Source organism: Streptomyces sp. NPDC016851, from assembly GCF_055562795.1.
In genome coordinates this window covers 172,016-287,358 of record NZ_JBVHEP010000009.1, presented here as the reverse complement: position 1 = coordinate 287,358, position 115,343 = coordinate 172,016, and the positions used below count along the sequence as shown (strand labels likewise).

The 115,343-nt window shown below is 71.5% G+C and carries 100 protein-coding genes, 5 tRNA genes and 2 riboswitches (2 of these 107 running past the window's edge); of the genes, 71 read left to right on the top strand and 34 right to left on the bottom strand.

The features are described 5' to 3' along the window. The 3 genes from glyA to gcvT all read right to left on the bottom strand — a co-directional run. Positions 1-952, bottom strand: partial view of a serine hydroxymethyltransferase gene (glyA, locus tag ACZ3I3_RS17315; protein ID WP_467365882.1) — the 5' portion only. 311 nt of this gene lie to the left of the window's left edge; the window shows 952 of its 1,263 coding nt (coding positions 1-952); the start codon lies at positions 950-952; its stop codon lies beyond the left edge, outside the window. A gap of 14 nt (positions 953-966) precedes the next feature. Further along, a complete protein-coding gene (gene gcvH / locus ACZ3I3_RS17310) occupies positions 967-1,344 on the bottom strand; it encodes a glycine cleavage system protein GcvH (RefSeq protein WP_020276709.1) in 378 nt (125 codons plus the stop codon). A gap of 99 nt (positions 1,345-1,443) precedes the next feature. Then, a complete protein-coding gene (gcvT, locus tag ACZ3I3_RS17305; protein ID WP_467365880.1) occupies positions 1,444-2,562 on the bottom strand; it encodes a glycine cleavage system aminomethyltransferase GcvT in 1,119 nt (372 codons plus the stop codon). A gap of 38 nt (positions 2,563-2,600) precedes the next feature. Next, positions 2,601-2,723, bottom strand: a riboswitch (glycine riboswitch). Further along, a riboswitch (glycine riboswitch) is annotated at positions 2,724-2,823 on the bottom strand. 181 nt (positions 2,824-3,004) lie between these two features. Between gcvT and ACZ3I3_RS17300 the strand changes: the two genes are divergently transcribed. From ACZ3I3_RS17300 to ACZ3I3_RS17260, 9 genes are all read left to right on the top strand, one after another. Further along, a complete protein-coding gene (locus ACZ3I3_RS17300; RefSeq protein WP_467365878.1) occupies positions 3,005-3,673 on the top strand; it encodes an AAA family ATPase in 669 nt (222 codons plus the stop codon). Between the two features lie 67 nt (positions 3,674-3,740). Further along, positions 3,741-4,529, top strand: a complete 789-nt coding sequence (locus ACZ3I3_RS17295) for an enhanced serine sensitivity protein SseB (RefSeq protein WP_467365876.1) — start codon at positions 3,741-3,743, stop codon at positions 4,527-4,529. A gap of 138 nt (positions 4,530-4,667) precedes the next feature. After that, on the top strand, positions 4,668-5,468 hold the full coding sequence (locus ACZ3I3_RS17290; protein WP_436726800.1) for an enhanced serine sensitivity protein SseB C-terminal domain-containing protein: 801 nt from the start codon (positions 4,668-4,670) through the stop codon (positions 5,466-5,468). A gap of 341 nt (positions 5,469-5,809) precedes the next feature. After that, a complete protein-coding gene (locus ACZ3I3_RS17285) occupies positions 5,810-6,808 on the top strand; it encodes an ABC transporter permease (protein ID WP_283970136.1) in 999 nt (332 codons plus the stop codon). 8 nt (positions 6,809-6,816) lie between these two features. Beyond that, positions 6,817-8,586: an ABC transporter substrate-binding protein gene (locus tag ACZ3I3_RS17280; RefSeq protein ID WP_467365874.1), complete on the top strand. Its 1,770-nt coding sequence runs from the start codon at positions 6,817-6,819 to the stop codon at positions 8,584-8,586. 92 nt (positions 8,587-8,678) lie between these two features. Then, on the top strand, positions 8,679-9,689 hold the full coding sequence (locus ACZ3I3_RS17275) for an ABC transporter permease (RefSeq protein WP_467365872.1): 1,011 nt from the start codon (positions 8,679-8,681) through the stop codon (positions 9,687-9,689). Beyond that, a complete protein-coding gene (locus ACZ3I3_RS17270; protein ID WP_467365870.1) occupies positions 9,686-10,768 on the top strand; it encodes an ABC transporter ATP-binding protein in 1,083 nt (360 codons plus the stop codon). Before ACZ3I3_RS17275 ends, ACZ3I3_RS17270 begins: the two co-directional genes overlap by 4 nt. A gap of 14 nt (positions 10,769-10,782) precedes the next feature. Beyond that, complete coding sequence (locus tag ACZ3I3_RS17265; protein WP_467365868.1) at positions 10,783-11,904, top strand: ABC transporter ATP-binding protein; 1,122 nt, start codon at positions 10,783-10,785, stop codon at positions 11,902-11,904. A gap of 64 nt (positions 11,905-11,968) precedes the next feature. Then, positions 11,969-12,643 carry a trimeric intracellular cation channel family protein gene (locus ACZ3I3_RS17260; protein ID WP_307177611.1) on the top strand — a complete coding sequence of 225 codons (675 nt, stop codon included), beginning with the start codon at positions 11,969-11,971 and terminating at the stop codon, positions 12,641-12,643. On the opposite strand, the gene ACZ3I3_RS17255 is transcribed toward ACZ3I3_RS17260, so the two are convergent. After that, entirely contained in the window at positions 12,534-13,769 is a 1,236-nt protein-coding gene (locus tag ACZ3I3_RS17255) for an alpha/beta hydrolase (RefSeq protein ID WP_467365865.1), read from the bottom strand. The two genes, ACZ3I3_RS17260 and ACZ3I3_RS17255, sit on opposite strands and share 110 nt — an antisense overlap. Positions 13,770-13,904: 135 nt before the next feature. Here ACZ3I3_RS17255 and ACZ3I3_RS17250 point away from each other — a divergent pair, with 135 nt between their 5' ends. Then, positions 13,905-14,765 carry a thioesterase family protein gene (locus ACZ3I3_RS17250; RefSeq protein WP_467365863.1) on the top strand — a complete coding sequence of 287 codons (861 nt, stop codon included), beginning with the start codon at positions 13,905-13,907 and terminating at the stop codon, positions 14,763-14,765. Here the strand turns inward: ACZ3I3_RS17250 and ACZ3I3_RS17245 are convergent. Further along, positions 14,752-15,339, bottom strand: a complete 588-nt coding sequence (locus tag ACZ3I3_RS17245) for a TIGR03086 family metal-binding protein (protein ID WP_467365861.1) — start codon at positions 15,337-15,339, stop codon at positions 14,752-14,754. The two genes, ACZ3I3_RS17250 and ACZ3I3_RS17245, sit on opposite strands and share 14 nt — an antisense overlap. Positions 15,340-15,440: 101 nt before the next feature. Between ACZ3I3_RS17245 and ACZ3I3_RS17240 the strand changes: the two genes are divergently transcribed. Beyond that, positions 15,441-16,418: a helix-turn-helix transcriptional regulator gene (locus ACZ3I3_RS17240; protein WP_467365859.1), complete on the top strand. Its 978-nt coding sequence runs from the start codon at positions 15,441-15,443 to the stop codon at positions 16,416-16,418. 33 nt (positions 16,419-16,451) lie between these two features. On the opposite strand, the gene ACZ3I3_RS17235 is transcribed toward ACZ3I3_RS17240, so the two are convergent. Further along, the gene (locus ACZ3I3_RS17235; RefSeq protein ID WP_467365857.1) at positions 16,452-17,090 is read right to left on the bottom strand and encodes a TetR family transcriptional regulator; all 639 of its coding nucleotides are present in this window, start codon (positions 17,088-17,090) and stop codon (positions 16,452-16,454) included. A 116-nt stretch (positions 17,091-17,206) separates the two neighbouring features. On the opposite strand from ACZ3I3_RS17235, the gene ACZ3I3_RS17230 reads away from it, so the two are divergent. From ACZ3I3_RS17230 to ACZ3I3_RS17220, 3 genes are all read left to right on the top strand, one after another. Next, positions 17,207-17,374, top strand: a complete 168-nt coding sequence (locus tag ACZ3I3_RS17230) for a hypothetical protein (RefSeq protein WP_010041793.1) — start codon at positions 17,207-17,209, stop codon at positions 17,372-17,374. Between the two features lie 56 nt (positions 17,375-17,430). After that, positions 17,431-17,697 carry a DUF4190 domain-containing protein gene (locus ACZ3I3_RS17225; protein WP_467365855.1) on the top strand — a complete coding sequence of 89 codons (267 nt, stop codon included), beginning with the start codon at positions 17,431-17,433 and terminating at the stop codon, positions 17,695-17,697. A gap of 161 nt (positions 17,698-17,858) precedes the next feature. After that, positions 17,859-19,028, top strand: a complete 1,170-nt coding sequence (locus ACZ3I3_RS17220) for a cysteine desulfurase family protein (RefSeq protein ID WP_467365853.1) — start codon at positions 17,859-17,861, stop codon at positions 19,026-19,028. Positions 19,029-19,051: 23 nt separating this feature from the next. Here the strand turns inward: ACZ3I3_RS17220 and ACZ3I3_RS17215 are convergent, their stop codons facing one another. Then, positions 19,052-19,717 (bottom strand): N-acetylmuramoyl-L-alanine amidase, encoded by a 666-nt coding sequence (locus ACZ3I3_RS17215; protein ID WP_467365851.1) that lies wholly within the window; start codon positions 19,715-19,717, stop codon positions 19,052-19,054. Between the two features lie 60 nt (positions 19,718-19,777). Here ACZ3I3_RS17215 and mnmA point away from each other — a divergent pair, with 60 nt between their 5' ends. After that, positions 19,778-20,908, top strand: a complete 1,131-nt coding sequence (gene mnmA / locus ACZ3I3_RS17210; protein WP_467365849.1) for a tRNA 2-thiouridine(34) synthase MnmA — start codon at positions 19,778-19,780, stop codon at positions 20,906-20,908. Positions 20,909-21,018: 110 nt separating this feature from the next. On the opposite strand, the gene ACZ3I3_RS17205 is transcribed toward mnmA, so the two are convergent. Continuing rightward, on the bottom strand, positions 21,019-21,801 hold the full coding sequence (locus ACZ3I3_RS17205) for an alpha/beta fold hydrolase (RefSeq protein ID WP_467365847.1): 783 nt from the start codon (positions 21,799-21,801) through the stop codon (positions 21,019-21,021). A gap of 61 nt (positions 21,802-21,862) precedes the next feature. Continuing rightward, positions 21,863-22,186, bottom strand: a complete 324-nt coding sequence (locus ACZ3I3_RS17200; protein WP_467365845.1) for a DUF427 domain-containing protein — start codon at positions 22,184-22,186, stop codon at positions 21,863-21,865. A gap of 81 nt (positions 22,187-22,267) precedes the next feature. Here ACZ3I3_RS17200 and ACZ3I3_RS17195 point away from each other — a divergent pair, with 81 nt between their 5' ends. From ACZ3I3_RS17195 to gatB, 10 genes are all read left to right on the top strand, one after another. After that, positions 22,268-23,071, top strand: a complete 804-nt coding sequence (locus ACZ3I3_RS17195) for a class I SAM-dependent methyltransferase (protein WP_467365843.1) — start codon at positions 22,268-22,270, stop codon at positions 23,069-23,071. Beyond that, a complete protein-coding gene (locus tag ACZ3I3_RS17190) occupies positions 23,068-23,607 on the top strand; it encodes an LOG family protein (protein WP_020269531.1) in 540 nt (179 codons plus the stop codon). Before ACZ3I3_RS17195 ends, ACZ3I3_RS17190 begins: the two co-directional genes overlap by 4 nt. Before the next feature lie 41 nt (positions 23,608-23,648). Next, entirely contained in the window at positions 23,649-24,347 is a 699-nt protein-coding gene (locus tag ACZ3I3_RS17185; protein ID WP_467365840.1) for an SDR family oxidoreductase, read from the top strand. Between the two features lie 29 nt (positions 24,348-24,376). Beyond that, on the top strand, positions 24,377-25,384 hold the full coding sequence (locus ACZ3I3_RS17180) for a methionine synthase (protein ID WP_467365838.1): 1,008 nt from the start codon (positions 24,377-24,379) through the stop codon (positions 25,382-25,384). A 15-nt stretch (positions 25,385-25,399) separates the two neighbouring features. Then, complete coding sequence (gene ligA / locus ACZ3I3_RS17175; RefSeq protein WP_467365836.1) at positions 25,400-27,595, top strand: NAD-dependent DNA ligase LigA; 2,196 nt, start codon at positions 25,400-25,402, stop codon at positions 27,593-27,595. Between the two features lie 257 nt (positions 27,596-27,852). Then, the gene (locus ACZ3I3_RS17170) at positions 27,853-30,150 is read left to right on the top strand and encodes a putative bifunctional diguanylate cyclase/phosphodiesterase (protein ID WP_467365834.1); all 2,298 of its coding nucleotides are present in this window, start codon (positions 27,853-27,855) and stop codon (positions 30,148-30,150) included. Between the two features lie 510 nt (positions 30,151-30,660). Next, positions 30,661-30,957, top strand: coding sequence for an Asp-tRNA(Asn)/Glu-tRNA(Gln) amidotransferase subunit GatC (gene gatC / locus ACZ3I3_RS17165; protein WP_004925108.1), 297 nt, complete (start codon positions 30,661-30,663; stop codon positions 30,955-30,957). A 6-nt stretch (positions 30,958-30,963) separates the two neighbouring features. After that, positions 30,964-32,463, top strand: a complete 1,500-nt coding sequence (gatA, locus tag ACZ3I3_RS17160; RefSeq protein WP_467365832.1) for an Asp-tRNA(Asn)/Glu-tRNA(Gln) amidotransferase subunit GatA — start codon at positions 30,964-30,966, stop codon at positions 32,461-32,463. Continuing rightward, positions 32,460-32,699, top strand: coding sequence for a hypothetical protein (locus tag ACZ3I3_RS17155; RefSeq protein WP_354746470.1), 240 nt, complete (start codon positions 32,460-32,462; stop codon positions 32,697-32,699). The genes gatA and ACZ3I3_RS17155 overlap by 4 nt, the downstream gene beginning before the upstream one ends. Before the next feature lie 15 nt (positions 32,700-32,714). Further along, positions 32,715-34,229: an Asp-tRNA(Asn)/Glu-tRNA(Gln) amidotransferase subunit GatB gene (gatB, locus tag ACZ3I3_RS17150; protein WP_467365830.1), complete on the top strand. Its 1,515-nt coding sequence runs from the start codon at positions 32,715-32,717 to the stop codon at positions 34,227-34,229. A 60-nt stretch (positions 34,230-34,289) separates the two neighbouring features. On the opposite strand, the gene ACZ3I3_RS17145 is transcribed toward gatB, so the two are convergent. After that, positions 34,290-35,093 carry an SAM-dependent methyltransferase gene (locus tag ACZ3I3_RS17145; protein ID WP_467365828.1) on the bottom strand — a complete coding sequence of 268 codons (804 nt, stop codon included), beginning with the start codon at positions 35,091-35,093 and terminating at the stop codon, positions 34,290-34,292. Positions 35,094-35,284: 191 nt separating this feature from the next. Between ACZ3I3_RS17145 and ACZ3I3_RS17140 the strand changes: the two genes are divergently transcribed. The 7 genes from ACZ3I3_RS17140 to ACZ3I3_RS17110 all read left to right on the top strand — a co-directional run bounded on the left by ACZ3I3_RS17140 (position 35,285) and on the right by ACZ3I3_RS17110 (position 43,615). After that, entirely contained in the window at positions 35,285-35,647 is a 363-nt protein-coding gene (locus ACZ3I3_RS17140) for a hypothetical protein (RefSeq protein ID WP_467365826.1), read from the top strand. A 195-nt stretch (positions 35,648-35,842) separates the two neighbouring features. Next, positions 35,843-38,089: an MMPL family transporter gene (locus tag ACZ3I3_RS17135; RefSeq protein ID WP_467365824.1), complete on the top strand. Its 2,247-nt coding sequence runs from the start codon at positions 35,843-35,845 to the stop codon at positions 38,087-38,089. Continuing rightward, complete coding sequence (locus ACZ3I3_RS17130) at positions 38,067-38,639, top strand: GNAT family N-acetyltransferase (protein ID WP_467365822.1); 573 nt, start codon at positions 38,067-38,069, stop codon at positions 38,637-38,639. Before ACZ3I3_RS17135 ends, ACZ3I3_RS17130 begins: the two co-directional genes overlap by 23 nt. 35 nt (positions 38,640-38,674) lie before the next feature. After that, on the top strand, positions 38,675-39,205 hold the full coding sequence (locus tag ACZ3I3_RS17125) for a hypothetical protein (RefSeq protein WP_467365820.1): 531 nt from the start codon (positions 38,675-38,677) through the stop codon (positions 39,203-39,205). 213 nt (positions 39,206-39,418) lie between these two features. Beyond that, the gene (locus tag ACZ3I3_RS17120; RefSeq protein WP_467365818.1) at positions 39,419-39,604 is read left to right on the top strand and encodes a hypothetical protein; all 186 of its coding nucleotides are present in this window, start codon (positions 39,419-39,421) and stop codon (positions 39,602-39,604) included. Positions 39,605-40,266: 662 nt separating this feature from the next. Beyond that, on the top strand, positions 40,267-43,350 hold the full coding sequence (locus ACZ3I3_RS17115) for a helix-turn-helix transcriptional regulator (RefSeq protein ID WP_467365816.1): 3,084 nt from the start codon (positions 40,267-40,269) through the stop codon (positions 43,348-43,350). 49 nt (positions 43,351-43,399) lie between these two features. Beyond that, on the top strand, positions 43,400-43,615 hold the full coding sequence (locus ACZ3I3_RS17110) for a DUF6191 domain-containing protein (protein WP_467365814.1): 216 nt from the start codon (positions 43,400-43,402) through the stop codon (positions 43,613-43,615). Between the two features lie 38 nt (positions 43,616-43,653). On the opposite strand, the gene ACZ3I3_RS17105 is transcribed toward ACZ3I3_RS17110, so the two are convergent. Both ACZ3I3_RS17105 and ACZ3I3_RS17100 read right to left on the bottom strand, forming a co-directional pair. Then, the gene (locus ACZ3I3_RS17105) at positions 43,654-44,826 is read right to left on the bottom strand and encodes a PQQ-dependent sugar dehydrogenase (RefSeq protein ID WP_467365812.1); all 1,173 of its coding nucleotides are present in this window, start codon (positions 44,824-44,826) and stop codon (positions 43,654-43,656) included. 128 nt (positions 44,827-44,954) lie between these two features. After that, positions 44,955-45,953, bottom strand: coding sequence for an aldo/keto reductase (locus ACZ3I3_RS17100; protein WP_467365810.1), 999 nt, complete (start codon positions 45,951-45,953; stop codon positions 44,955-44,957). A gap of 77 nt (positions 45,954-46,030) precedes the next feature. Here ACZ3I3_RS17100 and ACZ3I3_RS17095 point away from each other — a divergent pair, with 77 nt between their 5' ends. The 6 genes from ACZ3I3_RS17095 (at position 46,031) to serA (ending at position 55,981) form a co-directional block, all read left to right on the top strand. Further along, on the top strand, positions 46,031-46,981 hold the full coding sequence (locus ACZ3I3_RS17095; protein WP_467365808.1) for a 2-hydroxyacid dehydrogenase: 951 nt from the start codon (positions 46,031-46,033) through the stop codon (positions 46,979-46,981). A 424-nt stretch (positions 46,982-47,405) separates the two neighbouring features. Next, positions 47,406-50,426, top strand: coding sequence for a putative bifunctional diguanylate cyclase/phosphodiesterase (locus tag ACZ3I3_RS17090; protein WP_467365806.1), 3,021 nt, complete (start codon positions 47,406-47,408; stop codon positions 50,424-50,426). A gap of 231 nt (positions 50,427-50,657) precedes the next feature. After that, the gene (locus ACZ3I3_RS17085; protein WP_467365804.1) at positions 50,658-52,505 is read left to right on the top strand and encodes an acetolactate synthase large subunit; all 1,848 of its coding nucleotides are present in this window, start codon (positions 50,658-50,660) and stop codon (positions 52,503-52,505) included. 21 nt (positions 52,506-52,526) lie between these two features. Further along, positions 52,527-53,051, top strand: a complete 525-nt coding sequence (ilvN, locus tag ACZ3I3_RS17080; RefSeq protein WP_010048631.1) for an acetolactate synthase small subunit — start codon at positions 52,527-52,529, stop codon at positions 53,049-53,051. 121 nt (positions 53,052-53,172) lie between these two features. Next, a complete protein-coding gene (gene ilvC, locus ACZ3I3_RS17075) occupies positions 53,173-54,171 on the top strand; it encodes a ketol-acid reductoisomerase (RefSeq protein ID WP_059422798.1) in 999 nt (332 codons plus the stop codon). Positions 54,172-54,391: 220 nt separating this feature from the next. Continuing rightward, the gene (serA, locus tag ACZ3I3_RS17070; protein ID WP_086565230.1) at positions 54,392-55,981 is read left to right on the top strand and encodes a phosphoglycerate dehydrogenase; all 1,590 of its coding nucleotides are present in this window, start codon (positions 54,392-54,394) and stop codon (positions 55,979-55,981) included. Positions 55,982-56,037: 56 nt separating this feature from the next. Here the strand turns inward: serA and ACZ3I3_RS17065 are convergent, their stop codons facing one another. Next, a complete protein-coding gene (locus ACZ3I3_RS17065; protein ID WP_467365801.1) occupies positions 56,038-57,579 on the bottom strand; it encodes an MFS transporter in 1,542 nt (513 codons plus the stop codon). 87 nt (positions 57,580-57,666) lie between these two features. Between ACZ3I3_RS17065 and ACZ3I3_RS17060 the strand changes: the two genes are divergently transcribed. Continuing rightward, entirely contained in the window at positions 57,667-58,245 is a 579-nt protein-coding gene (locus ACZ3I3_RS17060; RefSeq protein ID WP_467365799.1) for a TetR/AcrR family transcriptional regulator, read from the top strand. On the opposite strand, the gene ACZ3I3_RS17055 is transcribed toward ACZ3I3_RS17060, so the two are convergent. The 6 genes from ACZ3I3_RS17055 to ACZ3I3_RS17030 all read right to left on the bottom strand — a co-directional run bounded on the left by ACZ3I3_RS17055 (position 58,232) and on the right by ACZ3I3_RS17030 (position 65,981). Beyond that, positions 58,232-58,918, bottom strand: a complete 687-nt coding sequence (locus ACZ3I3_RS17055; protein ID WP_467365797.1) for an ATP-binding cassette domain-containing protein — start codon at positions 58,916-58,918, stop codon at positions 58,232-58,234. The two genes, ACZ3I3_RS17060 and ACZ3I3_RS17055, sit on opposite strands and share 14 nt — an antisense overlap. Further along, positions 58,915-59,883: an ABC transporter ATP-binding protein gene (locus ACZ3I3_RS17050; protein ID WP_467365795.1), complete on the bottom strand. Its 969-nt coding sequence runs from the start codon at positions 59,881-59,883 to the stop codon at positions 58,915-58,917. Before ACZ3I3_RS17050 ends, ACZ3I3_RS17055 begins: the two co-directional genes overlap by 4 nt. After that, positions 59,873-61,642: an ABC transporter permease subunit gene (locus ACZ3I3_RS17045; protein WP_467365793.1), complete on the bottom strand. Its 1,770-nt coding sequence runs from the start codon at positions 61,640-61,642 to the stop codon at positions 59,873-59,875. The genes ACZ3I3_RS17050 and ACZ3I3_RS17045 overlap by 11 nt, the downstream gene beginning before the upstream one ends. Next, positions 61,639-63,132 (bottom strand): ABC transporter substrate-binding protein, encoded by a 1,494-nt coding sequence (locus ACZ3I3_RS17040; protein ID WP_467365791.1) that lies wholly within the window; start codon positions 63,130-63,132, stop codon positions 61,639-61,641. The genes ACZ3I3_RS17045 and ACZ3I3_RS17040 overlap by 4 nt, the downstream gene beginning before the upstream one ends. Before the next feature lie 86 nt (positions 63,133-63,218). Further along, on the bottom strand, positions 63,219-64,508 hold the full coding sequence (locus tag ACZ3I3_RS17035) for a vanadium-dependent haloperoxidase (protein WP_467365789.1): 1,290 nt from the start codon (positions 64,506-64,508) through the stop codon (positions 63,219-63,221). Between the two features lie 102 nt (positions 64,509-64,610). Beyond that, positions 64,611-65,981, bottom strand: coding sequence for a PucR family transcriptional regulator (locus ACZ3I3_RS17030; RefSeq protein WP_467365787.1), 1,371 nt, complete (start codon positions 65,979-65,981; stop codon positions 64,611-64,613). Positions 65,982-66,171: 190 nt separating this feature from the next. Between ACZ3I3_RS17030 and ACZ3I3_RS17025 the strand changes: the two genes are divergently transcribed. The 4 genes from ACZ3I3_RS17025 to ACZ3I3_RS17010 all read left to right on the top strand — a co-directional run bounded on the left by ACZ3I3_RS17025 (position 66,172) and on the right by ACZ3I3_RS17010 (position 69,764). After that, complete coding sequence (locus ACZ3I3_RS17025) at positions 66,172-67,098, top strand: proline dehydrogenase family protein (RefSeq protein WP_467365785.1); 927 nt, start codon at positions 66,172-66,174, stop codon at positions 67,096-67,098. Positions 67,099-67,134: 36 nt separating this feature from the next. Then, the gene (gene pruA, locus ACZ3I3_RS17020) at positions 67,135-68,766 is read left to right on the top strand and encodes an L-glutamate gamma-semialdehyde dehydrogenase (protein WP_467365783.1); all 1,632 of its coding nucleotides are present in this window, start codon (positions 67,135-67,137) and stop codon (positions 68,764-68,766) included. A 74-nt stretch (positions 68,767-68,840) separates the two neighbouring features. Further along, a complete protein-coding gene (locus tag ACZ3I3_RS17015; protein ID WP_467365781.1) occupies positions 68,841-69,383 on the top strand; it encodes a GNAT family N-acetyltransferase in 543 nt (180 codons plus the stop codon). Between the two features lie 249 nt (positions 69,384-69,632). After that, the gene (locus ACZ3I3_RS17010; protein ID WP_010048656.1) at positions 69,633-69,764 is read left to right on the top strand and encodes a hypothetical protein; all 132 of its coding nucleotides are present in this window, start codon (positions 69,633-69,635) and stop codon (positions 69,762-69,764) included. 46 nt (positions 69,765-69,810) lie between these two features. Here the strand turns inward: ACZ3I3_RS17010 and ACZ3I3_RS17005 are convergent, their stop codons facing one another. After that, positions 69,811-71,379 carry a purple acid phosphatase family protein gene (locus tag ACZ3I3_RS17005; RefSeq protein ID WP_467365779.1) on the bottom strand — a complete coding sequence of 523 codons (1,569 nt, stop codon included), beginning with the start codon at positions 71,377-71,379 and terminating at the stop codon, positions 69,811-69,813. Between the two features lie 166 nt (positions 71,380-71,545). Between ACZ3I3_RS17005 and ACZ3I3_RS17000 the strand changes: the two genes are divergently transcribed. Further along, positions 71,546-72,589, top strand: coding sequence for a 3-isopropylmalate dehydrogenase (locus tag ACZ3I3_RS17000; protein WP_467365777.1), 1,044 nt, complete (start codon positions 71,546-71,548; stop codon positions 72,587-72,589). 241 nt (positions 72,590-72,830) lie between these two features. Then, on the top strand, positions 72,831-73,919 hold the full coding sequence (locus ACZ3I3_RS16995; protein WP_397704614.1) for a branched-chain amino acid aminotransferase: 1,089 nt from the start codon (positions 72,831-72,833) through the stop codon (positions 73,917-73,919). 38 nt (positions 73,920-73,957) lie between these two features. On the opposite strand, the gene ACZ3I3_RS16990 is transcribed toward ACZ3I3_RS16995, so the two are convergent. Further along, on the bottom strand, positions 73,958-75,415 hold the full coding sequence (locus ACZ3I3_RS16990) for a cytosine permease (protein ID WP_467365775.1): 1,458 nt from the start codon (positions 75,413-75,415) through the stop codon (positions 73,958-73,960). Between the two features lie 115 nt (positions 75,416-75,530). On the opposite strand from ACZ3I3_RS16990, the gene ureA reads away from it, so the two are divergent. The 7 genes from ureA (at position 75,531) to ACZ3I3_RS16955 (ending at position 84,355) form a co-directional block, all read left to right on the top strand. After that, positions 75,531-76,235 carry an urease subunit gamma gene (ureA, locus tag ACZ3I3_RS16985; RefSeq protein WP_467365773.1) on the top strand — a complete coding sequence of 235 codons (705 nt, stop codon included), beginning with the start codon at positions 75,531-75,533 and terminating at the stop codon, positions 76,233-76,235. Then, complete coding sequence (locus ACZ3I3_RS16980; protein ID WP_467365771.1) at positions 76,232-77,944, top strand: urease subunit alpha; 1,713 nt, start codon at positions 76,232-76,234, stop codon at positions 77,942-77,944. The genes ureA and ACZ3I3_RS16980 overlap by 4 nt, the downstream gene beginning before the upstream one ends. 8 nt (positions 77,945-77,952) lie before the next feature. Further along, positions 77,953-78,990, top strand: a complete 1,038-nt coding sequence (locus ACZ3I3_RS16975) for an agmatine deiminase family protein (protein WP_467365769.1) — start codon at positions 77,953-77,955, stop codon at positions 78,988-78,990. Positions 78,991-79,005: 15 nt separating this feature from the next. Beyond that, positions 79,006-79,611 (top strand): TetR/AcrR family transcriptional regulator, encoded by a 606-nt coding sequence (locus ACZ3I3_RS16970; protein WP_467365767.1) that lies wholly within the window; start codon positions 79,006-79,008, stop codon positions 79,609-79,611. Positions 79,612-79,748: 137 nt separating this feature from the next. After that, on the top strand, positions 79,749-80,996 hold the full coding sequence (locus tag ACZ3I3_RS16965; protein ID WP_467365765.1) for a TolB family protein: 1,248 nt from the start codon (positions 79,749-79,751) through the stop codon (positions 80,994-80,996). Positions 80,997-81,297: 301 nt separating this feature from the next. Beyond that, positions 81,298-82,902 (top strand): citramalate synthase, encoded by a 1,605-nt coding sequence (gene cimA / locus ACZ3I3_RS16960; RefSeq protein ID WP_467365763.1) that lies wholly within the window; start codon positions 81,298-81,300, stop codon positions 82,900-82,902. Between the two features lie 100 nt (positions 82,903-83,002). Continuing rightward, positions 83,003-84,355 carry a hypothetical protein gene (locus ACZ3I3_RS16955; RefSeq protein WP_467365761.1) on the top strand — a complete coding sequence of 451 codons (1,353 nt, stop codon included), beginning with the start codon at positions 83,003-83,005 and terminating at the stop codon, positions 84,353-84,355. Positions 84,356-84,868: 513 nt separating this feature from the next. Here ACZ3I3_RS16955 and ACZ3I3_RS16950 read toward each other — a convergent pair. Together ACZ3I3_RS16950 and ACZ3I3_RS16945 are read right to left on the bottom strand one after the other, a co-directional pair. Next, on the bottom strand, positions 84,869-86,044 hold the full coding sequence (locus ACZ3I3_RS16950) for a Cmx/CmrA family chloramphenicol efflux MFS transporter (protein WP_467365759.1): 1,176 nt from the start codon (positions 86,042-86,044) through the stop codon (positions 84,869-84,871). A 156-nt stretch (positions 86,045-86,200) separates the two neighbouring features. Continuing rightward, entirely contained in the window at positions 86,201-87,139 is a 939-nt protein-coding gene (locus ACZ3I3_RS16945; protein ID WP_467365955.1) for a DMT family transporter, read from the bottom strand. Between the two features lie 141 nt (positions 87,140-87,280). On the opposite strand from ACZ3I3_RS16945, the gene ACZ3I3_RS16940 reads away from it, so the two are divergent. Together ACZ3I3_RS16940 and ACZ3I3_RS16935 are read left to right on the top strand one after the other, a co-directional pair. Then, complete coding sequence (locus tag ACZ3I3_RS16940; protein ID WP_467365953.1) at positions 87,281-87,829, top strand: TetR/AcrR family transcriptional regulator; 549 nt, start codon at positions 87,281-87,283, stop codon at positions 87,827-87,829. A gap of 39 nt (positions 87,830-87,868) precedes the next feature. Then, positions 87,869-88,441, top strand: coding sequence for a YdeI/OmpD-associated family protein (locus ACZ3I3_RS16935; protein WP_467365757.1), 573 nt, complete (start codon positions 87,869-87,871; stop codon positions 88,439-88,441). 58 nt (positions 88,442-88,499) lie between these two features. Here ACZ3I3_RS16935 and ACZ3I3_RS16930 read toward each other — a convergent pair whose 3' ends face one another. Further along, positions 88,500-89,285: a S1 family peptidase gene (locus tag ACZ3I3_RS16930; protein ID WP_467365755.1), complete on the bottom strand. Its 786-nt coding sequence runs from the start codon at positions 89,283-89,285 to the stop codon at positions 88,500-88,502. 136 nt (positions 89,286-89,421) lie between these two features. After that, positions 89,422-90,021 (bottom strand): YceI family protein, encoded by a 600-nt coding sequence (locus ACZ3I3_RS16925; RefSeq protein ID WP_467365753.1) that lies wholly within the window; start codon positions 90,019-90,021, stop codon positions 89,422-89,424. Positions 90,022-90,297: 276 nt separating this feature from the next. On the opposite strand from ACZ3I3_RS16925, the gene ACZ3I3_RS16920 reads away from it, so the two are divergent. The 4 genes from ACZ3I3_RS16920 (at position 90,298) to ACZ3I3_RS16905 (ending at position 95,647) form a co-directional block, all read left to right on the top strand. After that, the gene (locus ACZ3I3_RS16920) at positions 90,298-91,149 is read left to right on the top strand and encodes an SDR family NAD(P)-dependent oxidoreductase (protein WP_467365751.1); all 852 of its coding nucleotides are present in this window, start codon (positions 90,298-90,300) and stop codon (positions 91,147-91,149) included. Positions 91,150-91,243: 94 nt separating this feature from the next. Then, positions 91,244-93,679 carry a polysaccharide lyase 8 family protein gene (locus ACZ3I3_RS16915; RefSeq protein WP_467365749.1) on the top strand — a complete coding sequence of 812 codons (2,436 nt, stop codon included), beginning with the start codon at positions 91,244-91,246 and terminating at the stop codon, positions 93,677-93,679. 154 nt (positions 93,680-93,833) lie between these two features. Next, positions 93,834-95,417: an acyl-CoA carboxylase subunit beta gene (locus tag ACZ3I3_RS16910; protein ID WP_356928829.1), complete on the top strand. Its 1,584-nt coding sequence runs from the start codon at positions 93,834-93,836 to the stop codon at positions 95,415-95,417. A gap of 35 nt (positions 95,418-95,452) precedes the next feature. Further along, entirely contained in the window at positions 95,453-95,647 is a 195-nt protein-coding gene (locus ACZ3I3_RS16905) for an acyl-CoA carboxylase subunit epsilon (protein WP_086560316.1), read from the top strand. 152 nt (positions 95,648-95,799) lie between these two features. On the opposite strand, the gene ACZ3I3_RS16900 is transcribed toward ACZ3I3_RS16905, so the two are convergent. The 8 genes from ACZ3I3_RS16900 to ACZ3I3_RS16865 all read right to left on the bottom strand — a co-directional run bounded on the left by ACZ3I3_RS16900 (position 95,800) and on the right by ACZ3I3_RS16865 (position 106,497). After that, positions 95,800-96,381 carry a GTP-binding protein gene (locus tag ACZ3I3_RS16900; RefSeq protein ID WP_014675207.1) on the bottom strand — a complete coding sequence of 194 codons (582 nt, stop codon included), beginning with the start codon at positions 96,379-96,381 and terminating at the stop codon, positions 95,800-95,802. Beyond that, positions 96,362-96,946: a DUF742 domain-containing protein gene (locus tag ACZ3I3_RS16895; RefSeq protein ID WP_086840352.1), complete on the bottom strand. Its 585-nt coding sequence runs from the start codon at positions 96,944-96,946 to the stop codon at positions 96,362-96,364. Before ACZ3I3_RS16895 ends, ACZ3I3_RS16900 begins: the two co-directional genes overlap by 20 nt. 94 nt (positions 96,947-97,040) lie before the next feature. Beyond that, a complete protein-coding gene (locus ACZ3I3_RS16890; protein WP_004983065.1) occupies positions 97,041-97,454 on the bottom strand; it encodes a roadblock/LC7 domain-containing protein in 414 nt (137 codons plus the stop codon). 10 nt (positions 97,455-97,464) lie between these two features. Further along, on the bottom strand, positions 97,465-100,782 hold the full coding sequence (locus ACZ3I3_RS16885; RefSeq protein ID WP_467365746.1) for a sensor histidine kinase: 3,318 nt from the start codon (positions 100,780-100,782) through the stop codon (positions 97,465-97,467). 377 nt (positions 100,783-101,159) lie between these two features. After that, positions 101,160-101,735 (bottom strand): GTP-binding protein, encoded by a 576-nt coding sequence (locus ACZ3I3_RS16880; RefSeq protein WP_020271455.1) that lies wholly within the window; start codon positions 101,733-101,735, stop codon positions 101,160-101,162. Then, positions 101,716-102,111 (bottom strand): DUF742 domain-containing protein, encoded by a 396-nt coding sequence (locus ACZ3I3_RS16875; protein WP_053668780.1) that lies wholly within the window; start codon positions 102,109-102,111, stop codon positions 101,716-101,718. Before ACZ3I3_RS16875 ends, ACZ3I3_RS16880 begins: the two co-directional genes overlap by 20 nt. A gap of 111 nt (positions 102,112-102,222) precedes the next feature. Then, entirely contained in the window at positions 102,223-102,636 is a 414-nt protein-coding gene (locus ACZ3I3_RS16870; RefSeq protein WP_020271453.1) for a roadblock/LC7 domain-containing protein, read from the bottom strand. Between the two features lie 9 nt (positions 102,637-102,645). Beyond that, positions 102,646-106,497 carry a sensor histidine kinase gene (locus ACZ3I3_RS16865; protein ID WP_467365743.1) on the bottom strand — a complete coding sequence of 1,284 codons (3,852 nt, stop codon included), beginning with the start codon at positions 106,495-106,497 and terminating at the stop codon, positions 102,646-102,648. Positions 106,498-107,099: 602 nt separating this feature from the next. Here ACZ3I3_RS16865 and ACZ3I3_RS16860 point away from each other — a divergent pair. From ACZ3I3_RS16860 to ACZ3I3_RS16820, 9 genes are all read left to right on the top strand, one after another. Next, positions 107,100-107,291 carry a hypothetical protein gene (locus ACZ3I3_RS16860; protein WP_356925928.1) on the top strand — a complete coding sequence of 64 codons (192 nt, stop codon included), beginning with the start codon at positions 107,100-107,102 and terminating at the stop codon, positions 107,289-107,291. A 172-nt stretch (positions 107,292-107,463) separates the two neighbouring features. Continuing rightward, on the top strand, positions 107,464-108,240 hold the full coding sequence (locus tag ACZ3I3_RS16855) for a fumarylacetoacetate hydrolase family protein (protein ID WP_467365741.1): 777 nt from the start codon (positions 107,464-107,466) through the stop codon (positions 108,238-108,240). Then, positions 108,233-109,717: a glutamate--tRNA ligase gene (gene gltX, locus ACZ3I3_RS16850; RefSeq protein ID WP_467365739.1), complete on the top strand. Its 1,485-nt coding sequence runs from the start codon at positions 108,233-108,235 to the stop codon at positions 109,715-109,717. Before ACZ3I3_RS16855 ends, gltX begins: the two co-directional genes overlap by 8 nt. Before the next feature lie 137 nt (positions 109,718-109,854). Next, positions 109,855-110,586, top strand: coding sequence for an HAD family hydrolase (locus ACZ3I3_RS16845; protein ID WP_467365737.1), 732 nt, complete (start codon positions 109,855-109,857; stop codon positions 110,584-110,586). 91 nt (positions 110,587-110,677) lie between these two features. Beyond that, positions 110,678-110,749 (top strand) — tRNA-Gln (locus ACZ3I3_RS16840). A gap of 40 nt (positions 110,750-110,789) precedes the next feature. Further along, positions 110,790-110,862, top strand: a tRNA-Glu gene (locus tag ACZ3I3_RS16835). A 39-nt stretch (positions 110,863-110,901) separates the two neighbouring features. Then, positions 110,902-110,974, top strand: a tRNA-Glu gene (locus ACZ3I3_RS16830). A gap of 20 nt (positions 110,975-110,994) precedes the next feature. After that, a tRNA-Gln gene (locus ACZ3I3_RS16825) sits at positions 110,995-111,066 on the top strand. Between the two features lie 28 nt (positions 111,067-111,094). Continuing rightward, a tRNA-Glu gene (locus ACZ3I3_RS16820) sits at positions 111,095-111,167 on the top strand. Between the two features lie 179 nt (positions 111,168-111,346). Here ACZ3I3_RS16820 and ndgR read toward each other — a convergent pair. After that, the gene (ndgR, locus tag ACZ3I3_RS16815; protein WP_010044585.1) at positions 111,347-112,063 is read right to left on the bottom strand and encodes an IclR family transcriptional regulator NdgR; all 717 of its coding nucleotides are present in this window, start codon (positions 112,061-112,063) and stop codon (positions 111,347-111,349) included. A gap of 197 nt (positions 112,064-112,260) precedes the next feature. Between ndgR and leuC the strand changes: the two genes are divergently transcribed. The 4 genes from leuC to ACZ3I3_RS16795 form a co-directional block, all read left to right on the top strand. Beyond that, entirely contained in the window at positions 112,261-113,691 is a 1,431-nt protein-coding gene (gene leuC / locus ACZ3I3_RS16810) for a 3-isopropylmalate dehydratase large subunit (protein WP_467365734.1), read from the top strand. A gap of 5 nt (positions 113,692-113,696) precedes the next feature. After that, positions 113,697-114,290: a 3-isopropylmalate dehydratase small subunit gene (gene leuD, locus ACZ3I3_RS16805; RefSeq protein ID WP_059421950.1), complete on the top strand. Its 594-nt coding sequence runs from the start codon at positions 113,697-113,699 to the stop codon at positions 114,288-114,290. Positions 114,291-114,566: 276 nt separating this feature from the next. Then, the gene (locus ACZ3I3_RS16800) at positions 114,567-114,797 is read left to right on the top strand and encodes an SCO5555 family protein (protein WP_467365732.1); all 231 of its coding nucleotides are present in this window, start codon (positions 114,567-114,569) and stop codon (positions 114,795-114,797) included. A gap of 136 nt (positions 114,798-114,933) precedes the next feature. Continuing rightward, positions 114,934-115,343 carry the 5' portion of an HU family DNA-binding protein gene (locus tag ACZ3I3_RS16795; protein ID WP_467365731.1) on the top strand. It continues 229 nt past the right edge of the window, so only the first 410 of its 639 coding nucleotides appear in the window; its start codon is at positions 114,934-114,936; its stop codon lies off the right edge, out of view.

The window sequence follows — 115,343 nt, the reverse complement described above, 5'->3', positions numbered from 1 at the left end:
CGTCCGTGCCGCCGGACAGGACGTCCACGCCCACGCCCCGGACGTCGTCCTTCACCAGACGCTCGGCCAGGATGCGGGCACCCTCCAGCGTACGGCGCTGGCGCTCCTTGAAGTCCTCCGAGGCCGCGACCTTGAAGGCGACGGCCTTGGCCGCGATCACATGCTCCAGCGGACCACCCTGCTGACCGGGGAAGACGGCGGAGTTGATCTTCTTGGCCAGTTCGGCCGTGGAGAGGATCACACCGCCGCGCGGGCCGCCCAGCGTCTTGTGGGTGGTCGTGGTCACCACGTGCGCGTGCGGCACGGGGTTCGGGTGCAGCCCCGCCGCGACGAGCCCGGCGAAGTGCGCCATGTCGACCATCAGGTACGCGCCGACCTCGTCCGCGATCCGGCGGAACGCGGCGAAGTCCAGCTGCCGCGGGTAGGCCGACCAGCCCGCGACGATCAGCTTCGGCTTCGACTCCTTGGCCAGCCGCTCCACCTCGGCCATGTCGACCCGGCCGTCGTCGCCCACGTGGTAGGCGACGACGTCGTAGAGCTTGCCGGAGAAGTTGATCTTCATGCCGTGGGTCAGGTGCCCGCCGTGCGCGAGGTTCAGACCCATGATGGTGTCGCCCGGCTTGAGCAGCGCGAACATCGCGGCGGCGTTGGCCTGGGCGCCCGAGTGCGGCTGCACGTTGGCGTGCTCGGCGCCGAACAGCTCCTTGACCCGGTCGATCGCGATCTGCTCGACCACGTCGACGTGCTCGCAGCCGCCGTAGTAGCGGCGGCCCGGGTAGCCCTCGGCGTACTTGTTGGTGAGGACCGAGCCCTGCGCCTCCATGACCGCGACCGGGGCGAAGTTCTCCGAGGCGATCATCTCGAGCGTGGACTGCTGCCGGTGCAGCTCGGCGTCGACCGCGGCGGCCACGGCCGGGTCGAGCTCGTGCAGGGGTGTGTTCAGGACGGACATACGGCTATGACTCCTCAGCCGGCGGAGAACGCGGTGTACTCGTCGGCGGAGAGCAGGTCGCCCGGCTCCTCGGCGACCCGCACCTTGAACAGCCAGCCGCCCTCGAAGGGGGCCGAGTTCACCAGCGACGGGTCGTTCACCACGTCCTCGTTGACCTCGGTGACCTCACCGGAGACGGGGGAGTAGAGGTCGGACACCGACTTGGTCGACTCCAGTTCGCCGCAGGTCTCGCCCGCGGACACCGTGTCACCGACCTCGGGGAGCTGGACGAAGACCACGTCGCCGAGCGCGTTGGCCGCGTGCTCCGTGATGCCGACCGTCGAGACGCCGTCCTCGGCGGCCGACAGCCACTCGTGCTCCTTGCTGTAACGCAGCTGCTGGGGGTTGCTCATGGCCTGGATTCTCCTGTACGCGCGGGAGTGCTGATGAAGGGGACTGCTGGTGAGCGCCGTGATGTGCCGGGGCCGCTGGTGCGGCCCGACGGCCAGTGTCTACTTCTGGCGCTTGTAGAACGGCAGCGCCACGACCTCGTACGGCTCGTGACTGCCCCGGATGTCCACGCCCACGCCGGTCGCGCCGGGCGCGGCGTGCGCGGGATCCACGTAGGCCATCGCGATCGGCTTGCCGAGCGTGGGGGAGGGGGCGCCGGAGGTGACCTCGCCGATCACCTCGCCGCCGGCGACGACCGCGTACCCGGCGCGCGGGACCCGGCGGCCCTCGGCGACGAGCCCGACCAGCACGCGCGGCGGGTTCTGCTCGGCCCTGGCGGCGGCTTCGCGCAGGGCCTCGCGCCCCACGAAGTCGCCCTCCTTCTCGAACTTCACCACCCGGCCGAGCCCGGCGTCGAAGGGCGTCAGCGAGGTGCTCAGCTCGTGCCCGTACAGCGGCATGCCCGCCTCCAGGCGCAGCGTGTCGCGGCAGGACAGTCCGCAGGGGACCAGTCCGGCGCCCTCGCCGGCCTTGGTCAGGGCCTGCCACAGCTCGACGGCGTGCTCCGGCTTCACGAACAGCTCGAAGCCGTCCTCGCCGGTGTAGCCGGTGCGGGCGATCAGGGCCGGGACCCCGGCGACCGTGCCGGGCAGACCGGCGTAGTACTTCAGCCCGTCGAGGTCGGCGTCGGTGAGGGACCTCAGGATCCCGGGGGACTCCGGGCCCTGCACGGCGATCAGCGCGTAGGCGTCCCGGTCGTCGCGCACCTCTGCGTCGAAGCCGGCGGCGCGCTCGGTCAGCGCGTCAAGGACCACCTGGGCGTTGGAGGCGTTGGCGACGACCATGTACTCGGTCTCGCCCAGCCGGTAGACGATCAGGTCGTCGAGGATGCCGCCGTCGGCCCGGCAGATCATGGTGTAGCGGGCGCGGCCGGGCTTGACGCCGCCGATGTTGCCCACCAGGGCGTGGTCGAGGAGGGCGGCGGCCTGCGGGCCGGTGACGGTGATCTCCCCCATGTGGGAGAGGTCGAAGAGCCCGGCCTTCGTGCGCACGGCGTTGTGCTCGTCGCGCTCGGAGCCGTAGCGCAGGGGCATGTCCCAGCCGGCGAAGTCGGTCATCGTCGCGCCGAGCGAACGATGCAGGGCATCGAGCGCGGTGTGGCGCAGTGGCGTACTGCTCATCGGTCGGTCGTCTCCAAGGGCATGACGGGCGAGGTCGTTCCTCCCCATCTGTCATCGGAACCTGAGAGGTTCGCCATGACCACGGGGGACACGGCTTGCACCTTGGGTGGAGCCACGCCCGCCGCCTCGGCGACAGGGGATGGCCCGCTTTTCAGATGTGCCTCGCCCGCGCGGTAACGGGGCCTGAGAGATTCAAGGGAGGGACTTGCTCCTTCGGCGCCCCAGCGTCAGCGGTGCTGGGAACTCTCCCGCGCGGATTCAAACGGCCGGTATGCAGTTGGCGCGCACATCATTGCACGCATTGTCGCGGGGCGGCAGGGGCAGCACCCTGTAGCAGGGCTGTTGCGGGAAGAGGACTAAAACCAGAGACATCGGGCATTACCTTCTCTTTACACTCAGCGGGGATGGGACTCGTACCTGGCCCCAGGGGAGGACGATCACGGTGAACAGGACCACCGCGTACGCCACGACATCGGGCGTCGCGCTGCCCGAGCAGCCGGCCGTTCCGGCACGGGCGGCCTGCGGCCCGCTGCCGGTGCCGGTCGTCCGCGATCTGCGCGAGCGCGAAGGCCGAGGCCCGCACGCGCTGCTCTTCGGCCCCCGCGACCTCGTCGTGGTCACGGGCCTGCCCGGCAGCGGCAAGTCCACGCTGATGCGGCGCACCGTGCCGGGCCGGCGCATCGACTCCCAGGACGCCCGCGACCGCTGGGACAGCCGCATGCCCCGCTTCCTGCCGTACGGGGTCTACCGCCCGCTCGTCCGCCTCGCCCACTACGCCGGGCTGCGGCGCGCCCTGCGCACCGGCGAGGGCGTCGTCGTGCACGACTGCGGCACCCAGGCCTGGGTCCGCCGCTGGCTGGCCCGCGAGGCCCGGCGCCGGGGCGGCACCCTGCATCTGCTCCTGCTCGACGTCACCCCCGAGGAGGCCCTGGCCGGCCAGCGCGACCGGGGCCGCGGCGTCTCGCGGTACGCGTTCCTGCGCCACCGCGCGGCGGCCAACCGCCTGCTGCGCTCCGTGGAGCGGGGCGAACTGCCCGCGGGCTGCGGCTCGGCGATCCTCGTCGACCGGGACGCGGCGGGCACCCTGCGCCGGATCGGCTTCACGGGCTGACCGCCGGCGGCCGGGGAGCCGCTAGCCTTTTGAGCCACAGCAGTGGTTCCAGGCAGGCGGTAGGCAGATGGACTTCCCGGCGGACTTCTCCGCGGACTTCCCGGCGCACACGCAGACCCACCCGCACGGCGGATGGCCCGGCAACGAACTGGAGGAGGTGCTCTCGGCCTCCCTCGGGGCCGGGCCGTCGGCCGGCGGGCGGATCGTCGAGGTGCTCGGCCGGAGTTTCGTCTGGGTCCCCCTGCCGAGCGGCGGCGGCCCGCAGAGCGGTCCCCTCGAGCTGCCCGGCATCGAGATCGAGGGCCAGGCGTACGTACCGGTGTTCAGCTCGGAGGAGCAGTTCCGCCAGGTCGTCGGCTCCCACATGTCGTACACGATCGCGCCCGCCGTGGAATTCGCCCGCGGCCTGCCCCCGCACGCGGGGATAGCCGTCAACCCGGGCGGCGTCGTCGGCATACCCCTCCCGCCGCCCGCGGTGGCCGAGCTCTGCCGGGCCGGCCGGACCCCCTTGGACGGCCCCGCGAGCGGCGGCCGGGTCCGCCTCTTCGAGCCCGACTGGCAGGACGACCCGGTGGACTTCCTCGCCGCCGCCTCCGCGGAGTTCGAGGCCATCGGCGTCGTCCTCACCGCCCGCCGCTGCCTCGCCGCGATCGAGACCGCCGACCCGGTGATGTTCGTGGGCGTCGAACTCTCCCAGTGGGAAGGCGACCTGCGGGCCCTCCCCCTGGAGGCCCTGTCCCGAGCCGTGACCCGGTGCCCGGCCCCGTGGCAGGTCAACCTGGTCCTCCTGGACGTGGCGGAGGACCCGGTGGGCACCTGGATGAGGGACCGGGTCCGGCCCTTTTATCAGCGGTAGGACAGCGAACTCAGGGGCGCGGGGAACGGCGCGACAAGCCACACACGACCCGCGCCCGCAAACCGGCACCAATCCCCGAGCTCCCGCACGGGCTTAAGCTAGGTCACGGTCGAGGCGTTGTACGAAGGGGCGGTAAAGGTGAGCGCGAGCGGCACGGCCGCGGCCGGACAGGTCGAGCACATGCTGCGCCAGGTCACGCCCGGGCGTTACGACGCCTACGAGGCACTCCTGCGCGCGCTCGCGACCCCGCACTCCGGCCAGATCTGGATGCTCCTCTGGCACGGCCAGGCGGGCTCCCCCGACGCCCAGTACGGGAACATGGAGGTCGACGGCTACGGCTACGCCCCCTGTGTGACCTCCGCCCAGGAGCTCTCGGCGAGCGGCTGGAACCGCAGCTACGAGGTGGTCGACGGAGTCGACGTCGCCCGCGCCCTCTACCCCGACCACTACGGCCTCTGGCTCAACCCGCACGCCCCGGGCGGCGGGGTCGGCATCCCCTGGCTCGACCTGCGGCGGATCGCCACGGGCCTGGACCGCCAGCCCGCCGGCCCGCTGCGGCTGTCCGAACCGGCCATCGAGCTCCCGCAGTTCTACGCCCTGCTCGCGCAGAACGCCCACCGCACCCCGGCCGTCCGCTCGCTGCGCCGGGCCTGGGTGCAGCCCGCGCTGGGCGCGCCGTACCTCGCCATCGGACTGGATGTGTACGACACCTCGCCGCCGGCCGTGGATTCCGTGCGCGCGATGATGCAGCAGTCCCTCGGTGCCGTACCGGACGGGCTGCCCGTCTCGACCGTCGCCATGTCCGACGAGCACGACCCGGTCGCCATGTGGCTGCGCGCGAGCGCCCGCCCCTTCTACGACCGCGAGGCCCACGCCACCGCCCCGGTCCAGGCCCCCGCCTCGGGCTACGGCTACCCCCCGGTCCAGGGCCGCTACTGACGCGTCCGGCGGGCCCCCGATGGCCTCTCTTTCCTCACCTTCAAACGCGACCGGCTCTCAGCTCTCCGCGCGTAGATAGGGGGGAAAGGCATGGGTCTGTCCTAAAATGCCCCTGTCTCAGCGCGTCCGACCCCCGCTACCCACTGTCCGGATAACGGAACCCCGCAGACAGCATCACGTTTACGCATCCTTTCACCGCCAAGTCTGGCAACAGATCGCCAAAGCGTTGAAGACTCCCCGCAAGACACGGGCCGGGTCGGTCTTGTGTACGAGACAAACAAACCGCTACAGCGGCAGCCAGGGGCTCGGCGATCGCCGGCCCGAGAGGGGTCAATCGCACCGTGACCGCACCGATCGAGACCACCGGGGCGGAAGCCGGAGCACAGCCCGAGGCCGTGCTCTCCGGGGTCAAGAAGAGCCAGATCGAGGGGCGTTCGCTCACCCAGATCGCCTGGATGCGCTTCAAGCGGGACAAGGTGGCGATGGCGGGAGGCGTCATCGTCATCCTGCTCGTGCTGATGGCGGTGTTCTCCAAGCCCATTCAGTGGATCTTCGACCTCGATCCCAACAAGTTCAACCAGGACCTCATCGACCCCGCGCTGCTCGCCCCCAAGGGCGGCTGGGGAGGCATGAGTTGGGACCACCCGCTCGGCGTGGACCCGCAGTACGGCCGGGACATGCTCGCCCGCATCATCGACGGCTCCTGGGTCTCCCTCCTGGTCGCGGGCGGCGCCACGCTGCTGTCCGTGTGCATCGGCACTGTGCTCGGTGTCGTCGCCGGTTACTACGGCGGCTGGATCGACAGCGTCATCAGCAGGCTGATGGACACCTTCCTGGCCTTCCCCCTGCTGCTGTTCGCCATCTCGATCTCCGCCTCCGTGCAGGACGGCTTCTTCGGTCTCGAAGGCCTGTCCCTGCGCATCAGCGTGCTGATCTTCGTGATCGGCTTCTTCAGCTGGCCGTACATCGGCCGCATCGTGCGCGCCCAGACGATGACCCTGCGCAAGCGTGAGTTCATCGAGGCCTCCACGAGCCTCGGGGCACGCGGCCCGTACATCCTGTTCCGCGAACTGCTTCCGAACCTCGTCGCGCCGATCCTCGTCTACTCGACGCTGATCATCCCGACGAACATTCTGTTCGAGGCCGCGCTGAGCTTCCTCGGTGTCGGTATCGCTCCGCCGCAGGCCTCCTGGGGCGGCATGCTCAGCAACGCTGTGGATCTCTACACGGCTGATCCGCAGTACATGTTCGTGCCCGGACTGGCGATCTTCATCACCGTCCTGGCCTTCAACCTGCTGGGTGACGGGCTGCGTGACGCCCTCGACCCTCGCAGCAAGTGATCCATCGAATGAGGGGGCTTCCTCAGGTGAAGACGAGAAGGGTGACCGCCGGCGTTGCGTCGGTCCTGGCACTGTCGCTGGGCGCTGCCGCATGTGGCGGCGGAGGTGACGACAACGACGGGAACGGAGGCAACGGCAAGAAGGACGCCGCGCTGACCTCGATCGTCAACCCGTCGAGCAAGAAGGGCGGGACGGTCACGTACGAGCACTCGGACGTGCCCGACTCCCTCGACCCGGGCAACACGTACTACGGCTGGGTGCAGAACTTCTCCCGCCTCTACGGCAGAACGCTCACCACGTTCAAGCCGGCGGCGGGCAAGGAAGGCCTGGAGGTCGTCCCGGACCTCGCCGAGGGACTCGGCAAGTCCAGCCCGGACGCCAAGACCTGGACGTACAAGCTGCGCGCCGGCGTGAAGTTCCAGGACGGCACCCCGGTGACGTCCAAGGACGTGAAGTACGCCATCGAGCGTTCCAACTTCGCGCCCGAGGCCCTGTCCAACGGCCCGACGTACTTCAAGGCGTACCTGGAGGGCGGTGACAAGTACAAGGGTCCCTACAAGGACAAGTCCGCCGAGGGCATCAAGTCCATCGAGACGCCGGACGACCGGACGATCGTCTTCAAGCTGAAGCAGCCGTTCGCCGACTTCGACTACCTGGCGACGTTCTCGCAGACGGCGCCGGTGCCGCAGTCGAAGGACACCGGTGCGAAGTACGTGCAGGCGATCCAGTCGACCGGCCCGTACCAGTTCCAGTCCTACGAGGAGGGCCGCGGCGCCACCCTCGTGCGCAACCCGCAGTGGGACGCGAAGACGGACCCGATCCGCAAGGCCCTGGCGGACAAGATCACGATCAAGTTCAAGGTCAACCCGGTCACGGTCGACAACGACCTGCTCTCCGACAAGATCACGGCTGACGCGGCCGGCACGGGTGTGCAGCCGCAGACCCAGCCGAAGGTGCTGCGAGGCAAGTACGCCAACCAGACGGACAGCTCGTACGCCGGTGCCACGCAGTACATCGCGCTCAACGTCAACGTGAAGCCGTTCGACAACGCCGACTGCCGCAAGGCCGTCCAGTGGGGCCTCGACAAGCAGTCGGTCCTCGACGCCATGGGCGGTTCGCCGAAGGGCGACGTGGCGACCACGCTGCTGCCGCCGTCGGTCAACGGCTACACCAAGTTCGACACCTACGCGACCGACGGTCACAAGGGTGACGTGGCCAAGGCCAAGGCGGCCCTCAAGGCGTGCGGCAAGCCGAACGGCTTCAACACGATCCTGACCGCCCGCTCCGACCGTCCCGCCGAGGTCGCCGCGGCGACCGCTGTCCAGGCGTCGCTGAAGAAGATCGGCATCAACATCGAGATCAAGCAGTTCCCCTCCGGCAAGTACTTCTCCAACTTCGCCGGTGTCCCGAGCTACGTCCACGACAACAAGCTCGGCATGCTCTCGATGGCGTGGGGTGCCGACTGGCCGACCGGCTACGGCTTCCTCGACCAGATCATCAACGGCGCCGCCATCAAGCCCTCGGGCGGCAACAACCTGATGGAGCTGGACGACCCGAAGATCAACAAGGCCCTGACGGACGCGATCGCCAACACCGACGACGCGGCCCGCACCAAGGCCTGGGGTGACATCGACAAGATGGTGCTCGACAACGCCTCGGTCGTCCCGCTGGTCTACCGCAAGAACCTGCTGCTCCGGCCGGCGTCGGCGAACAACGTCACGGTCACGCAGGCCTACCTCGGCATGTACGACTACCTGCTGATGAGTTCCTCCAAGTAACACCAGCAGGCCGGATCCTTTCGAAAGGCAGGTGAAGGCACCGGGTGGCCGCGGCGGATGATCCCGCCGCGGCCACCCGGGGCCGTACAGCTGTGGCTGCGTACATCCTCCGACGCGTCATGGGCGCGGTGCTGTTGCTGCTGGTGGTCAGCGCAGTCACCTTCGCCATCTTCTTCCTCGTCCCCCGCCTCGGGGGGCAGACGGCCGACCAGTTGGCCACCCAGTACGTCGGCAAGGACGCGAACCCCGAGTCCGTCGCCGCCATCAAGAAGAACCTGGGACTGGATCAGCCCGTCTACGAGCAGTTCTGGAACTTCATCAAGGGCCTCGTGGCGGGTGCCGACTACCGGTTCGGTCCCGAGGCGACGCACTGCAGCGCACCCTGCTTCGGGTACTCCTTCAAGAGCCACATCGAGGTGTGGCCGCAGTTGGAGCAGCGGATTCCGGTCTCGTTCTCGCTGGCCGTCGGCGCGGCGGTGATCTGGTTGATCACCGGTGTGACGACCGGTGTGATCTCGGCACTGCGCAAGGGCAAGCCGATCGACCGCTTCTCCATGTTCATCGCGCTCGCCGGCGTCTCGCTCCCGATCTTCTTCACCGGCCAGATCCTGCTCGCGCTCTTCGTCTACGAGATCCCCGTCTGGGACAGCATCGACTACGTCCCGTTCACCCAGAACCCGGCCGAATGGGCCTGGCATCTGATGCTGCCCTGGGTGAGCCTCGCCTTCCTCTTCTCGGCGCTGTACGCCCGACTCACCCGGGCGGGCATGCTGGAGACGATGAGTGAGGACTACATCAGAACGGCCAGGGCCAAGGGGCTGAAGGAGAGCACGGTCGTGACCAAGCACGGCCTGCGCTCCGCGCTCACCCCGATCGTCACGATCTTCGGCATGGACTTCGGCACCCTCGTCGGCACCGCGGTGCTCACCGAGACCGTGTTCTCCCTTCAGGGCATCGGCGCATACTCGGTACAGGCCATCAAGGACAACGACCTGCCCATCGTGATGGGCGTGACCCTGGTCGCCGCGTTCTTCATCGTCTTCTGCAATCTGATCGTCGACCTGGTGTACGCCGCCATCGACCCCCGGGTGAGGTACTCGTGAGCAAGCTCGACAAAGCCGCGCTCGGTGAACCGGACACCGTCGCCCCGTCCGTGGACGACGACGTGTTCCTGTCCGTCCGCGATCTGCGCGTCCACTTCGACACGGACGACGGCCTGGTCAAGTCGGTGGACGGCGTCAGCTTCGACGTGCGCAAGGGCAAGACCCTGGGCATCGTGGGCGAGTCCGGCTCCGGCAAGTCCGTCACCTCCCTCGGAGTGATGGGCCTGCACCGCTCCGCGCGCGCTCACGTCTCGGGCGAGGTCTGGCTGGACGGCCAGGAGCTGATCGCGGCCGATCCCGACGACGTACGGCGGCTGCGCGGCCGGAAGATGGCCATGATCTTCCAGGACCCGCTGTCGGCGATGCACCCCTACTACTCGGTCGGACAGCAGATCGTCGAGGCGTACCGGGTCCACAACGACGTCAGCAAGAAGGCCGCCAAGCAGCGGGCGATCGAGATGCTCGACCGGGTCGGCATCCCCGAGCCCGCCAAGCGCGTCGACGGCTACCCGCACGAGTTCTCCGGCGGTATGCGCCAGCGCGCCATGATCGCCATGGCGCTGGTGAACAACCCCGAGCTGCTCATCGCCGACGAGCCGACCACCGCCCTGGACGTCACCGTGCAGGCGCAGATCCTGGACCTGATCCACGATCTGCAGAAGGAGTTCGGCTCCGCGGTCATCATGATCACCCACGACCTGGGCGTGGTCGCCGAGATGGCCGACGACCTGCTGGTCATGTACGGCGGCCGGTGCGTGGAGCGCGGTCCCGCCGAGGACGTGTTCTCCGAGCCCCGGCACCCCTACACCTGGGGCCTGCTCGGCTCGATGCCGCGCCTGGACCGCGAGGAGACCGACCGGCTCATCCCGATCAAGGGCGCGCCGCCCTCCCTCATCAACCTCCCGTCCGGCTGCGCCTTCCACCCGCGCTGCCCGTACGCGGACATCCCGAAGGACAACGTCACCCGCACGGTCCGCCCCGAGCTGACCGAGGTCGGCGGCTCGCACTGGGCCGCCTGCCACATGACGCAGGAGCAGCGGGAGCGTATCTGGACCGAAGAGATTGCGCCGAAGCTGTGAGCGACGACAAAGCGGTGAGCACACCGGAAACGAGCGGGAGCACCCTCACCCAGGACACCGCCGCCGACGGCGAGGTCCTGCTGAAGGTGACCGGCCTTCAGAAGCACTTCCCGATCCGCAAGGGCCTGCTCCAGCGGCAGACCGGCGCGGTGCGCGCCGTCGACGGCATCGACTTCGAGGTCCGCAAGGGCGAGACGCTCGGCGTCGTCGGTGAGTCGGGCTGCGGCAAGTCCACCATGGGCCGGCTGATCACGCGGCTGCTCGAACCGACCGGCGGCACGGTCGAGTTCGAGGGCAGGGACATCACGCACCTGAAGACCGGCGAACTGCGCCCGATGCGCCGCGACGTGCAGATGATCTTCCAGGACCCGTACTCCTCGCTGAACCCCCGGCACACGATCGGCACGATCGTCGGCGCCCCCTTCCGGCTCCAGGGCGTCGAGCCCGAGGGCGGCGTGAAGAAGGAGGTCCAGCGGCTGCTGTCGGTGGTCGGCCTCAACCCCGAGCACTACAACCGCTATCCGCACGAGTTCTCCGGCGGCCAGCGCCAGCGCATCGGCATCGCCCGCGCGCTTGCCCTCAACCCCAAGCTGGTGGTGGCGGACGAGCCGGTCTCCGCGCTGGACGTGTCGATCCAGGCGCAGGTGGTGAACCTGCTGGACGACCTCCAGGAGGAGCTCGGCCTGACGTACGTGATCATCGCGCACGACCTGTCGGTCGTCCGGCACGTCTCGGACCGGATCGCGGTGATGTACCTCGGCAAGATCGTCGAGCTGGCCGAGCGCGACCAGCTGTACAAGTCGCCGATGCACCCGTACTCCAAGGCCCTGCTGTCGGCCGTGCCGATACCGGACCCCAAGCGCCGGGGCGTCAAGAGCGAGCGCATCCTGCTCAAGGGCGACGTGCCCTCGCCGATCGCCCCGCCGAGCGGCTGCCGCTTCCACACCCGGTGCTGGAAGGCGACGGAGATCTGCAAGACCACGGAGCCGCCGCTGGTGGAGCTGCGCGCCGGGCAGCGCGTGGCCTGCCACCACCCGGAGAACTTCGAGGACCAGCAGCCGCAGGACACCAAGCTGCTCTCCTCGGCCAAGGAGGTCGCGGCCGGCAACGGCGGCGCCGCCCCCGTGGAGAAGTGACCCCACCCGAGCCCCCGCCCTCGCAGATCAGGGCGGGGGCTCACCCGTGGGTAAAAATGTTCGGGTGCTCCAGCAACTCTTCAGCCCGTCCGTCCAGCACACGCTCGACCTGATCGGCATCTTCGTCTTCGCGATCTCCGGCGCCCTGCTGGCCGTGCGCAAGAACTTCGACGTGTTCGGCATCGCCGTGCTCGCCGAGGTCACCGCGCTGGGCGGCGGGCTCTTCCGTGACCTGGTCATCGGGGCCGTACCGCCCGCCGCCTTCACGGACCTGGGGTACTTCCTGACCCCGCTGCTCGCCACCCTCCTCGTCTTCTTCCTGCACCCGCAGGTGGAGCGCATCCAGGTCGCCGTGAACGTCTTCGACGCGGCCGGCCTCGGGCTGTTCTGCGTCGCCGGCACCATCAAGGCGTACGAGTACGGGCTCGGCCTGACCGCCTCCGCCGGCCTGGGGCTGACCACCGCGGTGGGCGGCGGAGTGCTGCGGGACGTCCTCGCCAACGAGGTGCCCTCGCTGCTGCGCTGGGACCGCGACCTGTACGCGGTCCCGGCGATCGTCGGCGCCGCCCTGGTCGCGCTCTGCATCCGCTACGACGCCCTGAACCCGCTCACCAGCGGCCTCGCGGTGATCACCGCCTTCGTACTGCGGCTGCTCGCGATGCGGTTCCACTGGCGAGCTCCGCGGGCCTGGCACCGGCGGTCGACGGTGAGCGAGGAGGAGCAGCCCGTCCTGCCGTGACGTGGCCGAGGCCCGTCACCTCCGTCAGCCAGCGGAACGCCGGGACCACCTGCGGCCGCCACAGCGCCATGGTGTGACCGCCCGCGCTGCGCGGGATGTACACCACGTGCACGGTCGTCGGCGCCTTCGCGGCCTGCTCCAAGGCGACGGCCGCCTCGTAGCCGTCGTGCGGCTGGCCGGAGAGGTAGAGCGAGACGCGCGGCGGGACGGGCGCCCTGCGCAGCAGCCGATAAGGGTTGTTCTCGTCCCGGAGAGTGGGGTTCTGCGCGGCGAGCGAGGCCCGTTCGCCGATCGGGTCGTTGTAGCCGGACAGGCTGACGGCGGCCCCGTAGCGGTCGGGGTGGGCGACGGCGAGCTTGGCCGCGCAGTGCGCCCCGGCCGAGTAGCCGGCCACGGCCCAGCCCCGCGGGGCGGACTCGGCGCGGAAGTTGTCCATGACCATCATCGGCACGTCGACGCTCAGCCAGGTGTCGGCGTTGACCGTGCCCGGGATGTTGGCGCAGCCCGTGTCCACCCCGGCCAGCAGATTGGTGCGCGGCGCGACCAGGATGAACGGGGCGACCTGCCCGTCCCGCATCAGCGGCTCCAGCTGCTCGTGCGCGTGCAGCGAGCCGAACCAGGCCTTCGCCGAGCCGGGGTAGCCGGGCAGCAGCTCCACGACCGGGAACCTGTGGTGCCGGTAGGCGGGTTCGTCGTACTGCGGCGGGAGCCAGACGTAGACCTCGGCGTTCACGCCCGACACCCGGCCCTTGAGCTGGGTGACGCGCACCCCGCCGGCCGCGCCCATGCCGGGCCCGGTGGCCGGCCGGAACGTCTGGCGCACCTTCGGCAGCCGCTTCAGCGCGATGCCTCCGGTGCCGTCGGCGCCGAGGTCGGCCGCCTGCTGCACGTGGTCGCCGGTGCCGAGTAGATCGGCCCAGTTGTCGTACAGGTTGTTGGCGTTGTTGACCAGTGTGAAGACCAGCGCCACGGCGGTTCCCTGGGTGAACAGCAGCATCAGCGCGCGCGTCGCGGTGCGCAGGGCGCGGGGGCCGCGGACGCGCGACCACAGGACCAGCGGCAGCGCGAGCGCGACGACCGACAGCGCGATCAGCGTGTAGAGGAACGGAGTCCCGGTGAGGCTCATGTCTCGTCAGAGGGACGGTCGGCCTTCCGGGTTTACGGACGAGTGCGGACACTTACCGAGAAATTGCCCGGTCCTCACCTGAGCCCGAACCGACCAAAGCTACCGCTTAGTAGTTAGTTCTTGTACTGTTCAGCCATGCCAGAGTCAGCCTCCGCCCAGGCCGTCCGGGCCACGATCGGCGACAGCGAGTTCGACCGCGACACCGCGCTCACCCGACGCGCGCCCGGCGTCTACGACATCGACCTCTCCGCCGGCTGGACGATCATCAGCGCCGTCAACGGCGGCTATCTGCTGGCCGTCCTCGGCCGCGCGCTCGCGGACACCCTGCCGCACGCCGACCCCTTCACCGTCTCGGCGCACTACCTGACCGCGTCCCAGCCCGGCCCGGCGGTCGTCCGCACGGACGTCGTCCGCACCGGCCGCACCCTGTCGACCGGCCAGGCCTCCCTCTTCCAGTACGACGACGCGGGCCGCGAGGTGGAACGCATCCGCGTCCTCGCCTCCTACGGCGACCTGGACGCCCTGCCCGACGACGTCCGCACGACGGCCACTCCGCCCGCGATCCCGCCGCTGGAGCACTGCTTCGGCCCCGAGGACGGACCCGCCCCCGTCGACGGCAGCTCGGCCATCACCGACCGGCTGATGCTCAAGCTGGACCCGTCGACCCTGGGCTGGGCCCTCGGCAAGCCCTCCGGCAAGGGCGAGATGCGGGCCTGGTTCGGGCTCGCGGACGGCCGGGACCACGACCCGCTCTCCCTGCTGCTGGCGGTGGACGCCCTGCCGCCCACCGCCTTCGAACTCGGGCTGAAGGGCTGGGTGCCCACCGTCGAGCTGACCGTGCACGTCCGCTGCCGCCCGGCGCCGGGCCCGCTGCGCGTGTCGATCACCACGCGCAACCTCGCCGGCGGCTTCCTCGAGGAGGACGCCGAGGTGTGGGACAGCGCCGACCGGCTGGTGGCGCAGTCCCGTCAGCTCGCGCGGGTCAGGCTCGGCTGAGCGGCTCGCGTCCCAGCCAGGCCGCCAGCCTGCCGTAGACATCGGCGCCCTCGGGGGCCGGCCGGGCCGTGGCGAACGGCGTGTTCTCGTCGCGCTGTTCGTCCGGCAGCATGCGCTGGGCGACCGTCAGCGCGAACTCGGCGAGCTCCGGGTCGAGTCCGCGCGGATGCCCCAGGGCCTCCGACAGGTCCCAGGTGTGGGTCACCGTCTCCAGGACGTAGGCCGACAGGGCGGCCCGGCCGGGCATCTCGCCGAACGGCAGGCGCAGCACCGCGTCCAGCAGGCCGTCGTCGCCCGCCCAGGCCTTCACGGCCCGGGTCCTGGCCTCGTCGTACGCGGCCGTCCAGCCGTCGTCCGGCACGTCCTCGGCGAAGGGCCGTACGGCGCTCGCGTCACCGCCCTCGGCGACGACGGCCACCCGGTGGGTCGCGCCGGTGAGATGGCTCAGCAGGGTGCGCACGTCGAACTCGGTACACGGCGTGGGGCCGTCCAGCTGCTCCGCACGGACGGACGCGACGAGCTCGGCGGCCTGCTCCGCGGCGCGGCCGAACAGCGGGCGGGGATCGTTGGTCATGAAACTCCTCCTGAGTGCGTGGACAGGAGGAGCATGGCCGGAAAACCTGACAGCCGCCGTCAACATTTGCCCGGGCCTTCGCCCGCCGCGATGCTGACGCCGTGAAGTCCGACCGCCTGCTGTCGATCCTGCTGCTCCTCCAGACCCGCGGCCGGGTCCCCGCACGCGAACTCGCCGAGCGGCTGGAGGTGTCGGTCCGCACCGTCTACCGCGACGTCGAGTCCCTGTCGGCCGCAGGCGTCCCGGTCTACGCCGAACGCGGCCGGCACGGCGGCATCCAACTGCTCGCCGGGTTCCGTACGGACGTCACGGGTCTGACCGCCGACGAGTCCCGCGCGCTGTTCGTCCTGGCCGCGCAGGGCGCGCACGCCGCGCTCGGCCTGGACGCGGCGTTCGGCTCGGCCCTGCGCAAGGTGATGGCCGCGCTGCCGGCCCCGCACCGCCCGGCCGCCGAGACGGCGTCCCGCCGCATCCTCGTCGACGCCACCCGCTGGCGCGGCGGTCCGCAGCGGGCCGTCGACCTGGACGTGCTGCGCGACGCCGTGTTCGCCGACCACAGGCTGCGGCTGCGCTACCGGCACAGCGGAGAGCGCCAGGCGCGGACGTACACCGTCGACCCGTACGGCCTCGTCGCCAAGGCCGGCGTCTGGTACCTGGTCGCCGACCGGCGGGGCGAACCCCGGCTCTTCCGGGCCGACCGGGTGCGCTCCGCCCGGCTCCTCGACGAGCCCGTACGGCGGCGCCCGGGCGTCGAACTCGCCGACGCCTGGGAGGGCCTGCGCCGCCAGGTCGAGGAGCGGCCCGGCGGGCTGGACGTCACCCTCCGGGTGCGGCGCGACCGGCTCGACATGTTCCTGCGGCTGACGGACTTCCTCCCGTCGGAAATCCTCGACGACGACGGCGGGAGCGAGTGGGCGACCGTGCGGCTGACGTACGGGATCCTGCCCGAGACCCGCCACCTGCTCGTCTTCGCCGACCAGGTGGAGGTCCTCTCGCCCCCTCAGGTGCGCGAGGAACTGGCCCGGGCGGCCGCCTCCGTCACGGAGCTGTACCGGCGCTCGGGCGAGGTCCCCGGGTGAAACGCCTGGTCGGCGAGATGTCTTGAGGTGCGGTCAGTCAAGCCAGTGAAGGCGGCCCAGGCCGATCAGGCGCATCTGCCGCGTCGCCACCTGCGTGACGTGCCGGGTCCGCTCCTCGCGTTCCTGCTCCGGGCCCTCCAGCGCTTCCAGGAAGAGCGATGCCGTGATCAGCATCTGGTCGACGTAGAGGTGCGCGAGCATCAGCAGGTCGTCCTCGGTCCAGCCCGCGGACACCGGGTCCTTGGCCAGCTCGTCCTTGACCTCCTGGGCGAACCGGGCCAGTTGGTCCCGTATGGCCGCCCGGACCGGCTGGACTCCGCCATGTCGTTCACGGGCGATGAACCGGACATGTGCGGGGTACCCGTCGACGTGACGGGCGATCAGCTCGATGGTGCGCGCGATGCGTTCCTCGCTGTCGCCCGTCGTGGACACCGTCGTCCGGATCATCGGGTGCAGGCTGCCCAGCGCCTCCTCGACCAGGGCCACGCCCAGATCCGCCGTGGAGCGGAAGTGGCGGTAGAAGGCGGTCGGGGCGACACCGACGGCGCGGGTGACCTCGCGCAGCCCCAGGCTGCTCAGACTCTGCTCCTCCAGCAGCCCGAGGGCCGCGTCCAGGAGCGCCTGCCGGGTCTTCTGCTTCTGGGCCTGCCGGATGCCGAGGGTGTGACTCATACCATGTAGTTAACAACTGTTCTCTGTAATTGGAAAGTCATGGGACGGGCTAGACTGGGAAGTCAGTGAACAACTGTAACCACAACCGTTCACCGAATCTCTGGGGGTTGTTTCCCGTGTTGTTCATCGTCGCCGCACTCCTGCTGCTGGGCTTCGTCCTGGGCACCGTGGCCCACGCGCCGCTCACCTTCTCCGTGGCCACGGGCGTCGTCATCGCCGTCTGGCTCGGCATCTTCGCGCTCCGCGAGCGCCACGGCCGCCGGCGCCACACCCAGGCCCACTGACGCCGTACGCGCTCACCGACCGCCCACCACCGACCCGACACCGGGAGTCGATCACCATGCAGCTCACCGCTCCGGCCACGCGCCGCACCGGTATCCGCGACACCGACGGCATGGCCGTCGCGTCCTTCATCCTGGGCCTGCTCGGCCTCCTCGTCCTGAACGTCTTCCTCGGCCCGATCGCCATCGTGCTGGCGAGCGTCGCCCTGTGGCGCGGCACCCAGCGCCGTGGCCGCGCGTTTCTCGGTCTCGGCCTCGGCGTCGCCGACCTGCTGGTCCTGGCCGCGTTCGTGCAGGCCGACAGCACGATCTCGTGGAGCTTCTGAGCCGCCGTCGGACAGGCCTGCGCCGACGACCGGCGGCCGGCCCGGGGACGACGGGCCGCAGCCACGCGGGAAAGCGGTTCACTTCCCTTCAGGTCCGCCTTCAGGTTCGGCCAACCTTGATCTGAGGACGGCCGCGGGGGAGCCGTAGAATCGGGCTCACCATGGCTTACCTCGACCACGCCGCGACCACCCCGATGCTCCCGGAGGCGGCAGAGGCGCTCACCGCCCACCTGGGTGCCACCGGCAACGCGTCCTCCCTCCACGCATCCGGCCGGCAGGCCCGCCGCACCGTCGAGGAGGCCCGCGAGACCCTCGCCGAAGCCCTCGGCGCCCGCCCCAGCGAGGTCGTCTTCACCTCGGGCGGCACGGAGGCCGACAACCTCGCCGTCAAGGGCCTTTACTGGTCCCGGCGTGACGCCGACCCGGCCCGCACCCGCGTCCTCGCCAGCCCCGTCGAGCACCACGCCGTCCTCGACGCCGTGCACTGGCTCGGCGAACACGAGGGCGCCACCATCGAGTACCTGCCGGTCGACACCCACGGCCGCGTCCACCCGGACGCCCTGCGCGAGGCGATCGCCCGCGACCCCGGCGACGTGGCCCTCGCCACCGTCATGTGGGCGAACAACGAGATCGGGACGATCCTGCCGATCCGCGAACTCGCCGACGTGGCCGCCGAGTACGGTGTCCCGCTGCACTCCGACGCCGTCCAGGCCTTCGGCCAGACCCCCGTCGACTTCGCCGCCTCAGGCCTCGCCGCGATGACGGTGTCCGGCCACAAGATCGGCGGCCCGTACGGCATCGGCGCGCTCATCCTCGGGCGCGAGCACACCCCCGTACCCGTCCTGCACGGCGGCGGCCAGGAACGCCACGTCCGCTCCGGCACCCTCGACGTGCCCGCCATCGCCTCCTTCGCGGTCGCCGGGCGGCTGGCCGCCGAGCAGCGCGAGTGGTTCGCCCATGAGATCGGCGCCCTGCGCGACGCCCTCGTCGCCGCCGTCCGCGAGGCCGTGCCGGACGCGATCCTCGGCGGCGACCCCGACCCGGAGGGACGCCTGCCGGCCAACGCGCACTTCACGTTCCCCGGCTGCGAGGGTGACTCCCTGCTGCTCCTGCTCGACGCCCAGGGCATCGAGTGCTCCACCGGCTCCGCCTGCACCGCCGGCGTCGCCCAGCCCAGCCACGTCCTCCTCGCCACCGGCACCGACCCGGACCTGGCCCGCGGCACCCTCCGCTTCTCCCTGGGCCACACCTCCACGGAGGCCGACATCGAGGCCCTGGCGAAGGCCATCGGCCCGGCGGTGGAACGGGCCAGGGCGGCGGGGCTGACGTAGTCGCCTCCGCCCCGGCCGACCGGTCAGGCTCGTGCCGTACGCGCCTCGCGCACCAGCCGCATGTACTTGTCCCAGTCCCAGTGCGGGCCCGGGTCCGTGTGGTCGGTGCCCGGGACCTCCACGTGGCCGATGATGTGCTCGCGGTCGACGGGTATGTCGTACCGCGCGCAGATCCGGGCCGTGAGCCGGGCCGAGGCCTCGTACATCTCGTCCGTGAAGTCCTGCGGGCGGTCCACGAAACCCGCGTGCTCGATGCCGACACTGCGCTCGTTGTAGGAGCGGTTGCCCGCGTGGTACGCCACGTCCAGCTCGCGGATCATCTGGGCGATGTGCCCGTCCTTGCGGACGATGTAGTGCGAGGCCGCCTTGTGCCCCGGGTCCTGGAAGGCCCTCACCGCGCTGTCGAAGCTGCCCTGCGTGACATGGACGACCACCATGTCTATGCCGTAGTCGTCCGGCCGGTCCGCGCGGCGCCAGTTCGCGTCCGACGCGGCCACCCAGCGCGCGCCCGCGTAGTCGACCTCGCCTTCCTTGCGCGGCTTCTCGACGCCGGGCACGCGCCACCACAGCCGGCCCAGCTCGTCACGGGCCAGCACCGCGGAACCCGCGGCGGCCGCCATCCCGCCGACGATCAGGGCCCGCCGCCCGATGCGCCGGTCCGTGTCCTCGGATGCTCTTCTCGCCCCCATGTGATCGCCAACGGATACCCGGCGGCCTTGGTTCCCGCGCCCCCTTACCCTGGAAGGGTTATGACTCACACCCCGCAGCGCTCCCGTCCCCTCCGCGTCCTGGCCGCCATGTCCGGCGGAGTCGACTCCGCCGTCGCCGCCGCCCGCGCGGCCGAGGCGGGCCACGACGTGACCGGCGTCCACCTCGCGCTCTCCGCCAACCCCCAATCCTTCCGGACGGGCGCGCGGGGCTGCTGCACCATCGAGGACTCGCGCGACGCCCGCCGCGCCGCGGACGTCATCGGCATCCCCTTCTACGTGTGGGACCTCGCCGACCGCTTCCGCGAGGACGTCGTCGAGGACTTCGTCGCCGAGTACGAGGCCGGCCGCACCCCCAACCCCTGCCTGCGCTGCAACGAGAAGATCAAGTTCGCGGCGCTGCTGGACAAGGCGCTGGCGCTGGGCTTCGACGCGGTCTGCACGGGCCACTACGCCAAGGTGATCGAGCACGAGGACGGCACCCGCGAGCTGCACCGCGCCTCCGACATGGCCAAGGACCAGTCGTACGTGCTCGGCGTCCTGGACGACAAGCAGCTCGCCCACGCGATGTTCCCGCTCGGCGACACGCTGACCACCAAGGACGAGATCCGCGCCGAGGCCGAGCGCAGGGGCCTGGCGGTGGCCAAGAAGCCCGACTCGCACGACATCTGCTTCATCGCCGACGGCGACACCCAGGGCTTCCTCGCGAACCGGCTCGGCCGCTCCGAGGGCGACATCGTCGACGAGTCCGGCAACCGGCTCGGCACGCACGAGGGCGCCTACGGCTTCACCATCGGCCAGCGCAAGGGCCTGCGCATCGGCACCCCGGCGCCCGACGGCAAGCCGCGCTACGTCCTCGACATCTCCCCGGTCACCAACACGGTCACGGTCGGCCCGGCCGACGCGCTGGACGTCAGCGCCCTGACCGCGATCAAGCCGCGCTGGTGCGGCGTCGCCCCCACCGGCCCGGGCACCTACACGGCCCAGCTCCGCGCCCACGGCGGCGAGACCGAGGTCACCGCCGAGCTGGTCGACGGCCGGCTGGAGGTGTCCTTCGCGGAGCCGGTCCGCGGGGTCGCCCCCGGCCAGGCGATCGTCCTGTACGACGGCACGCGCGTGGTGGGCTCGGCGACGATCGCCTCGACCAGGCGGGCCCCGGCGGGCGTGGCCTGACCCCGCGGGCGTCCGGGGGCAGGCCGTCTCCACGCGCGCGTGCCCCCGTCCCTCCCAGCCCGGCATGCTCAGCCCGGTGTGCTCAGCCCGGTGTGCTCAACCCGGTGTGCTCAGCCCCGGGTGAAGAACTCCGCCAACACGGGCGCCAGCACATTCGGCTCCACCATGTGCGTCTGCCCCTGGAGCGTCCGGTACGACCCGTCGGGGACGGAGTCCGCGATCGCCCGGGCCGCCTCGCGGAGCCAGCCGGGGCTCGCGTCGCCCGCGACCGCCAGGACGGGCACGCCGATCGAGGCCAGCCGGTCCCGGGGGACCCGCCCGTCGCGCATGACGGCGTCGTCGTAGGCGAGGCTCGGGGCGATCGACTCCATGGCGGCCCACATGGGGGACTGGCGGGCGCCCTGGATCACGCCCTCGCCGAGGCCGGTCAGCCGCAGGAACAGCTCCACCGCGTCCCCGCGCCGCCCCTCACCGAGTGCCTCCGTCAGCCGCCGGGTGTACTCAGCGCGCTCCTCGGCACCCTCCTCCGACATCGCGAACGGCGTCTCGTACACCGCCACCCGCCGCACCGGCAGACCGCTCGCCGCCGCCTCCAGGGCCAGCGCCCCGCCCGACGAGATGCCGTACAGGAACGCCTCGCCGCCCACCGCCTCGATCACCGCCGCCAGGTCCTCGACCTCGCGCTCCACGGCGTACGGCGCCGTGTCCCCGCTGGCACCGCGGCCCCGGCGGTCGTAGACGACGGCCTGGAAACGCTCGGACAGCGACACGGCGAGCGGCGCCAGGGTGCCGCCCGTCGACATCGCACCGCTCACCAGGACGACCGAGGGGCCCCGGCCGGTGCTCTCGTACGCGATGCGGGTGCCGTCACGCGAAAGGATCCTCTTGTCCATGTCAGTGCAGACTGCCGCACGGCGCGGTGTTCATGGGTGAGGCGGGCCGTGCGTCAGCCGATCACAACACTTCGACTTCGTAGAAGCACAGGTGGTCCTTGATCTCCGCGACGTCCGGCTTCGGGTCCGGATACGCCCAGACGAGGTCCGCGGCGTCCGGCAGCGACCAGTAGGACGCGGTGCCCTTGAACGGGCAGTACGTGCGCGTGCCGGACGGGGTCAGCAGATCGAGGCGGACGTCCTCGGCCGGGATGTAGTAGCGGTCGGGACAGCCCGTCTCGCGCAGGACCAGGGGCCGGTCGCTCTCGGCCAGGACCTGTCCGGCGTGCGCCACGCGCACGGGCCGGTCACTCTTCTCGACGGTGATGCGATGTCCGGTGGTCACGATCGCCCTCCTTGGGTAGCCGACTCCCCGGATACAGCGCACGCTGTAGCGGAGTTCTTCCCTCGCCGCAGGAGGCCACCCATGCGAGCCACGGAACGGGCCCGAAACCGCAGCGCCCTGGTCCACCAGATCCGGTACGCCCTGCGCCACCCGGAGCGCGTGCCCGCGCACGCCCGGCGCGCGGTGCGCGACGCCTGGCTGCGGCTGCGCTACCGCGACCACATCGCGTACTACCGCGCGGTGATGGCCTCCGACGCGGCGCGCAGCGCGGAGGCGGCGGTGGGGCACAACCCCTCGCGCGAGGCGTGGACGCGGATCGGGCGCATGCAGTTCGACTACCTCGTGGGACACGGCCTCCAGCCGCACCACCGCATGCTGGAGATCGGCTGCGGCAACCTGCGCGCCGGGCGGCTGTTCATCGACCACCTCGACGCCGGGCACTACTACGGCATCGACATCTCGCCGCACATCCTGCTCGCCGCCCAGGACACCCTCGTGGCCGAGGGCCTCCAGTCCAAACTGCCCTACCTGGCGCTCGCCGACGACCTCACCTTCGCCTTCCTGCCCGACGCGCACTTCGACGTCGTGCACGCGCACAGCGTCTTCTCGCACTCGCCCCTGCACGTCATCGAGGAGTGCTTCGCCCACGTCGGCCGGATCCTCGCGCCCGGCGGTTTCTTCGACTTCACCTTCGACCGCACCGAGGGCGAGGAGCACCAGGTGCTGCACGAGGACTTCTACTACCGGACGGCCACGCTGACCGCACTCGCCGCCAAGCACGGCCTGGACGCCCGGTTCATGGACGACTGGGAACAACTCCCGCACCGGCAGTCCAAAATGCGGATCACCGCGGCGGCGGACCGGGCCCGTACGGTGGGCTCATGAACATCTGTGTCTTCCTCTCCGCCGCCGACCTCGACGAGCGCTACACCACTCCCGCGCGGGAGTTCGCCAAGCTGCTGGGCAAGGGCGGCCACACCCTCGTGTGGGGCGGCTCCGACGTCGGCCTGATGAAGGTGGTCGCCGACGGCGTGCAGGAGGCGGGCGGCCGGCTCGTCGGGGTCTCCGTGCAGTTCCTCTCGGCCAAGGCCCGCCCCGGCGTCGACGAGATGGTCGTCGCCCGCGACCTCGCCGAGCGCAAGAAGCTGCTCCTGGAGAAGGCCGACGCCGTGGTGATCATGGTCGGCGGCACCGGCACGCTGGACGAGGCGACGGAGATCCTGGAACTGAAGAAGCACGGCCACACGGACAAGCCCGTGGTCCTGCTCAACACCGCGGGCTTCTACGACGGCCTGAAGGAGCAGTTCCGCCGCATGGAGGACGAGGGCTTCCTGCCCCGCCCGCTCACCGACCTGGTGTTCTTCGCGGAGGAGCCGGTGGGCGCGCTGGCGTACCTGGAGGAGAGCCGTGGCGTGGCGTGATCCCGGGCCGGCGCCCTGCGTGGGCCCCGTCTGATGCGAGCATGGCGGGCATGGCTACTCATGTGATCACCGGAGCCGGTTCCGGCATCGGCGCGGCCGTGGCCCGCCGTCTGCACGCGCGCGGGGACGACCTCGTGCTGCACGCGCGCGACGCGGGCCGCGCGAAGGAGCTGGCGGCCGAGTTCCCCGGGGCGAGGACCCTGGTCGGCGACCTCGCCGACCCCGACAGGCTCTCCTGGGCCTTCTCGCACCAGTCGCTGCCGGACCGCGTCGACTCGCTGCTGCACATCGCCGGGGTCGTCGACCTCGGCCCGGTCGGCGAGCTCACCCCGAAGACCTGGCGCCACCAGCTCAATGTCAACCTCGTCGCCCCGGCCGAGCTGACCCGCCACTTCCTGCCCCAGCTGCGCGCCGCGCGGGGCCATGTGGTCTTCGTCAACTCCGGCGCCGGCCTGAACGCCCACGCCGGCTGGTCCGCGTACGCCGCCTCCAAGCACGGCCTGAAGGCCCTCGCCGACTCCCTCCGCCACGAGGAGCACGGCCATGGCGTCCGCGTCACCTCCGTCTACCCCGGCCGCACGGCCGGCCCCATGCAGGCCAAGGTCCACCAGCAGGAGGGCAAGGAGTACGACGCGTCGAAGTGGATCGACCCCGAGTCGGTCGCCACGACGATCCTGATGGCCCTGGATCTGCCGGGGGACGCCGAGGTCAACGACCTGACGGTGCGACCCGGGGCGTGACCGGCCGGGCCCCTGCGTAGGCTGCTGCGGTGAGCGAAAACAGCCAGTTCAGGTTCGGTGGCGCCACGGGTGTCGGCTCCCTGCCGGGGGGCGACGCCCGGGAGGCCGTCAAAACGGCCACCGGAACCTTCGAGGACTTCCCCTTCCTGCCCGAACTGCCCGCCCGCGGACCCGGCGCCGACATGATCGGGCGGACCGCCGGCCTGCTCGTCGAGCTGTACGCGCGCGTGGAGCCCAGCGGCTGGCGGCTCGGCGACCGCCCGGGGCGGGACACCAAGCGGGCCCGCTCCTGGCTCGGCCAGGACCTCGACGCGCTGGAGGAGTTCACGCAGGGGTACGCGGGGCCGCTGAAGGTGCAGGCCGTGGGCCCCTGGACGCTCGCCGCCCACCTGGAGATGCGCAACGGCGAGGCCGCCCTCTCCGACCCCGGCGCCTGCCGCGACCTCGCCGCCTCCCTCGCCGAAGGACTCCGTCAGCACCTCGCCGAGGTGCGGCGGCGGGTCCCCGGCGCACAGCTCGTCCTCCAGCTCGACGAGCCGTCCCTCACCGCCGTCCTGCGCGGCCAGGTGAAGACGGCCAGCGGCTACCGCACGCACCGGGCCCCTGACCGCCAGGTCGTCGAGGCCACCCTCCGCGATCTCGTCGCGGTGCACGGGGGTGGCCCGGTCGTCGTCCACTCCTGCGCCCCCGACGTCCCGTTCGCGCTGCTGCGCCGGGCGGGCGCGGCGGCCGTCTCCTTCGACTTCTCCCTGCTCACCGAGCGTGACGACGACGTGATCGGGGAAGCGGTGGAGGGCGGTACCCGGCTCTTCGCCGGTGTCGTCCCGTCCGCGGAGGGCCCATTGTCAGACCCTGCCGGTAGCGTCATGGGTGTCAGGACGCTGTGGCGCAGGCTGGGGCTGTCACCGGGGCTTCTCGCGGAGGCGGTCACGCTCACGCCGGCGTGCGGACTCGCGGGGGTCTCCCCGGGGTACGCGCGCACGGCTCTCGCGCACTGCGCCCGGGCGGCGAGATCCCTCGCGGACAACCCAGAGTAACGGGAGGACGACACGGTGGCCGGCGACAAGCAAGCGGAGACGACGACGGTGCCCGCCGAGGCACGGGAGAAGCACGCGCGCCTCGCGGAGCAGATCGAAGAGCACCGCTTCCGCTACTACGTGAAGGACGCTCCCGTCGTCAGCGACGCGGAGTTCGACCAGCTGCTGCGTTCCCTGGAGACGCTGGAGGAGGAGTTCCCGGAGCTGCGCACCCCGGACTCGCCGACCCAGAAGGTCGCCGGTTCCTACGAGACGGAGTTCACGGCGGTCGAGCACCGCCAGCGCATGCTCTCCCTCGACAACACCTTCAACGACGAGGAGCTCGCCGCCTGGTCGGAGCGCATCGCCCGGGAACTGGGCGAGCAGGACTACCACTTCCTGTGCGAGCTGAAGGTCGACGGCCTCGCCGTGAACCTCACCTACGAGCACGGCCGTCTCACCCGCGCCGCGACCCGCGGCGACGGCCGCACCGGCGAGGACATCACGCCGAACGTCCGGACGATCGCGGAGATCCCCGAGCGCCTCAAGGGCGACTCCGTCCCCGACCTCGTGGAGATCCGCGGCGAGGTCTACTTCCCGATGGAGAAGTTCCAGGAGCTCAACGCCCGTCTGGTCGAGGCCGGTGACAAGCCCTTCGCCAACCCGCGCAACGCGGCGGCCGGTTCCCTGCGCCAGAAGGACCCGCGCGTCACGGCCACCCGCCCGCTGCACATGGTCGTCCACGGCATCGGCGCCCTGGAGGGCTTCACCGGCCTGACCCGCCTCTCCCAGGCCTACGACCTGCTCAAGACCTGGGGCCTGCCCACCTCCCGGCACAACAAGGTCGTCGACGGCCTCGACGGCGTACGGGAGTTCATCGCGTACTTCGGCGAGAACCGCCACTCCGTGGAGCACGAGATCGACGGCGTGGTCGTCAAGCTCGACGAGATCCCCCTCCAGGGCCGCCTCGGGTCCACCTCGCGCGCCCCGCGCTGGGCGATCGCCTACAAGTACGCGCCGGAGGAGGTCAACACCAAGCTCCTCAACATCCGTGTGGGCGTGGGCCGCACGGGCCGGGTCACGCCGTACGCCCAGGTCGAGCCGGTCACGGTCGCGGGCTCCGAGGTCGAGTTCGCCACACTGCACAACCAGGACGTGGTCAAGGCCAAGGGTGTCCTCATCGGGGACACGGTGGTGCTGCGCAAGGCCGGTGACGTCATCCCGGAGATCCTCGGCCCGGTCGCCGACCTGCGCGACGGCAGCGAGCGCGAGTTCGTGATGCCGGCCGAGTGCCCCGAGTGCGGGACGGCCCTCAGGCCGATGAAGGAGGGCGACGTCGACCTGCGCTGCCCGAACGCCCGCACCTGCCCGGCCCAGTTGCGCGAGCGCCTGTTCTACCTCGCGGGCCGCAAGGCGCTGGACATCGAGCACTTCGGCTACGTCGCCGCCGCCGCGCTCACCAAGCCGCTGGAGCCCGAGGACCCGCCGCTGGCGGACGAGGGCGACCTGTTCGACCTCACCGTCGAACAGCTGCTGCCCATCAAGGCGTACGTCCTCGACCCGGACAGCGGTCTGCCCAAGCGCGACCCGAAGACCGGCGAGGAGAAGGTCGCCACGATCTTCGCCAACCAGGAGGGCCAGCCCCGCAAGAACGCGCTCGCCATGCTGGAGAACATCGCGGGGGCCAAGCAGCGTCCTCTCGCCCGCATCCTCACCGGTCTGTCGATCCGTCACGTCGGACCGGTCGCGGCCGAGGCGCTGGCCCGCGAGTTCCGCTCGATCGAGCGCATCGACCAGGCCACGGAAGAGGAACTGAAGAACACCGACGGGGTCGGCCCGATCGTCGCCACCGCCGTCAAGGAGTGGTTCGCCGAGGACTGGCACCGCGAGATCATCCGAAAGTGGAAGGCCGCCGGCGTCCGCATGGAGGAGGAGAGCACCGGCGAGGACGAGGGGCCGCGCCCGCTCGAAGGGCTCACGGTCGTCGTCACGGGCACGCTCGAACACTTCACACGGGACGGCGCCAAGGAGGCGTTGCAGAGCCGCGGAGCGAAGGTGACCGGCTCGGTTTCGAAGAAGACCTCATTCGTCGTTGTGGGTGACAGCCCGGGATCGAAATACGACAAGGCGATGCAGCTGAAGGTCCCCGTCCTGAACGAGGACGGATTCCAGGTCCTGCTGGACCAAGGACCGGACGCGGCGGCCGAAGTCGCTCTTTCGGCCGAGGAGTAGCGGTTGAAGGCCACCCGTTCGGCGCATACCAGATGCATACGGGTGGCCGGGGCGCATTCGGGCAACCGTCGGCGACCGCTGCCCGTGGAAGCCTTCTGCGGCCTACTGTTGAGATGTGCGCCTGCCGTGCCCAGCTGCGGTCGGGGCATCTTCGTGTTCGCGGAGCACGGGGAAGGGTTTTCCAACGCGGGCCGCCCAAGGATTGTCGGGCACCGGGCCGCGGGGCGTGGGCACCGCCGGCTGTGAGAGGGACGGGAATGGAACCGACCGAGAGCGCCGTGCCGGGCTCACGGCTGCGCCTGCGCCGCATGGCGGTCGTATGGCGTGCAGTCCGTGGGACGGGCCGGGCGGCGGGGCGTCCGGGCACGGAAGTGCGCGCCGTCGGACAGTACACCCGGGACGGGCGCACCTCCGGGGGGCGCGCCACGGCGGACGGCCGCGGCGCCGCACAGCAGGGCACCGAGCACACATCCGGCCTGACCGGCGCGGACGCGGACCCCGAACGGCACCTGTCCTGGCCCGCGCTGCCCGCGGCGGTCGTCGCGGCGGCCGGGTTCGTCCTGGGCGCCGGCTTCTACCGCGCCTTCACCGGCGGTCACGCGCTCTTCCCATCCGGCACGGCCGGCTGGGCGCTGGCCGTGCTGACCGGCATCATCGTCGGCCACCTCGTCATGCTGGGCCGCTCCCGCTGGTGGGGCGGCACCGGCTCGGGCGCCGCCCTCACGCTGGCCGTGCTGCTGCTGTACGGCTGGCTGCCGGCCGGCATGGTCAGCCTCACGGTCGTCGTGCTGGTCGGCATAGCCCGCCGCAACCGCTGGCGCCAGGGCATCCTGCACGGGGCGGTCGACCTCCTCGGCATCGGCGCCGGCGCCCTGGTGCTGGGCGTCTTCGGATCCGTACCGTCCGTCGAGTCCCCCTCGGATCCGGACAGCTGGACGCTCTACACCGCACCCGAGGTGGTCCTCGTGGCCGTCGCCTACCTGGCGGTCACCCGCGTCCTGCTGTGGTACCTGCACGCCCCGCGCCCCGGCCTGCCCACCGTCGCCCGCACCGCCCTGGTCAGACAGGGCCTCGTCGCGGTCGCGCTGCTGGGCATCGCGCCGCTGGTCTGCGTGGTGGCCATGGCCAAGCCGATCCTGCTGCCGCTGTTCTCCATCCCCCTCATCGCCCTGGACTCCACGCTCTGGATAGCCCGGGCCCGGGCCGAGGAGCAGCTGCGCGACCCGCTGACCGGGCTGCCCAACCGCCAGTGGCTGCTGGAGCGCATCTGGACAGCGCTGGACGACGCCGAGCGGATCGACGCGCGCGCCGCCCTGATGCTGATCGACCTCGACCGTTTCCGGTCCGTCAACGACACGCTCGGTCATCTCGCCGGTGACCGGCTGCTCCTCCAGATCGCCGACCGGCTGCGGGCGGCGCTGCCGCGCGGGGCGGAGGCCGCGCGGCTCGGCGGGGACGAGTTCGCCGTCTTACTGCCGGTCGCCGACTCCACGACGTCCGCGACCCGGGTCGCCCGCAACCTGGTCGCCGCGCTCAGCTCCCCGCTCGACCTCGACGGCCTCACCCTCGTCCTGGAGGCCAGCGCCGGGGTCGCCGTCTTCCCCGACCACGCCCTGGACGCCGAGGGCCTGCTGCGGCGGGCGGACGTGGCGATGTACCAGGCGAAGCGGGACCGCACGGGCGTGGAGGTCTACGAGTCCAAGCGCGACTCGAACACCCCGGACCGGCTCGGTCTGCTGGGAGATCTCCGCAGGGCGCTGGACGCCCACGAGGTCGAGCTGCACTACCAGCCCAAGGTCCGCTTCGACGGACAGGTCGCGGGCCTGGAGGCCCTGGTCCGCTGGGTGCACCCCGAGCGGGGCAAGGTGCCGCCGGACGAGTTCATAGCGATCGCCGAGTCGTCGGGACTGATGCCCCACCTCACCGAGTACGTCCTGGAGACCGCGCTCGGCCAGGTCGCGCGGTGGCGCGCCCAGGGACTGTTCGTCCCGGTCGCGGTCAACGTCTCCCCGCGTGACGTGCACACCCCCGGTTTCGCCGGCTCGGTCGCCGCGCGGCTGGCCCGGCACGGCGTCCCCGCGGGAGCGCTCCAACTGGAGATAACGGAACACGTCCTCCTGGAGGACCCGCAGCGCGCCGCCGACACCCTCAACGGACTGACCGGGCACGGCGTGAAGATGTCCCTGGACGACTTCGGCACGGGCTACTCGTCGCTGGTCCACCTGCGCAAGCTCCCGGTCAGCGAACTGAAGATCGACCGCTCCTTCGTCGCCCGGCTCGCCGTCGACAACGAGGACGCGGAGATCGTGCGCTGCACGGTCGACCTCGCGCACTCCCTCGGCCTGCTCGTCGTCGCCGAGGGCGTCGAGGACGACGAGACCTGGGAGCGCCTGCGCGACCTCGGCTGCGACGCCGTCCAGGGCTGGCTGGTCGCCGCCGCGATGCCCCCCGAGGAGACCACGGCCTGGCTCCGCGCCAGAGGCTCCCGCGGCTGGCAGCGCCCCCGGGCCGCCCTCCCGGCGGCGACGGCGGACGACTCGGGCCGCATCGCCTAGGGCCTGTTGCGAAAGGGACGTCGTCGCCGGGAGGGCGGCCGTGCCGGGCGCCGCGCGGCAGGCGGCACTTTCGCAACAGGCCCAAGGGGGTGTCCGCAAAGCCCCGCCTGCCCCGCGGCGTCCGGCACGCCCCCGCCGCAGGGCCCGCCTCCGGGCGGACGACGGGACTTCGCGGACACCCCCTCGGCCCCGGCCCGGACCGGTTCGGGGCCGGACCTGACCCCGCTGTGGCGGGCCGGGCCGCAGGGGGCCGGGCAAACCGTTTCACGGTCACGCCTGCCCGCCCCATAGGATTAGGGCCTGGCGCCACATTCCCGCCTGCCGTGCGACGCCTGGCACGCACGCTCGCCGCGTTGCCGAATCGTCCACGTGGCCCCGCCACGAGGACGCTCCGGCGCCCTGCGATCGCTCGCGCCTCAGGCCGCACGGCCCGCCCCCGGGGCGGACGACGGGAAAGTGACGCCAGGCCCGAGGCCCGAACCACACACACTCACCCCAGAGGATCGCTGCATGCCTGGCATCACGCGCGAGGAGGTCGCCCACCTCGCCCGGCTGGCGCGTCTGGAGCTGAAGCCCGAAGAGCTCGACCACTTCGCGGGACAGCTGGACGACATCATCGGCGCGGTGGCCCGCGTCAGCGAGGTCGCCGACCAAGACGTACCGCCGACCTCGCACCCGCTCCCGCTGACCAACGTCATGCGCCCGGACGAGGTCCGTCCCTCGCTCACCCCCGAGCAGGCGCTCTCCGGAGCCCCGGCCCAGGAGCAGCAGCGTTTCAAGGTGCCGCAGATCCTGGGGGAGGAGTAACCCGCCATGACGGACAGCCCCATCATCAAGCTCACGGCCGCCGAGACCGCCGCGAAGATCGCCTCCGGCGAGCTCACGGCCGTCGAGGTCACCGAGGCCCACCTCGCCCGGATCGAGGCCGTCGACGAGAAGGTGCACGCCTTCCTGCACGTCGACCGCGAGGGCGCGCTCGCCCAGGCCCGTGCCGTCGACGAGAAGCGTGCCAAGGGGGAGAAGCTCGGTCCGCTGGCCGGCGTTCCCCTCGCGCTCAAGGACATCTTCACCACCGAGGGGATCCCGACCACCGTCGGTTCCAAGATCCTCGAAGGCTGGATCCCGCCGTACGACGCGACCGTCACCCAGCGGCTCAAGGCCGCCGACGTGGTCATCCTCGGCAAGACCAACATGGACGAGTTCGCCATGGGGTCCTCCACCGAGAACAGCGCCTACGGGCCGACCGGCAACCCCTGGGACCTGACCAAGATCCCCGGCGGCTCCGGCGGCGGTTCGTCCGCCGCGCTCGCCTCCTTCCAGGCCCCGCTCGCCATCGGCACCGACACCGGCGGCTCCATCCGCCAGCCCGCCGCGGTCACCGGCACGGTCGGTGTGAAGCCGACGTACGGCGGGGTGTCGCGGTACGGCATGGTCGCCTTCTCCTCCTCCCTCGACCAGGGCGGCCCCTGCGCCCGCACGGTCCTGGACGCGGCCCTGCTGCACGAGGTGATCGCCGGCCACGACCCGCTGGACTCCACCTCGATCGACGCCCCGGTCCCGCCGGTCGTCGAGGCCGCCCGCAACGGCAGCGTGGAGGGCATGCGCGTCGGCGTCGTCAAGCAGTTCCGCGGCGAGGGCTACCAGGCCGGTGTCATCCAGCGGTTCGACGAGTCCGTCGCGCTGCTGAAGGAACTGGGCGCCGAGATCGTCGAGCTGGACTGCCCGTCCTTCGACCTGGCGCTGTCGGCGTACTACCTGATCGCGCCGTCGGAGTGCTCCTCCAACCTCGCCCGCTTCGACGGCCTGCGCTACGGCCTGCGCACCGGCGACGACGGCACGCACTCCGCCGAGGAGGTCACCTCCCTGACCCGCGAGGCCGGCTTCGGTCCGGAGGTCAAGCGCCGCATCATGCTCGGCACGTACGCGCTGTCGAGCGGCTACTACGACGCGTACTACGGCAGCGCCCAGAAGGTCCGCACGCTCATCAAGCAGGACTTCGACAAGGCGTTCGAGCAGGTCGACGTGATCGTCTCCCCGACGACCCCGACCACCGCCTTCGCGATCGGCGAGCGCGCCGACGACCCGATGGCGATGTACCTCGCCGACCTGTGCACCATCCCGACCAACCTGGCGGGCAACGCGGCCATGTCGCTGCCGTGCGGTCTCGCCCCGGAGGACAACCTCCCGGTCGGTCTGCAGATCATCGCCCCGGTCATGAAGGACGACCGTCTTTACAAGGTCGGCGCCGCCGTCGAGGCCGCCTTCGTGGAAAAGTGGGGCCACCCGCTGATCGAGGAGGCTCCGTCGCTGTGAGTGCACTGACCAAGGCCAAGGGCTTCAAGAAGTCCAGGTCCGGCACGTACCTGTCCATGGCCGGGACCGCGTTCGGCGCGATCGGCGTCGCCAAGCGGCTGAAGAAGGCCCGCGCCGAGCAGGACACCCTGGTCCTGATCGACGCCACCGTGTCCGCCGTCGCCATCGTCACCGGCCTCGCGATCCTGTACCGCGAGCTGAAGCGGCTGGGCGACGACGACGTCCTGCTGGGCTGAGAGGGAAGTTTCACCGTGACCACCACGACCGACCTGGTGTCGTACGAGGAAGCACTCGCGTCGTACGACCCCGTCATGGGCCTCGAGGTCCATGTCGAACTCGGCACCAAGACCAAGATGTTCTGCGGTTGCTCGACCGCCCTCGGCCAGGACGCCAACGCGCAGACCTGCCCCGTGTGCCTCGGCCTGCCCGGCGCGCTCCCGGTCGTCAACGCGACCGGCGTCGAGTCCGCGATCAAGATCGGCCTCGCCCTGAACTGCGAGATCGCCGAATGGTGCCGCTTCGCCCGGAAGAACTACTTCTATCCGGACATGCCGAAGAACTTCCAGACCTCCCAGTACGACGAGCCGATCGCCTTCAACGGCTACCTCGACGTCCAGCTGGAGGACGGCGAGACCTTCCGCGTGGAGATCGAGCGCGCCCACATGGAGGAGGACACCGGCAAGTCCACGCACGTGGGCGGTGCGACGGGCCGTATCCACGGCGCCTCGCACTCGCTCCTGGACTACAACCGCGCCGGCATCCCGCTCATCGAGATCGTCACCAAGCCGATCGTCGGCGCGGGCGAGCGCGCCCCCGAGGTGGCGAAGGCCTACGTCCGTGAGCTGCGCGAGGTCATCAAGGCGCTCGGCGTCTCCGAGGCCCGCATGGAGATGGGCCAGATGCGCTGCGACGTGAACCTGTCGCTGCGCCCGAACGGCACCGAGAAGTTCGGCACGCGTTCCGAGACGAAGAACGTCAACTCGCTGCGGTCCGTGGAGCGCGCGGCCCGCTTCGAGATCCAGCGGCACGCGGCCGTGCTCAGCAGCGGCGGGACGATCATCCAGGAGACCCGGCACTTCCACGAGGACACGGGGTCGACGACCTCGGGCCGGGTGAAGGAGGAGGCCGAGGACTACCGGTACTTCCCGGAGCCCGACCTCGTCCCGGTGGCCCCGTCGCGCGAGTGGGTCGAGGAGCTGCGGGCCGGACTGCCCGAGCTGCCGCTGGTCCGCCGCAACCGGCTCCGCGAGGAGTGGGGCGTCTCGGCCACCGACATGCAGGCGATCCTGAATGCCGGTGCGCTGGAGCCCATCGTCGCCACGATCGAGGCCGGGGCCGACGCCGCCTCCGCCCGCAAGTGGTGGATGGGCGAGCTGGCCCGCAGCGCCAACGAGTCGGGCAAGGCGCTCGACGAGCTGGCGATCACGCCGCAGCAGGTGGCCCGGGTCGCCGAGCTGGTCGTGAAGGGCGACCTGAACGACAAGCTGGCCCGCCAGGTCATCGAAGGCGTCCTCGCGGGCGAAGGCACCCCGGACGAGGTCGTCGACAAGCGCGGTCTGAAGGTCGTCTCCGACGAGGGCGCGCTCACCGCCGCCGTCGACGAGGCCATCGCCGGCAACCCGGCCATCGCGGACAAGATCCGCGGCGGCAAGGTGGCCGCGGCCGGCGCGCTGGTCGGCGCGGTCATGAAGGCCACCCGGGGCCAGGCCGACGCGGCCCGCGTCAAGGAGCTGATCCTTCAGAAGCTGGGCGTCAGCGAGGGCTGACCCCCGCGAACCCCGCAGGGGGACGCACCGGAAACGGTGCGTCCCCCTGCGCGTGTGTGCCTACGAGCGACGGCCGACGACCCGGACGAAGCCCAGCGTGGCGCCCTGGTCCAGGCGCAGCATCTCGGCGCTCCGGCCGGCCATCCGGATGTGGAACTCGTCGGTGTGCTCCTCGGCCACGACCTCGCTCCACCGCAGCCAGTCGCGCCAGCCGTCCTCCAGCCAGTCGGCCGTCTCGACCTCCACGGCCCCGCTGCGGGTCCAGTGGCGCCGCCACCAGGCGGCCGTGTGGAAGCACCAGAACCCGGGGTCCCAGTACGGCCGCAGGTGCTCCGGCGGCTCGGTGCCGTCGATCTCCTCGCGCAGTGCCGGTACGACGACCCCGATCCGCCCGCCCGGCTTCAGCAGCCGCGTCAGCTCGGGCAGGTACAGGTCGTTCGTGCCGAAGTACTGGTAGGCGTCGACGGAGACGATCGCGTCGAAGCTGTTCTCGCCGAACGGCAGGTCGTGCGCCTCGGCGAACACGGGCAGGACGCGGTCCGCGACGCCGGCCTCGGCGATCCGCGCCGCGTTCTCGTCGGGCCTGATCCACAGGTCGGCGGCGGTGACCTGGAGGTCGTACTCCCTGGCGAGGAAGATCGACGTCATGGCGCGGCCGCAGCCCAGGTCGAGCACGCGCGAGCCGGGGCTCAGGGTGTCGAGCCCCAGGGCCGGGGCCAGCCACTCCAGCAGCCACAGCGCGTGCGGGCCCATCTGGTTGTCGATGGTCCAGCGGGCGTCGTAGCGGTTGCTGCGCGGGTAGCGGGGGTGGCCGGCGCGGTCAGTGAGGGGGTCGTTCGAGGTCCGGGAAGTGATGTCCGACATCGGTGAACGGGCTCCTTGAGTCCTTGAGGAAGAAAGGGGATGCGTCGGAGCTCGGTCGGACCGTCAAACAATGCACCTGCTTCGGCCGGGCGGCGGGGTGCCGCGGGCGTTCCTCGGACCCGCGGACGCTAACAGCCGTCCCGTCGGCCCCGCACCCGGTTTTCCCTGCCCGACGCGCTACCGTCTCGGCCATGAGTGGACGCGCTGATTCCGACACCGATCCCGAGATAACGGGCCCGGAGGCAGCCGCCGCGCAGGACACCGGGCCGGACGAAGAACTGGAACCGGACGACGCCGAGGATCCGGCGGAGGACGCGCGGCGGGCCCGCTGGACGGCGGCGGGTACGGGCGCCGCGCTGACCCTGGCGGGCCTGGCCGCGGCCCTGCTCCGCCTCACCGGCTCCGCACCGGCGTTCGTCCCGGCGGCGTACGCCGGCGGCGCGGCCGTCTGCGCGGGCGCCGCCGTGCTGGGCGCCCGGGGACGCACCCGGCGGGCGCTGTGGCTGCTGATCGCCGGCGTGATGGTGATGGCGCTGGGGGACCAGTCCGACTGATCAATCCGACTGATCGATCCGACTGGCCAGTCCGGCTGATCACTCCGCTGTGAATAAGCCCACGAAACCGACAAATGATCTCGTACGCCTGTAAGAGTGATTCCGCATTGCTCATGCGTTCTTTGCGGGCTGTTCAGTTCATGGACGACTGCTCCCGGTCAAAGATCCAAAAAAGTCACTCTGGGAGCACGTTTCGTGGCAGCCCTCGCACGCTGGTGTGTCCGACGCCGTCTGGTCACCGTTCTGCTGTGGCTCCTCGCCTTCGCGGGGATGGCCACGGGCGCCGCCGTCGCCGGCTCCGCGTACTCGAACGACTACCAGGTCCCCGGCACCGAGTCGGGCCGCGCCACCCAGCTGTTGCACGAGGGCTTCCCGCAGCTCGGCGGCGACAGTGACACCGTCGTCTGGCACACCACGTCCGGCAGCGTCCGCGCCGCCGACGTCGAGCAGACGATGACCCGCGCCCTGGAACGCGTCGAGAACCTGCCCGGCGTGGCCTCCGTGACCAGCCCCTACGACGGGCCGGGCACGGGACGCGTCAGCGCGGACGGCCGTACGGCGTACGCCACGGTCACCTTCGACGGCCAGGCGGAGGACATCAGCCGGTCCGAGGCGCAGGCCGTGGTCGACACCGCCAAGAGCGCCCGGACCGACGGGCTCCAGGTGGAGCTCGGCGGCAGCGCCGTCGCGCTCACCCAGTCCTCCGGCGGGCACCTCGCCGAGGTCGTCGGCGTGGTCGTCGCCGCTGTCGTGCTGTTCCTGGCCTTCGGCTCGCTCGCCGCCTCACTGCTGCCCATCGCCACCGCCTTGGTCGGCGTCGGCACCGCGTACGCCGGGATCGTGCTGCTCGGGCACATGATGACCGTCGCCGACTTCGCCCCCATGCTCGGCATGCTGATCGGGCTCGGCGTCGGCATCGACTACGCGCTGTTCATCGTGACGAGACACCGGCGCGGGCTGAAACGCGGGCTGTCCGTCGCCGAGGCGGCCACCAACGCCGTCGCGACCACGGGCCGGGCGGTCGTCTTCGCGGGTGCCACCGTTTGCATCGCCCTGCTGGGCATGCTGATCCTGCGGCTGAGCTTCCTCAACGGCGTGGCCTTCGCGGCCGGCCTGACCGTGATCCTCACCGTCGCGGCCTCCGTGACGCTGCTGCCCGCCCTGCTGTCCCTCATCGGCATGCGGGCGCTCAGCCGCCGCGAGCGCCGCCGCCTGGCGGAACACGGGCCCCAACCCGAACTGCCCACCGGCTTCGCCGCCCGCTGGTCGGCGTTCGTGGAGCGCCACCCCAAGGTGCTCGGAGCGGTCGCCCTGGTGGTCATGGCCGTCCTCGCGCTGCCCACGTTCTCGCTGCACCTGGGCACCTCCGACCAGGGCAACGACCCGAAGACCTCCACCACACGCCAGGCCTACGACCTCCTCGCCGACGGCTTCGGCCCCGGCGTCAACGGCCCGCTCACCCTCGTCACGAAGGTCGACGGGGCCGAGGACAAGCTCGCCCTGGACAACCTCGACGCCACGCTGCGGACCACCGAGGGCGTCGCCTCGGTGACGCCGGTGACGTTCGACTCCGGCGGTCACACCGCCTACCTGACCGTCGTACCGGAGTCCTCGCCGCAGTCGAAGCAGACCAGCGACCTCGTCGACCGGCTGCGCGAGGAGGTGCTGCCGCGTGCCGAGGCGGGCACGTCCCTCGACACGCAGGTCGGGGGCATGACGGCCAGCTATGACGACTTCGCCGACGTCATCGTCTCCAAGCTGCCCCTCTTCGTCGGGGTGGTGATCGGCCTGGGCTGTCTGCTGCTCCTGCTCGCCTTCCGGTCGATCGGCATCCCGCTGAAGGCCGCCGCCATGAACGTCGCCGCCGTGGCCTCCGCCTTCGGGGTGGTCACCGCGATGTTCCAGTGGGGCTGGGGCAGCGAACTGCTCGGCCTCGGCAGCGCGGGGCCCATCGAGCCCTTCCTGCCCGTGATCATGGTGTCGGTGCTCTTCGGCCTGTCCATGGACTACCAGGTCTTCCTGGTGAGCCGGATGTACGAGGAGTGGCTCGAGACCGGCGACAACCGGCGTGCCGTCCGGGTCGGCCTCGCCGAGACCAGCCGGGTGATCAACTCGGCGGCGGTCATCATGATCTCCGTCTTCCTCGCCTTCGTGCTCAGCGGCGACCGTGTGATCGCCATGTTCGGCATCGCCCTGGCCGCGGCCGTCGCCCTGGACGCCTTCGTCCTGCGCACGCTCCTCGTCCCCGCCCTGATGCACATGCTCGGCGGCGCCAACTGGTGGCTGCCCCGCTGGCTCGACAAACGCCTGCCGCGGATCAGCATCGAACCGCCCGAGGCCCGAGCCGCCCATGAGAGGCTGGCCGCCGCGACGGACGCCGAGGTGGCGGACGTCCTGGCGGAGGAGGAGCGGCAGCGGGATGTACGCGATATCCCTGGGTGACGACGCCGAGCTGAGGCCCCTGGAGCCCTGGCACGCCGGGGAGTTCCTGGCGCACCTGGAGCGGGGGCGGGAGTTCATCGGGCAGTACATCCCGTTCGGGACGACCGAGACGGACCTGCTCTCCGCCCGTGCGAAGCTCCAGCTCTACGCCGACATGCGCGCCGCCGACACGGGGTCCCTGCACGGCCTGTGGCTGGAGGGGACGCTGGTGGGCGGCGTGCTGTTCCTGAACTTCGACGCCGCGAGCGGCAACTGCGAGGTCGGCTGCTGGCTGGAGCCCGCCGGGACCGGGCGCGGTCTGGTCACCCGGGCGATGCGCGTCCTCATCGACTGGGCGGTCGAGGAGCGCGGCATTCACCGGATCGAGTGGGTCGCCGCCTCGGGCAACGAGCCGAGCCTCAACGTCGCCCGGCGCCTCGGTATGACCCGCGACGGTGTGCGGCGCGAGGCCCACCCCTATGGTGGCGTACGGCACGACCTCGAAGTCTGGTCGGTGCTGGCGCCCGAGTGGCGCGCCGCACGCGCGCGTGCCGCTCACGACGATCATTAAGAGACTTCTCAGACAGCGACCCTACGGTGCGACACATGGCAACGAACGCAGTGGACGAGACCGAGGCCACCGAGGCCACGACCGACGAGAAGGCGGTGGACACCACCAAGTCCGACGAGGTGACCCGGACCGAGGTCCCGGCCGAGACCGCCGAGACCAAGGAGGAGGGCCCCACCGGCGTCGGCCAGGGCGCTGCCGCCGTGGTCTCCGCCGCGCTGGGCGTCGTCTCGCTCACCGGCAGCTGGCTCGGCACGGTGGCTGCCGCCCGGCAGAACCTCATCGGTCAGCTGGAGACGGCACAGAACGCGGGCGTGGCCAAGCAGATCCAGGCGGTCTACGGCGACGCCTGGCAGACCACCGCCCTGTGGGGCGGCTTCTTCGCGCTGCTCGCGCTGGTCGTCGGCGTCGTGACGCTCGCCCGGCCGGCGTTCGGCACGCCCGGCAGGGTCCAGGCCCCCTGGATCAAGTCGGTCGCCTGGGCGGGTGTCGCGCTGGGGGTGATCGGCCTGTTCCTGGCCGTCCTCAAGTACACCGGCGTCCTGCTCGGACTGCCGTCGGCGGGCTGAGTCACCGCAGGTCCTGAGGGGTCTTAGGGAATCCGTGAGCACCTTACGGATTCCCTGAGGCCCCTCAGCCGTGTCTAAGGCCCCGCACGCCCCCGAAGATGCGGAACTCTCCCGATGTGGCGGCCGGGCCTGGGAGACGAAGGTGGAGGCATCGCAGAAGAGGCACCGCGGAAAGCGAAGCCCCTTCATCCGACCTCTCACCAAGGACACGCCATGTACGAGTACGAGCTCCAGCAGCTGCGCGCCGCCGACCTCATCCGCCGCGCCGACCACGAGCGCCAGGTCCGCGAGGCGGCCCGGGCCCGCCGCGCCGCCCGCCGCGAAGCGGCGGAAGGCTCCGCCGAGCACGAGAGCCATACACGCCTCTTCCGCCGGCCACGGTCGGCCCGCGCCGCGTGAACAGGGAGGCGGGACCGGCCGCCGCCGCGATCCCCCGCACAGAGGCGGCCACCGCTCCGGTGGCCGCCCGTACGGATGTGGCTGCTGATGTGGCGGGGGTCCGCGGGGATGCGGCTGCCGGTGCTGGGAGCGTCCGGGTGGGGGTGGCTGTGGGTCCCGGGGGTGTCCGGGCGGGGGCAGTCGCTGATGCGGCGGCCGCCGGGACGGAGAGGGCTGCTGATGTGGTGGCCGTGCGCAGGGATGCGGCTGCCGGGTTCGGGGGCGCCCGGGCGGGGGCGGTCGCCTCCACGATCGCCCGCATGGGCGCGCTCGCGGCGGTAGCCGCCCGGACGGACGGGGCTGGTGGTGCGGTGGCGGTCCGCGGGGACGCAGTTGCCGGTGCTGGGGGCGTCCGGGCGGAGGCGGTCGCTGACGCGGTGGCCATCAGGACCGGCGGCGCTGCTGATGCGGCGGCGGTCCGCGGGGAAGCAGATGCCGGCGCCGGGACCGCCCGGACGGGGGCGACCGCCGGTCCCGGGGCGGTCCGGGTAGGGGCGACGGCCGGTCCCGGGGCCCTCCGGACGGGGCCGACGGCCGGTCCCGGGGTAGTCCGGGTAGGCGCGGCGGCCGGTCCCGGACCCGGGCGTGGCAAAACCGGTGCCGTCCTGCCGGATCCGCATGCGATGCTCGGGTCCGTGGAGACCAGGTCCGTCAGCCCCGTGTTCGTCGGCCGGGACGCCGAGTTGGGCTTGCTCGACGAGGTGCTCGGCGGTGCCGCCGCGGGCGACCCCCAGGCGTTGCTCATCGGCGGCGAGGCCGGAGTCGGCAAGACCCGGCTCGTCGAGGAGTTCGCCGCCGCGGCCCGCGGACGGGGCGCGGTCGTCGCGCTCGGCGGCTGCGTCGAGATCGGCGCCGACGGGCTGCCGTTCGCGCCGTTCTCCACCGCCCTGCGCGCCCTGCGCCGCGAGCTGCCCGGGCAGTTCGCCGCCGCGGCCGCCGGGCAGGAGGAGGAGCTGGCCCGGCTGCTCCCCGAGATCGGCACGGCCGCGGCCCGCGAGGCGGCCCGGCACGACGAGGACGGCATGGCCCGCCTCTTCGAACTCACCGCACGCCTGCTGGAACGCGTCACCGCCGAGCACACCGTCGTCCTCGCCCTGGAGGACCTGCACTGGGCCGACGCCTCCACCCGGCACCTGCTCTCCTACCTCTTCCGCACCCTGCGCACCGGCCGCCTCGTCGTCCTCGCCACCTACCGCTCCGACGACATCCACCGCCGTCACCCGCTCAGGCCCCTGCTCGCCGAACTCGACCGCCTCCGCACTATCCGCCGCATCGACCTCGCCCGCTTCAACCGCGAGGAGGTGTGCCGCCAGGTCGCCGGCATCCTCGCCCAGGAACCCGACCCGGACCAGATCGACGCGATCTTCGAACGCTCCGACGGCAACGCCTTCTTCGTCGAGGAACTCGCCGTCTCCGCCCACGAGGGCTGCCGCACGGGGCTGACCGACTCCCTGCGCGACCTGCTGCTCGTCCGGGTGGAGGGGCTGCCCGAGACCGCCCAGCAGGTCGCCCGGATCGTCGCCGAGGGCGGCTCCACCGTCGAGTACCGGCTGCTGGCCGCCGTCGCCCGGCTCGCCGAGGACGATCTCATCGAGGCGCTGCGGGCCGCCGTGAACGCCAGCATCCTCACCCCCGCGCCCGGCGGCGACGGCTACCGCTTCCGCCACTCCCTGGTCCGCGAGGCCGTCAGCGACGACCTGCTCCCCGGCGAGCGCTCCCGCCTCAACCGCCGCTACGCCGAAGCCCTGGAGACTGACCCGACCCTCGTCCCGGCCGACCAGCACGCGACGCGCCTGGCCAGCTACTGGTACCACGCCCACGACGCGGCCAAGGCCCTGCCCGCCGTCCTCGACGCCGCCGTCGAGGCCCGCCGCCGCCACGCCTACGCCGAGCAACTGCGGCTGCTGGAACGGGCGATGGAACTGTGGGACACCGCCCCCGAAGCCGTACGCCGGACCCTGCGCCCCGTCGACTACGCCGAGGTCTATCCGGCCTGCGGCGGTCCGGAGGCCACCGCGCTGAGCCATCTCGACCTGCTGGCCGAGGCGGCCGTCGCCGGACGGCTCTGCGGGGAGCGTGAGAGCGCCCTGAAGATCACCAAGCGGGCGCTGCGCCAGCTGGACGAGGAGGACGACCCCCTGCGCGCCGCCTGGTTCTGGATCCAGCGCTCCCGGCTGGTGCAGCGGCTCGCCCGCGGTGACGGCTGGAAGGAGATCGCCACCGCGCAGGACCTGGTCCGCGGGCTGCCGCCGTCCGAGGTGCACGCCGAGGTGCTCGCGACGGTCGCCCACTGGTCGATGCTCCGCCAGCCGGGCCCCGAGGCCCTGACGGCCGCCGAGCGTGCGGTGGAGTACGCGCGCATGGTGGGCGCCGACGACATCGAGTCCAACGCCCGGCTCACCCTCGGCGGCCTCATGATCGACGCCGGGCAGATCGAGGCCGGGCTGGCCCACATGTACGAGGTCAGGGACGAGGTCGTGGCCCGGGGACTCGCGGCGGTCGTGGGCCGCAGCCATGTGAATCTGCCCTCCGCCCTGGAGGGCATCGGGCGCTCCGAGGAGTCCGTGGACGTCCTGCGCGAGGGCCTGCGCCTCACCGGCAGGATGGGCCTGCGGGAGGCCGAGGGCTGGGTCTGGGGCAACCTCGCCGAGTCGCTCATCTCCCTGGGCCGCTGGGACGAGGCGGCCGAGGCGGCCGTCAACGCCCAGCGGCGCGGGCAGACGGCCGCGCCGTATGGTTCGGGCGCCAACAGCCTGGCGTTCCTCGCGCTCGCCCGCGGCCGGGTGCCCGAGGCGGCTCGCCATCTCGCCGAGAGCCGCGCGTCCTACGGCCCGCACGATCCCATGCCGCAGCACGACCTCCCGATCGCCTGCCTCACCCTCCAGCTCGCCGTCGCCGAGGGCCGTCTGGCCGACGCCCGCGCCGAACTGGCCCGCACCCTGAAGTCCGGTTTCCCGCCGGGCACCCAGCGCTACGCCTGGCCGCTGCTGCTCGAAGCCGCCATGGCCGAGGCCGACGCCCGGGCACTGTCGACCGCGCAAGACGGCCGCGAGGAGACCCTGGAGAGCATCTTCGAGGCCGTCAGACGCCTCACCACGAACGCCCCCGTCTGGCTCGCCCACGAGAAGTGGGTCCGTGCCGAACTCCACCGCGCCGGACTCCACCGCGCCGCATTCCACGGCACCGGAAGCCGGAGCGCCCCGGAGATCTGGTCGGAGGTGGTCACCGCCTTCGAACCCCTGGAGCGGCCCTACGACCTCGCCCGCGTGCGGTACCGCCTGGCCGCGGCGCTGCTGACGGGCGGCGGCGCGGCCGACGAGCGCGACCGGGCCACGGAACTGCTCCGCCTCGCCCACGCCGTCGCCCGCCACCTCGGGGCCCGGCCGCTCGCCGACGCCGCCACCGCGCTCGCCCAGCGCGCCCGACTGCCGCTGACGCCCGCCGCGGAACCGGCCCCCGCTCCCGCGGACCCCGCCGAGGCCCTCGGCCTGACCAGCAGGGAACGGGACGTGCTGCGCCTGGTCGCCGCCGGTCACACCAACCGCCGGATAGCCGAGGAGCTCTTCATCTCCCCGAAGACCGCGAGCGTCCACGTCTCCAACATCCTGGCGAAGCTCGGCGTCTCAGGGCGCGGCGAGGCGGCGGCGGTGGCGCACCGGCTGGGGCTGTTCCCGGCCGAATCCGTCATGCCCGGTGCCGCAGGGTGAGGTATACGCTGTAAAGGACATCGGGGGTGTCGCGGCCCTGGGAGGCTCCGTGTTCAACATGTTCGAGGAACTGTTCGCACCCGGTCGCAAACACACCCGAGACGAACAGAACCGCCTGGAGCTGACCCGGCAGGACACCGGGGACGCCGATCCCGGACGCGGGCCGATAGACCTGTCGTCCGGGAAGGTCGTCGTCCGCCCGCCGCATGAGCCGGAGGACGAAAACTCCCAAGGCTCTCAAGACTCCGAAGGCTCCGAGGACTGACGCGAGGCCCGACCCCGACCCCGAAGCCTGAGCCCGGGCTAAGTCACCCGCAGTTCCAGGATCCGGTCGTCCCCGTCCTTGGGACTGCCCCGGCCGTCCGTGTTGCTGGTCACCAGCCACAGCCGGTCGCCGCCCGCCGGGACCACCGTGCGCAGCCGGCCGTACTCCTCCTCGAGGAACGCCTGCGGTTCGGCCGAGGCCTCGGTGCCGTTCAGCGGGATGCGCCACAGCCGCTTGCCGCGCAGACCCGCCATCCAGACCGACCCCTCGGCGTAGGCGATGCCGCTGGGCGAGGCCTCGGCCGTGGTCCACTGGTCGACCGGGTTGTGGAACCCGGAGTCGTCGGACCTGCCCTCGGCCTCCGGCCAGCCGTAGTTGTCGCCCGGCTTGATCGCGTTGAGCTCGTCCCAGGTGTCCTGGCCGAACTCCGAGGCGAACAGGCGCTGCTTCTCGTCCCAGGCCAGGCCCTGCACATTGCGGTGGCCGTACGAGTACACCGGCGAGTTCCCGAACGGGTTGCCCGGGGCCGGCTCGCCCTCCGGGGTCAGCCGCAGGATCTTGCCGCCCACGGAGTCCTTGTCCTGGGACAGGCCCGTGTCACCGCTCTCGCCCGTACCCACGTACAGCATCTTGTCCGGGCCGAACGCGATCCGGCCGCCGTTGTGGACGAACCCCTTGGGGATGCCCTTGAAGACCGTGTCGGGCGCGCCGAGCTGCTCGCCGGAGGGCTTCTTCTCGTCGTACAGCATGCGGACGATGCGGTTGTCGGAGGCCGAGGTGAAGTACGCGTAGACCATGTGGTCCGAGGCGAACTCGGGGGAGAGGGCGATGCCGAGCAGGCCGCCCTCGCCCGCCGCCGAGACCCCGGGCACCTCGCCGAGCTCGGTCTTCTTGCCCGTCTTGTCGTCGACCCGGACGATCGTCCCGTCGTCCCGGGAGGAGACGAGCAGGCCGCCGCCCGGCAGCGGGGCGAGGCCCCAGGGGGAGTCCAGGCCCTCGGCGACGGTCCGCACCACCTTCACGGAGCCCTTGGCGGGCGGTGCCTCCTGCGCGGCCCGTCCCGTCGGTGCGGACGATCCCGGTGCGCTACGGCTCGGGGAGGCGCTCCCGTCCGTGCCGGACGATCCCCCGCCGTCGGACGAACAGCCGGCCGTCAGCAGGAGCGCGGCGGCGGCCAACACGGTCGGCACGGCTCGACGTTGCACGATCATGGTCCCTTCGACGGGGCAGGTCCTCTCCCTGTCATACACCGCCCGCGCCTCACAAGTTCCCGATCACGGAACGCGGCGCCGCGAACACGGGGTTTGCCCGAAACGCACCCCCGATTACGGGACGGGGCTCAGTCCCAGGACCCCTGTGCCGGCGGCAGCTGCGCCACCTCGCGCAGGTCCTCCGCCGTCAGGCGCAGGGCCGCCGCGGCGGCGTTCTCCGTGACCCAGCGCTCCTGCTTCGTGCCGGGGACCGGGACCACGTGCGGGCCCTGGGCGAGGACCCAGGCGAGGGCGACCTGGGCGGCGGTGACGTGCTCGCCGTGGCGGCGGGCCACCCGGCGCAGGCCCGCGACGATCGGCTGGTTCGCGGCCATCATCTCGGCCGTGAAGCGGGGGTGCCGGGCCCGGAGGTCGTCCACTTCGAAGCCCGCGCCGGGCCGCAGCCGGCCGGTCAGGAAGCCGTTGCCGAGCGGCATCGCCGCCAGGAACCCGATGCCCCGCGTCTCGCACCACGGCAGCAGCGTCTCCAGCGCCTCCGGCGACCACACCGACAGCTCCGCCTCCACCGCGCTCACGGGGAACACCTGCTGCACCCGCTCCAGCTGCCGGATCGTCGCGTCGTGCAGCCGGGCCCCGGAACGGCGGCCGGCCCGCGCGCCCACCGCGCACAGGCCCAACGCCCGTACCTTTCCGGCCTGGACGAGCTCCGCCATCGCGCCCCACGTCTCCTCGACGGGCACTTCCGGGTCGGCCCGGTGCAGCTGGTAGAGGTCTATGGCGTCCGTCTGCAGACGCCGCAGCGACGCGTCACAGGCCCGTTTCACATACCCCGGGCGGCCGTTGGCGACGATGTGCTGGTCGCCCACGAGCAGACCGACCTTCGTCGACACGAACGCGTCCGGCCGCCGCTCCTTCAACGCCCGCCCCACCAGCAGCTCGTTGGTGAAGGGGCCGTACATGTCGGCCGTGTCCAGCAGGGACACCCCCAGGTCGAGCGCCCGGTGCACCGCCCTGAGCGACTCGTCGCCGCGCTGCCGCGACGCGCTGTACGCCCAGCTCATCGGCATGCACCCGAGTCCGACGGCCCCCACCGCGAGCGCCGCCGCGCCGATCGTCCTGCGCTCCACCTGGTCGTGACCCTCCCTGTTCCGGCCACCCCAACCTAACCTCTGCCGTCACACCCTCCTGACATAGCCTCCTGTGCATGACTGCTGACGTGTGGCTGCCCATCCCGCCGGACGAGATCGAGGGACTCCCGCAGGGCCCCGCCTACCGCTTCTGGAACGGTGGGGAAGAGTTCCCCGCGGACCCGGCGGACTGTGTCTTCTACGTCGTCCCCTACATGAAGCCCAGTCCGCTGTGCGTGCGTCCCATGCCGGAGATGAGCCGCGTACAGGTCGTGCAGACCCTCTCCGCCGGGATCGACCACGTGGAGCCGGGGCTGCGGCACCTGCGTCCGGGCGTGCGGCTGTGCAATGCGCGCGGGGTGCACGAGGCCAGCACCGGAGAGCTCACCCTCGCCCTGATCCTGGCCTCGCTGCGCGGGGTCCCCGACTTCGTCCGCGCGCAGGACCGGGGGGAGTGGCTAGCCGGGTTCCGGCCCGCGCTCGCCGACAAGAACGTCCTCATCGTCGGGTACGGCTCGATCGGCGAGGCCATCGAGGACCGGCTCGTTCCGTTCGAGGTGGCGCGGGTGGCGCGCGTCGCGCGCTCCCAGCGCACCACGGCGCGCGGGCCGGTGCATCCGCTCACCGAACTCCCGGCGCTGCTCCCGGAGGCGGACGTCGTCATCCTGTCCACGCCGCTCACCGAGACCACCCGTGGCCTGGCCGGGGCCGACTTCCTGTCCCGGATGAAGGACGGGGCGCTGCTCGTCAACGTCGCCCGCGGCCCCGTCGTCGACACCAAGGCGCTCCTCGCCGAGCTGGAGACCGGCCGCATCACCGCCGCCCTCGACGTCACGGACCCGGAGCCCCTGCCGCGCGAACATCCCCTGTGGCGTGCGCCGGGGGTACTCATCAGCCCGCACGTCGGCGGTCCCACCTCCGCGTTCCTGCCGCGCGCCAGGCGGCTCCTGGTGGACCAGTTGAACCGTTATGTGAACCGGGAGCCGCTGCGCAACGTGATCCTTACGACGGGTGCATCAACCGGCTGATCCGAACTCGGGTACCGTCCGCAATCCTTCGGGCGCGGTGGGTACTCATATATCTGTTGATCGTCACGCAGAGTAGAGAACCTATGTCCCTGAGTGACGAGACTGGTGTATCGTCCCGACAGGGGCTGCGCCGGGGACCGTTCGGCGCCGGGGATGGACACTTCAGACTGTGAGGGGGGCGACAGGCGATGCACGGCCTATGGACGAGCGATCCGACCGGGCGGGGCTGCCGGCGGCGACCCTGGCGGACGGCCGCGGGCAGACGCGGTCACCACGCCGATCACGGCGGGCACCACACCCACCACAGCGACCACCACACCGACCAGAGCCATCACCGCCGCAGGCCGGGCAGCCGCAGAAGGCATGCCCAGCCGGCGCACCGGGGCCCGCGGGACCCGGGGGCGGCAGGGACCGGGAGGGTCCGGTGAGCGCGCCGCCGACCTCCGCGCCCACGCTCGACGGAGCGCTGCGGGCACAGCCTCCGTCCCCCGGGGCGCTGCTGCCCCGCACGCCGGCCCCCGGCCCCCGGCCGGGCCTGGCCCTCCAGCTCGTCCTCGCCCTGGTCTGCGCGGGATACGCCGTCGGTTCCGCGCTCGGCTGGGGTTCGGACGAAGTGGCCCTGTTCATGGGTGACTTCGGGCTGAGCGCCGCGGCGGCCACCGCCGCCGTGTCGTGCTTCCTCTACGGCCGCAGCCGCCGCACCCGCTTTCGACCCGCCTGGCTGCTGTTCGGCCTCTCCTCGGCCATGGCGTCCCTGGGCAACCTGGTCTGGGGGTGGTACGAGGTCGTCCTCGGACAGCCCGTGCCCAGCCCCAGCTACGCCGACCTGTTCTTCCTCTGCTTCGCGCCGCCCGCGATCGTCGGACTGCTCGTGCTCGCCAAGCGGCCGGTCACCAAGGCCGGCTGGGTCTGCCTCGGTCTCGACGCCTGGCTCATCGGCGGCTCACTGCTCACCCTGGCCTGGAGCCTCGCCCTCGCCCAGGCCGCGAAGTCGGAAGGGCCGAGCGTGGCGCACACCGCGCTGTCGCTGGCCTACCCGCTGCTCGACATCGCCCTGGTCAGCATGGTGCTCGCGCTGCACTTCAGGCGGTCCGCCGTGAACCGCTCCGCCGTCAACACCGCGATCGGCGCGCTCGCGCTGACCGTGATGTGCGACGCGCTGTTCACGTCACCGCTGATGCACCACGACTACCGCTCCGGCCAGCTGCTCGACGCGGGCTGGTTCGCCGGCTCGCTGCTCCTGGCGTACGCCCCGTGGGCCGCGCCCCGCACACCGGACACCGACCGGCACGGCCCGGACCGGCACAGCACGGCAGGACACACGCGCGTGGTGCACGAGCACGTGCCCGGGCAGCGCAGCGGCCCGCACCACCCTGCGCCCCTGCCCGGAGGCGAGTTCGGCCGGTATCCGGCCGCCCGGCCCATCGCCGGCTCCCTCGCCGCCCTCACGCCGTATCTCGCGGCGGCCGTGTGCACCCTGGGGATCCTCTACAACGTCCTCAACGGCCGCAGCGTCGACCGCGTCGTCCTGCTCACCGGTGGCACGGTCGTGCTCGCGCTCGTCGTGCGCCAGGGCATCATGCTCCTCGACAACATCACCCTCACCCAGGAACTGGCCCAGAAGGAGAACCACTTCCGCTCCCTGGTGCAGGGCTCCAGCGACGTCATCATGATCGCCGCGCCCAGCGGTGTCCTCAGGTACGTCTCCCCGGCCGCCGCCGGTGTGTACGGCCGCCCGGCGGAAGAGCTGGTCGGTACGGAACTGGCCAATCTCATCCACCCGGAGGACCTGGGCTGCGTCGTGCACGAGGTGCGGCGTTTCCTCGCCGCCAACCCCGTCGAGGAACCCACTACGCGCATCGAGTGCCGTTTCCGCTCGGGTGACGGAGGCTGGCTGAACGTGGAGTCGACCGTCAACCGCCATCACGGCGGCCTCATCTTCAACAGCAGGGACGTGACCGAACGGGTGCGGCTGCAGGCCCAGTTGCAGCACAACGCCGAGCACGACCCCCTCACGGACCTGCCCAACCGCGCCCTGTTCACCAAGCGCGTCCAGCACGCCCTGTCGGGCCGCCGCGCCTCCGACCGGGGCGTGGCCCTGCGGAACACGGCCGTGCTGTTCATCGATCTCGACGGCTTCAAGGCCGTCAACGACACCATCGGGCACCAGGCCGGGGACGAGCTGCTCGTCCAGGCCGCCCGCCGGCTCCAGGAGTCGGTCCGGCAGGGCGACACCGCCTCCCGGCTGGGCGGTGACGAGTTCGCGGCCCTGATCGTCGGGGACAACACCCGCGACCGCGAGGCCCGGCAGCGGCACATACTGGAACTCGCCGACCGTCTCAGGACGACGCTGTCCCAGCCGTACGTCATCGACGGCAACGATGTCCGGGTCAACGCCTCCATCGGCGTGGCCTTCGCCGAGCAGGGACTCGGCGCGGGCGAACTGCTGCGCAACGCCGACCTGGCCATGTACCGCGCCAAGGCCGGCGGCAAGGGCCGCGTCGAGCTGTACAAGCCGCAGATGCAGCAGGACGTCGTACGGAAGGCGGAGCTGGCCACGCGCCTGCGGGCCGCGCTGCACGACGGCGAGTTCAACCTGCTGCACCAGCCGGTGGTGTGCCTGGAGGACGGCCGGATCGCGTCGGTGTCCGCGCAGGCGCGCTGGCGGTCCTCCCAGGGGGTGCTGTTCACCCCGGCGGAGTTCCTGCGCGTGGCCGAGGACAGCGACAAGACCGCCGAGCTGGGCCGGTGGGTGATCGAGGAGGCCGTCGAGCAGGCCGCCGAGCGGCACGCGACCGGGCTGTCCGCGCCGGTCGTCGTCCGGATGAGCGCCCGCCGGCTGCTGGACAAGTCGATGCCGCTCGGCACGATCGAGGCGCTGCTCACGCGGCACGGGCTGCCGTCCGGGTCGCTGGTCATCGAGCTGTCCGACGCCGACCCCAGGACCGGCCTGGACGAGCTGGAGCGCCGGCTGGGTGCCCTCAGGCGGGTCGGGGTCCGGATCGCGCTCGACGGGTTCGGCAGTGGCTACGGGGCGATCACGGCCCTCAGGCGGCTGCCCGTCGACATCCTCAAGCTCGACCGCAGTCTGGTCGAGGGCGTCGTCGAGTCCGCCCGCCTGCACAAGATCACCAGTGGGCTGCTGCGCATCGCCGGCGACCTCGGGCTGAAGTCCGTGGCCGACGGGGTGGATCTGCCCGAGCAGGTCGTCGCCCTGCGCGCGATGGGCTGTACGCACGGGCAGGGCATGGCGTTCTCCGGGCCGCTCGACGAGTACCGGCTGCGCCGGGCGCTCGCTTCCGGCCACTATCCGGTGCCGCACGGACCGGCCGAACCGGCGCTCGCGGGCGGTGCCCCGCGGGTGTACAGCTCGGGTGTGTCCGCCGTCATCGGAGGCGGTACGGCCCTCCGCTCACATAATGAGACTCCCGTCCCACCCACTTGACAGTGAGTGCGTGCCGGGGAGAGGGTCTGTGCCATGCGCACCCGAATTCTCGTACTTGGACAGCGCGTCGGCTGACGCTGAGCCTCGACCGCTCAGCGACCCCACCCGGCGCGCTCCCCTCGCTTGCCTTACGGCACGAGGGGTTTTTTGTTGCACGGGCGCCTTCCGTGCAGCAGTCGAAAACCGCACAAACTTCGCAAAAAACCCTCAGCATCTGAGAAGAGAATGCCGATGACCGAGCAGGCCACCGGGGCCCATCACCCGCAGCCCCGGCCCCGATCCGGAGGACAGCACTCCGCCCCCGAGCAGGTGACGGGCGCGCAGTCCCTCATCCGCTCCCTCGAGGAGGTCGGCGCCGACACGGTATTCGGCATTCCCGGTGGTTGCATCCTTCCGGCGTACGACCCGCTGATGGACTCCACCCGCGTGCGCCACGTCCTGGTGCGCCACGAGCAGGGCGCCGGTCACGCGGCCGAGGGGTACGCGCTGGCGACCGGCAAGGTCGGCGTCTGCATGGCGACCTCGGGTCCCGGCGCGACCAACCTGGTCACCCCGATCGCCGACGCGCACATGGACTCGGTGCCGATGGTCGCGATCACCGGACAGGTGGCCTCCAAGGCGATCGGCACGGACGCCTTCCAGGAGGCGGACATCGTCGGCATCACCATGCCGATCACCAAGCACAACTTCCTCGTCACCAAGGCCGACGACATCCCGCAGGTGATCGCGCAGGCGTTCCACATCGCCTCCACCGGCCGCCCCGGCCCGGTCCTGGTCGACATCGCCAAGGACGCCCTCCAGGCGAAGACGACCTTCTCCTGGCCGCCGGCCATGGACCTGCCCGGCTACCGCCCGGTGACCAAGCCGCACGCCAAGCAGATCCGCGAGGCCGCCAAGCTCATCACCCAGGCCCGCCGGCCCGTGCTGTACGTCGGCGGCGGCGTGATCAAGGCCAAGGCCACCGCCGAGCTGAAGGTCCTCGCCGAGCTCACCGGCGCGCCCGTCACCACCACCCTGATGGCGCTCGGCGCGTTCCCCGACAACCACCCGCAGCACCTGGGCATGCCCGGCATGCACGGCTCGGTGGCCGCCGTCACCGCCCTGCAGAAGGCCGACCTGATCGTCGCCCTCGGCGCCCGCTTCGACGACCGCGTCACCGGCAAGCTGGACAGCTTCGCCCCGCACGCCAAGATCGTCCACGCCGACATCGACCCGGCCGAGATCGGCAAGAACCGCGCCGCCGACGTGCCGATCGTCGGTGACGCCCGCGAGGTCATCGCCGACCTGGTCCAGGCCGTGCAGAAGGAGCACAGCGAGGGCCACCAGGGCGACTACGGCATGTGGTGGAACGACCTGAACCGCTGGCGCGAGACCTACCCGCTCGGCTACGACCAGCCCGACGACGGCTCGCTCTCCCCGCAGCAGGTCATCGAGCGCATCGGACAGCTCGCCCCCGAGGGCACGATCTTCACGGCGGGCGTCGGCCAGCACCAGATGTGGGCCGCGCACTACATCGAGTACGACAAGCCGGGGACCTGGCTGAACTCCGGCGGCGCCGGAACCATGGGCTACGCCGTCCCGGCGGCCATGGGCGCCAAGGCCGGCGCGCCGGACAGGGCGGTCTGGGCGATCGACGGCGACGGCTGCTTCCAGATGACCAACCAGGAGCTCGCCACCTGCGCCCTGAACAACATCCCGATCAAGGTCGCCGTCATCAACAACGGCGCCCTCGGGATGGTCCGCCAGTGGCAGACCCTCTTCTACAACCAGCGGTACTCCAACACCGTGCTGCACTCCGGCCCGGACGACGTCAACCCGCAGGCCCGCGGCACCCGCGTCCCGGACTTCGTGAAGCTCTCGGAGGCCATGGGCTGCTACGCCATCCGCTGCGAGAACCCGGAGGACCTCGACAAGGTCATCGAGGAGGCGAACTCGATCAACGACCGCCCGGTCGTCGTCGACTTCGTCGTCCACGAGGACGCGATGGTCTGGCCGATGGTCGCCGCCGGCACCTCCAACGACGAGATCATGGCCGCCCGGGACGTCCGCCCCGACTTCGGCGACAACGAAGACGACTGAGCGAGAGAGACCGAAGAGATCATGTCCAAGCACACGCTCTCCGTCCTGGTGGAGAACACCCCCGGCATCCTCGCCCGGATCGCCGCGCTGTTCTCCCGCCGCGGCTTCAACATCGACTCGCTCGCCGTCGGTGTCACCGAGCACCCCGACATCTCCCGGATCACCATCGTCGTGGGGGTGGAGGACCTGCCGCTGGAGCAGGTGACCAAGCAGCTCAACAAGCTCGTCAACGTGCTCAAGATCGTCGAGCTGGAGCCGTCGCAGGCGGTGCAGCGCGAACTCGTCCTGGTGAAGGTGCGCGCCGACAACGAGACGCGCTCCCAGATCGTCGAGATCGTCCAGCTGTTCCGCGCCAAGACCGTCGACGTCTCCCCGGAGGCCGTGACCATCGAGGCCACCGGATCCGGCGAGAAGCTGTCCGCGATGCTCAAGATGCTGGAACCGTACGGCATCAAGGAGCTCGTCCAGTCCGGCACGATCGCGATCGGCCGCGGTGCCCGTTCCATCACGGACCGGTCGCTGCGCGCTCTGGACCGGTCGGCGTAAGACGGAGCACGGGCGGTCGGCGCGCCGTCGGCCGCCCGTATTCCGAGACCCTCAAGCTTCCCTTCCGCCCCCCGTCATACGGTGGGACGCAACACCTGCACTCCCGAGGAGAGAACCCAAAGTGGCCGAGCTGTTCTACGACGCCGACGCCGACCTGTCCATCATCCAGGGCCGCAAGGTCGCGGTCATCGGTTACGGCAGCCAGGGCCACGCCCACGCGCTGTCGCTCCGTGACTCGGGTGTCGACGTGCGCGTCGGTCTGCACGAGGGCTCCAAGTCCAAGGCCAAGGCCGAGGAGCAGGGCCTGCGCGTGGTGACGCCGTCGGAGGCCGCCGCCGAGGCCGACGTCATCATGATCCTCGTCCCGGACCCGATCCAGGCCCAGGTCTACGAGGAGCACATCGCCCCGAACCTGAAGGACGGCGACGCGCTGTTCTTCGGCCACGGCCTGAACATCCGCTACGGCTTCATCAAGCCCCCGGCCGGCGTGGACGTCTGCATGGTCGCCCCGAAGGGCCCGGGCCACCTGGTCCGCCGCCAGTACGAGGAGGGCCGCGGCGTTCCCTGCATCGCCGCCGTCGAGCAGGACGCCACGGGCAACGCCTTCGCGCTGGCCCTGTCGTACGCCAAGGGCATCGGCGGCACCCGCGCCGGCGTCATCAAGACGACCTTCACCGAGGAGACCGAGACCGACCTGTTCGGTGAGCAGGTCGTCCTCTGCGGTGGTACGGCCGCGCTGGTCAAGGCGGGCTTCGAGACGCTGACCGAGGCCGGCTACCAGCCGGAGATCGCCTACTTCGAGTGCCTGCACGAGCTGAAGCTGATCGTGGACCTCATGTACGAGGGCGGCCTGGAGAAGATGCGCTGGTCGATCTCCGAGACCGCCGAGTGGGGCGACTACGTCACCGGCCCGCGCATCATCACGGACGCCACCAAGGCCGAGATGAAGAAGGTCCTCGCCGAGATCCAGGACGGCACCTTCGCCCAGACCTGGATGGACGAGTACCACGGCGGTCTGAAGAAGTACAACGAGTACAAGACGCAGGACTCCGAGCACCTGCTGGAGACCACCGGCAAGGAGCTGCGCAAGCTCATGAGCTGGGTCGACGAGGAGGCGTGAGCCGCCGGGCCCGGCCGCGGCAGTGACGCCGCGGCCGGGCCCTTTCTCGTCCGGGTGATCCTTCCGCGCAGGCGTGAGACGCCCACCGTTGCACCACTACACTGCTGCATATATACGCGTCAGGCCCACAGCGTCGTGCGTCTTCCACGCGGCATGCACCCCTCCACCGCCTGCGGCCGTCGGGACGGCCGTCCGCAGCACTGGACTTGTGAGGACTCACGTGAGCTCGAAACCCGTCGTACTCATCGCTGAAGAGCTGTCGCCCGCCACCGTCGACGCCCTGGGCCCGGACTTCGAGATCCGGCACTGCAACGGCGGGGACCGAGCCGAGCTGCTCCCCGCCATCGCCGACGTGGACGCGATCCTGATCCGTTCGGCCACCAAGGTCGACGCCGAGGCGATCGCCGCCGCGAAGAAGCTCAAGGTCGTCGCGCGAGCCGGCGTCGGCCTGGACAACGTGGACGTCTCCGCCGCCACCAAGGCCGGCGTGATGGTCGTCAACGCCCCCACCTCGAACATCGTCACCGCCGCCGAGCTCGCCTGCGGTCTCCTCCTCGCCACCGCCCGTAACATCCCGCAGGCCAACGCCGCGCTGAAGAACGGCGAGTGGAAGCGCAGCAAGTACACGGGTGTGGAGCTGGCCGAGAAGACCCTCGGCGTGGTCGGCCTCGGCCGCATCGGCGCGCTCGTCGCGCAGCGCATGTCCGCCTTCGGCATGAAGGTCGTCGCCTACGACCCGTACGTGCAGCCCGCCCGCGCCGCGCAGATGGGCGTCAAGGTGCTGTCGCTGGACGAGCTGCTGGAGGTCTCCGACTTCATCACCGTCCACCTGCCGAAGACCCCCGAGACCCTCGGCCTGATCGGCGACGAGGCGCTGCGCAAGGTCAAGCCGAGCGTGCGCATCGTCAACGCCGCGCGCGGCGGGATCGTCGACGAGGAGGCGCTGTACTCCGCCCTCAAGGAGGGCCGGGTCGCCGGTGCCGGCCTCGACGTGTACGCCAAGGAGCCGTGCACCGACTCGCCGCTCTTCGAGTTCGACCAGGTCGTCGCCACCCCGCACCTCGGTGCCTCCACCGACGAGGCGCAGGAGAAGGCCGGTATCGCCGTCGCCCGATCCGTGCGTCTCGCGCTCGCCGGTGAGCTCGTGCCGGACGCGGTGAACGTGCAGGGCGGCGTCATCGCCGAGGACGTCAAGCCGGGCCTGCCGCTCGCCGAGCGCCTGGGCCGGATCTTCACCGCGCTCGCCGGCGAGGTCGCGGTCCGCCTCGACGTCGAGGTGTACGGCGAGATCACCCAGCACGACGTGAAGGTGCTGGAGCTGTCCGCCCTCAAGGGTGTCTTCGAGGACGTCGTCGACGAGACGGTGTCGTACGTCAACGCCCCGCTGTTCGCCCAGGAGCGCGGCGTCGAGGTGCGGCTGACCACCAGCTCGGAGGCGACCGAGCACCGCAACGTCGTCACGGTGCGCGGCACCCTGGCCGACGGCGAGGAGGTGTCGGTCTCCGGCACGCTCGCCGGCCCCAAGCACCTCCAGAAGATCGTCGCCGTCGGAGAGTACGACGTCGACCTCGCGCTCGCCGAGCACATGGTCGTCCTGAAGTACGAGGACCGGCCGGGTGTCGTCGGCACGGTGGGCCGCATCCTCGGTGAGGCGGGCATCAACATCGCCGGTATGCAGGTGTCGCGGGCCGTGGCCGGCGGCGAGGCGCTGGCGGTGCTGACCGTGGACGACACGGTGACCTCCGGTGTGCTGGCCGAGGTGGCGGCTGAGATCGGTGCGACCTCGGCCCGTTCGGTGAACCTGGTCTGACGCATCCCGGGGGCTGACGCCCCCGGACCCCCCGTTCGCCCCGAACGGGTTCGTCTTCACACGCCGGACGGGCTGAGTTGATCAGCTCGTCCGGCGTTTTCGCGTCCCCGGACCCGCCGCAGCGTCACCGTCGCCGCTGCCGCCGCCCCGAGCAGCAGCACCGCGCTCGTGACCGCCGCCGCGTGCATGCCGCTCGTGAAGGCCTCGCGTGCCGCCGACGCCAGGGCGTCCCCCGCGCGCCCCGGAAGCCGGTCGGCGACGGCCAGGGCGCCGCCCAGCGTCTCGCGGGCCGGAGCGGGCGCCGAGGCCGGGATCTCGTGGCGGTAGACGGCCGTGCCGATGGAGCCGAGGAACGCCATGCTCAGCGCGCCGCCGAACTCCGTGCCGGTCTCCAGCAGCGACGAGGCCGCGCCCGCCTTCTCCACCGGGGCGGCGCTCAGGGCCAGGTCGGCCACCTGGGACATGACGGCGACGACACCGCAGGCCAGGACGGCACACGCGGCCAGCAGCAGCCAGAGGGAGTCCGTGCCCGTCAGGGCCAGCAGGACATAGCCGCACGCGGTGACCGCGAAGCCTCCGCCGACGACGTACGCACGGGGAACGCCCCGCTGCACGAGCTGCGCGCTGAGCGGGGCCGCCAGTGCGATGGGCACCGACGGCAGCAGGCTCCACAGCGCTGCTTCGAGAGGGCTCTTGTCCAGGACCGACTGGATGTACTGGGTCGTGAAGTAGGCCGAGCCCATCATGCCGAACGCGGCGACGAGGTTGAGGACGACGGCCGGGCTGAAGCCTCGGCTGCGGAACAGCGCAGGCGAGATCATCGGGGACACCGCCGTGCGCTGGCGGTGGACGAACAGCGCGGCGAAGAGCATGCCGGCCGTGACCGACAGGGCGTACCGCACGTTCCAGCCCTCCGAGGCGAGCTCCTTCAGGCCGTAGATCACGGGGAGCACCGCCGCCATCGACAGGGGCACGCTCAGCCAGTCGAAGCGGCCCGGGTGCGGGCTTTTCGACTCGGGCAGCAGGACGGGCCCCAGGATCAGGAGCAGCACCATGGCGGGGAGGTTGACCAGGAAGACCGAGCCCCACCAGAAGTGCTCGACGAGCACCCCGCTCAGCACCGAGCCGAGCGCGATGCCGGCCGTCATCACACCCGACCACACGCCGATCGCCTTGGTGCGCTGCGCGGGGTCGGTGAACATCGTGCGCACCAGCGCCATCGTCGACGGCATCAGCGTCGCGCCGCCGATGCCGAGGACCGCGCGGGCGGCGATCAGGGTCTCGGCACTGTTGGCGTAGGCCGCGACCAGGGAGGCCGTGCCGAAGGCGGCGGCGCCGAACAGCAGGAGCCTGCGGCGGCCGATGCGGTCGCCGAGCGAGCCCATCGTCATCAGCAGGCCGGCCAGGACGAAGCCGTAGATGTCGAAGATCCACAGCTGTTGGGTGGCGCTCGGCTCCAGGTCGGCGCTGATCGCGGGGATCGCGAAGTACAGGACGGACACGTCCATCGAGACCAGCAGCAGCGGCAGCATCAGCACGCCGAGCGCCGTCCATTCGCGGCGGCCGGCGCGGGCCGGCGGGTTGGGGGTCGTCGTCATGGGGCAGGACTGTACGGACGTCTTAAACGCTTGTCTAGTACGGTTGTTTAAGACAGATGTCTGGATCCCGGGATAGGGTGACGGGTCATGGGACACCGTGAGGATCTGCTGGAGGGCGCGCAGCGCTGCCTGCTGGCGAAGGGCTTCCTGCGCACGACCGCGCGCGACATCGTCAAGGAGTCGGGGACCAACCTGGCGTCGATCGGCTACCACTACGGCTCGAAGGACGCGCTGCTGGCGCAGGCGTACGTCGAGATGGTGGAGGGGATGTCCGACGCCTTCGAGGGAGGCGGTGAGCTGCGCGGGGAGCCGGGGTCGCTGGAGCGGTTCACCGAGGTGTGGGCGAACATCATCTCCACCATGCGGGAGCCCGGTTCGATGTGGCGGCTCAGCATGGAGATCGTGGCCTTGGGGGATCAGCTGCCGGAGGTCCGGGAGCATCTCGCGCGGGCCCAGCGGGAGGGTGCGCGCGGCATCGTGACGCTCTTCCACGGTGGGCGGGAGGAAGACGTCCCGGAGGAGCGGGTGGACACCCTCGGCTCCTTCTATCTGACCCTGATGATGGGGCTCATGGCGCAGTGGACCTTCGATCCGAAGGGCGCGCCGGAGGCCCGGCAGCTCGCCGAGGGGCTCCGCCAGGTGATGGAGGCCGCTACCCCGAAGTGACGCTCACGCGCCCCTCGCGCATCTCGACGACCCGGTCCGCGAAGTGCCGTACGACCGCCCGGTCGTGGCAGATGAACAGGTAGCCGAGGCTCAGGTCGTCCTGGAGGTCGGCGAGCAGGTTCAGTACGCCCGCGCGTACCGACGGGTCGAGGGACGACACCGGCTCGTCGAGCGCCAGCAGCCGCGGTTCGGACGCCAGGGCGCGGGCGATGCCGGCGCGCTGGCACTGGCCGCCGGAGAGTTCGTGCGGCCGGCGGTCGCCGTACGCGGGGTCGAGGCCGACCCGGTCGAGGAGTTCGGCGACCCGGGCCGGGCCGGCGGCGGGATCCCAGCGGCCCTGCACCTTCAGCGGTTCGGCGATGGCGTCGCGGATGCGGTGGCGGGGGCTCAGTGAGCCGTACGGGTCCTGGAAGACGGGCTGCATACGGGGCCGCAGCGGGCGCAGCTCGCGTTCGGTGAGGGACGTCAACTCCCTTCCCTCGAAGCGGACTTCACCGCCGGCCGGGCGGCGCAGCTGGAGCACCGCCAGGGCCGTGGAGGACTTGCCGCAGCCGGACGGACCGCTCAGCGCGAGGGTCTCGCCGGCGACCAGGGTGAAGGACACGCCGTCCACGGCGGTGGCCTGGCCGTAGCGGACGACCAGGTCGCGGACGTCGAGCAGGGGATCGGTCATGCGGGCTGCCCCTCCTTCAGGAACAACTCGGTGGCCGGGTGGGGGAGTTCCTCCCAGCGATGGCAGGCGACCAGCCGTCCGGACACCTGCCGGGGCTCCGGCTCGTCCGTGTGGCAGGGGCCCGCCGCGAGCGGGCAGCGCGGGGCGAAGGCGCAGCCCGGCGGGAGCGTGCCCGGGGCGGGCGGGGTGCCGCGCAGGGCCGGGAGACGGCGGCCCGGGGGCGCGTGCTGCGGGAGGGACGCCAACAGGCCGGCCGTGTAGGGCGCGCGGGGGCGGGTCAACACCTCGTCCGCCGCGCCGAGTTCGGTGAGCCGCCCGGCGTACATCACCAGCATCCGGTCGGCGTGCCCGCGTACGGCGTCCATGTCGTGCGTGACCAGGACGAGCGCGGCGCCGACCGCCTCCCGCTGCTCGGCGAGCAGCCGCAGCACCTGGTCGCGGCGCTCCTCGTCGAGGGCGGTGGTGGGTTCGTCGGCGACCACGACGTCCGGTTCGTTGATCGTGGCCATGGCGATCACGGCGCGCTGCCGCATCCCGCCGGAGTACTCGTGCGGATACGCCCGCGCCTTGCGGGCCGCGTCCGGGATGCCGACGCGGTCCAGGGCCGCGACCGCCCGGGCCCGGGCCTCCTTGCCGGAGACACCGGCCACCGACCGTACGGCGGCGGCGAGTTGGTCGCCCACCCGGTGCACGGGTGACAAGGCCGACAGGGCGTCCTGCGGGACGAGGGAGATGCGCCGGCCCCGGTGGGCCGACAGGTCCGGGCTGATCGTCCCGCTCGTCGTCGCGCCGCGCGGCAGCATGCCGAGGAGCGCGCGGGCCGTGAGGGACTTGCCCGCTCCCGACTCGCCGACAATGGCCAGCACTTCGCGGGGCCGGACGTCGAAGGACAGGCCGCGCACGGCCTCGACCCCGTCGAAGGCGATCCGCAGCTCGCGTACCGACAGCAGTGGCTCAGACTTCAACGGGGATCTCCTTCGTCACGTCGACCGGAGCCGGGGCGACCCGCCGTCCCCTCCGGCCCTGTGTGAGTGCCGCGCCCGACACCGCGAGTCCCGCCAGCAGGGCCAGTGCCACCGCCGGGGCGAGGGCCGCCCACGGGGCGCGCTCCACATAGGCGCGGGACTCGTCGAGCAGCAGACCCCACTCGGGAGCGGGCGGCTGGGCGCCCAGGCCCAGGAAGCCCAGCGAGGCCAGGGCCAGGGCGATGCCCGGCAGACGCAGCAGGGCGTGGCGGGCGACCGGGGCGGCCACCGACGGCAGGACGTGCCGGGTGAGGATCCAGAACGGGCTCGCCCCGATGGCCCGTTGGGCGGTCAGGAACGCCGACGCCCGCACCTCCTGCACCAGCGCCGCCGCGTGCGCGGACAGGGCCGGCCAGGAGATCAGCGCGACCGCGAGGGCCGCGCCGCCGGTGCCCGGGCCGACGGCCGCCGCGACCAGGATGCCGACGATCACCGGGGGCAGCGCGTTGGCGATGTCCGCCGCGCCCTCCGCGATCCGGGGCAGGAAGCCCAGGGCGAGCGCGACCAGCAGGCTCAGCAGGCAGACGGCCGCGGCCGTGCCGACCGTGGAGGCGGCGCCGTGGCCGAGGCGCGCGAGCACGTCACGGCCGAGGCCGTCGGTGCCGAGCGGATGGACCCAGGAGGGCGCGGCCAGCCGGGCCATGGTGTTGACGGCGTACGGATCGCGCAGCAGGCCCCAGCCGATGGTCACGGCGAGAACGGTGAACAGCGACAACGGGATCGCGGGATGTGCGCGCACCGGCCGTGCCGGGGGCAGCGCCAGCGAGGCGTCCCGCAGGGCCGGGCCCAGCAGCCGCCGCCGGGCGAGCGCCGCCAGCGCGCCCGTGACCAGCCCGAGCGCGAGCAGCGCGAGCACCGCGCCCTGGAGCAGCGGCAGGTCCTGCGACTTGGCCGCGCCGAGCGCGGTACGGCCGATCCCCGGCACCGCGAAGACCGTCTCCACGGCGACCGCGCCACCGGTGAGCCCCACGGCGACCATCCCGAGCTGCGGGACCAGCGGCGGCAGGACCCGCCGCAGCGCCGCCCCCGCGATCCGCGCCCGGCTCACCCCGGCGGCCCGCCACAGCTCCACCCACCGCTCGTCGAGCACGGCGGGCAGCGCGTCCGCGACCAGACGGCCGAGCAGGCCGCCGCCGGGTACGCCGAGGGCCACGGCGGGCAGGACCATGTTCTCCGGCCCCACCCAGCCCGACGTCGGCAGCCACCCCAGCCACACTCCGAACACCAGCAGCACGACCGTGGCCAGCAGGAACTCGGGTATGGCGACCAGCATCGCGGCCCACGCCCCGGTCGAGGACCGGCCCCGCACCAGCACCGGTGCGACGAGGGCGCACGCGAGCAGCAGCGCCAGGCCGAGCGAGGCGCCCATCAGCGCCAGTGACACCTGGAGCCCGGAGACCACCGAGGGCAGGACGTCGGTGCCCGACACCCAGGAGGTGCCGAGGTCGCCGTGCAGCAGGTCCGAGGCCCAGTGGCCGAGCAGGGTCAGGGGCCCGGCGTCCAGACCGAGGTCCCGGCGTACGGAGTCCAGGGCCTCCTTCGTCGGGTCCTGCTCGGCGGAGCGGGCCCGCAGCACGGCGAGTGCCGGGTCCCGGCCGGAGAGCCAGGGCAGCAGGCCGACGGCGGCCAGGACGGCGATCAGGCAGAGCAGGCGGGTCAGGGTGGCGGCGTCCGCCAACCGCCGTATGCGGGCTCTCACTTGACGTGGGTGTCCGCCGTGACCAGTTCCCGCTCGCGCGGGTCGTGGGCGACACCGGTCACGCCGGCGGCGTCGCCCTGGATCACGCGCTCGTGCAGCATGGGCACGGCCGCGTCCGTGCCGAGTACGGCGGCCTCGGCGGCGATGACCGCCTTGCGCCGGGCGTCGCCGGTCGGCGTCTCGCCGGCCTTCTTCAGGGCCTTGTCCACGGCCGGGTCCGCCAGCTGGGGGATGTTGAAGGAGCCGTCGGAGGAGAAGTCGCTGTAGAGGTAGGCGGCCGGGTCGCCGGAGTCCAGGACGGTGGCGCGGGAGAGGATGAACGCGTCGAAGCGGCCCGCCAGCGCGTCGGACTCGATGTTGGCGTACTCGCGGACGTCGAGCTTCACCTTGAACCCGGCCTTCTGCAGCTGCTGTTGCAGCGCGGCGGCGACCTCGGGCAGCTCGGCGCGGTCGGTGAAGGTGCCGATGCTGATCGTCTTGCCGGCCGGGGTGCCGGCCTCGGCCCGCTTCACCGGCTTCCGAAGCTCGGCCGCCCACGGCAGGGCGGGGCCGAGCAGCCCCTCGGCGACATCGGCGCGCCCCTCGTACACGCCCTTCACGATCGACTCGGCGTCGATCGCCTCACGCGCCGCCGCCCGTAGCGCGGCGTCCTTGAAGACGCCCTTCTCGGTGTTGAGGTACAGGGTGTTGGTGCGCGGCATGGGCACCTCGGTGATCAGGTCCTGGTCCAGCACCGCCGCCTGCGAGACCGGCACCGCCTCGACGATGTCGGCCTCGCCGGTGCGCAGGGCGGCGGCCCGGGCGGTGCCGTCGGGCACGAACCGGACGTCGATGCCGGGGGCCTTGGCCTTCTTCCCCCAGTAGCCGTCGTAGCGGTCGAGGGCGGCGGAGGAGGTGCCGTTGACCTTCGTGAGCTCGAAGGGGCCGGTGCCCGCGCCGACGGGGCTGACGGTCTTCCCCCGGTAGGCCTTGGCCGCGAGGATCGACAGCTGCGGGGAGCTGAGCCGCTGCGGGACGAGGGGGTCCTCGGTGGCGGTGGTGACGGTGACCTTGTCGCCGTCGGCCTTCGCGGTCAGGTCCACGCCGTCGAGGATGCGGGGCTTGGGGGAGGCGGCGGCCGCCTTGGTGAGGGAGTTGACGACGGTTTCGGCGGTGAGCTTCGTCCCGTCGTGGAAGGTGACGCCGTCGCGCAGGGTGAAGGTCCAGCTCCGGCCGGACTGGGTCCAGTCGGTGGCCAGTGCCGGCTCGGCGTCACCGTCCGCGTCCAGTTTCACCAGGGTCTCCGCCGTGGACCAGCGCGACAGCTTGAAGGCGTCGTCCGACAGCGGGGACAGCGCCGAGCGCGGGGGCAGCATCATTGCGACGCGTAGGCGCTTGCCCCCTGCCCCGGAGTCGTCGGTGGCCGACTGCCCACCGGAGAAGCAGCCGGTGAGCAGGGCGGAGGCCGCAGTGACGGCGGCAAGGGGGATGAGTCGAGCGGGGACGCGCACGGGGACACCTCGGTCAAGGCCTGGTAAATGGTTGAACGCGCCATGACCGTAGCATGATGACAATCGTTTTCAGAAGGGACCGATGATCAGGGCACGGGACGGAAGTACTTCCGCAGCGCCCAGGCGGCGAGCCGGCGACCGGTGGTGTTGCCCACCTCGTCGGCCGTCCGGGTGTGGATGCCGCCCCAGACCCGGGCGTCGACGACGTCCTGCTCGTAGTCGTGGGCGTAGCGGTAGTGACGGGTGGCGCCGGTGGTGGTCGACCGGATGTGCAGGTCGACGCGGGAGGTGCCGAGAATTCCGGTCAGCATGCGCATCAGCGCACCGCCCATGGTGGCGTGGCCGCTGAGGTAGTCGGGATGTGCCGGGGTGAGCAGCAGCGGCTCCCAGTGCCGGTCCGCCCGGGTCGCCGGGTTGCCGTCGGTGTCCGCTTCCCGGATGGCGGTGACGGGCCGCCAGGTGCCGTAGTGGAGCTTGGCGTCCCAGGCGGCGATGACGGCGTCGGCCTGGGTCGTGTTGGCCGCCGCGTACAGGCGCGCCGTCTCGGCGATGTCGAATCCGTGCCGGGTGGCGTGGTCGCCCAGGGCCCCCTGCAGGTCCAGGTTGGTGAGGAACCGCGCGGTGTCCGTCTGTTCGGGGGTCCGGAGCGAGCCGGTCCGGCCTCCGTAGGCCGCCAGTTCGTGGAGGTCCCTCGCGTACCGGGCGGAGCGGAGCGCCGGCGGCGGGCCGGGGCGGAACTGGTGCGGGGAGTCCAGCAGCAGTGGCCGGACCCTGCCGATCCAGGCGCTGGCGAAGGGCTCTTGGCCCGGCGGGGTGGGGCGCCAGACGCCGGGACCCGGGCGCGCGGGGAACGGCACGGACGCGCCGCGACCGTCATCGCGGCGGAGGTCGATGATGCGGTCGGCGGCGGACTTCCCGAACGCGACGCCCCGGTCCTCGGCCTCGCCGTCGGGGATCTTCGCGAGCGTGCCGGTCAGGGCGGTGTCCAGCCGGGGCGCGGCCCCGGGGAAGTGGTGGCGCAGCACCTGGTGGGCCGCCGAGGCGGCAGCCGCCGCGGACGAGGCTGTACGGGGTGCCCGCTCGTCCCACTTGTACGGGGTGAAGCGTCCCTCGATGCCGACGACGGCGTTGTAGACGGCGGTGGAGACGTACGCCTCCCAGATGAACATCTCGGCCGGACCCGGGCGGGCCTCGGCCTCGATGGTGGTCTCCGCGGTGCGCATCCACTCGATGACGGCCGACGCGTCGGATGCCGCTCCCGCGGGACGGTCCTCCCCGGCCCTCGCGTGGGCGCCCGGCAGCGTGAGCGCGAGCACCCCGCAGGCCAGCCCCGCCACCACCGTTCGCTTCGCAGACCAGGCGCGTCGGTTCCGCACGAGAACTCCTCCCAGCCGATGGCACACCAGGAGAACCGTGACCGGGCGGGGCGTCCGGCGGCGCGCGGGTCCGTCGTCAAACCGCCCGTTCGGGCGACGGACTCACCCGGACGGCCCGATGCCGTGACCCTGTGCGAGCCGGGCGCCCTTCAACGCCATGTGCAGGAGCAGGCGGTCCTCACCGTCGTCCAGGTCCAGGCCGGTGAGCTTCTCGATCCGGGACAGGCGGTAGTACAGGGTCTGGCGGTGGATGCCGAGCTCGGCGGCGGCCCGTGCGGCCTGGCCCGCGCAGTCCAGGTAGACCTCGGCGGTACGGGCCAGCTCCCGGTGGACGGGGAAGAGCAGGGCGTGCACCGAGGGGTCGCGGGCCACCTCCGGCGGCAAGGCGGTGAGCAGCCGGAACGGTCCGATGGACGCCCACTCGGCGACGGGCCCCAGCCGCGGTTCGGCCAACGCGGCCCGCGCCGCCGCCGAGGCCTCCCACCAGGCGCTTCCCAGCTCGGCGAGACCGGAGCGGGGTGTTGAGAGACCGGCGGCGGCGGACCCGGCGCCGGCACCCTGAGAGGCGCCGTCGGCTGCTCCGCGAGGGGCGGGGCCGGGGGAGGTGGGGTCTGTCGTTCTGCCTGAGGTGCCGGTCGGTGCGCGTGCGGTGGTCGCTCCGTGCGAGCCCGGGCCGGTCGCCGCCCGCCCGGTGCCGCCGGTCGGACCGCTTCCCCCGCCCGCCCGCTCCAGCAGGCGGGTCGCCGCTGTCGTCGCCGGGGTCAGTACGTCCGGCGAGCGGAGCCGGATCAGGGCGGCCACGCACTGGGACGAGGCCCCCCACGGCAGGGTGCACAGGGCGGTCGCGCCCTGCATCGTGCGGACCGACGGGGCGTCATCGGGGTCGGCCGTGGGCCAGGGGGCGACGCAGAGCACCGTGTGGAGACCGTCGGCGCGCGGGCCGAGGGCGGTGCGGAGTTCCGCGATGGCCATGTCGCGCTGCCAGTCGCGGTCGGCCGTGAGGACGGCCCGCAGCTCGCGGCTGAGGTCGGCACCGTGCTGGGCCTCGTCGGCGAGCAGCGCCCCGATCCGGGTCGTGACCTGCATGGCGGCGGACAGCTGGCGTTCGCTCGGGCCGGGATCGTCGTCCAGCAGCCAGACGTAGCCGTGGACCACGCCCCGGTGCCGGACGGGCAGGCAGATCCGGCCCCGGTACACCCCGGCCTCCGGCGTCGGCGGGATGCGGACCGGGCCGGTCGCACGCGTGATGCCGAATCCCTCGAACCACGCCCGGACGGCCGCCGTCGAGCGGCGGGTGAGGATCGAGCGGGTGCGCACCGGGTCCAGGGCCGACGGATCGAGGTCGCCCTCACTGTCGTACGCGCCGAAGGCGATCAGCTCGAAGTCCCGGTTCTCCAGCGTCGCGGGCGCCCCGAGCAGCTCCGAGATCTCGTCGACCAGCTCCTCGTAGTCACCCCTGTGTTCCGACGTCATCCCCGCATTGTCCCGCACTCCAGGAGACCCTTCATACATTTGTCTGAGATCTGCGGCACGGATGCGTGACAGCTGTCGATGGCCGACAGTCGGAGGGATCCTTAGGTTTCACGGTGGTTCTCCGTGCCGTACCCGAAGCGTCATCCGCCCGGGGTCCGGCCTTCCGTTGGTTGTGCTCTGGAGGTGCCCCGTGCTGGGTCCCGTGATTCTCGCCGCGTCGCGCAGCGACCGGATGCGACGCCTGGTTTCGGCCGCCCCGGTGACCAAACAGGTCGTCGACCGATTCATCGCGGGCGAGGGCGTCGACGACGTCGTGCCGGTCATCCGGGAGCTCGCCGGGCAGGGCCTGGAGCTGACGATGGACGTCGTCGGCGAGGACATCACCAACCCCACCCAGGCCGCCGCCGCGCGGGACGCCTACCTGGAGCTGATCGACCGCCTGAAGCCGCTGGAGCTCGGCACCCGCGCCGAGATGTCGGTGAAGCTGTCGATGTTCGGGCAGGCGCTGGACGGCGGCCACGAACTGGCCCTCGCCAACGTCCGCCCGGTCGTCGAGGCCGCCGCCGAGATCGGCACCACGGTCACTCTGGACGCCGAGGACCACACCACCCTCGACTCGATGTTCGCCATCCACGAGGAGCTGCGGAAGGACTTCCCGCAGACCGGCTGCGTCATCCAGGCGTACCTGTTCCGCACCGAGGCCGACGCCCGCCGTCTCGCCGCGAACGGCAGCCGGGTGCGCCTGGTCAAGGGCGCGTACAAGGAGCCGGGCTCGGTCGCGTATCTGGACAAACAGGAGATCGACCGGGCATACGTTCGGGTCCTCAGGACGTTGATGGAAGGGGAGGGGTACCCGATGATCGGGTCCCACGACCCGCGCCTGATCGCCATCGGCCAGGAGCTCGCCCACCGCGCCGGGCGAAAGCTCGACGAGTACGAGTTCCAGATGCTCTACGGCATCCGCACCGAGGAGCACCTGCGGCTGGCCGCCGAGGGCCACCGGATGCGCGTGTACACCGCGTACGGCACCGACTGGTACGGCTACTTCATGCGCCGACTCGCGGAGAAGCCGGCCAACCTGCGCTTCTTCGCCCGCAGCATGATCACCAAGGGCTGAGACCGAATCACCGCTCAGTAAGGAGTTACGGAAAACATGGACGCTGTGACCCAGGTCCCCACCCCCGTCAACGAGCCGGTGCACGGCTATGCCCCCGGCTCGCCCGAGCGTGCCCGGCTGGAGGCCAGGCTGAAGGAGCTGGCCGACAACCCCGTCGACCTGCCCTGCACCATCGGCGGCGAGAAGCGGATGGGCGGCGGTGAGGCCTTCAAGGTCGTCCAGCCGCACAACCACCAGGCCGTGCTCGGCACGTACCGCAACGCCACGCAGCAGGACGCCCAGGACGCCATCGACGCGGCCCTCGCCGCCGCACCCGCCTGGCGCGCCATGTCCTTCGACGACCGCGCGGCGATCATCCTGCGCGCCGCCGAGCTGCTCTCCGGGCCCTGGCGCGAGACGCTCGCCGCCTCCACCATGCTCGGCCAGTCCAAGACCGCCCAGCAGGCCGAGATCGACACCCCCTGCGAGCTGATCGACTTCTGGCGGTTCAACGTCTCCTACGCCCGCAACCTGTTGGCCGAGCAGCCGCCGGCCAACTCCCCGGGTGTGTGGAACCGTCTGGACCACCGCCCGCTGGAGGGCTTCGTCTACGCGGTCACGCCCTTCAACTTCACGGCGATCGCGGGCAACCTGCCGACCGCCCCGGCCCTGATGGGCAACGTCGTCGTCTGGAAGCCGTCCCCGACGCAGACCCACGCCGCCGTGCTGCTGATGCAGCTGCTGGAGGAGGCGGGCCTGCCCAAGGGCGTCATCAACCTCGTCACCGGCGACGGCATCGAGGTCTCCAAGGTCGCCCTGGAGCACCGCGACCTCGCGGGCATCCACTTCACCGGCTCGACCCCCACCTTCCAGTACCTGTGGAAGACGGTCGGTGCCAACATCGAGAAGTACCGCACCTACCCGCGTCTGGTCGGCGAGACCGGCGGCAAGGACTTCCTCGTCGCCCACCCGTCCGCCGACCCGGCCATCCTGAAGACGGCGCTCACCCGCGGTGCCTTCGAGTACCAGGGCCAGAAGTGCAGCGCCACGTCCCGGGCATACGTCCCCGCCTCGATCTGGAACTCCGGTTTCAAGGAGGAGTGGGCCGCCGAGGTCGACGGCATCAAGATGGGCGACGTCACCGACCTGTCGAACTTCATCGGCGCCGTCATCGACGAGCGTGCCTTCGCCAAGAACAAGGCTGCCATCGACCGCGCCAAGGAGGACCCGTCCTGCACGATCGTCGCGGGCGGCTCCTACGACGACTCCGAGGGGTACTTCGTCCGCCCGACGGTCATCGAGTGCAGCGACCCGGAGAACGAGGTCTTCCGCACCGAGTACTTCGGCCCGGTCATCGCCGTGCACGTCTACGAGGACGACAAGTACGACGAGATGCTGACGCAGATGGAGTCCGTCTCCGACTACGCCCTGACCGGCTCGGTGATCGCCAACGACCGCGCGGCGGCGGCCTACACGGCGGACAAGCTCCGCTACGCGGCCGGCAACTTCTACATCAACGACAAGTCGACCGGCGCTGTCGTCGGCCAGCAGCCCTTCGGCGGCGGCCGTGCCTCCGGCACCAACGACAAGGCCGGCGCCCCGCAGAACCTGATGCGCTGGACCCTGACCCGCGCCATCAAGGAGACGCTGGTCCCGCCGACCGACTACACCTACCCGCACATGGGCTGAGTCCCACGGCACCGACGGGCCGGGTCACGGAAATGACCTGGCCCGTCGGCATGTCCGCCGGGAAGACTGGGCCGATGACCACCCGCGCGCGCACCGCCCACACCGCCGACCTCACCCCCGCCGAACTCGGCGCCGTACGGGCCCTGCTGGACGCAGCCTTCGACGGCGACTTCGGCGACGACGACTGGGACCACGGCCTCGGCGGCATGCACGTCCTCGTGCACGACGGCTCCGGGCTCGCCGCGCACGGGGCGGTCGTGATGCGCCGGGTGCGGCACCGCGGCCGGTGGCTGCGCGCCGGGTACGTCGAGAACGTCGCCGTACGCGCCGACGCCCGCCGCTCCGGACTCGGCGGGCAGGTCATGGCGGAGCTGGAACGCATCGTCGACCGCGCCTACGACCTGGGCGCCCTCTCCGCCAGTGACGACGGCGCCCGGCTCTACACCTCGCGCGGCTGGCGGCTGTGGCGCGGCCAGGTGCACGCCCTCAGCCCGCGGCACGGCGTCGTCCGCCTGCCGGAGGAAGAGGACAGCACCTACGTCCGTCCCGCCCTCGCCGGCCCGCTCGACCCCGCGCACGAGCTGCTCTTCGACTGGCGTGACGGAGACGTGCTCTAGAGATCACCGCAGGTCAGCGCGGTGTGACCGGCTCCACTGTCTCAGATAGTAGGAAGTCCGAGTAATTGTGGAGACAGACGCTCCGGACTCCCTTAGTTTTGTAGGAGCCGAACGTCTCGCTCGACCAAGCGAATGGCGGTCGTGAGCCGGGCCCCCGTGCAGGCAACCCCTGCGGCACCGCTCCCCGCCCCATCCGGCGTCTCGTATCCCTCCCTTTGCACTCCGTGCTGTCGAAGGAGTCGATTTCCCATGGCCGAGACGACCGTCCGCCGCCGAGTCCGTCACGTTTCCCGTACGAGCGAGTCCGACCGCAAGAACGCCGCCGCAGCGCTCCAGCGCGCCCTCGACCGCAGGGACAACGGCGGATCCACCGGCCACTGAGCCGCACCAGGACCGGGAGCCGCCCGACGAGGCGCGGCGCGGGGCCTCACGCCCCGCGCCGCACCTCGAAATGGTCGATCCGCTCACCGCTCGACGCCAGCGCCGACACCTTCAGCCTCGGCGCGGCGCCGCTCACGGCCTCCACCGAGAGGAACGAGAAGCCGCGGTAGCGCACCCGCGACCACTGTGCCGACTCCGCCTTGGTGTCCCGGGACTTCGTCCACCGGAACGTGCCGACGGGCTCGTGGTCGGCGGTGTTCCCCTCGTAGCTCTCCTTCACGCCGTCCGGGAAGCCGTACAGCTCCTTGCCGCCGCCGCCCGCCGTGACGTACACGATCCCGTCCCGTCGTGGATCCGTCGTCCCGCCGACCGGCACCGGCCTGCCCACCTCGCCGTTGCGGATGGCGTCGGTCCGCTCGTAGACGTGGTTGTGCCCGTTGATCACCAGGTCCACCTGGTGCTCGGCGAACAGCGGCAGCCACTCGGCGCGCACCCCGCCGTCGGAGGCGTGCGTGGACGTCGAGTACGCGCAGTGGTGGAAGAAGACGACGATGAAGTCGACCGAAGCGTCGGCCCGCAGTTCGGCGAGCTTCCGGTCCAGCCACTTCGTCTGCCGCCCCTCCGTGTAGCCGAAGTTGGCCGGGATCTCGTACGACACGTCGTTCGCGTCCAGCGCGACCACGCCGACGTTGCCGTACGTGAAGGCGTACACCCCCGGCGCCGTGCGCGCGTCGAAGCCGCTGTCCGGCAGGGAGAAGCGGGCGAGTTGGCCGCCGTAGCCGTCCGGCGAGTACCAGGCCTCCATGTCGTGGTTGCCGGTCGTCACCATCCAGGGCACCGACCTGGCCACCGGCTCGGTCTGCTTCAGGAACCGGTCCCACTGCCCGGCGTCGAAGACGTCCGACTCCTTGCCCTTGCCGGTCGGGTCGGCGTAGCAGATGTCGCCGGCGTGGAGGTGGAACGCCGGGCTGCGGCGCAGCAGCAGACGGTCGTTGAGGGCCGCCTCCTCGCCGACACCCTGGTCGCCGAACGCGGTGAACACGAACCGCTCGGGCGGACTGGCCGGGGCCGTGCGGAAGGACGTGACGGTCGACCGGTGCCCCGGGGACGCCGGATCGAAGCCCTCGTGGCCGACGCCGTAGTAGTACGTCGTGCCCGGGCGCAGGCCGTCCAGCGCCGCGTGCAGGTAGTACTGCTCGACCGCCGGCCGTACGCCCTTCAGCTCCGGGGTGTGCAGATCGCGCAGCTCCGCCTCGATCTTGCGCCCGAGGTCGTCGGGGCGCAGGCCCACCCGGACGTACGGCCCCCGCACCGCCAGCGGCACCTGCCAGGAGATCCGCATCTGCGTCTTCGGGTCGGCACCGAAGGCGAGGTGGCGGCCGAAGGGCGTGATGTGGGAGCCGGGCGCCTTCGACGTGCTCGGCGAAGGGCTCCGGGTCGCCGTACCGCCCGCCGGCCCGGAACCGGAGCAGCCGGTCAGCAGGCCGCCCGCGACCGCGCCCGCCGTCACCAGCGTGCGGCGCCGCGACAGCCGTGTGCGCAGGTACTCGTGCTGTTCCGCCATGCTCATCCGGCGGGCGAGCTCAGGCGGGATGCCGAAGTGGGGGATCTCCATGGCGGGTCAATTTCCCAGCGAACGCCAACATCCGCCTCACATACGGGTGAACGGAAGCCGTCGGCCGAGTGCGCTCCGCCGGGCGGGTGCCGTATGTGCCCGCCCTGTGCTGTCCGCATCACGGACACCCCGTGTCATCACATGGGACGAGGAGTAGGGTGCCCGCATGTCTCGCAGCATCAATCTCGCAGTGATTCCCGGTGACGGCATCGGCCAGGAAGTCGTGGCCGAAGGCCTGAAGGTCCTCTCCGCCGTCCTTCCGCAGGATGTGAAGCTGGAGACGAAGGACTACGACTTCGGCGCCAAGCGTTACCACGACACCGGTGAGACCCTCACCGACGCCGACCTCGACGCCCTGAAGAAGCACGACGCCATCCTGCTCGGCGCGATCGGCGACCCGAGCGTGCCGTCCGGCGTGCTGGAGCGCGGCTTCCTGCTGAAGCTCCGCTTCGCCTTCGACCACCACGTCAACCTGCGTCCCTCGAAGCTGCTGCCGGGTGTCGCCACCCCGCTGGCCGGCGAGCCGCAGATCGACTTCGTCGTGGTCCGCGAGGGCACCGAGGGCCCGTACACCGGCAACGGCGGCACGATCCGCAAGGGCACCGAGCACGAGGTCGCCACCGAGGTGTCCGTGAACACGGCCTTCGGCGTCGAGCGCGTCGTCCGCGACGCCTTCGCGCGTGCCCAGGCCCGCCCGCGCAAGAAGCTGGCGCTCATCCACAAGAACAACGTGCTGACCTTCGCGGGTCACCTGTGGACCAACATCTTCAACAAGGTGGCCGAGGAGTTCCCCGAGGTCACCACCGAGTACATGCACGTCGACGCGGCGACCATCTACCTGGTCACCCAGCCCGAGCGCTTCGACGTGATCGTCACCGACAACCTCTTCGGCGACATCATCACCGACCTCGCCGCGGCCGTCTCCGGCGGCATCGGCGTGGCGGCCTCCGGCAACATCAACCCGTCCGGAGAGTTCCCCTCGATGTTCGAGCCCGTGCACGGCTCGGCCCCGGACATCGCCGGCCAGGGCAAGGCCGACCCGACCGCCACGGTGCTGTCCGTCGCCCTGCTCCTGCGCCACCTCGGCTACGAGGCCGAGGCCGCCCGGATCGACGAGGCGGTCTCCGCCGACCTGTCGGAGCGCACCGGCAAGCCCGCCCGCTCCACCTCGGAGATCGGCGACGCGCTCGCCGTACGAGTAGCCGGCTGACCCGCCGCGCTCAACCCAAGCCGCCGGGTCGCATCCGCACCCGGCGGCTTCCGCATGTTCCCGCCGGGTGTCACCATCGACCACCGGGCCGCATTCACCCCGTTCCGTCCTCCGTCGCCCCCGGGCGATAATCGAACGCGAGGCCGCGGAACGAGGGAATGCTCGGACGTCCTAGCACTGGTCACCATCAGAGCTGTACCGAGCGCGGCCCGTCACTACAACCGGTGAAGGACTTCAACCCATGACGACGCCCACGATCGAGCTCAAGCCGTCCGCCAACCCGCTCTCCGCCGCAGACCGGGAGGCGATCCTGGCCAACCCCGGGTTCGGCCGCCACTTCACCGACCACATGGTGACGATCAAGTGGACGGAGGGCCGCGGCTGGCACGACGGCCAGCTCGTGCCGTACGCGCCGATCTCCCTCGACCCCGCCACCACGGTCCTGCACTACGCGCAGGAGATCTTCGAGGGGCTGAAGGCCTACCGCCGCCCCGACGGCTCGGTCGCCACGTTCCGGCCGGAGAAGAACGCCGAGCGCTTCCAGAGCTCCGCGCGCCGGCTGGCGATGCCCGAGCTGCCGGTCGAGACGTTCATCGAGGCGTGCGACGCGCTGGTGAAGCAGGACAAGGCGTGGGTGCCGGCGCACGGCGGGGAGGAGTCCCTCTACCTGCGTCCGTTCATGATCGCGACCGAGGTCGGGCTGGGTGTGAAGCCGGCCAACGAGTACCTGTTCCTGGTCATCGCCTCCCCGGCCGGCGCGTACTTCCCGGGCGGCGTCAAGCCGGTGTCCATCTGGGTCTCCGAGGACCGCGTCCGCGCCGTGCCCGGCGGCATGGGCGACGCCAAGACCGGCGGCAATTACGCGGCGTCCCTGCTGGCCCAGGCCGAGGCCGCGACCAAGGGCTGCGACCAGGTCTGCTACCTCGACGCGGTCGAGCACAAGTGGGTCGAGGAGCTCGGCGGCATGAACCTGTACTTCGTGTACGGGAACAAGATCGTCACGCCGTCCCTCACGGGCTCCATCCTGGAGGGCGTCACCCGGGACTCCCTGCTCGCCGTCGCCCGTGACCTCGGGTACGAGGCCGAGGAAGGCCGGGTCTCGGTCGACCAGTGGCAGCGGGACTCGGAGAACGGGTCGCTCACGGAGGTGTTCGCCTGCGGTACGGCCGCGGTGATCACGCCGGTCGGGACGGTGAAGCGGGCCGGGGCCGAGTGGAAGCAGAGCGGGGGAGAGCCGGGCGAGGTCACGCTGCGGCTGCGCCAGGCGCTGCTGGACATTCAGCGGGGTACGGCTGCGGACACGCACGGTTGGATGCACCAGCTGGGCTGAGCCCTCCTGGCCGGGGGCTCCGCCCCCGGACCCCCGGCCTATGCCCACCCACCACCCGAATCGGTCGGGCAAGAAGCCGGAGCGACGGCGTCGCCCCCCGGGTTCCGGCTACCCGCCACGGCGCCCGGGGCCGACAGCGCATACGCCACCCCGCCCACCAGCCCCGACAGCAGGAAGCTGCAGTCCACCCCGCCGGTCAGTGCCAGCAGCGGGCCCTCGTACGAGGGCAGGGACACCGCCAGGACGCCGACGAGCGCCCCGGCCGCCCAGGAGGCGGTCGCCGGGAGGTTCCAGCCGGCGCGGTACCAGTAGACGCCGCCCCGCGCACGGCGGTTGAACACCTGGAGGGCGTCCGCGTCGTACACCCCGCCGCAGCGGGCGAAGCCGATCAGGGTGATCACCGCCCAGGGCGTGCCGATCGCCGTCAGCAGCAGGACGAACGACGTCATCGCGTTCTGCGCGGTGGAGTAGTAGTGCCCGGCGAAGACGCAGGCCGTGGCGACCACGGCGACCGTGTACGTGGCCCTGGCCCGTGAGGCGCGCGGCAGGATGGCGTCCAGGTCGAGGCCCATCGAGTACAGCATCAGACCCGCGTTGCCGACCGAGCCCGCGGAGGCCGCGAGCAGCAGCGGCACCAGGTACCAGGAGGGAGCCGCGTCGACCAGCGGGCCCGCGTAGTCGAGGGCGGCCCGGGCCGCGTACGCCGTGAACGTGCCGAAGAGCTGCGGCACGAGCAGGCCCAGCATCAGCCCCAGCCAGGTCGCGTGCAGCACCCGGCGTGAGGAGTGGCGGGCCGGGGAGATGTAGCGGGTGTAGTCGCCGAGCAGGGTGATGAAGGCGATCGGGCCGGACAGTCCGGCGGCCACGGCCGCGAGCAGCCAGGTCGGCCAGAACCCGCCCAGCAGGTAGCCGCCGGTCTCCGGCAGCGCGGCGGTGGTGAAACCGGGCGCGTAGGCGATCACCCCGAGAGCCAGCAGGGCCGTCATGCCGAAGGCCAGCACCCGCGACATCGCGAGCAGCACCCGGTAGCCGTACACCGCGCCCGCGACGGTGGCCGCGGCGAGCAGCCCGTAGACGATCCCGTACGACATCCCGCCCTGCCGCAGCCCGGCCAGCCGGCCCAGCACGCCCACCACCACGTCCCCGCCGATCCACACGGTCAGCGCGGTGTAGCCGAGGGCCAGCAGCAGTCCGACCACTGAGCCGACCAGCCGTCCGCGGACCCCGAACTGGGCACCGGAGGAGGTCGACAGGTTGGTTCCGGTACGCAGGGAGACCAGGGCGAGGGGAGCCGTGAGCACCACGCCCACCACCGTTCCCGCGACCACCGCGCTGACCGACGACCACCAGTCCAGGCCGAAGGACGGCGGCAGCCAGCCGAAGACGATCACGCCCAGGCAGAGGTTGGAGCCGAGCAGGATCGAGACGAGGTCGCGTGGCCCGCTGGTGCGTTCCTCCTCGGGGATGGTGTCGACTCCGCGCTGTTCGATCGGCATGCTTGTCTCCCTCGGTTAGAGCGACGTTCAATGTGATGGGCGTTACGTGCCGCCGTCAACCTTTCGGTGCAGGGAATTTCATGTTTAGAGTGATGCTCTAAACGGAGGGAGTGACATGCGGCTGACCCCGACCGAACGCGACCGGTTGCTGCTCTTCGGCGCCGCCGAGCTCGCCCGCGCCCGCAGGGCCAGGGGACTGAGACTCAACGTCCCCGAGGCGACCGCGCTGATCGCCGACACGGTGTGCGAGGCCGCCCGGGACGGCAAGCGGCTCGCGGAGGCCGTCGAGGCCGCCCGGTCCGTCCTCGGGCCGGACGACGTGCTGCCCGGAGTCGCCGACGTCGTCACCGAGGTGCATGTCGAGGCGGTCTTCGACGACGGCTCGCGGCTCGCCGTCGTCAGCGATCCGATCGGCGCCGGCCTCGGCGACCGGGCCCCGGGCGCGCTGCTGCCCGGGCCCGGGCACGCCGAGCCCGAGGCGGTCGTACGGCTGACGGTCTCCAACACCGCCACCGTGCCCGTCTCCGTCACCTCCCACTTCCACTTCTTCGAGGCCAACCCGCGACTCGATTTCGCCCGGGAGCGGGCCTACGGCATGCGCCTGGCGGTGCCCGCCGGATCCTCCGTGCGATTCGGGCCGGGGGAGAGCGTCGAGGTGGGGCTGGTGCCGGTCGGGGGCGAGCGGATCGCGATCGGGTTCGCCGGGCTCGTCGACGGGCCGCTGGACGCCCCGGGCGCGAAGGAGGAGGCCCTGCGGCGGGCCGCCGCCTGCGGCTACCTCGGCGTACCGGAAACACCTGAACAGGAGGTCGAGCGATGAGCCGCCCAGGAGGCCACCCCGCCGAGGCCCGCCGCCTCACCCCGTACGAGTACGCCGCCACCCACGGCCCCCGCGCCGGCGACCGCATCCGCCTCGGCGACTCCGGCCTGGTCGTCCGCGTCGAGTCCGACGCCCAGCGGTACGGCGACGAGTTCCTCGCCGGGTTCGGCAAGACCGCCCGCGACGGGCTGCACCTCAAGGCCGCCGCCGTCCGGGAGACCTGTGACGTCGTCATCAGCAACGTCGTGGTGATCGACGCCGTGCAGGGCATCCGGAAGGTGTCGATCGGCATCCGGGAGGGACGGATCTGCTCGATCGGGCGGGCCGGGAACCCCGACACCCTCGACGGGGTCGACGTCGTCGTGGGTACCGGGACCTCGATCGTGTCCGGTGAAGGCCTCATCGCCACCGCCGGAGCCGTCGACACCCACGTCCACCTGCTGTCGCCGCGCGTCATGGAGGCCTCGCTCGCCTCCGGCGTGACCACGGTCATCGGGCAGGAGTTCGGGCCCGTGTGGGGCGTCGGCGTCAACTCGCCCTGGGCGCTGCGGCACGCGTTCAACGCCTTCGACGCCTGGCCCGTCAACATCGGCTTCCTGGGCCGGGGTTCCTCCTCCCGTCCGGCGCCGCTGGTCGAGGCCCTCGCCGAGGGCGGCGCCTGCGGCTTCAAGGTGCACGAGGACATGGGCGCCCACACGCGTGCGCTGGACACCGCGCTGCGCGTCGCCGAGGAGCACGACGTCCAAGTGGCCCTGCACAGCGACGGGCTGAACGAGTGCCTGTCCGTGGAGGACACCCTGCGGGTGCTGGAGGGCCGGACCATCCACGCCTTCCACATCGAGGGCTGCGGCGGCGGGCACGTCCCCAACGTCCTGAAGATGGCGGGCGTCCCGAACGTCATCGGCTCCTCCACCAACCCGACGCTGCCCTTCGGCCGGGACGCCGTCGCCGAGCACTACGGCATGATCGTCTCGGTCCACGACCTCAAGCCCGACCTGCCCGGTGACGCCGCCATGGCCCGCGACCGCATCCGCGCCGGAACCATGGGCGCCGAGGACGTCCTGCACGACCTGGGCGCGATCGGCATCACCTCCTCGGACGCGCAGGGGATGGGGCGTGCGGGCGAGACCGTCCGCCGTACCTTCGCCATGGCCGGGAAGATGAAGGCCGAGTTCGGCGCCCCTGACGCCGGTCACGACAACGAACGCGTCCTGCGGTACATGGCCAAGCTGACCATCAACCCGGCCATCGCCCACGGGCTTTCGCACGAGGTCGGGTCCATCGAGACCGGCAAGCTCGCCGACATCGTGCTGTGGCGGCCGGAGTACTTCGGGGCCAAGCCGCAGCTCGTGCTGAAGTCCGGCTTCCCGGCGTACGGCGTGACCGGCGACCCGAACGCGGCGACCGACACCTGCGAGCCCCTGGTGCTGGGGCCGCAGTTCGGGGCGCACGGGGCGACACCGGCCGACATCTCCGTGGCGTTCGTCGCGCAGGCCGCCCTGGACCAGGGGCGCGACACCGTGCCCACCCGCCGCCGCAGGGTCGCCGTGCGCGGCACGCGCGGGATCGGCCCGGCCGACCTGCGCCTCAACTCCCGTACCGGGACCGTCGACGTCGACCAGCGCACCGGTCTCGTCACCCTCGACGGCGAGCCGCTGCGCTCCGAACCGGCCGAGTCCGTCTCCCTCAACCGTCTCTACTTCCTCTGAGGTTCACCATGTCCGCAGCCGCCGACGGCTTCCGCATGCCCGCCGAATGGGCCCCGCACGAGCGCACCTGGATGGCCTGGCCGGGCCCCAACCTCACCTTCGACGACCCGGAGGACCTGGCAGCGGCCCAGCGCGCCTGGGCCTCGGTGGCCCGCGCGGTCCGCCGGTTCGAGCCGGTGACGGTCGTGTGCGGCCCCGGCCGGTCGGCGCACGCCCGCACCCTGCTGGGCGAGGGGATCGAGACGGTCGAACGCGACCTCGACGACGCCTGGATGCGCGACATCGGACCGACCTTCCTCACCAACGGACGAGGTGAACTGGCCGCCGTCGACTGGACGTTCAACGGCTGGGGCGCCCAGAGCTGGGCCCGCTGGGAGCACGACGCGAAGATCGGCGCCCACGTCGCGGACCTCGCGGGGGCACGGACGTACACCTCGCACCTCGTCAACGAGGGCGGTGCGATCCATGTGGACGGCGAGGGGACGGTCCTGCTGACCGAGACCGTGCAACTGGGGCCCGAGCGCAATCCCGGCTGGACGCGGGAGGAGGCCGAGGCCGAGATCCACGCCCTGCTCGGCACCCGCAAGGCGATCTGGCTCCCGCGCGGCCTGACCGGCGACTACCCCCCGCACGGCTTCGGCACCCTCGGCCACGTCGACATCGTCGCGGCCTTCGCCCGCCCCGGCGTGGTCGTGGCCCATGTGCAGCCGGACCCGGCGCACCCCGACCACGAGGTGACGAAGGAGATCACCGGCCTGCTGAGGTCGCAGACGGACGCGCGCGGCCGCCGCCTGGAGGTCGTCGAGGTGCAGGCCCCCACCGTCCTGGAGGTCGATGGCCACTGGGCCGACTACTCGTACATCAACCACTATCTCTGCAACGGCGGTGTGGTCCTGTGCGGCTTCGACGACCCGCGCGACGAACTCGCGGCCGGCATCTTCCGCCGCCTGTTCCCGGAGCGGACCGTGACACTCGTGGACGCCCGTACGATCTTTGCCGGCGGTGGAGGCATCCACTGCATCACCCAGCAACAGCCGAGGATCTAGACCCGGGAGCAGCAGATGGCCGGTGGGCGCAGGCAGGCCCCGCCCCGCGAGGACGTGCTCGCCGCCGCCATGGAGATGATCGCCGAGCGCGGCCTGGAGAAACTCACCATGGCGGCGCTCGGCCGGGAGGTCGGCATGAGCAGCGGTCACCTGCTCTACTACTTCGGCTCCAAGGACGAACTGCTGCTGCGCACCCTGGAGTGGAGCGAGGGCCGGCTGGGCGCCGAGCGCGGACGGCTGCTCACCCGCGCCGCCACCGCCCGCGAACGCCTCGACGCCTACGTCGACCTGTACGTCCCCGACGGCCACCGCGACCCGCACTGGACGCTGTGGCTGGAGGTCTGGAACCGCTCGCAGAGCGCTGCCGCCGACGCGGCCGCCCGTGACCGGCAGGCCGCCATCGAGGGCGTCTGGCACCGCGACCTGGTGGCCCTGCTCGCCGAGGGCATCTCGCGGGGCGAGTTCCGCAGCGTCGACCCGGACCGGTTCGCCGCCCGTCTGCGGGCGCTGCTGGACGGCTTCGCCATCCACGTGGCGATCGGCCTGCGCGGCACCGACCGGGCCCAAGTCCTGCGGCACGTGCACGAGTTCCTCGCCGACAGCCTCCTCGCGGACACCTGAACGCCTGCCCGGGTTGTACTCAAAACGACGGATTGACCCTGTGGCTCGCGGTGCTGTTGGCTCTGGGGGAGCCCTCGGCGCGGGGCCGGGGGAGAAGCGTCAACGGGGAACAACGGGGAACACAGGGGGAACAGCACATGATCAGCACCAGGAGGGCCACGTCCGGCGCGCTCGGCGTGGCCCTGGCCGTCACGCTCGGCGGCGTCGCCGCGCTGCCCGCGACCGCCGCCGAGGCGGTGCCGCGGACCGAGAAGGCGAGCGTTGCCCCGGACGGCACCGAGGGCGACGGCGCCTCCGGCGGGCCCAGCCTGAGCGCCGACGGCCGCCGTCTGGCCTTCGTCTCCAGCGCCGACAACCTCGTCACCGGTGACACCGACGGCGCCGCCGACGCCTTCGTACGCGACCTGAAGACCGGCACGACCCGGCTGGCCAGTACCGCGGCGGACATCGGCCCCGTCGACGACGTCGCCCTCAGCGGCAACGGCCGCTACCTCGCCTTCGGCGCCACGGCCACCGGCGACGGCCGCAGCCACATCTGGGTCAAGGACCTCAAGACCGGCGCCCTCCAGCGCATCGAGGACACGGTCGACACGGGCTACGACACCGGCCGGCAGCCCGCCCTCAGCGCCGACGGCCGCTACGTCGTCTTCATCGCCCAGCAGTCCGCACCGGGGGAGGGCGAGGACCGCTGGGGACGCGTCTACCGGGTCGACCGCACGAGCGGCGAGGCCGTCCGCGTCAGCCAGGTGCCCGCCGCCGGTGACCGGAAGACCGCCGCCACCCGCCCCTCCATCAGCGCCGACGGCAAGCGCGTCGCCTACCAGCTCTTCGTCCCACACCCGGCCCCGGGCGACTGGAGCGACGCCTACGTCCGTGACGTGCCGAGCGGCGAGCTGTTCCACGCCGACCGGGCACCGGACGGTCTGAAGTCCGACGGGCAGACCGAGTCCCCGCGGATCAGCGCCGACGGCCGGTACGCGGTCTTCAACTCCCTGGACTCGCAGCTGACCCCGGGCGACACCAACCAGGGCCACAACGTCTTCGTCCGCGACCTGAGGACGGGCGGGCTGCGCCGGATCGACGCCGCCGACCCGGCCGCGTTCACCGCGTATCCGCAGCTCAGCGCCGACAGCCGGTATCTGGCCTTCGTCTCGGCCGACCCGGGCGGCACCAACCACACAACCCGCGCGTACGTCCGCGACCTGCGTACCGGGCGCACGGTCCTCGCCAGCCCGGACGCCGAGGGCGGGCCGAACGACCAGAGCGTGTCCGCCCCGGTCGTCGACCGGCACGGCCGCACGGTCGCCTTCAGCAGCTCCTCACCCGACCTCGTCCCGGGCGACACGTACGACACCTCGCACATCTACGTCCGTCACCTGAAGTGACCGACCGCATCCTGAGACAACCATGAGCCGGGCACGGGGGTTGTGCCAGACTGCCCCCGTGCTCTCGTTCGCCATGATTATTGGCAGCAGGCGCGCCGGTCCGCAGTGACCGCCACGTACGACCAGGTACGGGCGGACACCGTCGTCCTCGACCCGCGCGCAGACCTCTCGCACCCGCGAGAGGTTTTTCGCATTTCTGGCCCACCCGCAGCCGGAGGCGAGAGCGCGAGGGAGTATGTGAGGGCGGTGGAGCCGGTCATTCCGGTACGACCGAGATCCCATCCTCAGGAGCCTTGACACCATGACCGCACCCAGCGAGCTCGACGATTCCTTCCACGTCTTCGACACCACCCTGCGCGACGGCGCCCAGCGGGAGGGCATCAACCTCACCGTCGCCGACAAGCTGGCCATCGCGCGGCACCTGGACGACTTCGGCGTCGGCTTCATCGAGGGCGGCTGGCCGGGCGCCAACCCCCGGGACACCGAGTTCTTCGCCCGTGCCCGACAGGAGATCGACTTCCGGCACGCCCAGCTGGTCGCGTTCGGGGCGACCCGCCGCGCGGGAGCGAAGGCGGCTGAGGACCCGCAGGTCAAGGCGCTGTTGGAGTCGGGCGCCGAGGTGATCACGCTGGTCGCCAAGTCCCACGACCGGCACGTCGAGCTCGCCCTGCGCACCACCTTGGACGAGAACCTGGCGATGGTCGCCGACACGGTGTCGTTCCTGAAGGCACAGGGCCGCCGGGTCTTCGTCGACTGCGAGCACTTCTTCGACGGCTACCGCGCGAACCCCGAGTACGCCAAGTCGGTCGTCCGTACGGCCTCGGAGGCCGGCGCGGACGTGGTGGTCCTCTGCGACACCAACGGCGGCATGCTCCCGGCGCAGATCCAGGCGGTCGTCGGCACGGTCCTGGCCGACACGGGCGCCCGGCTCGGCATCCACGCCCAGGACGACACGGGCTGCGCGGTGGCGAACACGCTGGCCGCCGTCGACGCGGGCGCGACGCACGTCCAGTGCACGGCCAACGGCTACGGCGAGCGCGTCGGCAACGCCAACCTCTTCCCGGTCGTGGCGGCCCTCGAGCTCAAGTACGGCAAGCAGGTCCTGCCCGAGGGGCACCTGCGCGAGATGACGCGCATCTCGCACGCGATCGCCGAGGTCGTCAACCTCACGCCCTCCACGCACCAGCCCTACGTCGGCATCTCGGCCTTCGCGCACAAGGCCGGCCTGCACGCCTCGGCCATCAAGGTCGACCCGGACCTGTACCAGCACATCGACCCCGAGCAGGTCGGCAACACCATGCGGATGCTGGTCTCCGACATGGCCGGCCGTGCCTCGATCGAGCTCAAGGGCAAGGAACTCGGCATCGACCTCGGCGACGACCGCGAGCTGGTCGGCCGGGTGGTCGAGCGGGTGAAGGAGCGCGAACTCAAGGGCTACACGTACGAGGCGGCGGACGCCAGCTTCGAGATCCTCCTGCGCACCGAGGTCCAGGGCAAGCCGCTGCGCTACTTCGAGATCGAGTCCTGGCGGGCCATCGTCGAGGACCGGCCCGACGGATCCCACGCCAACGAGGCCACGGTCAAGCTCTGGGCCAAGGGCGAGCGCATCGTCGCCACGGCCGAGGGCAACGGCCCGGTCAACGCGCTGGACCGGGCCCTGCGCGTGGGCCTGGAGAAGATCTACCCGCAGCTCGCCAAGCTGGAACTGGTGGACTACAAGGTCCGCATCCTGGAGGGCAAGCACGGCACCAGCTCGACGACCCGCGTGCTGATCTCCACGTCCGACGGCACGGGCGAGTGGTCGACGGTGGGTGTGGCCGACAACGTCATCGCCGCGAGCTGGCAGGCCCTGGAGGACGCGTACACGTACGGGCTGCTGCGGGCGGGAGTGAGCCCGGCCGAGTAGGCCGAGAGGGGCGGCGACGGCGCCTCGCGCGCCGTCGCCTCAGCCGATCCATTGCGTCCGCCTGTGTCGATTCTGTGCCGATTCGGGTAGCTTCGAACATATGAAGGCCGCACTGGTGCGTACCCTCGTACGTCTGCTGATCGTGCCGGTCGTCGCCGTACTGGCGGCGCTCATGGTCGGTGCGCCCGGTGCGCACGCGGCCACCGACCTCTCGAAGGTCGCCGCGGAACTGCGCGAGAACCCGGTCTACGTCGATCCGGCCGCCCGTGGCCAGTTGGCCGCGTCGGACGCCGAGGCGCTCGCCGACAAGATCAAGGACGCGGACAAACCCGTCTTCGTGGCCGTGCTCCCGGCCGACGTCCCCACGCAGGACCTCTTCCGCAACCTCCGCACCGAGACCGGCGTCACCGGTCTGTACGGCGTCCGAGTCGGCGACGAGTTCGACGCGCGTGCCGACAGCTCGGTGATGAGCGGCCAGGCGGTCTCCAACCTGGTCACGTCCGTGAGGGACGCGGGCGACGTCAAGGCTCAGCTGAACGACTTCGTCGACGGCGCCCTGCGCAACGTGGGCGGCTCGGCGCCCAGCAGCTGGAGCGACGGCTCGGGCACCGACGTGCCGGTCGGCGGCCTGGTCACGATCGGCGCGCTGGTCGCGGCCGGCGGCGCGGGCGTCTACGCGGTGGCCCGCCGCAACCGCCGCCGCCACGAGGAGGAGCAGCGGGCCGCGCTGGAGAAGCTGCGCGTGGTGGTCGACGAGGACATCACCGCCTTCGGTGAGGAACTCGACCGCCTCGACTTCCACCCCGGCGAACCCGGCGCCGACGACGCGATGCGCGCCGACTACGAACGCGCCCTGGACTCCTACGAACAGGCGAAGTCGTTCATGGCCGCCGCGACGAAACCGGAGGACGTGCGGGCCGTCACCCAGGCCGTGGAGGACGGCCGGTTCTCCCTGGCGCGGCTCGCGGCCCGCCGCGAGGGCGCCCCGCTGCCGGAGCGCCGTCCGCCCTGCTTCTTCGACCCCCGCCACGGCCCCTCGGTCGCCGACGCGAGCTGGACACCGCCGGGCGGCGCCACACGCGACGTCCCCGTCTGCGCGGCCGACCGGACCCGGCTCGCCGAGGGCCGGGACCCGGTGATCCGCGAAGTCGACACCGAACTCGGCCGCCGCCCGTACTGGGAGGCCGGCCCGGCGTACGGCCCCTGGGCAGGCGGCTACTTCGGCGGCGGCATCCTGCCCGGCCTCCTCATCGGCACCATGCTCGGCAGCATGATGGCCGCCCCCGCCTATGGGGCCGACTACGGTTCCGGCTACGGCGACTTCGGCGGCTACGAGGGCGGCGACGTCTCCGGCGCGGACTTCGACAGCGGCGACTACGGGGGCGGCTTCGGCGACGGAGGCTTCGGCGGCGGCGACTTCGGTGGGGGAGGGGACTTCGGGGGCGGCTTCTGACCCGATGGGCGACGGCCCCGGACCCGAGTCCGCCCCGTGCGGGAGCCGACCGGGCCCGGTGCGGCGGCTCTGGTCACCGCCTCCGGCCCACTCCGGCATCCGCGCCGGGGCAGGGGCAGGGGCCGGTACCCGAGCCGAGGCGGACGCCCAGCAGCTTCCAGTTCCAGGACCTGTTGTCCCTGTCGCATGACCCGACGCTGTCGCCGCCCTGAGTCCCGGCACCCGAGCCGGAGGTCAGCGCCTGGCGGCTTCCCGGCCCAGGCTGCCGCTGCCTGAGCCGGAGGTCAGCGCCTGGCGGCTTCCCGGTCCAAGCTGCTGCCGCTGCCGCCAGGCCCGGTCGCGGTCGCCGTCCTCAGGCCTCGGCCGACGCCCTCAGCCCCGGTATCCGAGCCGGGCATTCGGCACCTGGCCGTTTCCGGGCCTGCGGCCCCAGTGTCCGAGCCGGCTCCGATGCCCTCAGCCCCGTATCCGAGCCGGCTCCGACGCCCTCAGCCCGGGTATCCGAGCCGGCATTCAGCGCCCCACCCCTTCCCGCCGTAGAAGAACCCGCTCCCGCTGCCCCCGCACGACCCCGGCCATCACGCCCGCCAACGCGACCAGACCCGCGCTGACCCACACCGGCGACCGGTACCCGAACCCCGCGCCGATCACCAGGCCGCCGGCCCAAGGGCCCAGTGCCGCGCCCACGTTGAAGGCAGCCGTGGCGAAACCGCCGGCCAGCGTGGGCGCGCCCGGCGCCGCGTACAGCACCTGGGCGATCAGCGTGGAGCCGACGCCGAAGGACAGCGCCCCCTGGACGAAAACGAGCCCGAGGGCCAGGGCCGGGTGTCCGGCTCCGAGTGCCAGCAGGCACCAGCCCAGGCACGCCGCGACGGCCCCGCCGGCCAGGACCGGGACGGGGTGCCGGTCGGCGAAACGCCCGGCGGCCGTCACTCCCGCGAACGACCCGGCCCCGAACAGCGCGAGCACGCCGGGGACCCAGGCCCTGCCGAGCCCCGTCACCTCGGTGACCAGCGGCGCGAGATAGGTGAAGGTGCAGAACGTCGCACCGTTGACGAGGGCGCCCAGTGCCAGCGTGACGACCAGCCGGGGGCTGCGCAGCGACCGCAGTTCACCGCCCAGCGCCGGCGGCGCACCCCCCGCCGAACCGCCCGGCACCGACCTCGCCACCGCCACCAGCGCCGGCAGCGACACCAGCGCCACGGCCCAGAACGCCGCACGCCAGCCCCACAGCCCGCCCAGCACGGCCCCGGCGGGCACCCCGGCCACGCACGCCAGCGTCACCCCGCCCAGCAGCGTGGACGTGGCCCGCCCCTTCGCGTCCGCCGGGACCATGTCCACGGCGGCCACCAGGGCGACGGCGAGGAACCCGGCGTTGGCGAGCGCCCCCACGACCCGCGTGGCGAGCAGCACCTCGAAACTTCCGGTGAGAGCACCGACGACATGGACGGCGAGGAACACCACGAGGAACGCCAGCAGCGCACCCCGCCGCGGCCAGCGCCGCGCGAGGCCCGCCACGAGCGGCGCGCCCACGACCATCCCCACCGCGAAGGCGGAGGTCAGCGCCCCCGCCGCGGGAACGGACACCCCCAGATCCCGCGCGATGTCCGGCACGAGACCGGACAGCATGAACTCGGACGTACCTTGCGCGAACACGGCAAGGCCCAGCAAGAGAAGAGCGAACGGCATGAAAAAACTCCGCAACCCGAAGTCGACGTCGGACACGACAGGTCGGACGGCTTCCGGCAGCGGAGCGAGCGGGCTCAGCGGCCCGGCATCACGAACAGCCACCGGAGAGCCGGTGGCCGCACTCTGGACGCCTCGGGGCTGGACATGGCGCAGACGTTAGGCGGAGCCGGGCGCCCGGGTCCACCGGTTTTCCTCCGGCTCTCCCCGGGCCGCGGTCACGGTCGTGTCCTTCCGGCCGCCACCACGGTGGACGACGACCACGGCCGCGAGGCAGACGGCCAGGCCGAGCGCGGTCTGCACGCCGAACGGCTCACCGAACACGAGCGCGCCCCAGACGGCCGTGACCGGGGCCATGAGGAACATCAGCGTGTTCACCTTCGTCACCCCGGAGCGCTTCAGGATGAGCCAGTACAGCCCGTACCCGCCGAACGTGGACAGCACCACGAGCCAGGCGACGGCCACCCAGAACCCGCCCTCGGAGGGCGGCACGGCGGCCCCCGTGGCCAGCGCCAGCAAGGAGAAGAGGACGGCGCTGGTGGCGCAGTGGACGGTCAGCGACACCGAGGGGGCGACCCGCGAGCGGGACCGGCTCTCCAGGAACGTGGCCGCGACCAGCGACAGCATGCCGAGCAGCGGGACGGCGTACGCCCACCAGGGCACGCCGGTCCCGGCCGCGGCGTCCGCCAGGGTGACCACCGAGACGCCGCCCAGCCCCAGACCCAGGCCGATCCACTGCCGGCCCGAGACGTACTGCCCCAGCAGCGGTCCCGCGAGGGCCCCGGCGACGAGCGGCTGGACACCGTCGATCAGGGCCGTCGTGCCGCTGGAGACGCCGAGCTGGATGGCGTAGTAGACGCTGAGCAGATAGCCGCTCTGCGACAGCACGCCGATGACGGCCTGCCGGGTCACGTCCCGGGCGGTGAGCCCCCGCCAGGCCGTGCGGGTGAGCGCGGCGACCGTGACGAGGACGACGGCCAGCGGCAGGAACCGCCACATCAGGACCGTGATCGCGGACGCGTTGCCCGCTCCGAGCTTGGCCCCGATGAACCCGGAGCTCCAGCAGAGGACGAAGGCGGCGGAGAGAAGGACGTTCACCGACATCACAACCAGAGTAGACAGATCGGTATACCCGTTTCCCCCTCACTATACAGATCGGTATACTCGGCTGCCATGGGTACCACCGCCGACCACCCGCGTTCCGAGCACTCGCGTTCCGGCCCCCCGCGCCGGATCACGATGACGCCCGCCGCCCGCCGCGTCGTGGCGGCGGCCGCCCGGCTGTTCTACGAGCGCGGCATCCACGCCGTCGGCGTCGACCTCATCGCCGCCGAGGCCGGGGTGACGAAGAAGACCCTCTACGACCGGTTCGGCTCCAAGGAGCAGATCGTCGTGGAGTACCTCGCGGACCGCGACGAGCGCTGGCGGGCCTTCCTCGCCGAACACCTCGACGCGGCCCCGCCCGAGCCGGTGGAGCAGGTCCTGGCGGTGTTCGACGCCTCGCGCGCGTGGGCGGCGGAGCTCAGCCCCAAGGGGTGCAGCATGGTCAACGCCCACGCGGAGATCAGCGACCCGGCCCACCCGGCCCACCCGGTCATCACCGGGCAGAAGCAGTGGATGCTCGCCCTCTTCACCCGCCTCGCCTCGGACATCGCCCCGGGGAAGGCCGACGCCCTGGCCCAAGCGCTGATGCTGCTGCACGAGGGCGCGCTCGTCGCGCACGGCCTCGGCATCTTCCCGGACGCCATCGCCCACGCCCGCGAACAGGCGCGCGAGCTGCTGGCGTAGCGGACAGGATCTGTCCTACTGGGTCTCTACGGTGGTGTCATGACCGCCTCCGGAGACGCCCTCTCCTTCGCAGCCGCCGCCGACCTGGACTCCTGGCTGGCGGCACACCCCGCCCCGCATCCGGGCCTGTGGGTCAAGGTCGCCAAGAAGGGCTCGGGCATCCCCTCCGTCAGCGCCGCCGACGTCAACGACGTGGCACTGTGCCACGGCTGGATCACCGGGCAGCGCAAGCGCCTTGATGAGTCGTACTACCTCCAGCGGATCACCCCGCGGCGCCCCGGCAGCCTCTGGTCCATGGTCAACGTCCGCCGGGTCGAGGAACTGACCGCCGCCGGGCGGATGCGGCCCGGCGGCCTCGCGGAGGTGGCGGCCGCGCGGGCGGACGGACGGTGGGAGGCGGCGTACGCGTCCCAGCAGGAGGCCGAGGTCCCGGAGGACCTCGCGGCGGCACTGGAGGCGAGCCCGCGGGCCGCCGCCGCCTTCGAGGCGCTGGGCCGGACGGACCGTTACCTGGCGATGCTCGGCGTGCTCCGCGCCCGGACCCCGAGGAGCCGGGCGGCGCAGGTGGCGGCGGCGGTCGCGAAGCTGGAGGCCGGCCGGACGACCCGGTGAGACACGGGCAGGGCCCGGCGCCGTACGGCACCGGGCCCGCAAGTCGTGTGCGGCGGGGTCAGAGTGTCGACGCCGCCGAAGCGATGGCGGAGGCGAACGTCGAGACCTCCGTGTAGACGCCGGGGGCCTCGGGCCGGGCGCAGCCATCACCCCAGCTGACGATGCCGACCTGGATCCAGGCGCCGGCGTTGTCCTTGCGGAACATGGGGCCGCCGGAGTCGCCCTGACAGGTGTCCACACCGCCCGCGTCGAAGCCGGCGCAGATCTCCTCGTTCGCGACGAGGCCGCTGTACAGGCCGCCGTAGGCCTTGCAGGCGGCGTCGCCGACGAACGGCACGGTCGCCTTCAGCAGGTAGCGCTGCTGGGAACCGCCCTCACGGTTCGCGCCCCAGCCCGCGACGGTGAAGTCACCGGTGTTGTACTGCGCGGTGGTGGCGATCTTCAGGGTCGGCAGGTTGATGGGCTGGGCGAGCTTGATCAGCGCCCAGTCCTTGCCGGTGCCGTTGTAGCCGGGGGCGCGCAGCACCTTGGTGGAGCGGACCTGGACCCGGCCGCTGGTCGACTGGAGGTCGACGACCCCCGCCGTGGCGGTGATGCTCGTGTTGTTGCCGGAGCGGCCCACGCAGTGCGCGGCCGTGAGCACGATCTGCTGGGTGTAGAGGGCGCCGCCACAGCCCATGGAGAGCCGGACCATGAACGGGAACTCGCCCTGCGCGGCCCGCGTCCCGCCGACGACGGGCGACGGGGCGGCCTGCGCGGCGGAGACGGGCTGAAGGCTGGCGACCGCGAGGGCGGCGGCCCCGAGGACCGCGCATCTCTTGAGGGCCGTGAGGAGTCTCTTCAACGTGATGCCTTCCGTGGGGGGTTGCCTGGGGAGGTGCAACCGGAAGCATCAGATTGACGAGCGCATGACAATAGCGGAAGGCGGGAACCGGCCAGAACCGGCCCGGCGGTATGTCACCGGGCCGGCCGCACCGGGCTCACGCGTTCCTGATCGCCGAGATGTCGAAGTTGAGCTTGATCTTGTCGGAGACCAGGACACCGCCGGTCTCCAGCGCGGCGTTCCAGGTCAGGCCCCACTCGGAGCGCAGGATCTCCGCCTTGCCCTCGAAGCCGACGCGCTCGTTGCCGAAGGGGTCCTTCGCGGCGCCGTTGAACTCCAGGTCGATGGTGAGGGGGCGGGTCGTACCGAGGATCGTCAGGTCGCCGGTGATGCGGTAGTCGTCGCCGCCGAGGGCCTCCGCCCGCGTGGAGCGGAACGTCATGGCCGGGAACTCGTCCGCCTTGAAGAAGTCCGAGCTCTTGAGGTGGCCGTCGCGGTCGGCGTTGCCCGTCTCGATGCTGTCCATCACGACGTCCAGGGAGGCCGTGGACTGCGAGGGGTCGGTGCCGTCGAGGTGGAGGGTGCCCGTGAAGTCCTGGAAGCTGCCCTTGACGTTGGTGACCATGGCGTGCCGGGCGACGAAGCCGATCGTCGAGTGCGCGGGGTCGATCGTGTAGTCGCCGGTCAGGGCGGCGAGCTCGGGGCGCACGGCGTCGGTCGTGGCGGTCTCGGTGTCCTTGCGGCTGAAGATGCTCATGGGGTACGCCTCCTGCGTTCTGCGTTCTGACTGGAATGTTGAACGTTGTACTACGTAACGCGACCCACCGTAGACCTATTCCGGTTCAACGTTCAACATTATTGGCAGGCGTGTCGGGATGTGGCGCCGATACCGCCGCATGGCGGCACCGGGCGGCACGCAGGGGTGGTCCTGCCGCATCCTGTGCGGGGGGCCTGGAAGGCGAGGTTCCACTTCACGGGACCGGCAGGAGACAGCCGAGACCACGGCGGACGGACAGCGCAGGGAGACCGACCGATGACACTCACCGGCTCCGGCTCGGCCTACGACCCACCGGCGGGCGCCGCCCCGCGCCGTCCCGCCGCCCCCTCTCCGGCGCGCGAACACGGCCCGCCACGGCGCCTGGACCGACGCGTGGCCCTGGTCACCGGGGCCTCCTCGGGCATCGGGGCGGCCACGGCACGGCGCTTCGCCATGGACGGCTGGCACCTGCTCCTCAGCGGCCGCGACCGGCGCCGCCTGGAGCAGACGGCCTCCGGCACCACGGCCGTCGTACTGCCCGCCGACCTCGCCGCCCCGGACGGCCCGCGCCTGCTGGCCCGGTCCGCGCTGCACGCGACCGGCCGGGTCGACGTCCTCGTCGCCGGGGCGGGCATCGGCTGGGCGGGCCCGTTCGCCGGCATGCCGCACACCGACATCGACCGCGTACTGGCCCTGGACCTCAACGCCACGCTCCACCTCGTGCGCGAGGTGCTGCCCGTCATGATCGCGGCCGGGCAGGGCCGGGTGGTGCTGCTCGGCTCGATCGCGGGCTGCGTGGGCGTACGGGAGGAAGCGGTGTACTCCGCCGCCAAGGCCGCGCTGGCCGCCTTCTCCGAAGCACTGCGCCGGGAACTGCGCGGCACGGGCGTGGGCGTGACCCTCGTGGTGGCCGGCCCCGTCGACACGCCCTTCCACGCCCGCCGCGGCAAGCCCCACGACCGCCCCCACCCCCGGCCGATCCCGCCCGGCCGCGTCGCCGGCGCCCTCTGGGAGGCCGTACGCGAGGGCCGCGACCAGGTCTACGTCCCCGCCTGGCTGGCCCTCCCGGACCGCCTGCGCGCCCTGGCCCCCGGGATGTCCAGACGTCTGCTGAACCGCTTCGGCTGACCCCGCCTCGCATCCGGGGCGTCGTTCCGCCGTTCCGGTCACTCCGGCCGGATCCTCCGTTCAGGTGACCGTCTTCCCGTGGTAGGGCAGGGGCATGGCTCCCCAGCGTCGCGTCTTCTCCCGCCGTACGGCCGAGGCCGCCGCCCCTCCCCGCCCCGGCCGCCGCGTCCTGCTGCTCGCGGCCGCGGCCCTGGCGGCGACCGGCGCCGCGAGATCCACGCCCCGCGGCGGCGCACAGGACGCCGACGGGCAGGACGCCGACGCGCAGGACACCGAGGTTCAGGGCCCCGGCGCTCAGGGCCCCGAGGCCGACCCGTACGACACCCTCCGCCGGCGCTGGCTCGGCATCGCCCTCGGCACCGGATACGACCCGGCCGCGCAGGCGTACGCCTCCCGCCTCGCCGAGACCGGCGAACTCGCCCGCGCCCTGCACGCGGCCATGGCCCCGGCGGCGGACTCCCTCTGGCCCGGCCACCCCTTCGACCCGCCGGCCGGCATCACCATGAGCTACAGCCGCCTGTGGACCATGACCCGGGCCCACGTCCAGCAGGGCACCGGCTCGACCGCCGACCCGGACCTCCTCGCCGGCATCCTGCGCGGACTCGACCACCTCTCCGCCACCGTCTACAACCCCGCCACCACCCGCTACGGCAACTGGTGGGAGTGGCAGATCGGCAGCCCGCGCCTGCTCATGGACATCACGGCCGCCCTGTACGACCGGCTCGGCGACGCCCGGATCCGGGCCGCCTGCGCCGCCGTCGACCACTTCGTGCCCGACTCGGCCCTCGGCGACTACTCGGGCACGTCCACCGGCGCCAACCGGGTCGACCTGTGCCGCTCCGTCGCGCTGCGCGGCATCCTCGGCCGCGACCCGGACAAGATCGCCCTCGCCCGCGACGCGCTCTCCCCGGTCTTCCCGTACGTCACCCGGGGCGACGGCCTCTACGCCGACGGCTCCTTCGTCCAGCACACCTGGGTCGCCTACTCCGGCACGTACGGCCAGGTCATGCTCGACGGCCTCGGCCGCCTCTTCGCCCTGCTCGCCGGATCCGACTGGGAGGTCACCGACCCGGACCGGCAGATCGTCCTCGACAGCGTCGAGCACGCCTACGCACCGCTCATCCACGACGGACTCGTCATGGACAGCGTCAACGGCCGTGCGATCAGCCGCGGTCTCCTCGCCACCGACGACCGCAAGGTCATGCGCGGCGACCACTTCCACGGCCAGCAGCTCATCGCGGCCATCGCCCTCCTCGCGGCCGGCGCGAGCCCCGCGGAACGCGACCGCTGGCATACCCGGATCAAGGGCTGGGTCGAACGGGACACGGTGTCCCCGATCCTGACGGCACGCCAGTACGGCGTCGCCGACCTGGCCCGGCTGCACGCGATCGCCGCCTCACCCCTCCCGGCCGCACCCGAACCCACCGGCCACCGCCTCTTCGCCGCCATGGACCGCGCCGTCCACCGCCGCCCCGGCTTCACCGTGAACATCGCGATGGCCAGCGACCGCATCGCCCACTACGAGTGCGGCAACGGCGAGAACCCGCGCGGCTGGCACACCGGTGCCGGAATGGTCTCCTGGTGGGCCGGTGCGAGCGACCAGTACACGGACTGGTTCTGGCCCACCGTGGACTGGTACCGCCTGCCCGGCACCACCGTCTCCACCAAGCGCCTGGCCGACCGGGAAGGCGGCGAGTGGGGCACGGCCCGCCCGGACGCGCGCTGGGTCGGCGGCACCACCGACGGCGAGTACGCGGCACTCGGCCAGCACCTCAAGGGCCTCGGCTCCACCCTCCAGGCCCGCAAGTCCTGGTTCTGCGTCGCGGACGCGGTGATCTGCCTGGGCGCCGGGATCAGCTGCGCCGACGGCGTCCCGGTGGAGACGATCGTCGACAACCGCAACCTCGGCGAGTCCGGCACCCAACGCTTCATCAAGGGCCCGAACTGGGCCCACCTGGAGGACCACGGCGGCTGGGTCCTGCTCGGCCGGGAGCCCAAGGTGCTGCGCGAGGACCGCACCGGCGCCTGGTCCGACATCAACACCGGCGGCACAACGGAGCGGCGCACCCGCCGCTGGCAGACCCTCTGGCTCGACCACGGCACCGACCCGAAGGACGCCACGTACGCCTACGTCCTCATGCCCGGCGCGTCCCGTCGCGCGGTCGCGCGCCGCGCCGCCGACCGCCACTGGATGTCGGTCCTCGCCAACGACGCCGGCCGGCAGGCGGTGAGCGTGCCCTCCCTCGGCCTCACGGCCGCGAACTTCTGGCAGGCCGGCACGGCGGGCCCGCTCACCGCCTCCGCCGGCGCGAGCGTGCTGACCGTCCGCAGGGGCCGCACCGCCACCCTCTGCCTGAGCGAACCGCCCCGCACGGGCGAACCGCTGGAGATCACCTGGAACCGCCCGATCCGGCGGGTCACCCACGCGGACGAGACGGTCGAAGTACTCTCCACAGGCCGCCGGCTGCGCGTGCGCGTCACCCCCGGGACGGCATGCGCCACCCACGTCTGTGAGGTGACTCTCGGCTGACGGCTTTGTCGGACCCGTACAAGCGACACGCCCCCTGAGCAGTCAGAAGGGCTGCACCCCGCCGTGGTTCTGTTCAGGGGTACCAGGAAAACACGCCGGAGACTGTGAGGAGTCGACGGCCCGCAATCCTTGGTTGGCTTCGTAAGGTCGCTACATGACCGTTTTGGATGAGGCGCCGGGTGAGCCGACCGACGCGCGCGGACGCGTGGCCGAACTGCACGAGATCCGTGCGCAGGCGGTGGCCGGACCGAGCGAGAAGGCGACCGAGGCGCAGCACGCCAAGGGCAAGCTGACCGCGCGGGAGCGCATCGAACTTCTCCTCGACCCCGATTCCTTCCGCGAGGTCGAGCAACTGCGCCGGCATCGGGCCACCGGCTTCGGCCTGGAGGCCAAGAAGCCGTACACCGACGGTGTGATCACCGGCTGGGGCACGGTGGAGGGCCGGACGGTCTTCGTCTACGCCCATGACTTCCGCATCTTCGGCGGCGCGCTGGGCGAGGCCCACGCCACGAAGATCCACAAGATCATGGACATGGCCATCGCGGCCGGTGCGCCCCTGGTCTCCCTGAACGACGGCGCCGGCGCCCGCATCCAGGAGGGCGTCTCGGCCCTCGCCGGCTACGGCGGCATCTTCCAGCGCAACACCAAGGCGAGCGGGGTCATCCCGCAGATCTCGGTGATGCTGGGCCCGTGCGCGGGCGGCGCCGCCTACAGCCCGGCCCTGACGGACTTCGTGTTCATGGTCCGCGACACCTCGCAGATGTTCATCACCGGCCCGGACGTCGTCAAGGCGGTCACCGGCGAGGAGATCACGCAGAACGGCCTGGGCGGCGCGGACGTGCACGCCGAGACGTCCGGTGTCTGCCACTTCGCCTACGACGACGAAGAGACCTGCATCGCCGAGGTCCGCTACCTCCTCACCCTCCTGCCGCAGAACAACCGCGAGAACCCGCCCCGCGCGGAGGCCTCCGACCCGGTCGACCGCCGCTCGGACGTCCTGCTCGACCTGGTCCCGGCGGACGGCAACCGGCCGTACGACATGACCAAGGTCATCGAGGAGATCGTCGACGACGGCGACTACCTGGAGGTCCACGAGCGCTGGGCCCGCAACATCATCTGCGCGCTGGGCCGGATGGACGGCCAGGTCGTCGGCATCATCGCCAACCAGCCGCAGGTGCTCGCCGGTGTCCTGGACATCGAGGCCTCCGAGAAGGCGGCCCGCTTCGTCCAGATGTGCGATGCCTTCAACATCCCGATCGTCACTCTTCTGGACGTCCCCGGCTTCCTGCCGGGCGTCGACCAGGAGCACGGTGGCATCATCCGCCACGGCGCGAAGCTCCTCTACGCGTACTGCAACGCGACCGTGCCGAGGATCTCGCTGATCCTGCGCAAGGCCTACGGAGGTGCGTACATCGTCATGGACAGCCAGTCCATCGGTGCCGACCTCACCTACGCCTGGCCGACCAACGAGATCGCCGTCATGGGCGCGGAGGGTGCGGCCAACGTCATCTTCCGCCGTCAGATCGCCGACGCCGAGGACCCCGAGGCCATGCGGGCCCGCATGGTCAAGGAGTACAAGTCCGAGCTGATGCACCCCTACTACGCGGCCGAGCGCGGCCTCGTCGACGACGTCATCGACCCCGCGGAAACCCGCGAGGTGCTGATCAAGTCCCTCGCGATGCTCCAGACCAAGCACGCCGACCTGCCCTCCCGCAAGCACGGCAACCCTCCGCAGTAACCTGGCGGACATCTCTCTCCTGGAGACTGAGACCCATGGACATCCCTGACATCCGCGTCGAGAAGGGCCACGCCGAGCCCGAGGAAGTCGCCGCCATCACGGCGATCCTCCTGGCCCGGGCCGCCGCCCGCCCCACGGACCCGACCCCGACGCACCGCGGCCGCGTCAAGGCGGGCTGGCGCCGCCTGGAACGCGAGCCGGGCTTCCGCGCCCCGCACAGCTGGCGCTGACAACAGAACCCGAAAAGGCCCCTCCACACGGAGGGGCCTTTTTGCTTGGGGGCGCGGGGAACTGCGCGACAAGCCACACACCACCCGCACCCGGCAACGCGACAGCCCCCGGCAGCCTAGAGGCCGCCAGGGGCTGTCCCACAGCGAGAGAACTAACGCAGCCGGGCCATCAGCGCGTGCTCGACCAGCGTGATCAGCGCCGACTTCGCGTCCGCGCGGTGGCGGGCGTCCGTCGTGATGATCGGGGTGTCGGGGCCGATCTGGAGCGCCTCGCGCACCTCGTCCGGCGTGTACGGCTGCTGGCCGTCGAAGCCGTTCAGCGCGATGACGAACGGCAGGCCGCTGTTCTCGAAGTAGTCGACGGCCGGGAAGCAGTCGGCGAGACGGCGGGTGTCCACCAGCACGATCGCGCCGATGGCGCCGCGCACCAGGTCGTCCCACATGAACCAGAAGCGGTCCTGGCCCGGCGTACCGAAGAGGTACAGGATCAGGTCCTGGTCCAGAGTGATACGGCCGAAGTCCATGGCGACCGTCGTGGTCGTCTTGTCCCCGGTGTGGGTGAGGTCGTCGATGCCGGCCGAAGCTGACGTCATGACGGCCTCGGTACGCAGCGGGTTGATCTCCGAGACGGCCCCGACGAACGTGGTCTTGCCCACGCCGAAGCCACCCGCCACCACGATCTTCGCCGAGGTGGTGGAGCGGGAAGGACCGCCGCTAGAGCTTGCGAAGTCCACTGAGCACCCTTTCGAGCAGTGTCACGTCTGGCTGGCCGCCGGCGTTCTCGTCGCCGCCGGGCTGATGGATGGCGACCAGTCCCGCCTCCGCCAAGTCGGCGACGAGGATCCTGGCCACGCCGAGAGGGATCGTGAGGAGCGCCGAGATCTCGGCGACCGACTTGATTTCCCGGCAGAGGTTGCAGATCCGCTGATGCTCGGGCAACTGGCCCTGCATCTGGTGCGGCTGCGCGGTGGTGTGCACCAGCGCCTCGATGGCGAGCTGGTAACGCGGGCGGGTCCGGCCACCGGTCATGGCGTACGGACGCACCAACGGGTTGTGGTTGTTCGACGCCCCACCGGGCGACGGCTCTGGGGTGCGGCGCTGCGGCTGCACGGGCTGGATGCGCGGGGCCGGCGGCTGGTCGTACGGCGACGGGCCGGGGCCCTGTGGCGCGTACGGCTGCCGGTGGCTCGGTGCGGAGGGGAAGTTGTAACGGTTCGGGTTCTGTCCACCGTCGCCCTGGCCCTGGGCAGGGCCGTACGACCAGTTGCCCGAAGACGAACCGCCTGGGGGTGTTGCCACTTTCTCCTCCTCCGACTGTGCCGGGCACCCATCGCTGTGGAGCCGCGTCCCGAAACCTTACGGCCCCGGGACGCCAAAACGCACCGTCCGTCTGTTAGTTGAGCAGGCTCCCCTGGAGCTCCGCGCGAAGGTCCGGTGTCAGGACCGTACCGGCTCGGTCGACGAGCAGCGCCATCTCGTATCCGATGAGGCCGATGTCCGCCTCCGGATGTGCGAGAACCGCGAGCGACGAGCCGTCGGAGATGGACATGATGAACAGGAATCCCCGCTCCATCTCCACAACCGTCTGATTGACGCTTCCACCCTCGAAGATCCGGGAGGCGCCTGCCGTCAGAGACGTCAGACCGGAGGCGACGGCCGCGAGCTGGTCGGCGCGGTCGCGGGGGAAGCCTTCGGACATCGCCAGAAGGAGTCCGTCGGCGGAGACCACCACCGTGTGGGACACCCCCGGGGTGTTGTCCACGAAGTTGGTGATCAACCAGTTCAGGTTCTGTGCCGCCTGGCTCATCGGGCTCACACTAACGCTCCTGGTTGTAGGTGCTGTCAGGACCGAAGCCCTGGCCGTTCGTTTCACTGCCTGCGCTGCGGCCACGCTGTACGCCGCGGCGCAGGTTGCTCAGCCTGCCCCGGACGTCCTCCGGGGCGCGGGAGACCTGTGGGCCCCCCTGGGGAGTGCTCTCGGCGGAACCCTCGATCAGGTTGGCCTTGGGCACCCGCCTCGGCAGGCCGGAGGAGGTGACCCCACCCGCCTTGGGCTTCCGGAGCTGCGAGGCCTGCTGCCACCGCTCGTCGTTCGCCGAGCGCCAGTCGCGGTCGCCGTTGCTCTCCGGGGTGGAGGCCGGAGGCTCCTGGCTCGCGTGCCGGGCGCCGCCCGCGCCGTTCGCACCACTCGCGGCGGCCCCACGGCGGGGAAGCCCGGCGTCGGTCAGCGAGGGTGCGGCGGATTGGGCCTGTCCCGGACGGTCGAAGCCTACGCGGTCCTGCTCACTCGCGTCAGCGGCCTGCGCAGATTCCGTTTCCTGGGCCTGAGAAGGGTACTGGCTCGGGTAGCCGTTCTGGTAACCGTCCTGCTGGGGCCAGTCGTCCTGGTGGCGCCGCTGCTCGAAGGCGGCGAAGCTGCCGGGCGAACCCGCACCCTGTGCCGGGGGCTCCTCCTGGGCCGGCTCCGCATAGGAGGAGGGGTCCGGGTAGCCGCCGTTCTGCGAGAAGGTGTCGTTCTGCGGCAGACCGCCGTTCGGCGCGTAGTACTGCTCGTCGTACGCGGCCCGCTGCGGCTCCTCGTACGACGTCTGCCGCTGCTCCTGGTACGACGCCTGCTGCTCGTGGTACGACGCCTGCTGGTCCTCGTACGGCGTCTGACGGTCGTACGCGGACTGCTGCTGCTCCGGGTAGCCGGTCTGGCCCGTGTCGTAGGCCTGGCCGGTGTCGTAGCCCTGCTGCCCGTTGAACTCCTCGGGGTATCCGGGAGTCTCGCCCTGCTCCAGAGCGGGCTGCTGGTGGTTCTGGGCCTCCAGGGCCGCCCGGCGCTCCTCGCGCATCAGGGAGCGGCCGACGGGGTCCAGCTCGCGTATGTCGTCGGGGACGTCGGTGTAGCGGCTGTCGTCGAAGCCGAGCTCCGCCGCCGTGCGCATGGGCTGCTGGTTGAAGTTCTCGCCGCCGAAGTTCTGCTCCGGGATGATCTGCGAGACGGTGAACTCGTCGCGGTCCACGTGCTGCTCGCCGCCACCACCGTGGGTGATCGCGTCGGGCAGCATGACCAGCGAGGTGGTGCCGGCCTGCTCGCCCGAGGGGCGCAGCTGGACGCGGATGCCGTGCCGGTCGGACAGCCGGCCGACCACGAACAGGCCCATGCGCTGCGAGATCGCGGCGTCCACGGTCGGCGGGTTGGCCAGCTTGTGGTTGATGTCCGCGAAGTCCTCGGCGGTCAGGCCGATGCCCTTGTCGTGGATCTCGATCATCACGCGGCCGTCGGGGAGACGGGTCGCGGTGACGCGGACCTTGGTCTGCGGGGAGGAGAACGTCGTCGCGTTCTCCAGCAGCTCGGCGAGCAGGTGCACGAGGTCGGTCACGGCCCGGCCGTGGATCTCGGCCTCCGGGACGCCGGACAGCTCGATGCGCTCGTACTGCTCCACCTCGGAGGAGGCGGCGCGCAGCACGTCGACCAGCGGGACCGGCTGGTCCCAGCGGCGGCCGGGCTCCTCGCCGGCGAGGACCAGGAGGTTCTCGCCGTTGCGGCGCATACGGGTCGCGAGGTGGTCCAGGCGGAAGAGGTTCTCCAGCTGGTCCGGGTCGGCCTCGTTGTTCTCCAGGTCGGTGATCAGGGTCAGCTGGCCCTCGATCAGCGACTGGTTGCGGCGCGACAGGTTGGTGAAGATCGCGTTGATGTTGCCCCGCAGCAGGGCCTGCTCGGCGGCGAGCCGGACGGCCTCGCGGTGGACCTGGTCGAAGGCGCGGGCGACCTCGCCGATCTCGTCCGTGGTGGTGATCGGGATGGCCTGGACACGGGTGTCGACACGGCCCGGGTCGGTGCGCGAGAGCTGGTCGACCAGCATCGGCAGGCGCTGCTCGGCGATGCCGAAGGCGGCGTTGCGCAGCTGGCGCATCGAGCGGCTCATCTGGCGGGCCACCGCGCCGGCCAGGATGAAGGCCAGGAGCAGGGCGACCACGACGGCGGCACCGGTGATGTAGGCGTCGCGCTGGGCGTCGTCGGCGATGTCGGACGCTTCGCTCACGGCCTTGTCGGCCAGGTCCGTCTCGATCTTCTCGTAGGCGTTGAACTTGAGCGTGTTGACCGCCCACCAGTTCTCGGCGGTGATGCCCTTCTCGGCGAGGGCGGCGCGGGCGCTCGGGTCCGTGGTCTGGAGCGTCGCGATCGCCGCGACCATCGTCTCCTGCTTGGAGGGCGGGGGGACGTAGTCCGGGTCCTTGGCCTTGGCTTCCCGGGCCATCGCGGCGCCGTCGGTCTTGAGCTTGGCCTCGGCCGCCTTGAGCTTGGCCGCGTCCTGCTCGGTACCGCCGCCGATGTACTCCTGCACGGCGATGCGCTCGAGGTAGGCGTACGAGGACAGGGCGATGCGCTGGCTGGCCAGGTTGCCGTCGTCCGGGCCCGGCTTGGTCAGGATGTGCATGCCGATGGAGCGCTGGAGCGACGATGCCGCCTTGGTGAGCTCGATGGCGTACACGGTCCGGCCGTAGCTGGTGATGTTGCCGGTGCCGAGGCCCAGCTCGTTGGCGAACTCCGTCAGCGGGTGGGCGACCTCGACGTAGCCCTCCTCGGTCTGCACGCCCTTGAGCTTGGAGGTGTACGCGACCTGGCGCAGGGTCTGGAGCTTCGGCTCCACATCGCGGAACAGGTCCAGACGGCGCTCCAGGCCGGGCTTGGCCGGCATGTTCTGGGCCGCGGCGTCGAAGGCGTCGGCCGCCTCGTCGGTGGTCTTGCGGACCTGGGTGACGGTCGCCTTGTCCTGGGAGGTCTGCGCGCTGCCCTTCAGCAGGGGCGCCGCGGAGGTGTCGCGCTCGTTGTAGAGGGCGTTGGCGTACAGCAGGGAGGCCCGCACCAGACGCGCGGTGTTCTCCGCGTCCTCGGCCTCCTGCCAGGTGTCGATCGAGCTCTTCACCTGGAAGCCGCCCATGACGAGGCCGACCAGCACGGGTATGAGCAGGATCGCGTTGAGCCTGGTCGCCACGCGCCAGTTGCGCGGGGAGAGACGGCCGCCGCTCTGGGCGGGCGCGGCCGATGGCTCCGAACCGGGCACGGGGGCGGGCGCCGCTGTGCGCGGCGGCGGGGTGAAGTTGCCCCGGGCCGACGGCTCGGGACTGTTCTTGCTTCGCCTCACTCGACCAACAACCTCTCGGCGGTCGGCACCAACGTTGTGCCGCAGTTTCTCAGAGCCCGGTACGCCATCGACTGACGTGTGCGTCATTGACTATTGGGCAGTTCAGGCATTCCAGCACGACGACCTGCGCTCTTCCAAACAGTCCGAGGTGGGGATTCCGAGGGATGTAAGCCCCAGATAAAACGGTCATAAAGAGCGAGCCCCGCCAAAAGGCGGGGCGATTGTGCGCGCAGCGAGACCGGATGTGCGCGACGCGTGGCCGTACCACCTGATTCCTCTGCCGAAACGTTATGAACACCTTGGCCGACCGTGTCAAAGGACACAGTCGGCTCCGGTGTATCTACGACAACTGCCGTATGGCGCTTCTGAATTGCGTGCTACCTCAGCCGTGCCATCAGGGCGTGCTCGACCAGCGTGATCAGCGCGCTCTTCGCGTCCGCCCGGTGCCGGGCGTCCGTCGTGATGATGGGGGTGTCGGGACCGATCTGGAGAGCTTCCCGCACTTCATCGGGGGTGTAGGGCTGCTGGCCGTCGAAGCCGTTGAGGGCGATGACGAAGGGCAGACCGCTGTTCTCGAAGTAGTCGACCGCGGGGAAGCAGTCGGCGAGACGGCGGGTGTCCACCAGTACGACGGCGCCGATCGCGCCGCGCACCAGATCGTCCCACATGAACCAGAAGCGGTCCTGGCCCGGCGTACCGAAGAGGTACAGGATCAGGTCCTGGTCCAGAGTGATACGGCCGAAGTCCATGGCCACCGTGGTGGTGGTCTTGTCCCCGGTGTGCGTGAGGTCGTCGATGCCCGCGCTGGCGGAGGTCATCACGGCCTCCGTGCGCAGCGGGTTGATCTCCGAGACGGCGCCGACGAACGTGGTCTTGCCCACGCCGAAGCCGCCCGCCACCACGATCTTCGCGGAGGTGGTGGAACGACCCGCGTCAGAGCTTGCGAAGTCCACTGAGCACCCTTTCGAGCAGTGTCACGTCCGGTGCGCCGGTGGCGTCGTCGCCGCCCGGCTGGTGGATCGCGACGAGACCGGCCTCCGCCAGGTCCGCGACCAGGATCCGGGCCACACCGAGCGGCATGTTGAGCAGCGCCGAGACCTCGGCGACCGACTTCACCTCACGGCACAGGTGGCAGATGCGCTGGTGCTCCGGGAGCAGCCCCATGAGCGCCGCGGGATCGGCGGTCGTGCTGATCAGTGCCTCGATGGCCAGCTGGTAACGCGGCCGGGTCCGGCCACCGGTCATGGCGTAGGGCCGGACCAGCGGCTGGTCGCCCTCGTCCTCGTACGGCTCCGCGTACGGATCATGAGAGGCGGGGGGCGGGGTCATGGGTCCTCCGGGCGGGACAGCAAGTCGGTCAGTCGAGCCGTCTGACGAGGCCTGTGTGGGGTCTGTGGCGGCCGGACGGTGATGTGGTGAGACGGGTGGTGCCGGGGCCGATCAATGGAGCAGACTGCCTTGGAGCTCAGCTCGCAGGTCGGGGGTGAGGACCGCGCCCGCGCGGTCGACCAGGAGCGCCATCTCGTAGCCGACGAGGCCGATGTCGCATTCGGGGTGAGCGAGGACGGCGAGCGACGAGCCGTCCGAGACGGACATGAGGAAGACGAATCCCCGCTCCATCTCCACGACCGTCTGCGCGACGTCGCCTCCCTCGAAGATCCGGGAGGCGCCTGCCGTCAGGGACGTCAGACCGGAGGCGACGGCCGCGAGCTGGTCCGCGCGGTCGCGCGGGAAGCCCTCCGACATCGCCAGGAGGAGTCCGTCGGCGGACACGACGACGGTGTGGGACACCCCTGGGGTGTTGTCCACGAAGTTGGTGATCAACCAGTTGAGATTCTGTGCCGCCTGGCTCATCGGACTCAACTAACGCTCCTGCTGGTGAGAGGGCCGAGGGAAGCTGCCGGTCTGGGTGGACCCGGCCTGACGACCCTGTGCAATACCGCGGCGGAGATTGGTCAGCCGACCGCGTACGTCATCGGGGGCACGCGAGATCTGCGGACCGCTCTGCTGGGGCTGCTGCTGAGCCGTGCCCGGAACGAGGTTCGCCCGGGGCACGCGGCGCGGCAGGCCGGAGGTGGTGACACCGCCGGCGGCGGGCTGGCGGACGCGCTCGGCCTGGCGGACGAGGTCGTCGTTCGGCGAACTGCGCCAGCCGGCGGGGGCGGACCGCTGCGGACCGCCGGATCCTTCCGGCTGCTGCGGGGCCGGCGCCGAGCCGTTGTTCTGCGACGGCTGCTGCGGCTCCTGCTGGCCGTGGAACCAGTTGGTCTCGAGCGTGTCGTACAGCGGCGTACGGCCGTCGCCCGGACCGGTCGCCGGCGGCAGGGCCTCGGGCTCCTGCCGAGCGGGCCGTGCCTGCGGGGCGGGCGGGCGCGGGGCGCCGAAGTCGGCCGGGCCCCGGGCGCCGTTGACCTGCGGCCGCTCGAACTGGCCCGTGCCCGCCGGGTCGGCCGGAGTGGCCGGACCGGGGAGGCTGGGCCGGGCGGAGCCGCTGTCCTGGCGCGGTGCGGGGTACTGGCCCGTCGAGCCGTTGTCGTAGGACTGCGGAGCCGGGTACTGCCCGGTCGAGCCGTTGTCCTGGCGGGGTGCCGGGTACTGGCCCGTGGAGCCGTTGTCCTGGCGGGGCGCGGGGTACTGGCCGGTCGAGCCGTTGTCGTAGGACTGCGGAGCCGGGTACTGGCCCGTCGTGGACGACGGGTCGCGGCGGCCGCCGCCCGGGGCGCCGAAGACGTCCGGGCGGACGAACTGGCCCGAACCCTGCGAGTCGTCCGAGCCGGGCAGGCCGAACCGGTCCGCGTGCTGCGGGCCGCGCGCGCCGAAGTCGGCCGGAGAGCCGGGGCCCTGCCGGTCGTCGTCGCGCGGGACGGCGGGGATCTCCGCGGTCGAGCCCGGACCCTGCCGGTCGTCGATCCGCGGCATCGATGAGGTCCGGGAGACGTCCGGCTCCTCGTGCCCGCGCGGGGCGTCCAGGGAGGCACGCGGCACCGGCGGCTGGGCGTTCTCGTCGCCCCAGCTGGGCACGCGCTGCGCGTCACCGCTGCCGGGCAGCTCGGCCCGCGGACCGCCGCGCGGCGGCAGCTGCGGCCGGCGGCCCTGACCCTGGTCGGAGTTGCCCGGGCGATGCCGGCCCCGGCCCTGACCCTGGTCCTGCGGTCCGTTCGTCCCCGCGGCCTGCAGACCCTGCGGAGCACCGGGCGCCTGCCCGTACCCGGCACCGGCGGGAGCCGGACGGCCCTGCGGCGGCGCGGGGGGAGCACTCTGCTCGAACAGCGACGGGGCCTTGTCGGCACCCTGCGGTCCGCGCCCGCCGCCCGGACGGCCACCGTCGGCGTCCCGGCCGGGCAGCGCGGCCCGCGGGCCCTGGCCGGCACCGAGCCGGCCGGCGCCCGACGGCGCACCGCCGCCGAAGCCTCCGCCGCCGGACGCGCCGGCCCCGAGGGCACCGCCGCCCGCCTGGCCGGCACCGGCGGCACGCCGGGCCGCGGCAGCACCGGCGGCGGCCTGCGCGGCGGCCGGACCGCCACCGCCGACCTGCGGCTGACCGCCCTGCTTGGGCTGGGGCTTCCTGCCGCCCTGGGCGACATCGACGGGCAGCATGACCAGCGCGGTCGTGCCTCCGGAGTCGGACGGGCGCAGCTGGATGCGGATGCCGTGCCGCTGGGACAGCCGGCCGACCACGAACAGACCCATGCGGCGGGAGACGGAGACGTCCACCGTCGGGGGAGAGGCGAGCCGCTCGTTGATCGCGGCGAGGTCCTCCGGCGACAGGCCGATACCGGTGTCGTGAATCTCGATCAGCACCCGGCCGTCGGGCAGGGCGTGACCGGTGACCTTGACCTTGGTCTGCGGCGAGGAGAACGAGGTCGCGTTCTCCAGCAGCTCGGCGAGCAGGTGCACGAGGTCGTTGACGACCCGGCCGGCCACTTCGGTGGTCGGCACGGAGGACAGCTCGATGCGCTCGTACTGCTCCACCTCGGACGCGGCGGCGCGGAGCACGTCGACCAGCGGGACCGGGCGGGTCCAGCGCCGGCCGGGCTCCTCACCGGCGAGGACGAGGAGGTTCTCACCGTTACGGCGCATGCGCGTGGCGAGGTGGTCGAGCTTGAACAGCGAGGACAGCTGGTCCGGGTCGGCCTCGCGGGACTCCAGTTCGGAGATGAGCGACAGCTGGCGCTGGATGAGGCCCTGGGAGCGGCGCGAGAGGTTGGTGAACATCGCGTTGACGTTGCCCCGCAGCAGGGCCTGCTCGGCGGCGAGGCGGACCGCCTCGCGGTGCACGTCGTCGAAGGCCGCGGCCACCCGGCCGATCTCGTCCCGGGAGTGCACACCGACCGACTCCACGGACGTGTCGACGTCCTGCGGGTCGGACTCGGACAGCTGCTTGACCAGCTCGGGCAGCCGGTCGGAGGCGACCCTGGTCGCGGTCTCCTCCAGACGGCGCAGGGAGCGGATCATGGAGCGGGCCACGACGAAGGCGCCGACCAGCGACACACCGAGCACGATGAGGATCAGCGCACCGGAGATGATCGCGTCGCGCTCGGTGGCGCTGCGCAGCTCGCGGGCCTTCTGTTCCATCTCCTCGAGCAGCGTGTGCTCGATGTTCTTCATCTGCTGGATCTTGGTGGAGCTGTCGTCCAGCCAGTCGCGGTAGGACCGCTTGTCCTGCTGGGCGAGTCCGCTCGCGGAGACCAGGGCCCGACCCGCGTAGGTGTCGGTCGCCTTGATCGTGGAGTTGCCGCCGTCCTCGATGGGCTTGAGCAGCTCGGCGGCGGAGTCCTCGCCGTAGATGCTCTTGAAGCTGCGGATCTCGGACTTCTGGCTCTCCAGGGCCGACTCGGCGTAGAGCCGGTCGTTCGGCGAGAGCTTGCCGGTCGTGGTGTTGCTCGCGGGCAGTGCCGCCGCGAGGGCCGCGCGCTGGATCGAGGAGTACTCCTTGGCGGAGCTGAACGCCGCCAGGGCCCGGGTGCGCTGGATCATGTCCGGGTTGCTGGTCGCCTCGGCCATGTCCTGGGAGAGGTCGATCAGGTTCTCGATCAGACGGTGGTACGCCTCGATCGTCTGCGTGGAGTTGTCCTCGGAGGCGTAGGCGCCCTTGCGGATCTGCTCCAGGTCGCCCAGCTCGCCGGCGAGCTGGATGAGGTACTCGCGGACGCCCTTGAGGTTGCCGTCCTTGCTGGCGCTGTCGATCTGCTCGGAACTGTCGAGGAAGTTCTTCCTCGCCCGGTCGGTCTTCTCCCGCAGGCCCTTGACCGTGAAGTCGGTCGCCTTGCCGCCGTGCGCCAGCGGACCGGCCGACTGGTCGCGCTCCTCCTGGAGGGCGGCGGACAGCTCGGTGGCCTGCTTGGTCATGTCCGTCAGCAGCTTCATGTTGTCGAGCTGCTGGATGTCGTCCATGGACTGGTTGATGCGCAGCGCGCCGAGCGAGGTGGCCGCGACCACCGGGAGCGCGAGCAGCGACACCAGACGGGTGGAGATGCGCCAGTTGCGCAGGGCTATTCGCGGACCGGGGCCTGCCGGACCCGCCGGCGGCTTCAGGGCCGGAGCCGGGCTCGCGGGCCCCGTGGGGGCCGACGCACCGGGGCGCCCGGGGCGCTCCCCGCCGTCACCCGCCGGGCCCTGGTTCTGGGCGTGCTGGGCCGAGGGACCTCGGTCGGTCCCGCCGTGCGGCTCCGGCTCCGCCGAAGCGCTGCCATCCCTCTTGAAACGTCCCTGCACTAGCGTCGCAACCTCTGGACCAGGCGCCCCATCGTGTGAACGGCGGGGCACGGTGTCGGCGTTCTGGGGACGCCCTGAGTACGCCCCCGTGGTGGTCTTGAGTGACCGGCGCTGGCTCCCCCTTCTGGCCGCCACTCGGCGCGTCTGTGCGCCCCCTGTGCGCCGGCTCGATCCTGCGGCGGTCCGTGGCATTCCAGCACAGCACAGGATCTCCAACAAGGCTCGTAGGCCAGGCCGTGACATAGGTGACACCACGTGAGTGCCGAATCACCGGACGTAGAAAGTGAGTTCACCCATTTCGGACGTATGCCCGCGAGTCGCCGAGGCGCAACGGGTGTCCCAGTCGCCATGATCAGCAGCGGAATGAGTGCTTCAGTGAGCCAATGTCCGTTTCATTAGGGTGGCACGCGGGCCTGAATTGCCCGATTCGCCCCCTGAGTCGTGAGAAAACTCACATGCTGATCATGGTCTCCTCGCGATTACGCCGGGAATCCCATGTTTAGCCTGACGCTTTACAGAGTTGGCAAAACCGACAACCCGCGCCTGGACGAGGGTCCTACGTACCCTCCCGGCGCCCGTCACAGAACAGGGTCAAGTAAACAGTGAAGACGACGACGATGTTCCACAAGATCGCCAACCCGCGACGCACGACGCTGGCGCACCTGGACGACGCCGACGAACTGCAGACGCCGGAACAGCAGGAGCACCGCGTCGAACTCCCCACCCAGACTGCCAACCCCAAGCGCACCATCCTCACCGAGGTCCCCGTCGCGGCCGCCGCTGCCGCGGAGTGACACCGGGTATTACGCGCACCGGCCGCCGGATGCTCAAGGCGGCGGGACGAGAACACCGAGGGGCGCCGCCGGCGACGGTGGCGCCCCTGCGTAATGCGCGCGGCGCGGACCCCTCCCCGCGTTAGCCTGGAGCGTCAACTCCAGCCGCTTCAGTCAAGGGGCCAAGCATCCCGTGCGCATCGCCAGATTCTCCATCGACGGGAACGTCGCCTTCGGCGCCATCGAGGGCGAGAAGCAGGACGAGCTCGTCCTGGACATCATCAAGGGCATCCCGTTCGCGGACTTCGAGCTCTCCGGCACGAAGGTGCCGGTCGGCAAGGTCAGGCTGCTGCCGCCGGTGCTCCCCAACAAGGTCGTGGCCTTCGGCCGCAACTACGCCGAGCACGCGAAGGAACTGGGCCACGAGGTCCCGCAGGCCCCCTTCGCCTTCTTCAAGCCGTCCACCTCGGTGATCGGCCCCGGCGACGAGATCCAGTACCCCTCCTTCTCCGCGGAGGTGCACCACGAGGCCGAGCTGGCCGTGGTGATCGGCCGGATGTGCCGCGAGGTCCCGCGCGAACGCGTGAAGGACGTGATCTTCGGCTACACCTGCGCCAACGACATCACCGCCCGCGACGTCCAGAAGCGCGAGAAGCAGTGGGCCCGGGCCAAGGGCTTCGACACGTCCTGCCCGCTCGGCCCCTGGGTGGAGACCGACCTCGACCCGAGCGATCTGACCATCCAGCTCACGGTCAACGGCCAGCAGCGCCAGCTGGGCCGCACCAGCGAGATGATCCACTCCATCGAGGACCTGATCGTCAACATCTCCGAGGCCATGACGCTGCTCCCCGGCGACGTGATCCTCACGGGCACCCCGGCTGGGGTCGGCCCCCTCAACGTCGGCGACGAGGTCGCCGTCACCATCGAAGGCATCGGCACTCTCACCAACAAGGTTGTCAAGCGTGGCTAGCGCACCCGGCACTCCCGTACGCGTCCGTTTCTGCCCGTCGCCCACCGGTAACCCCCACGTGGGCCTGGTGCGCACCGCCCTGTTCAACTGGGCGTTCGCCAAGCACCACCAGGGCACCCTGGTCTTCCGCATCGAGGACACCGACGCGGCCCGCGACTCGGAGGAGTCGTACACCCAGCTGCTCGACTCGATGCGCTGGCTGGGCTTCGACTGGGACGAGGGCCCCGAGGTCGGCGGCCCGCACGCGCCGTACCGCCAGTCGCAGCGCATGGACCTGTACAAGGACGTCGCGGCCAAGCTCCTGGACGCCGGCCATGCCTACCGCTGCTACTGCTCCCAGGAGGAGCTGGACACCCGCCGCGAGGCCGCCCGCGCCGCCGGCAAGCCCTCCGGCTACGACGGCCACTGCCGCGAGCTGACCGACGCGCAGGTCGAGGAGTACCAGGCCCAGGGCCGGGAGCCGATCGTCCGCTTCCGCATGCCCGACGAGACGATCACCTTCACCGACCTGGTCCGCGGCGAGCTGACCTTCACCCCGGAGAACGTCCCGGACTACGGCATCGTCCGCGCCAACGGCGCCCCGCTCTACACGCTGGTCAACCCGGTCGACGACGCCCTGATGGAGATCACCCACGTCCTGCGCGGCGAGGACCTGCTCTCCTCCACTCCCCGCCAGATCGCCCTGTACAAGGCGCTGATCGAGCTGGGCATCGCCAAGCAGATCCCCGCCTTCGGCCACCTGCCGTACGTGATGGGCGAGGGCAACAAGAAGCTCTCCAAGCGCGACCCGCAGTCGTCCCTCAACCTCTACCGGGAGCGCGGCTTCCTCCCCGAGGGCCTGCTCAACTACCTCTCGCTGCTCGGCTGGTCCCTCTCGGCCGACCAGGACGTCTTCACGATCGACGAGATGATCGCGGCCTTCGACATCGCGGACGTCAACCCCAACCCGGCCCGCTTCGACCTCAAGAAGTGCGAGGCCATCAACGGCGACCACATCCGCATGCTCGACGTGAAGGACTTCACCGAGCGCTGCCGCCCGTGGCTCCAGGCGCCGTTCGCCCCCTGGGCCCCGGAGGCCTTCGACGAGGCCAAGTGGCAGGCCATCGCCCCGCACGCGCAGACCCGCCTCAAGGTGCTCTCCGAGATCACCGACAACGTCGACTTCCTGTTCCTGACGGAGCCGGTGGAGGACGAGGCCTCCTGGAACAAGGCCATGAAGGAGGGCTCGGACGCCCTGCTGCGCACCGCCCGCGAGAAGCTGGAGGCCGCCGACTGGACCTCCGCCGAGTCGCTGAAGGAGGCCGTCCTGGCCGCCGGCGAGGCCCACGGCCTCAAGCTCGGCAAGGCCCAGGCCCCGGTCCGTGTCGCCGTCACCGGCCGCACGGTCGGTCTGCCGCTCTTCGAGTCGCTCGAGGTCCTGGGCAAGGAGAAGACCCTGACCCGCATCGACGCGGCGCTGGCGAAGCTGGCCGCGTAACGCGCGGCATCCGCACGGCGAGGGCGGCGTCCGGTTTCGGGCGCCGCCTTCCGCGTTCCGTACCCACGCCGCCGCCGGGGACGGGGCCCACAGCTCGCCCCGGGCTGAGAGCACCGGGCAGTGGGTACGGTCGGACCATGAGCATCCACGCCGTGGTCTGGGACGTCGACGACACCCTCTTCGACTACACCACCGCCGACCGCCTCGGCATGCGCGCCCACCTGACGGCCGAGGGCCTGCTCGGCGACTACGACACCGTCGAGCAGGCCCTCACCCGCTGGCGGGAGATCACCGACCTGCAATGGGCGCGCTTCGCGGCCGGTGAGGCCACGTTCGAGGACCAGCGGCGCGACCGCGTCCGGGTGTTCGTCGGCCAGGACCTCACCGACGACGAGGCCGACGCGTGGTTCAAGCGGTACCGCGCCCACTACGAGGAGGTCTGGGCCCTCTTCCCGGACGTCCTGCCCGTCCTCGACGCCCTCGCCGCCAGCCACCGGCACGCCGTGCTCTCCAACTCGAGCATCCACGTCCAGGACCGCAAACTGCGCGTTCTCGGCGTCCACGACCGCTTCGAGAGCATCCTGTGCGCGGCCGAGCTCGGCGTCTCCAAACCCGAGGCCGGGGCGTTCCTCGCGGCCTGCGAGGCCCTCGCCCTGCCACCGCACCAGGTCGCCTACGTCGGCGACCACCCGGAGATCGACGGACGGGGTGCCGCCGACGCCGGGCTGCTGTCGGTGTGGATCGACCGCGGGGGCGCGTACGCCACGATCGACCCGCCGGTCGGGCCGCATCGCATCGCCTCCCTCGCCGAACTGCCGTCCCTGCTCGGCGCGGATACTCGTTTTGGAGCCCCGTCCACCTTCAGGTAATGTTCTTCCTGCGCCGCGGGGAGCGGGCCGGAAGGCAGGAACCCCAGGCGCACTACTAGAACAAGATCCCCTCAGGGGGCTTGCGTTCCAGTGGCCTATGGTGTAATTGGCAGCACGACTGATTCTGGTTCAGTTAGTCTTGGTTCGAGTCCAGGTAGGCCAGCTCGCAGAGCTCATCTGCACCAGCGGATTCCGATCCGCAAGCCCCCGTTGTGTAGCGGCCTAGCACGCTGCCCTCTCAAGGCAGTAGCGCCGGTTCGAATCCGGTCGGGGGTACGGTTCCGAACGATCGACGATCATCTCGGGACTGCTAGGGCCCCCGTTGTGTAGCGGCCTAGCACGCCGCCCTCTCAAGGCGGTAGCGCCGGTTCGAATCCGGTCGGGGGTACTGACTGGTCTAAACCACATTGGTCTATGGTGTAATTGGCAGCACGACTGATTCTGGTTCAGTTAGTCTTGGTTCGAGTCCAGGTAGACCAGCTCGGACCTGCGGAAACGCAGAGTCCACGCCCCCGTTGTGTAGCGGCCTAGCACGCCGCCCTCTCAAGGCGGTAGCGCCGGTTCGAATCCGGTCGGGGGTACGTACGAGAAGCGCCCTCCACTTCGGTGGAGGGCCTTCTTGGCTTTCAGGGGCGCGGGGAACTGCGCGAGCAACCACTACTGACCGGCACTCGACGACGAAACCGCCCCTGTCACGGCGCCTGGTCGGGGAAAGCCTGCCGCGGCGTTGAGGCCGACCTTCCCCTAAATGCCCTGCCGATCAGCCGGTGCGCCGCAACGCCTCGGAGAGGCGCCCCGCCGCATCGATCACAGCCTGCGCGTGCATCCGGCCAGGGTGACGCGTCAACCGCTCGATCGGCCCGGACACCGACACCGCGGCCACCACACGGTTGGAAGGCCCCCGCACCGGCGCGGACACAGACGCCACACCCGGCTCACGCTCACCGATCGACTGGGCCCAGCCCCGCCGCCGTACGCCCGACAGGGCCGTCGCCGTGAAGCGCGCGCCCTGGAGGCCGCGGTGCAGCCGCTCCGGCTCCTCCCAGGCCAGCAGGATCTGGGCCGAGGAGCCGGCCTTCATCGTGAGCGTCGAACCGACCGGGACGGTGTCCCGCAGTCCGGACAGACGCTCCGCCGCCGCCACACAGATGCGCATGTCGCCCTGGCGGCGGTAGAGCTGCGCGCTCTCGCCCGTGACGTCACGGAGGTGGGTGAGCACCGGGCCCGCGGTGGCGAGGAGACGGTCCTCACCCGCGGCCGCGGCCAGTTCTGCCAGGCGAGGGCCGAGAATGAAACGGCCCTGCATGTCGCGCGCCACCATGCGGTGGTGTTCCAGCGCCACGGCCAGGCGGTGGGCCGTGGGTCGTGCCAGTCCGGTGGCGCCGACCAGGCCCGCGAGGGTGGCCGGACCGGACTCCAGAGCGCTCAGGACGAGGGCCGCCTTGTCCAGAACGCCGACGCCGCTACTGTTGTCCATGAAACGATACTCGCGTCTCACTCTGTGAAACGCAAGTTCAAATTCTCGTGGAACCCGCCACTCTGGAAGACACGAAGTCACAGCGGCCCGTGACGTACGGGCCTGGCGGCGGTTGCCCGGAAACGCAGGGGCGCGGGGCCGCCTCCTCAAGATCTCTAGTTGGGCCGGCGGATCGTCGTCGGCCGGAGGGAACAGCGATGGGTAGGACACTCGCGGAGAAAGTCTGGGACGACCATGTCGTCCGGCGCGCGGAGGGCGAGCCCGACCTTCTCTTCATCGATCTGCACCTGCTGCACGAGGTGACCAGCCCGCAGGCCTTCGACGGCCTGCGCAAGAGCGGCCGCAAGGTCCGTCGCCTCGACCTCACCATCGCGACCGAGGACCACAACACCCCCACCCTCGACATCGACAAGCCGATCGCGGACCCGGTCTCCCGGATCCAGCTGGAGACGCTGCGCAAGAACGCCGCCGACTTCGGCGTGCGGCTGCACCCGCTGGGCGACGTCGAGCAGGGCGTCGTGCACGTCGTCGGCCCGCAGCTGGGCCTCACCCAGCCCGGCATGACCGTCGTCTGCGGCGACTCCCACACCTCCACGCACGGCGCCTTCGGCGCGCTGGCGTTCGGCATCGGCACCTCCCAGGTGGAGCACGTGCTGGCCACCCAGACGCTGCCGATGTCCCGCCCGAAGACCATGGCGATCACGGTCGACGGCGAACTGCCCGACGGCGTCACGGCCAAGGACCTGATCCTGGCGATCATCGCGCGGATCGGCACCGGCGGCGGCCAGGGCTACGTCCTGGAGTACCGCGGCGAGGCCATCGAGAAGCTCTCGATGGAAGCGCGGATGACCATCTGCAACATGTCGATCGAGGCCGGCGCCCGCGCGGGCATGATCGCCCCGGACGAGACCACCTTCGCGTACCTCAAGGGCCGCCCGCACGCCCCCGAGGGCGCTGACTGGGACGCGGCCGTCGAGTACTGGAAGACGCTCAGGACGGACGAGGACGCCGAGTTCGACGCCGAGGTCGTCATCGACGCCGCCGAACTGTCGCCGTTCGTCACCTGGGGCACCAACCCCGGCCAGGGCGCACCGCTTTCGGCGTCCGTCCCCGACCCTGCTTCGTACGAAGACGCATCGGAGCGCTACGCCGCCGAAAAGGCCCTGGAATACATGGGGTTGGAGGCCGGTCAGCCGCTGCGCTCCATCAAGGTGGACACCGTCTTCGTAGGCTCCTGCACCAACGGCCGCATCGAGGACCTGCGCGCCGCCGCCGAGCTGATCAAGGGCCGCAAAGTCGCCGACGGCGTACGGATGCTGGTCGTGCCGGGCTCCGCGCGGGTCGGTCTCCAGGCCGTCTCCGAGGGTCTGGACGTCGTCTTCAAGGACGCCGGCGCCGAGTGGCGGCACGCGGGCTGTTCGATGTGCCTGGGCATGAACCCCGACCAGCTGGCCCCGGGTGAGCGCTCCGCGTCCACCTCCAACCGCAACTTCGAGGGCCGGCAGGGCAAGGGCGGCCGGACGCACCTGGTGTCGCCGCAGGTCGCGGCCGCCACCGCCGTCCTGGGCCACCTGGCCTCCCCGGCCGACCTGTCCGCCGCCGACACCCGTACGCCCGCTGGAGTCTGAGAACCATGGAAGCCTTCACCACCCACACCGGCCGGGCCGTCCCGCTGCGCCGCAGCAACGTCGACACCGACCAGATCATCCCCGCCCACTGGCTCAAGAAGGTCACGCGCGACGGGTTCGAGGACGGGCTGTTCGAGGCCTGGCGCAAGGACGCGTCGTTCGTGCTCAACCAGCCCGAGCGGCAGGGCGCGACCGTCCTGGTCGCCGGCCCCGACTTCGGCACCGGCTCCTCGCGCGAGCACGCCGTCTGGGCGCTGCAGAACTTCGGCTTCAAGGCCGTGATCTCCTCCCGCTTCGCCGACATCTTCCGCGGCAACTCGCTCAAGAACGGCCTGCTCACGGTCGTCCTGGAGCAGAAGATCGTGGACGCGCTGTGGGAGCTCACCGAGAAGGACCCGCAGGCCGAGATCACCGTCGACCTGGTCGCCCGCGAGGTCCGCGCCGAGGGCATCACCGCCTCCTTCGAGCTGGACGAGAACGCCCGCTGGCGGCTGCTGAACGGCCTCGACGACATCTCGATCACCCTCCAGAACGAGGCGGACATCGCCGCGTACGAGGCGAAGCGCCCGTCGTTCAAGCCGCGGACGCTGCCGGTCTGATCCGGAGCACGATCCGCCGCCCCTGAACAAGGCGACTTTCGGCCACCGCAACACCCCTCTGTACCCCCGATCAGCCCGATCGGGGGTACAGCCGTTTCTGCACCCGAACGGCCCTGCACCTGCCGAGCCGGCCACTCAACTTCCCACGTTATGCCGGTGGTTGTTGGGGTACGCGAGTTGTACAGCCGTGACCTCCGTGTGCGCCCGGAAGGCCGTTTGAGGCGGCAGTTGTCCCCTGGGCAGGCGACAACTCGCCCCAGATGGCACAATCTGTGCATGGAACACGACGGCCAACTCGAGCTCTATGCGGCAGTCGCGGGCCAACTCAAGGAAGCGCACGCAAAAGTGCGCGCACTGCAAGTCCCGGAGGGCGTACGGATGGCGCTGACCCGGAAGCTGCTGGTCATTACGGCCGCGGCCAAGCACGATCTCGCCGACGCGGCAAGGCGGCTGGATCGGTTCACCGCGGACCTCGACGAGGGACGTCTCCCCGACGAGGAACGCTGAACCGGACGACACCGTCGAGTTCGTTGCGGCACAAGGGTGATAAGCCCGTTTCGTGTTTGATTTGCGGTATATATCTGCCTAACGTGCGAAAAAGCTTGAACACTTTCGTTCTGGCGATGTCTCCGAAGGGGAAGACGTGAACAAGGCGCAGCTCGTAGAAGCGATTGCCGACAAGATGGGCGGCCGACAGCAGGCCGCCGATGCTGTCGACCATGTACTGGACGCCATCGTCCGCGCGGTCGTCGCTGGTGAGAGGGTTTCCGTCACCGGTTTCGGTTCCTTCGAGAAGGTCGACCGTCCGGCCCGCTACGCCCGTAACCCCCAGACGGGCGAGCGGGTTCGGGTCAAGAAGACCTCCGTTCCGCGCTTCCGCGCGGGCCAGGGTTTCAAGGACCTGGTCAGCGGCTCGAAGAAGCTGCCGCGTGGCGGCGAGGTCTCCGTCAAGAAGGCTCCGAAGGGCAGCCTGACCGGCGGCGGCGCCGGCGCGACGGTCAAGAAGGCCGCCGCGAAGAAGGCGACCGCCAAGACGGCGGCCGCGAAGAAGGC

Bases quoted from the DNA above. Each gene is read 5' to 3' on its own strand.
- gcvH (WP_020276709.1), bottom strand. From the start codon at position 1,344: ATGAGCAACCCCCAGCAGCTGCGTTACAGCAAGGAGCACGAGTGGCTG.
- gcvT (WP_467365880.1), bottom strand. From the start codon at position 2,562: ATGAGCAGTACGCCACTGCGCCACACCGCGCTCGATGCCCTGCATCGT.
- ACZ3I3_RS17295 (WP_467365876.1), top strand. From the start codon at position 3,741: ATGGACTTCCCGGCGGACTTCTCCGCGGACTTCCCGGCGCACACGCAG.
- ACZ3I3_RS17280 (WP_467365874.1), top strand. From the start codon at position 6,817: ATGAGGGGGCTTCCTCAGGTGAAGACGAGAAGGGTGACCGCCGGCGTT.
- ACZ3I3_RS17255 (WP_467365865.1), bottom strand. From the start codon at position 13,769: ATGAGCCTCACCGGGACTCCGTTCCTCTACACGCTGATCGCGCTGTCG.
- ACZ3I3_RS17250 (WP_467365863.1), top strand. From the start codon at position 13,905: ATGCCAGAGTCAGCCTCCGCCCAGGCCGTCCGGGCCACGATCGGCGAC.
- ACZ3I3_RS17245 (WP_467365861.1), bottom strand. From the start codon at position 15,339: ATGACCAACGATCCCCGCCCGCTGTTCGGCCGCGCCGCGGAGCAGGCC.
- ACZ3I3_RS17235 (WP_467365857.1), bottom strand. From the start codon at position 17,090: ATGAGTCACACCCTCGGCATCCGGCAGGCCCAGAAGCAGAAGACCCGG.
- ACZ3I3_RS17225 (WP_467365855.1), top strand. From the start codon at position 17,431: ATGCAGCTCACCGCTCCGGCCACGCGCCGCACCGGTATCCGCGACACC.
- ACZ3I3_RS17220 (WP_467365853.1), top strand. From the start codon at position 17,859: ATGGCTTACCTCGACCACGCCGCGACCACCCCGATGCTCCCGGAGGCG.
- ACZ3I3_RS17215 (WP_467365851.1), bottom strand. From the start codon at position 19,717: ATGGGGGCGAGAAGAGCATCCGAGGACACGGACCGGCGCATCGGGCGG.
- mnmA (WP_467365849.1), top strand. From the start codon at position 19,778: ATGACTCACACCCCGCAGCGCTCCCGTCCCCTCCGCGTCCTGGCCGCC.
- ACZ3I3_RS17205 (WP_467365847.1), bottom strand. From the start codon at position 21,801: ATGGACAAGAGGATCCTTTCGCGTGACGGCACCCGCATCGCGTACGAG.
- ACZ3I3_RS17195 (WP_467365843.1), top strand. From the start codon at position 22,268: ATGCGAGCCACGGAACGGGCCCGAAACCGCAGCGCCCTGGTCCACCAG.
- ACZ3I3_RS17190 (WP_020269531.1), top strand. From the start codon at position 23,068: ATGAACATCTGTGTCTTCCTCTCCGCCGCCGACCTCGACGAGCGCTAC.
- ACZ3I3_RS17185 (WP_467365840.1), top strand. From the start codon at position 23,649: ATGGCGGGCATGGCTACTCATGTGATCACCGGAGCCGGTTCCGGCATC.
- ACZ3I3_RS17170 (WP_467365834.1), top strand. From the start codon at position 27,853: ATGGAACCGACCGAGAGCGCCGTGCCGGGCTCACGGCTGCGCCTGCGC.
- gatC (WP_004925108.1), top strand. From the start codon at position 30,661: ATGCCTGGCATCACGCGCGAGGAGGTCGCCCACCTCGCCCGGCTGGCG.
- gatA (WP_467365832.1), top strand. From the start codon at position 30,964: ATGACGGACAGCCCCATCATCAAGCTCACGGCCGCCGAGACCGCCGCG.
- ACZ3I3_RS17145 (WP_467365828.1), bottom strand. From the start codon at position 35,093: ATGTCGGACATCACTTCCCGGACCTCGAACGACCCCCTCACTGACCGC.
- ACZ3I3_RS17140 (WP_467365826.1), top strand. From the start codon at position 35,285: ATGAGTGGACGCGCTGATTCCGACACCGATCCCGAGATAACGGGCCCG.
- ACZ3I3_RS17130 (WP_467365822.1), top strand. From the start codon at position 38,067: ATGTACGCGATATCCCTGGGTGACGACGCCGAGCTGAGGCCCCTGGAG.
- ACZ3I3_RS17125 (WP_467365820.1), top strand. From the start codon at position 38,675: ATGGCAACGAACGCAGTGGACGAGACCGAGGCCACCGAGGCCACGACC.
- ACZ3I3_RS17120 (WP_467365818.1), top strand. From the start codon at position 39,419: ATGTACGAGTACGAGCTCCAGCAGCTGCGCGCCGCCGACCTCATCCGC.
- ACZ3I3_RS17115 (WP_467365816.1), top strand. From the start codon at position 40,267: ATGCTCGGGTCCGTGGAGACCAGGTCCGTCAGCCCCGTGTTCGTCGGC.
- ACZ3I3_RS17105 (WP_467365812.1), bottom strand. From the start codon at position 44,826: ATGATCGTGCAACGTCGAGCCGTGCCGACCGTGTTGGCCGCCGCCGCG.
- ACZ3I3_RS17095 (WP_467365808.1), top strand. From the start codon at position 46,031: ATGACTGCTGACGTGTGGCTGCCCATCCCGCCGGACGAGATCGAGGGA.
- ACZ3I3_RS17085 (WP_467365804.1), top strand. From the start codon at position 50,658: ATGACCGAGCAGGCCACCGGGGCCCATCACCCGCAGCCCCGGCCCCGA.
- ilvN (WP_010048631.1), top strand. From the start codon at position 52,527: ATGTCCAAGCACACGCTCTCCGTCCTGGTGGAGAACACCCCCGGCATC.
- ACZ3I3_RS17065 (WP_467365801.1), bottom strand. From the start codon at position 57,579: ATGACGACGACCCCCAACCCGCCGGCCCGCGCCGGCCGCCGCGAATGG.
- ACZ3I3_RS17060 (WP_467365799.1), top strand. From the start codon at position 57,667: ATGGGACACCGTGAGGATCTGCTGGAGGGCGCGCAGCGCTGCCTGCTG.
- ACZ3I3_RS17055 (WP_467365797.1), bottom strand. From the start codon at position 58,918: ATGACCGATCCCCTGCTCGACGTCCGCGACCTGGTCGTCCGCTACGGC.
- ACZ3I3_RS17030 (WP_467365787.1), bottom strand. From the start codon at position 65,981: ATGACGTCGGAACACAGGGGTGACTACGAGGAGCTGGTCGACGAGATC.
- pruA (WP_467365783.1), top strand. From the start codon at position 67,135: ATGGACGCTGTGACCCAGGTCCCCACCCCCGTCAACGAGCCGGTGCAC.
- ACZ3I3_RS17015 (WP_467365781.1), top strand. From the start codon at position 68,841: ATGACCACCCGCGCGCGCACCGCCCACACCGCCGACCTCACCCCCGCC.
- ACZ3I3_RS17010 (WP_010048656.1), top strand. From the start codon at position 69,633: ATGGCCGAGACGACCGTCCGCCGCCGAGTCCGTCACGTTTCCCGTACG.
- ACZ3I3_RS17005 (WP_467365779.1), bottom strand. From the start codon at position 71,379: ATGGAGATCCCCCACTTCGGCATCCCGCCTGAGCTCGCCCGCCGGATG.
- ACZ3I3_RS17000 (WP_467365777.1), top strand. From the start codon at position 71,546: ATGTCTCGCAGCATCAATCTCGCAGTGATTCCCGGTGACGGCATCGGC.
- ACZ3I3_RS16995 (WP_397704614.1), top strand. From the start codon at position 72,831: ATGACGACGCCCACGATCGAGCTCAAGCCGTCCGCCAACCCGCTCTCC.
- ACZ3I3_RS16990 (WP_467365775.1), bottom strand. From the start codon at position 75,415: ATGCCGATCGAACAGCGCGGAGTCGACACCATCCCCGAGGAGGAACGC.
- ureA (WP_467365773.1), top strand. From the start codon at position 75,531: ATGCGGCTGACCCCGACCGAACGCGACCGGTTGCTGCTCTTCGGCGCC.
- ACZ3I3_RS16980 (WP_467365771.1), top strand. From the start codon at position 76,232: ATGAGCCGCCCAGGAGGCCACCCCGCCGAGGCCCGCCGCCTCACCCCG.
- ACZ3I3_RS16975 (WP_467365769.1), top strand. From the start codon at position 77,953: ATGTCCGCAGCCGCCGACGGCTTCCGCATGCCCGCCGAATGGGCCCCG.
- ACZ3I3_RS16970 (WP_467365767.1), top strand. From the start codon at position 79,006: ATGGCCGGTGGGCGCAGGCAGGCCCCGCCCCGCGAGGACGTGCTCGCC.
- ACZ3I3_RS16965 (WP_467365765.1), top strand. From the start codon at position 79,749: ATGATCAGCACCAGGAGGGCCACGTCCGGCGCGCTCGGCGTGGCCCTG.
- cimA (WP_467365763.1), top strand. From the start codon at position 81,298: ATGACCGCACCCAGCGAGCTCGACGATTCCTTCCACGTCTTCGACACC.
- ACZ3I3_RS16955 (WP_467365761.1), top strand. From the start codon at position 83,003: ATGAAGGCCGCACTGGTGCGTACCCTCGTACGTCTGCTGATCGTGCCG.
- ACZ3I3_RS16950 (WP_467365759.1), bottom strand. From the start codon at position 86,044: ATGCCGTTCGCTCTTCTCTTGCTGGGCCTTGCCGTGTTCGCGCAAGGT.
- ACZ3I3_RS16940 (WP_467365953.1), top strand. From the start codon at position 87,281: ATGACGCCCGCCGCCCGCCGCGTCGTGGCGGCGGCCGCCCGGCTGTTC.
- ACZ3I3_RS16935 (WP_467365757.1), top strand. From the start codon at position 87,869: ATGACCGCCTCCGGAGACGCCCTCTCCTTCGCAGCCGCCGCCGACCTG.
- ACZ3I3_RS16925 (WP_467365753.1), bottom strand. From the start codon at position 90,021: ATGAGCATCTTCAGCCGCAAGGACACCGAGACCGCCACGACCGACGCC.
- ACZ3I3_RS16920 (WP_467365751.1), top strand. From the start codon at position 90,298: ATGACACTCACCGGCTCCGGCTCGGCCTACGACCCACCGGCGGGCGCC.
- ACZ3I3_RS16915 (WP_467365749.1), top strand. From the start codon at position 91,244: ATGGCTCCCCAGCGTCGCGTCTTCTCCCGCCGTACGGCCGAGGCCGCC.
- ACZ3I3_RS16910 (WP_356928829.1), top strand. From the start codon at position 93,834: ATGACCGTTTTGGATGAGGCGCCGGGTGAGCCGACCGACGCGCGCGGA.
- ACZ3I3_RS16905 (WP_086560316.1), top strand. From the start codon at position 95,453: ATGGACATCCCTGACATCCGCGTCGAGAAGGGCCACGCCGAGCCCGAG.
- ACZ3I3_RS16890 (WP_004983065.1), bottom strand. From the start codon at position 97,454: ATGAGCCAGGCGGCACAGAACCTGAACTGGTTGATCACCAACTTCGTG.
- ACZ3I3_RS16875 (WP_053668780.1), bottom strand. From the start codon at position 102,111: ATGACCCCGCCCCCCGCCTCTCATGATCCGTACGCGGAGCCGTACGAG.
- ACZ3I3_RS16870 (WP_020271453.1), bottom strand. From the start codon at position 102,636: ATGAGCCAGGCGGCACAGAATCTCAACTGGTTGATCACCAACTTCGTG.
- ACZ3I3_RS16845 (WP_467365737.1), top strand. From the start codon at position 109,855: ATGAGCATCCACGCCGTGGTCTGGGACGTCGACGACACCCTCTTCGAC.
- ndgR (WP_010044585.1), bottom strand. From the start codon at position 112,063: ATGGACAACAGTAGCGGCGTCGGCGTTCTGGACAAGGCGGCCCTCGTC.
- leuC (WP_467365734.1), top strand. From the start codon at position 112,261: ATGGGTAGGACACTCGCGGAGAAAGTCTGGGACGACCATGTCGTCCGG.
- leuD (WP_059421950.1), top strand. From the start codon at position 113,697: ATGGAAGCCTTCACCACCCACACCGGCCGGGCCGTCCCGCTGCGCCGC.
- ACZ3I3_RS16800 (WP_467365732.1), top strand. From the start codon at position 114,567: ATGGAACACGACGGCCAACTCGAGCTCTATGCGGCAGTCGCGGGCCAA.